Raw genomic sequence first — 115,343 nt, 5'->3', positions numbered from 1 at the left:
ATCACTAGAGCAAATGCAAAATATGACAAAAGCGATGGAGTCATTACTAGCCTCTCAACAGCAAACTCAGCTCATGAGCTACACAACATTCGTTGGTAAAGAAGTGAAGTGGCATGAAGTGACAGAAAAACTGGATGAAGCGGGTAAACCAATTGTAGCGGAAGGCCAAGGAGTCATCGAATCATTGAAGTTTGTGGAGGGTGATGTGGTATTCGTATTAGCTGATGGTAAGGAAATTAACCCTGGAAATATTTCAGCCATTTTAGGTGGTGCAGAAAGCAGTACAGGCGATGGTTCAACTATTGATAAAGAACCGCCATTAGTTCAAGCAAGTATGCTGATTGGGAAAACAGTAACTTATAAAGATGGTGAACAGGAAGTACAAGGGCGTATCGCTTCTGTTTCAAATAAAGACGGCGTTATCTATTATATACTTGATAACGGAAATAAGTTAACAGGCAAGGACTTTACTGTAGTTAGCGAATAAAGGCGGAGGATAAAGATGGACAAATTTGCAATTCATCGTGTGCCATTGCAGCCACTTATCCGTCAAACGCAACCGACACCTATAAAGTCTCAACATTCGTTTTTAACGCATTTACAAGAAGCGACGAAGCAGCAAGAGCTGAAAGTGAGTAAACATGCGAATGAACGTATAGTGGAGCGTAATATTACTATATCTGAGCAAGAATGGCAAATAGTCTCGGACAAGGTGTTTGAGGCACGCCAAAAGGGTGTTAATCAACCATTAGTCTTGATGGATCAAGCGGCTTTAATTGTCAGTGCAAAAAATGCGACTGTCATTACAGCAATGGACCGCACGGAAGCAAAACAACAACTGTTTACAAATATTGACGGCACGATTGTGCTATAAGGCTGGACCTTCTGAAGTAAGGAAGCCTATGTGTTGCTGAATGAAAGAAGCACACAATTCAAAATTGAAGGGAGAACGACAACTTATGTTACGTTCTATGTATTCAGGAATTTCAGGAATGAAAAACTTCCAAACGAAACTTGACGTTATCGGTAACAATATCGCAAACGTTAATACTCATGGCTTTAAAAAGGGGCGTGTAATTTTTAAAGACATTATGTCTCAAACTAGTGCAGGTGCCTCTTTACCAACGGCTACTCGAGGTGGTACGAATGCTATACAGGTAGGGTTGGGTTCAACGTTAGCTGCGATTGATACAGTGCATGGCAGTGGTTCTCGCCAAACGACGGATCGCCCACTTGACCTTGCGATACAAGGTGATGGCTTCTTCTTAGTTGCGGATGGAACAGCAGCGGATGATGATGGGATTATTCAGGAGACTGGTGAAGATGCATTTAGTAACATTTTGTACACACGTTCTGGTAATTTTTACATGGATAAGAATGGTTATATAGTTAACGCTGAAGGTAAGTACCTTGTTGGAGTAAGAGCAGATGAATATGCAGATGTTGCAGATGACGAGGGAATTACACTAGAAGAGAAACCAAATGTTGCAGGTGACGAGGGTGCTAATTTAATGGATGAAGATGGTGTATTAGCACCGGATGAAGGTGAGATAGGCACAATCCGTATTCCTACAACTGCTAAAGAGCTAAGTATAGGAGCAGATGGTACGATCTCGTATGTGGATTTGAATGGTGAATTAAAATTTGCGGGTCAAATAATCATGGCAAAATTCCCTAATGCTGGTGGTCTTCAAAAATCAGGTAGTAACTATTACCAAGTTACTGCGAACTCAGGTGCTCCTTATGCTCAAGTAGCAACAGTTGCTGGTATGGGAACAATCACACCAGGCGCTCTTGAAATGTCTAATGTTGACTTATCTGAAGAATTCACAGAAATGATCGTAGCTCAACGTGGTTTCCAATCAAATACACGTATCATTACAACATCAGATGAAATTCTACAAGAATTAGTAAACTTAAAACGATAATTTTTTTCTTGTAACATAGTACACCAAATTCAATAATATGAGGGAGGGTCGGGCCGGCTCTCAAGCATAGACCCGGCCCTATTTCAATGATTGAACTAACACGTTTAAATGGAAAAGCGTTCACCTTGAATGCTTTATACATAGAAACCGTCGAATCATTTCCAGATACAACTATTACGTTGACGACGGGCACGAAGGTCATTGTTTTACAGAGTGAGGATGAGGTGCGACAAAAGGTATCAGCCTTTTATAAAAATATACAAGTATTATCAAACCCGCATCTACGAGGTGAAGAAGATGAAGAATAATAAATTGTTAACGATTTTGCTTATTTTACTAGTGTTGATTACACTAGTAGGGGTAGTTCTTTTTGTATTATTTACACAGTTTAATAAGCCGGCAGCATCACTTGAACCATCTATTGAAGAAGTTGTTGTAACACTTGTAGATGTTCCGGAAATTATGACCAATCTTGCTGATAAACGAGTTGTGAAAATGAAGCTGAAAATCCAAACAACAAGTGAGGATGCTGCAGCGGAGTTAGTACAACGTGAGTTCCAAACGAATGACATCGTTATTGAAGAACTTTCAGAAATGACTCAAGAGGATTTAGAGGGCAAACAAGGAAAGCAAATGTTTAAAAAGACATTAAAAACAAAATTAAATGAATTGATGCAAGAAGGAGAAATTCAGGAAATCTATTTTACCTCCTTCGTTACTTCATAAAACAGAAACAGCTTGAAATGGAGGTGGGCAAATGGCAGGAGATGTGTTGTCCCAATCTGAGATAGATGCGCTTCTTTCCGCAATATCGACAGGAGAAATGTCAGCGGATGACATCAAAAAAGAAGATGAAGTACGCAAGGTGAAGGTGTATGACTTTAAACGAGCGCTTCGCTTCTCAAAAGATCAAATCCGAAGTTTGACCCGAATACACGAAAACTTTGCACGATTACTGACTACTTTCTTCTCAGCACAACTTAGAAGTTATGTGCAAATTACAGTAGCATCAGTAGACCAAATACCATTTGAAGAGTTTGTACGTTCGATACCGAATATGACACTCATCAATGTGTTTGAAGTACCGCCACTAGATGGTAATATTTTAATGGAAATAAACCCAAACATCGCGTACTCTATGCTAGACCGTTTAATGGGCGGTAGTGGGGCGAGTCATAGTAATGTCGATAACTTAACAGAAATCGAAACAAAAATTATGACAAATCTTTTTGAACGTTCATTCGATAATTTACGCGAGGCCTGGGAAAATATCGCTGAAATCGATCCGATTTTAGTTGAACTTGAGGTGAATCCTCAGTTCTTACAAATGATTTCTCCAAATGAAACAGTTGTCGTTATTTCATTAAATACGATTATTGGAGAGACAAGCGGTATGATTAATATTTGTATACCGCATGTTGTTTTGGAGCCAATTGTACCAAATCTATCAGTACGTTACTGGATGCAAACTAATACAAAAGAAATGTCTCCAGAACAAACTCAAATGCTTGAAAAACGAGTTAAACAAGCACAATTACCACTTTCCGTGGAACTTGGGATTACAGATATTACGATTGAAGATTTCCTCTTAATGCAAATTGGAGATGTCATTCAATTAGATCAAAAAATTGCAGATCCACTTATGTTAAGAGTAGGTACTTTACCGAAATTTACAGTACAGCCCGGAAAACAAGGTAAAAAATTAGCAATCCAGATTATCGACCCTTTGAAAGGAGGAGACGAAGATGAGTGATGAAATGCTCTCCCAAGAAGAAATTGAGGCTTTATTAAGGGGCGAGACGTTGGAAGATAAAAATGACACCAATGAAGCTTCTTCAAATGATGAAAATGATGATATAAGAGTTGAGGATTACCTTGATTCGTTCGCTCAAGATGCGTTAGGCGAGGTAGGAAATATCTCTTTTGGTAGCTCAGCTACGGCACTTTCTGCACTGTTAGGTCAGAAGGTAGATATTACAACACCTAGTATTTCCATGATTAACCGTAACAAATTAGAGGAGGAATTTCCTCACCCTTATGTAGCTGTACAAGTAGAATATACGATTGGTTTAACTGGTATGAACTTACTAGTTATTAAACAATCAGATGCTGCAATTATCGCAGATTTAATGTTAGGTGGAGATGGATTAAATCCAAAACCAGACCTAGGAGAAATTCAGTTAAGTGCTGTGCAAGAAGCAATGAATCAAATGATGGGTTCTGCTGCTACTTCAATGTCAACTGTATTTAATAAAAAAGTAGATATTTCTCCGCCATCTATTGATCTAATGAATATTTCTCAAAATGAAGGTCGAGATAATATTCCGGAAGATGATTTACTTGTAAAAGTATCTTTCCGCTTAAGAATTGGTAGTTTAATTGATTCTAATTTAATGCAATTATTACCGTTGAAGTTCAGTCAAAATATTGTAAAATCACTTTTAGGTGAAACGGAAGCTGTTGAAGAACCAGTAGCTGCTACTATGCAAGCTACACCGGTGGCGCCACCGCCACCAGTTGCTCAACCAGCAGCACCGGTACAACCAGCTTATCAGCAGCCAGCACCGCCAATACAACAACCGGTATATCAAGAACAGCAAACAATCCAGACATCTCAAAGAGCTGCACAACCTGTAAATGTTCAACAAGCACAATTTGCTAGCTTTGATACAAATGTTATTACGGATTCAGAAGCCAGAAATTTAAATATGCTACTTGATATTCCATTACAAGTTACTGTAGAGTTAGGACGTACGAAACGTTCTGTAAAAGAAATTTTAGACCTTTCAAGTGGGTCGATTATTGAATTAGATAAATTAGCAGGGGAACCTGTTGATATTTTAGTTAATAGTCGTTTAATTGCTAAGGGTGAAGTTGTTGTTATTGATGAAAACTTCGGTGTTCGAATTACAGATGTTTTAAGTCAAGCAGAACGTTTAAATAATTTAAGATAGTTTCAATTGGAGGAGTTAACCATGTCTAAAAGAATTTTGATTGTAGACGATGCAGCTTTTATGCGCATGATGATCAAGGATATTTTATCGAAGAATGGATTTGAAGTTGTAGGAGAGGCTGCTGATGGTGTACAAGCAGTTGAGAAATACAATGAATTAAAACCAGACTTAGTAACAATGGATATTACTATGCCTGAAATGGATGGTATCGCTGCATTAAAAGCAATTAAAGGCACTGATCCAAATGCTACTGTTATTATGTGTTCAGCAATGGGACAACAAGCTATGGTAATCGATGCAATACAAGCTGGTGCGAAAGATTTTATCGTTAAACCTTTCCAAGCAGACCGCGTAATTGAAGCGATTCAAAAAGCTCTAGGTTGATAGAATGCAAGTGTATAAATCATTTCAATTTGCGATGATTTTTGCATTTCTTGTAACATTTTTGTTTTTATACCCAATGCAGCCTTCTGTTTATGCGAACACTAATACGAATAGTATCGAGGATTGTTGGAAAAATCCAGAAGCTTGTAAGGATGACACAGAACCAGCTGCTGAGAAAGATCAAGTCGTATCAGCAGCTGGAGATGTGTCTGCTTGGGAGTACATAAAAATGATTTTGGCACTTATTTTTGTTGTGGCGTTATTTTATGCTCTGATGAAATTTTTAAATAAGAAAAATTTAAAATATCAGCATAATCAAATGGTACAAAATTTAGGTGGCATATCATTGGGGGCACAAAAATCAGTACAACTTCTGCAAGTAGGTAAATCGCTTTACTTAGTCGGTGTCGGTGAAGATGTACAGTTATTACGTGAAATCACTGACCCGCAAGAAGTCGAACAGCTATTAGCGCTTTACAATGAACGACAAGAATATGCAGCATCATCACCATATATTGCCGAATTACTATCCAAATTCAAAAAAAATCCTCAAAGCACTTCATCGAATGTCGAAGAAAATCAAACTACATTTGGCGAGTTATTCGAGAAAAAGATTTCAGAAATAAAACATGAGCGTAGTGAAGAAATAGAGAGATGGAAGAAAAAGGAGAATGATGATTAATGAATGATTTCCTCAACTCTTTTTCGGCTAGTGATCCGACCAATGTCTCTACTTCCGTTAAGCTCGTATTATTATTAACGGTTTTGTCTTTAGCTCCAAGTATATTAATTTTAATGACATCATTTGCGCGTATTGTCATTGTGTTGTCATTTGTGCGAACTGCACTTGCGACACAGCAAATGCCGCCTAACCAGGTTATTGTCGGACTTGCATTATTTTTAACATTTTTCATTATGGCGCCTACTTTCCAACAAGTGAATAAGGAAGCCTTGCAACCTTTATTTGCCGAGGAAATCGGTCTTGAGGAAGCATATGACCGTGCTAGTATGCCATTTAAAGAGTTTATGAGTAAGCACACACGGCAAAAAGATTTAGATTTATTTTTAAAGTATAACCAAGCAGAAAGACCTGCATCTGTGGAAGAAATTCCACTCACAATGCTCGTACCTGCGTTTGCGTTAAGTGAAATTAAAACAGCGTTCCAAATTGGTTTCATGATTTTCATTCCGTTTTTAGTAATCGATATGATTGTTGCAAGTACATTAATGTCGATGGGGATGATGATGTTACCACCTGTTATGATTTCATTGCCGTTTAAAATTTTATTATTTGTACTTGTAGATGGTTGGTATCTCGTGATGAAATCATTACTACAAAGTTTTTAGGGGATGAGTTAATATGACAGGTGAAATGGTTATTTCAATTGCAGAGCGTGCCATAATGATTATCCTTCTAACTAGCGGACCGCTATTATTAGTTGCTTTAATTTCAGGACTTGCGGTGAGTATTTTCCAAGCGACAACCTCAATCCAAGAGCAAACACTAGCGTTTGTACCAAAAATTGTAGCTGTTTTAGTAGCTATTGTATTCTTTGGACCTTGGATGCTATCACAAGTAACGAGCTATGCGAGAGATATTTTTGAGAATTTAACACGTTATATAGGGTGAGTAGATGAATGAATTAATCCCACAAATAACGGTTTTCTTATTAGTACTTGTGCGTGTAACAGCTTTTTTTGTCACTGTACCTTTCTTCTCGTACAGAACAATTCCACAGCAAGTACGAATAACTCTCGCATTCGTTTTAGCTTGGATGATGTACTACACGATTGATATTGAACCATTTATTTTTAATGGAGATTACATACTTTTAATAATAAAAGAAGCACTTATTGGGCTTTTACTAGGACTAATTGGTTATATTATTATGTCCGCTATACAAATCGCCGGAAGTTTTATCGATTTCCAAATGGGATTTGCGATTGCAAACATTATTGATCCTCAAACTGGGGCTCAAAGTCCATTAATTGGTCAGTTTTTTAACACATTGTCTCTATTATTTTTACTAGCAATAGATGGTCATCATATGATTTTAGATGGAATTTATTATAGTTATCAGTTTTTGCCGATGGATCAAGGGTTTCCTAATTTTGCGAATGATGATTATATTCAATTTGTTATTACCACATTCACAGCTGTCTTTGCCATTGCGTTCCAAATGGCTGCACCTGTAGTTGCCACTTTATTTTTAGTGGATTTAGCATTGGGAATTACAGCAAAAACGGTACCGCAATTAAATATTTTTGTTGTCGGCTTTCCAATTAAAATAGGTGTTAGTTTTCTAATATTGTTTACGATGATGGCTGTCATGATACAAGTAATACAAAAGCTTATTACCATTATGATTTATGCAATGCGTGATTTAATGGCGATTTTAGGTGGTGGATAAGATGTTACTACTACTAGATTTAGATTTGCAATTCTTTGCTGGTGAGAAAACTGAAAAAGCGACTCCGAAAAAACGTCAAGATGCGCGTAAAAAAGGACAAGTCATTAAGAGTCAGGACATTTCGAGTGCGATTGTCATGCTCATGGTTTTTATCTTTTTATTATTTTTCGCTAGCTCATTTGGCGACAATTTGTTGGATTTCTTTAAAGAAACATTTATTCATAATATGCATGTTGAAACCATCACGATAGATAGTGTGATGCAGTTATTCACTAAGATGCTTGTAGAGATGGCTTATATTATCGTACCGATAATGGCCATTGCTTTTGTTGGTGCACTATTCGCTAACTATTTGCAATTCGGTTTCCTTTTCACAATGGAACCAATGAAATTTGATTTAAAAAAAATGGATCCGATTAAAGGATTAAAAAAAATATTTTCAGTGAAAGCCATAGTGGAGCTTTTGAAATCCACGTTGAAAATCACCTTTATAGGTGGAGTTACGACCATCATTATATGGACAAACCTTCATGAAGTGTTAGCTCTATCATTTAAAAGTCCATGGGAGACACTGGTAACTGTAGGGAAATTGGTAGCTATTATGGGTATAGCTGCTTCGCTCGTATTGTTATGTGTGTCGTTATTAGACTGGATCTATCAAAAATATGATTATGAAAAAAATCTTAAAATGTCGAAACAAGACATTAAAGATGAATATAAAAATAGTGAAGGGGACCCGTTGATTAAATCCAAAATCAAACAGCGTCAGCGTGAAATGGCGATGCGCCGTATGATGTCGGAGATACCGAATGCGGATGTTGTCATTACGAACCCAACTCACTATGCGATTGCACTTAAATATGATGAAGACAGTATGGAAGCACCACGCATTATTGCAAAAGGTACAGATTTTGTCGCTCAGAAAATTAAGCTAATCGCAAAAGAGCATGATGTGATAATGGTTGAAAACAGACCGTTAGCGCGTGCGATGTATGACCAAGTGGAAATTGGTGATCAAGTACCAGATGAATTTTTCAAAGCAGTAGCCGAAATACTCGCTTATGTATATCGTATTAAGCGAAAAATTTAAAACCTTTAAGTAGGAGGGACATAAATGAAAGTTCGCGATATAGGGGTTTTAGGTGCGGTTATTTTAATCGTAGCGATGCTCATCATCCCTCTTCCTACGTGGATGTTAAGTTTCCTCATTGTTATCAATATTACATTAGCATTAATTGTACTGTTAACAGCAATGAGTATGAAGGAAGCATTAGATTTTTCTATTTTCCCATCAGTAATTTTACTGTTAACATTATTCCGACTCGGACTGAGTGTTTCAACAACCCGTGCTATTTTAGCGAATGGTGATGCAGGTTCAGTTGTAGAAACCTTTGGCGATTTCGTAGTAGGAGGGAACATTCTCGTTGGTCTCGTTGTATTCTTAATCCTTGTATTAATCCAGTTTATCGTTATTACAAAAGGTGCGGAACGTGTTGCTGAGGTAGCAGCGCGTTTTACACTCGATGCGATGCCAGGTAAACAAATGAGTATCGATGCAGATTTAAATGCAGGTGTAATATCAGAACGTGAGGCTCGTGAGCGTCGTGAAAAAGTGTCCGGGGAAGCGGACTTTTATGGTGCGATGGATGGTGCGACCAAGTTTGTAAAAGGGGACGCCATCGCCTCTATGGTCATGGTTATTATCAACTTATTATTTGGGATTATTATTGGAGTTGTGCAAATGGGGTTACCGTTTGGAGAAGCAGCGACACATTTCTCAAAGTTAACTGTTGGAGACGGAATTGTATCACAAATTCCAGCACTTTTAATTTCAACGGCGACAGGGATTGTTGTTACACGTGCATCTTCTAAAGGTAGTCTTGGCGAAGATATTGTGGGGCAACTTTTTGCACAAGCAAAGTTACTCTATGTTGCAGGTGGTACAATTATTTTACTAGGTTTATTTACACCAATTCCAAATTGGATTACGCTACCGATTGGTTTAACTTTAATCGCAGGTGCGTATAAAATGGAACGTAAGAAGCCGGAAGATGAAGAAGAATTACTTGAAATTGAGGAAGAAGTGGCAACAGACGGTATGAAGAGCCCTGAAAATGTTGTGAATTTATTAAATGTTGACCCGATTGAATTTGAATTTGGTTATGGTTTAATTCCTTTAGTAGATGCTGCACAAGGTGGGGATTTACTTGACCGTGTTGTTATGATTCGTCGACAGTTAGCGCTAGAGTTAGGAATCGTTATCCCTGTAGTGAGAATTCGTGATAATATTCAGCTTCAACCAAATGAATATCGTATTAAAATTAAAGGGAATGAATTAGCAAGAGGTGAACTTTTACTGGACCACTATTTAGCAATGAGTCCTGGGGACGATGATTCAATAGATGGTATCGATACAGTTGAACCGTCATTTGGCTTGCCGGCAAAATGGATAACAGAGCAAGTAAAAGAAGACGCTGAAATGCTTGGTTATACTGTAGTAGATCCACCAAGTGTTGTTTCGACACACTTAACCGAAATGATTCGCGCAAATTCATACGAATTATTAGGTCGTCAAGAAACAAAACAATTAATCGATCATTTACGAGAATCACATCCGATTTTAGTCGAAGAGTTGACACCAGCTCCGTTATCAACAGGTGAAATTCAAAAAGTATTGGCAAAATTATTACGTGAAAGTGTGTCAGTACGTAATTTACCAATTATTTTTGAAACATTAGCCGACTATGCAAAACTAACGAGTGATACCGATATATTAACTGAGTATGTACGTCAAGCGTTAGCTCGTCAAATTACAGCGCAGTATAATGGAGACGGCTCGTCGTTAAAAGTAATTACTGTTTCGGGTAAAGTTGAGAAAACAATTGCTGATAGTATTCAACAAACAGATCATGGTAATTATTTAGCGATGGATCCTCAAGATTCACAAATGATATTAGAGTCGATTGCTGCTGAAGTGGAACGAGTGTCATTCATGGAACAGTCCGCTATCGTACTATGTTCACCAGCTGTGCGTATGTATTTACGTCAGTTGATAGAACGTTATTTCCCTCAAATACCAGTGTTATCTTATAATGAATTGGATGCTGCAATTGAAATTCAAAGTGTTGGAGTGGTGAACGTAGATTGAAAACAAAAAAATATAACGCATCTTCCATACCTGAAGCAATGAAGCTTGTACGTGCAGAGTTAGGCGAGGACGCAGTCATTTTAAATTCAAAAGTAGTTGTAACAAAGAAATTTTTCGGACTCATTAAAAAGAAAAGTTTTGAAGTTATAGCGGGTATTGATCGCATGGAGCCGAGCTATTCGGCTCCAGTGACAGCCCCACCTTCATTTAAGATGAGGGAGAGTACTCAGTTACAAGAAATCACCAATGCAATGCAAGCACAAATTCAGCAAAACCATGTAGAGCATGAGAAAGTAACTCTAGATGATACAGGGATTCCTAAAGAACTGAAAAAAGAAATTGCAGATTTAAAATCTTTAATGCAATCAATGCATAAAAAGACTACCCAAGCTCAATATCCAGATGAACTCTTACCCTTCATTGAATACTTGAGGAAACAAGAGCTAAGTGAGGAGCTCATCACAACGATTGGTGATGAGCTTTTTGCGCATTTTAAAGAAGCATCTGAGATAAATTTCTCGCAATGTAAGCTCATTTCGAAAAATATTTTGCGCAAAGAACTTGAAATGTTACCAATTAATGGGTTATCTTATGAGCGTAAATATATTAATGTTTTAGGTCCTACTGGAGTCGGAAAAACGACAACAATTGCTAAAATGGCTGCGAGAGCTGTACTAGAAAAAAAGAAAAAAATAGGCTTTATTACGACAGATACTTATCGTATTGCCGCTATTGAACAATTAAAAACATATGCGGGATTACTACAAGCACCTGTTGAAATAGTTTATAACGCAACAGACTATGAACATGCCATTCAAAAACTCTCTCACCTTGACTTAGTATTTATAGATACTGCGGGTCGAAATTACAAAGAAGTGAAATATGTCGATGATTTGCAGCGTCTCATTAAGTTTAATGAGGATGCAGAATCCTTTTTAGTACTTTCCATGACTGCTAAAGAGAAAGATATGTCTACAATTATCGATCAATTTGAGCAATTACCAATTGAAAAATTCATTTTCACTAAAATAGATGAAACAAATTCTATTGGCGCAATGATTAATTTAATGATTAAATATAATAAAGGACTTGCTTACTATACGAATGGTCAAGAAGTACCAGAAGATATTGAAGAAGCTGACTTAGAAGCAGTACTTAATTTGTTTTTCCAAGGTGAAGAAAAATGAGAGACCAAGCAGAATCATTGCGCTTGAAAATGTTGAAAAATCAAGGCGATTTAGGAAGATCAATTGCAGTCGTAAGTGGTAAAGGTGGTGTCGGGAAAAGTAATTTTTCTACTAATTTTGCAACGACGTTAGCAAGAAAAGGAAAGAAGGTTGTCCTTGTTGATATGGATATTGGTATGGGCAATATTCATATTTTAATTGGAAAAAGTGTTTCTTATAGTTTAAGAGATTACTTACAAGGTAATAAAGCACTAGATGAAGTACTGTTCGAAGGGCCTTCAGGTATACAGTACATTTCTGGAGGGTCAGGTATGTCGAGCTTATTGGAATGGTCAGAGGAAATGTTTGAACGCCTCATCCACGCTTTTGAAGAGCTCCAAAAAAACTTCGACTATATTTTATTTGACATGGGAGCTGGAATCACAAATTGGTCGTTGGATTTACTAATATCGGTAGATGAAATTGTTGTCATTTCGACTGCCGAGCCGACGTCCATTACGGATGCCTATTCGATGATGAAGTATATTCATCTAAAGGACCCAGACAAACAATTTTATATTCTATGTAATCGTACTTTTTCAAAAGAAGAAGGACTTGAAACACTTAATCGTTTGAAGCTAACTATGAAAAGTTTCCTAGGTAAAGATGTCATTATATTAGGTTCTTTACCAGAGGACCCTGTTGTTCGAAAAGCTGTTCGTGAACAAGTACCATTTTCAATAGCTTATCCAGATGCATTAATAACGAAGACGCTTCAATTAATTGTAGCTCGTTTTATTGATCAGCGTGTAGAAGAAATTCATGCACATGAGCAAGCATCCAATAAGTTCTTATCTAAACTTAAAAGTATTTTTTCGAAAGGACGTGATTAATTGGACTTCTCAGATAAAAGCAAGCTTTTAGTTGTAGATGATTCTGCTTTTATGAGAAAGCTAATTAGTGACTTTTTTGTTGGAAACTCGAAGGTTGAAGTAGTTGGTACCGCACGAAATGGTAAAGATGCTTTGATGAAAATTCAAAAACTACAGCCAAATGTTGTGACAATGGATATTGAAATGCCAGAATTGAACGGGCTGGATGCATTAAATGAAATTATGTCAATTTGTCCAGTGCCGGTAGTAATGCTTTCAAGTACAACGCAGAGCGGGACTGAAGATGCATTAACAGCAATTGAATATGGAGCAGTTGATTTTGTCACAAAACCTAGCGGAACGATATCTCTCGATTTGCATAAAATCCAAGATGAACTTGTTCGTAAAGTTGAGCAGGCAGCATTAGTACCTATCTCTAAATTAAAAAAACCTTCTGGAAAAAAGCAACAAGAACTGACACTAATTAATAGTAATAGAAGAAAAGAATCTATCAACGAAACTAGAGGTACTTCTACAATTATTCCGACTGTTGAAGTCAAGAGGCAAAGAGTTGATTGGAGCCGAACAAGTAAAAAGGTTGTACTTATTGGTACTTCAACTGGAGGGCCTCGAGCCTTACAAACAGTAATTACGAAAATTCCTAAAAATATTCAGGCACCTATATTAATTGTTCAACATATGCCAGCTGGTTTTACAAAGTCATTAGCCATTCGATTAGATCAATTGAGTGAAATTGATGTGAAAGAAGCTGAGCAAGGCGATATTTTACAAAATGGTGTTGCTTATATAGCACCAGGAGGTTACCATTTGAAATTTAAAAAACTAGGTACCTCTTATGGGATTGTTCTTGATAATAAAGAGTCACCAAGGTCAGGACATCGCCCATCTGTTGATGTAATGTTCGAAGACGTAAGTCAATTTCAAGATCTTGATAAAATAGCTGTCATTATGACTGGAATGGGCAATGATGGTTCAAAAGGGTTAAAAGTTTTAAAAAGTACCGGAAATGTAATGGCTATTGCAGAGTCAGCTGAAACTTGCATAGTGTATGGTATGCCGAAAGCTGCGGTGGAAACGCAACTTGTCGATGAAGTAGCTGATATAGATGATATTGCACAAACTATAATGAAATATTTGCCTTAAAAGGGGTGTCCTCTTATGGAAGTCAATCAATATTTAGAGATGTTTATCGAAGAGAGTAAAGAGCATTTGCAAGCTTGTAGCGAACATTTATTAGAATTAGAAAAAAATCCTGATGATTTAACAATTGTCGGAGAAATTTTCCGCTCAGCGCATACATTGAAAGGCATGTCAGCGACAATGGGCTTTGAAGATTTAGCAGATTTAACACATAAAATGGAGAATGTGTTAGATGCGATTCGCAATGAAAAAATTCATGTTACACCAGAAATTCTAGATGTTGTATTTGAATCTGTTGATCATTTAGAAGAAATGGTAATGGATATTGCAAATGGTGGTGACGGGAAACGCGATGTTTCTTCTACTGTTGCAAAACTGAAACTTATTGAGTCTGGAGAGTCAGTAGTTGCGGAAGTAGCTGCCACTGTTGTCTCTGAAGCACCTGTGGCGAGTGCACTTGAATACGATAGCTTTGAACAAACTGTTATTACACAATCCTTTGAACAAGATTTCAATGCGCTTGAAATCACTGTGCGTTTACGCGAAGATTGTTTATTGAAAGCCGCGCGTGTGTTCATGGTCTTTGAAATTTTAGAGAAGGACGGAGATGTCATTAAATCATCCCCATCCGTTGAAAAATTAGAGGATGAACAATTCGATCAACAGTTTCATGTTGCGTATTTAACGAAAGAATCTCCAGAAGATATGCAGAAAAAACTGCTGAAAGTATCGGAAGTCGAAGAAGTAACAGTAGTATCGTTGACGATCGAACAATTTAAATATTCAGAGCGTGCAGAAGCCGAAGCAGAAGTAGAGGTAGTTGATGTGAAAGCAGAAAATACTGTAGCTCCATCTGCACCTACGCCTGCTAAAGCACCTGAGAAAGCTACGACTGTTAAAACCGCAGCTGTTGGGAATAAAACAATTCGTGTAAATATTGAACGTCTTGATATTTTAATGAACTTATTTGAAGAACTTGTAATTGATCGTGGGCGTTTACAGTCGATCGCTACAGAGGTTAATCACAATGAACTCAATGAAACAGTTGAACGAATGAGCCGTGTAATGGGTGATTTACAAACAATTATTTTAACGATGCGCATGGTACCGGTAGAAACGGTATTCAACCGCTTCCCGAAAATGATTCGCCAACTATCTCGAGACTTAAATAAAAAAATCAATCTAGAAATTATTGGGGCCGAAACAGAGCTTGATCGTACTGTAATCGATGAGATTGGTGATCCACTTGTTCACTTAATTCGTAATTCTGTAGACCATGGTATTGAAAATCCAGCAGCGCGTTTAGCGAAAGGTAAGCCAGAAGAAGGGACAGTTGTTCTTCGTGCTTACCATAGTGGTAACTATGTCTTTATTGAAATTGAAGATGATGGTGCAGGGATTAATCGTGATAAAGTACTGTCAAAAGCAATTTCTAAGGGGATTGTGACACAAGAACAATCGCTAGCCATGTCAGATAAACAAATCAACGAGCTAATTTTAGCTTCTGGCTTCTCGACAGCCGATGTTATTTCGGATGTATCAGGCCGTGGTGTTGGTCTAGATGTTGTGAAAACAACGATTGAATCGTTAGGTGGTAATATCTCAATCGAATCTACACAAGATGCAGGTTCTATTTTCTCTATTCAATTACCATTAACATTATCGATTATTTCTGTCATGTTAGTAGAAATCGAAAAAGAGATTTATGCAATTCCATTATCATCAATTATTGAAACATCAATTATTCGTTCTTCAGACATTATGAATGCACATAACCAAAAGGTAATTGACTTCCGAGGTAAAGTTGTACCACTTGTATTTTTAGAGGAAATCTTTGAGGTACCAAGTAAAGAGGTACAGGACGATGAATTCCGCTCGGTAGTTATCGTTCGTAAAGGCGAGAAGCTTGCTGGTTTAGTTGTTGATTCATTCATTGGCCAACAAGAAATTGTACTGAAATCATTAGGTAACTATTTAACAAATATCTTTGCAATTTCAGGTGCGACAATTTTAGGTAATGGGAAAGTGGCATTAATCGTAGATTGCAATGCACTGATTAAATAAGGCGGATGAATAAGAGAGGTGTTAACCATGACAAACGCAATTGAACAAGAAAGTATTAAAGTGATTGTTTTCCAATTAGCAGATAAAGAATATGCGATTCCTGTGTCACATGTACAAGGAATTGAAAAGTTAATGCATATTACACGTGTACCGAAAACTGAGAAATATGTAAAAGGTGTTATTAACTTACGTGGTGTTGTTACACCAATTGTCGATTTACGTGAACGTTTTGAATTGCCAATTTCAGAAAATGAAGAAACAACACGTATCATTATTATTTCTTTAGAGGATATGGAAGTCGGCTTTGTTGTAGATTCAGCGAATGATGTGTTAGACATTGCAGCGAATTCAATTGAACCACAACCAGAAGTAGTCGGCTCATTAGGAGAAGAGTTTATTTCTGGTGTAGCAAAATTAGATAAACGTTTATTGATTTTATTGCATTTAGAGAAAGTATTAAATCCACTAAAGTAGGGATGACAAATGGCATATAATCAGAAGATTACATCACTACATTTAGACGTATTAAAAGAAATCGGAAATATTGGTGCTGCGCATGCTGCAACAGCACTTTCTGATTTGCTCGGTAAGAAAATTGATATGCGTGTACCTAAGGTGGAAATGGTGTCATTTAATGACATGATGGAACTTGCAGGGGGATCTGAAAACGTAGTTGTCGGTATTTTCTTACGTATCGAGGGTGATGCGGAAGGTAGTATGTTCTTTATTTTACCAATTGAACAAGCTAATCGTTTTATTCGACGTCTAATTCAGGATGAATCATTCGATTTTAAAAATCCACCAGTTTCAGAATTAGGTTTATCGGCGATGCAAGAAATGGGTAATATTTTATCAGGTTCATATTTATCAGCTTTGTCAGATTTTACGAATTTAAAAATTTACCCGACAGTGCCTGGCTTAAGTGTAGATATGTTTGGTGCAATCATTAGTATTGGCTTAATCGAATTATCACATGTAGGTGATAATGTCATCGTAATTAACACATCCATTTTTGAAGACGGAGTTGAGGATCACGAGACGGTAAGGGGACATTTCTTCTTATTACCAGATCCAGATTCATTTGAAGCTATTTTTAAAGCATTAGGAGTTTCATAGTGCTATGTTAAATAGCGGACAAGTTATAAAGGTCGGAATTGCACAAATGGATGTAGCAAAGCTGCCAAACACTATCAGGACTTCTGGTCTTGGATCTTGTGTAGGCGTTATTTTATACGATGAGTCAAAAAAAATTGCAGGCTTAATACATGTCATGCTACCGGATTCTAATTTAGGAAGAGCAGAGTCAATTAATGTTGCGAAATTTGCCGATACAGGTATTTCCGCAATGATCGATTTATTGAAACTTGAAGGTGTTCAAAAATTTAAACTGAAGGCAAAGATTGCTGGAGGTGCACAAATGTTTCAATTTACGTCAGATAAGAATTCAATGCGTATCGGTCCACGGAATGTAGAGGCAGTAAAACAAGAATTGAAGAAAAACGCCATTCCTTTAATTGCTGAAGATACAGGTGGCAGCAGCGGTAGAACAATTGAATTTGATCCTATGACATCGAAATTACATATTCGAACTGTCAACCAAGGAGTGAGTGAAATATAATGTTTGGTTCAATTTTTTACAACTTATGGGCGGCACTTATGGCATTTTCAGTTTATTTTTTTATGACTTTTCAAAGTTCCTATTCGCCGGTTCGAATTTTAATAGGCTCGTTTGTATCGGCTATTCTAGTGTTTTTAGCTATGTTTCTCGTACGTTATCTTGTGTCGTACATCCTGTATACACCTGAAAGCGAAGAGAATCTAACTGAAAAAGAACTAGATGAAGAAGTACGAGATGAGGATAGTCTTGAAAATAATCAAGAAAAGCAAACTGTGAATTCAACTGTAGAATTCCAAGATGAAAACACAGAAGAGATAGCACAAGTTGTTCGTACAATGATGCATCGAGATGAAGAACAAGTAAATACTTGATAAATATGGGTTGTCTCAATTCTATTTTGAGACAACCTATTTTTATATGGACAAATTTGATGGAGTTTTAGTAAATATTATGCTTGGTAAGTTATGAAATTATCATCGAATTTTGGTACAATATAGGGAAGCATAGCATCGGTTTTAAGAGAGGTGGATTTCATGACACAATTAATTCTAAACGATGAACAAAAACTCTGGAGTAAATGGACTAACGACCGCGATCCAGATGCAGGTGACTTACTCATAAAAAAGTATACTTCTCTTGTGTCTTATCACGTGCAAAGAATTGGTGCTGGTTTACCGAAGAACGTTTCGAGAGATGATTTAATGAGCTTAGGCATGCTAGGTCTATTTGATGCGCTCAATAAATTTGATATTAATCGTGATTTGAAATTTGATACGTACGCATCTTTTCGAGTAAGAGGCGCAATTATTGATGGTTTACGTAAAGAGGATTGGCTCCCAAGGTCTGCACGGGAGAAAGCGAAAAAATTAGATGCCCAAATTGAACATTTGGAACAGAAATATATGCGCCATGTGACACCTGAAGAACTTGCTGAACATATGGAATTGCCGGTTGATGAAGTTTATCAAACGGTACAAGAACATTTTTTTTCGAATGTACTCTCCATCAATGAGCAACAGGATCAGGAAGAAGCAGAAGGAAAAGCATTTGTTATTCGAGATGATACTACAAAGACACCCGAACATGTTGTCGTGAAGTCTGAGCTGCTCGGTGATTTAGCAGCCAATATTCAAAAACTAAATGAAAAAGAGCAACTCGTATTAAGCTTATTTTACACCGAAGAAATGACATTAACTGAAATAGGGGAACTGTTAGAACTGTCAACTTCTCGTATCTCTCAAATTCACTCAAAAGCTTTATTAAAGTTACGTAAGCTATTAGCCACTGAAATGATTAATAGTTAAGTATTGAATGAGTCAGTGCACTAGGGGGAGGGATTTTCGTGAGTTTAAAGGGTGTAGAGTTACAAATTGCAATACCGAAAACGTTTGAAGCAGGTAAAATGGCTGATCAGGCACAGCAACAAGCTTTAGCTCAACAAGCAAATGCAAATGAGGCATTGAAAAAGGAAATAGAGCGCAAGCAGAAAATCGTGAATACCTCAGAAGGTATGGATGAAATTAGTGAAGAAGAAGAAGCCGGTGCTGAGTACATACATGGTACTCGGAAAAAGAAGAAAAATAGTGACGAAAAACCAGAGAAGCAAGCTCAGCATCCGTTTAAAGGAAATTTCGTGGACTTTAGTGGATAGGAGTATAACATGACAACCATATTAATCGCAGTGCTGTTTGTATTACAACTTTTGTCGTTTTATGCCATTATCATTTTGAATACAAAGCTTGCAAAATTCAAAGATTTAGAGAAAAAGCAAGAGCGTTTAATGCGTGAGATGGATGATACAATCAGTGTGTATTTAGCGGAAATGAAGGATGAAAACAATCGTCTGATTAGCGAACTGCAAATGGTACCAAAACAACAGGCAGTTGTAGCATCACGTCCAAAAGAACAAGATGAACAGCATAGAGAACTAGAAACACAACAACCAACAGCTGAGATATCCTCTAAAGAAGTAAATAGAACTGATATTGAGGTTGAGCCACGTGTTTTTGTTCCGAAAAATATCGCGGTAAACGCCTATAGCCGCCAACAACATGCAACCAATAATACAGCAAAACAGGGTTCTTCTGTAGCGACACTAGATGCACTAATCGAAGAAGAACAATTAGAGCCTACCTTTGAAGAACAAGTCATACTGTTGTCGAAACAAGGGAAAACTGTCGAGGGAATTGCCAAGCAACTTCAAAAAGGAAAAACAGAAATCGAGCTTTTATTGAAATTTCATAGCTAAAATAGTTGCGGATGTGCATGTCCTATGTTATATTAGCAAATGGTGTTATCACTACACACGCATTTTGATGTAGTAAGTGGTGCTCTGATAATCAGGGTAGCTTGTTGCAGACGATAAATGCGGAGGAAAAAAACCAAACATTCTAGGAGGAAATTCACATGTCAGTAATTTCTATGAAACAATTACTTGAAGCTGGTGTACATTTCGGTCACCAAACTCGTCGTTGGAACCCAAAAATGAAGAAATTTATCTTCGTTGAGCGTAACGGGATCTACATCATCGACTTACAAAAAACTGTTAAAAAATTAGAGGAAGCTTACGACTTCATGCGTCAAGTTGGTCAAGACGGTGGTAAAGTTCTTTTCGTTGGTACGAAAAAACAAGCACAAGAAGCGATCAAAGACGAAGCTGAACGTTCTGGCAACTACTACATCAACCAACGTTGGTTAGGTGGTACTCTTACTAACTTCGGTACTATTCAAAAACGTGTTGCACGTATGAAAGCTATCGAAAAAATGGAAGAAGAAGGAACTTTCGAAGTTCTTCCTAAAAAAGAAGTAATCCAACTTAAAAAAGAACACGAACGTCTAGTTAAATTCTTAGGCGGTATCCGTGATATGCACAATCTTCCAGACGTTATGTTCGTGGTTGACCCACGTAAAGAACGTATCGCTGTTGCTGAAGCTCGCAAATTAAACATCCCTCTAGTAGGAATTGTTGATACAAACTGTGATCCAGATGAAATCGACTACGTAATCCCTGCAAATGACGATGCTATCCGCGCTGTTAAACTTTTAACTGCTAAAATGGCTGACGCATTAATCGAGTCAAAACAAGGTGAAGAAGAAGCTCCTGCAACTGAAGCAGCTGCTGAGTAATTCACGTTAACAAAAAGGTGATAAGTGGATCAAACCCCTTATCACCTTTTTTAGAACTTATATCTAATATTTCAATTTATTTTCAACCAACTAAGGAGGAAACACTAAATGGCAAACATTACTGCACAATTAGTAAAAGAATTACGCGAAAAAACTGGCGCTGGTATGATGGATTGTAAAAAAGCGTTAGTACAAACTGAAGGCGACATTGAAGCTGCAATCGACTTCTTACGTGAAAAAGGTCTTTCATCAGCTGCAAAGAAATCTGATCGTATCGCTGCTGAAGGTACAACTTTCATTTTAACTCAAGGTAACGAAGCTATTTTACTTGAAGTAAATGCTGAAACTGACTTTGTAGCTAAAAACGAAAAATTCGTAGTATTAGTTGAAGAACTTGCTGCACAATTACTAGCTGCTAAACCAGCAACTGTTGAAGCGGCTCTTGAGCTTGCAAATGCTGAAGGCGTAAAAATTGTTGACCAAATCTCAACTGCTGTTGCGACAATCGGTGAAAAAATTAGCCTACGTCGTTTTGAAATTAAAACAAAAACTGATGCAGACGCATTCGGTTCTTACCTACACATGGGTGGACGTATTGGTGTATTAGTAGTTCTTGAAGGTTCTACTGATGAAGCTGCTGCAAAAGACGTAGCAATGCACATCGCTGCTATTAACCCAACTTACGTTTCTCGTGACGAAGTTTCTGCTGATGAAGTTGAAAAAGAGCGTAAAGTGTTAACAGAACAAGCTCTTAACGAAGGTAAACCAGAAAACATCGTAGCGAAAATGGTAGAAGGTCGTCTTGGTAAATACTTCGAAGACGTTTGCTTACTTGACCAAACTTTCGTTAAAAACCCAGATCAAAAAGTACGTACTTTCGTAGAAGCAACAGGCGGTAAAGTAACTGGATTCGTACGTTACGCTGTTGGTGAAGGTATCGAAAAACGTGAAGATAACTTCGCTGAAGAAGTTATGAACCAAGTTAAAGGTAACTAATTAGCCTAATAAAATAATTTCTAGATAAAAAATGGGGAACACAACATAGCGTGTTCCCTATTTTTCAGGAAAATAATAGAATATCATTCTGGGCATGTCATAATCTAGACGTAAATACGCCGAGGTAAATTAGATTATTCGATTTTTCTACAACTAGCAATTGTTGTTATATACTATAATGAATAAAGAATAGTAATGCTTTTAAATAAATGTCTGACGGAGGTTTACATGGGTATGCCACAATATAAACGAGTAGTCATAAAACTAAGTGGTGAAGCGTTGGCTGGTGAAGCTGGCTTTGGTTTATCACCAAAAATTATCAAGTCTGTTGCAGAAGAAGTAAAGGAAGTAGTAGATCTTGATGTAGAAGTTGCTGTTGTTGTTGGTGGCGGTAACATTTGGCGCGGAAAAATCGGTAGTGAAATGGGTATGGACCGTGCGGCAGCAGACTATATGGGCATGCTTGCAACAGTTATGAACTCACTAGCATTACAAGATGCTCTTGAAAAATTAGGTATTGAAACAAGAGTTCAATCTTCTATCGTAATGACGCAAGTAGCGGAACCATATATTCGCCGTAAAGCAGTTCGTCATTTAGAGAAAAAACGCGTAGTGATTTTCGCGGCAGGTACTGGTAACCCATTCTTCTCTACAGATACAACTGCGGCATTACGTGCAGCTGAAATCGATGCAGACGCTATTTTAATGGCAAAAAATAATGTGGACGGTGTCTATTCTGCAGATCCACGAGTAGATGCAACTGCTGTGAAATATGATACACTCACATACTTAGATGTTATTCAACAAGGTTTGCAAGTAATGGATTCCACGGCTTCAACTTTATGTATGGATAACGATATTCCGTTAATTGTCTTCTCGATTACGGAAGAAGGTAATATTAAACGTGCCGTGCAAGGCGAAAAAATTGGAACAGTTGTTAGGAGGAACTTATAATGGCTAAACAAGTAATTGAACAAGCTAAAGATAAAATGAACAAATCGATTGCTGCTTTTTCTCGTGAATTAGCATCAATCCGTGCAGGTCGTGCGAATGCATCTCTATTAGATCGCATCACTGTAGATTATTATGGTGCCCCAACACCAATTAACCAACTTGCGGGGGTTGCTGTACCAGAAGCGCGCCTTCTTGTTGTTACACCATATGACAAAACGGTTTTAGGCGAAATCGAAAAAGCAATTATGAAATCGGATATTGGCATTACACCAACAAATGATGGTACTGTAATCCGTTTAATGATTCCTGCTTTAACAGAAGAACGTCGTAAAGACCTTGTTAAACAAGTGAAAAAAGAAGCTGAAGATGCAAAAATCGCTGTGCGTAATGTACGCCGTGATGCAAATGACGATCTGAAAAAACTTGAAAAAGCTGGCGAAATCACAGAAGATGATTTACGTGGTTTTGGTGAAGATATTCAAAAGTTAACAGATGAGTTCATCGTGAAAGTAGATCAAGTAACGAAAGAGAAAGAAAAAGAAATTTTAGACGTGTAAGCTGACGCTCTACAATTCTATGATGGAACTTTTTGATGAGATGAAGGCGTCCTATATATTACAGGACGTCTTTTCTTTTTTTATCTTCAATCAACAAAAGGTGTCGTGTACCGAAAGCACAGCGACAGGTACAGAAAAAGCCTGCTGATTGAAGATAAAGCCTCCGGCGGATGTCACAGATTTTGAAAGGAGTTAATTGTGCAAGCACAATTCAAAATCTGGACGCAATTACGCTGAGGCGTAATTGATACTATTCGTTTGTTCTAATCGAGAGGATAAGCGCATAGTCAATTTAAAGGGAAAAAAAAGACAAAGAGGCATTATGTTTGTTATTATAAATAAGTATACGTCCGATTAGTTGTAGTGGGGGAGTTAGTATGTTTAAAAAGCTATTAGGAAAACAAATAAATATAGATACACTATCATTGGAGGAACGTGTTGCTCTTTCTAAAAGCGAGCCAATTCCTGCCCATGTAGCGATTATAATGGACGGAAACGGACGTTGGGCAAAAAAACGTGCGATGCCACGTGTTGCTGGGCATCATGAAGGTATGAAGACAGTACGCAAGGTGACAAGATTTGCATCTGACCTAGGCATTAAAGTGCTAACGGTTTATGCGTTCTCGACAGAAAATTGGAAACGACCAAAAGCAGAAATCGATTTTTTAATGCGCCTGCCGGTTGAGTTTTTAGGCTCTTTCTTACCTGAAATGATGGAACGCAATGTACGAGTAGAAATGATTGGTGATCCATCGCTGCTTCCGAAGCATACACAAACTGCATTATTCGAGGCAATGGAAGAAACAAAACATAATACGGGTCTCATATTAAATTTCGCTTTAAATTACGGTAGTCGTTCCGAAATGGTGAGTGCTATGAAAAACATTATGCAAAAAGTACAAGATGGACAGTTACTAATTGATGAAATTGATGAAGAGTGTATGACATCACATTTAATGACTGCTCATTTACCAGAACCAGACTTGTTAATTCGTACAAGCGGTGAAGTAAGACTGAGTAACTTTATGTTATGGCAACTTGCCTATACTGAATTTTGGTTCACAGATACATTGTGGCCCGATTTTAGTGAGAAGACCTTATTGGAAGCGGTTGAGAACTATCAAAAACGTAATCGTCGTTACGGTGGGTTGAAGGGAGAAGAAACAACTTGAAACAACGAATCATTACAGCAATTATTGCAGCGGCACTTTTTATCCCGTTTGTGATTTATGGGAAGGTGCCATTTACATTACTTGTATTAGCAATGGCTGTAGTTGGCTTTTATGAAATATTGAAAATGAAAGGTATTTCTATTTTTTCTATACCTGGTGTGATTGGGTTACTTACATTAGTATTGCTTGTAATCCCGAGAGATTGGGCAGGTGAAGTAGTACAAATTATTGGTTATTCTTCGATCTTAATGGTCGTATATGGCTTGATGATGTTATTACTGATTTATGTCGTACTCGTAAAGAATAAAATTACGTTTGATGAAGTAGGCTTTATATTATTAGGTGCTTTTTATGTTGGTATGGGTTTCCATTACTTAATCGAAACACGTAACAATGGTTTAGAGTTTGTTGTATATTGCTTATTAGTCGTATGGACAACGGATTCTGGTGCCTATTTTGTTGGTCGTAAATTTGGGAAGAACAAGTTATGGCCAGAAATTTCACCAAAGAAAACGGTGGAAGGTTTTGTCGGCGGTATTGTAATTGCAGTGATTTTCGCTATCGGTATGCAAATAATTTATCCATTTATGAACGGTTATGTTTCGCTAATTCTCATTACGATAGTTGCTTCTATCATTGGGCAGATGGGCGATTTAGTGGAATCAGCGATTAAACGTCATTATGGCGTAAAAGATTCAGGAACTATTTTACCAGGTCATGGTGGGATTTTAGATCGCTTTGATAGTTTATTATTCGTGGTACCATTATTACACTTTTTATACCTTTTCGGTAACTAAGAAAAGTGCTATAGCGCTTCCATAACCTGTATGCTCATTAAATGTATTCATGCGAGGATAGCGCTTTAGTCTAGACATAAGAGGGGACAATTTGTTGTGAAAAAAATTAGTTTATTAGGAGCAACAGGCTCTATTGGGTGGCAGACTTTCGATATTTTAAAAGAGCAGTCAGAAGAGTTTCAATTAGTTGCCTTTTCTTCTGGTAGAAATATTGAAAAAACACGTGAGATAATTAATGTGCTGAAGCCGGAGCTTGTATCTGTGCAGTTTGAGGAAGATGCACATGCCCTGCAAAAGGATTATCCGAACATTCACTTCACTTTTGGTGCAAAAGGGCTTATAGAAGTCGCTACGCATCCAGATTCAACGGTGCTTGTAAATGCTGTACTTGGCAGTGTTGGTTTAGAATCGACACTTGCTGCGATTCGTATGGGCAAAACAATTGCTATTGCAAATAAAGAGACACTTGTCACAGCTGGACATTTAGTCATGGCGGAGGCAAAAAAATATAATGCACCAATTTTGCCGGTAGATAGTGAGCATTCAGCAATATTCCAATCGATGAATGGTGAGAATCCAAAAAATATTGAGCGGTTGATTATTACAGCTTCAGGTGGTAGCTTTCGTGATAGAACACGTGATGAACTAAAAGCTGTAACTGTGGCAGATGCACTTAATCATCCAAACTGGTCGATGGGTGCGAAAATCACAATTGATTCGGCAACAATGATGAATAAAGGGTTAGAAGTCATTGAAGCGCATGTATTATTTGATATGCCTTACGATAAAATTGATGTACTTTTGCATAGAGAAAGTATTATTCACTCACTAGTTGAGTATCATGATACTAGTGTCATTGCTCAGCTTGGTACACCGGACATGCGTGTGCCGATTCAATATGCACTTAGTTATCCAGATCGTATCCCACTACATAACGGTCAGCGACTTAATTTAGCACAAATTGGTCAGCTCCATTTTAAAGAGATGGACTTTGAACGTTATCCGGCATTACGTTTAGCTTACGAGGCTGGACGTATGGGTGGTACCATTCTAACAGCGATGAATGCAGCAAATGAAGCGGCAGTTGCGGCATTTTTACAAGGGAAAATTACTTTCCTTGAAATTGATGAAACAATTGAGCGTGTGATGCAGGCACATAACAATATTTTAGTGCCAGATTTGCAGGAGATTTTACATGTAGATAGTGAGACAAGGAAAACAGTGTTGGGCATGGTAAAATAACGTAAGAAACGCGTCATCAACTATTCGCTATTGAAGGTGGGGTATTATGCAAACAGCTATTGCATTTATTTTAATATTTGGCTTGCTCGTCTTCATCCATGAGCTTGGCCACTTCCTGTTCGCTAAACGTGCAGGGATTATGGTAAGAGAATTTGCTATTGGTATGGGACCAAAAATTTTCGCCATGACAAAAGGTGAAACACTCTATACATTACGTTTACTACCGATTGGTGGGTATGTAAGTATGGCTGGACAAGATATAGATAGCACGGAATTACAACCAGGCTATCGTGTCGGGCTTATTATTAATGAGGATAATCTGGTTAAAAAAATTATTTTTAACCAAAATAATAGACAATTACCAGATCTACTTTTTTTAGAAGTGGAACGTGCTGATTTAGAGCGTGATTTGTTTATTGAAGGTTATGATGAAGAAGAGCAACTAGTACGCTATAATGTGTCGAGAGATTGCGTGCTTGTAGAAAATGGTAGAGAAACGATTATTGCGCCGTATGATCGTCAATTCAATGGGAAATCAGTTGGTCAACGTTCGATGACGATTTTTGCAGGTCCCTTGTTTAACTTTATACTAGCGTTTTTCATTTATTTGCTAATAGGGTTATTAAATGGTGTTCCTACGTACGAACCAATCATTACGGAAGTCGTTAAAAATGACCCAGCAGCACAAGCAGGTATGGTTGCAGGTGATAAGGTGACAGCGATAGATGGACAAGTGGTTGAAAAGTGGCAGGATTTAGCTGGAATTGTGCAAGAAAGCGCTGGCGAAACGATTAATGTAACTGTTGAACGAAATGGACAAACAGAAAATTTAACGATGCTGGTGAAAGAGGTCACATTAGAAGGCGAGGAATATGGCCAAATTGGTGTTTTATATGAAAGTCCACGTGAATTTAATCCGTTAAAAGCTATTGTCTACAGTGGACAGAATGTTTACGATATGACGATTCGTATATTTGAATTACTAGGTCAGTTAGTTACAGGTCAATTAACAATTGACGCGCTATCAGGACCGGTAGGTATTTACAAAACGACTGAGGAAGTAGCGCAACACGGTATTTTCGTTCTAATGAACTTTGCTGCAATGCTAAGCATTAACCTTGGAATTATGAACTTATTGCCACTACCAGCACTTGATGGTGGGCGATTATTATTCTTTGGTTATGAAGCAGTAAGAGGCAGACCGATTGATCGACAAAAAGAGGGCATGATTCATTTTGTTGGGATTGTGCTACTCATGATCTTAATGGTAGTTGTCACATGGAACGATATTCAACGATTTTTCTTCTAGTGTAAAAATAGCTTTGGGCGTGTATGATTCCAATCATTGCGTTCAAAGCTAAATTTGATTATGCTAGAGTATGAACTTAATTTAACTTCCTTCAGCAGAAGTCTCTCACTTTTATAAATGAAATGAGTGCTAAGCGCATTTATCATTTAGTAGAGATACGAACATATGCAGAAGGAAGTTAAGCCCCCGGCGGATGTCATGGATTTTGAAAGGATTTGAAGGGTGTTAGCCTAAGTACGTCGCATCCTTGCGACAACGGCTAACTGACCTGCGTCACGCAGGCCTAAGCACAATTCAAAATCCAGACGCATTGTTTATCTGCGCGAAAGCGAAGTGTAACGAAGCGTCAGCGGCAATTACGCCGAGGCGAAATTGATAAAAAGGTGGAACACTTAATGAAGCAAAGTAAAACTTTAATCCCAACGCTACGTGAAGTACCTGCAGATGCTGATGTAAAATCACACAAGCAATTACTACGTGCAGGGTTTATCCGTCAAAATGCAAGCGGAATTTATTCATATTTACCACTCGCTAAACGTGTATTAACAAAAATCGAAAATATTATTCGTGAAGAGATGGAAGCTGTTAATTCCATTGAATTATTAATGCCTGCTTTACAATCGGCAGAGCTATGGCAGGAATCTGGTCGTTGGGAAAAATACGGTCATGAACTTATGCGTTTAAAAGACCGTAATAACCGTGACTTCGCATTAGGTCCAACACATGAAGAAGTAATTACAACATTAGTACGTGATGAAATTAAATCTTACAAAAAATTACCTTTAACACTGTATCAAATCCAAACAAAATTCCGTGATGAAAAACGTCCACGTTTTGGCTTATTACGTGGCCGTGAATTCATTATGAAAGATGCTTATTCATTCCACGCTACTCGTGAAAGCTTAGACGAAACATATGATGATATGTACCGAGCGTATTCAAATATCTTCTCTCGTCTTGGGTTAAACTATCGTGCAGTAATTGCTGACGCGGGTTCAATTGGTGGTAAAGGTACACATGAATTCATGGTGCTTTCTGAAATTGGTGAAGATACGATTGCTTACTCAGACACATCTGACTATGCTGCAAATATTGAAATGGCGGAAGTAATCACTGAATACAAAACACCTGATGCTCCATTAAAAGAGCTTGAAAAAGTATCGACGCCAGACCAAAAGACAATCGAAGAAGTATCTGCTTTCTTAAATGTAGATGCGGCGAATGTTATTAAATCATTAGTGTTTGATGTAGATGGCGAATTAGTCGTTGTACTTGCTCGTGGTGATCACGAAATCAATGATATTAAATTGAAAAATGCACTAGAAGCTGATTCAGTTGAGCTTGCAAGCGAAGCAGCAATTCGCGACTTACTAGGTTGTGGTGTAGGCTCAATTGGACCTGTGAAATTACCAGTAGACGTTAAAGTTATAGCAGATAAAGCGATTAAATCTATTAGTAACGGTGTTGCTGGTGCAAACGAAGACGGCTATCACTTCGTGAACGTTAATCCAGAACGTGACTTTGCTGTGAATGATTACTTGGATATTCGTTTTATTCAAGAGGGTGATCCTTCTCCAGATGGACAAGGCATCGTCAAATTTGCAGAAGGAATTGAGGTTGGACACATTTTCAAATTAGGCACAACTTACTCTGCAAAAATGAATGGTACGTTTTTAGATGAGCAAGGAAAAGCGCAACCATTCATTATGGGTTGCTATGGTATTGGGGTGTCTCGTATTTTAGCAGCGGTTGCTGAACATTTCCAAGACGATAATGGCTTCACTTGGCCAACACAATTAGCACCGTACGATATTCATGTTGTACCTGTTAATACGAAGGACGAAGCACAAGTAGGCTTAGCTGAAGAGTTATATGGCTTACTAAAATCTTATCGCTATGATGTACTATTGGATGACCGAGTTGAGCGTGCGGGGGTTAAGTTTGCGGATGCAGATTTAATCGGCTTACCAGTCCGTGTAACAGTTGGTAAAAAGGCATCTGAAGGCATTGTAGAAGTGAAAATTCGTCAAACTGGCGAAACATTTGAATGGAAAAAAGAAGAGATCATTGATCACTTGAACGAATTTTTCCGTAAAAACTAATACTTCATGGAAGGAAGGTACACATAGAGGTACTTTCCTTTCTTTTTCGATACTTGATCTGAATTATATAGAAAGTAGGTGTCACCCAGTTGGAACAGCAACAAGAAGCAAGGCTTAGATTTCAAATGCTCTTGCAGCAGCTAGAGTTAACAGATGATGTCTATATGTCCTTTTTCGAAGGGGGAGAATTATCACGTTTAACAGTCCATAAAAAAAATAGACTGTGGAATTTTACCATCACACTTCGTGATATATTACCCTTCCCTCTTTATCAGTTATTTCGCACGCATTTAGCTGAAAAATTTGCAGCTATTGCACAAATTAATATTACGTTTGAAACGATTGAAAAAACAGTAACAGAAGAGCTTATTCAAGCGTACTGGTTAACCGTTGTTGAGCAGATTGACGATATGGCACCGACTTTGAAAAGTGGTCTTATATCGCAAACTCCAGGCTGGAATGGGCAGAAAATAACACTTTCTTGTATGCAAGAGATGGAGTTAATGATGCTCAAAACGAAGTATGCGGAAAAGCTTTCGGCAAGTTACGGGCAATTTGGTTTCCCTCCCATTGCGATGGATTTTATCCTACAAGAAGAAACGGATGAAATGCGTGCGGCACAAGAAGCCTTTGTAGAGCAAAAACGCTTAGAGGAAATTGCACTTGCACAGCAAGCGATGGCGGATTTCCAAAAACGCGAGCAAGAGAAGAAAGAAAATCCTGCAATTGCATCTCTTGGCGACCGCCCACTTCAGCTTGGTATGCACATTAAAGACGATGAAATCATGGAAATTAAGCGTATTGTAGAAGAAGAGCGTCGTGTTATTATCGAGGGCTTTGTATTCGATGCGGAAATTAAAGAGCTGAAAAGTGGTCGTTCTTTATTACAAATAAAGATTACCGATTATACAGATTCTATCGTCGTGAAAATGTTCTCACGTGATAATGATGATGCTACACTCATGCAACATTTGAAAAAAGGCATGTGGGTGAAAGTACGAGGCTCTGTCCAAACTGATACGTTTATCCGCGATTTAATCGTAATGGCGAATGACATCAACGAAATTAGAAAAGAAACTCGCCAAGATTTAGCACCTAAAGGCGAAAAGCGTGTAGAACTGCATTTGCATACACCGATGAGTCAAATGGATGCTGTTACACCAGTAGACCGACTAGTAGCTCAAGCGGCGAAGTGGGGGCATCCGGCTGTCGCTATTACTGATCATGCGGTCGTGCAATCTTTCCCTGACGCGTATGCAGCCGGAAAAAAACATGGCATTAAGGTCATTTACGGTTTAGAGGCGTATTTAGTGAATGATGGCGTTCCAATAGCTTATGCCCCGCAGCACCGCTCCTTAGAAGATACGACATATGTAGTCTTTGACGTGGAAACGACAGGACTTTCTACAGCATACGATACGATTATTGAGCTTGCTGCTGTCAAAATTCAAGGTGGGCATGTCATCGATAAATACGAAAGTTTTGCAAACCCACATCATGCCCTTTCAGCAACAACAATTGAATTGACAGGAATCACAGATGATATGGTGCGTAACGCGCCGGAAGTCGAGCAAGTGATTAAGGAATTCCATGCATTTATAGGTGATGCGATTGTAGTGGCACATAATGCATCGTTTGATATGGGCTTCTTGTATACCGGCTATAGAAAATTTGGCTTAGAAGGTGTCGTTCATCCAGTTATTGATACATTAGAGCTTGCACGATTACTACACCCAACGATGAAAAATCACCGTTTAAATACGCTTTGTAAAAAATTCGGTATCGAATTAACGCAACATCACCGAGCTATTTATGATACAGAGGCGACGGGGTATCTATTACAGCACTTATTAAAAGAAGCGGATGAAATGGGCATCAAGTATCACGATGACTTTAATAAGCATATTGGCGGTGGCGATGCTTATAAAAAGGCTCGACCAATGCACTGTACAATTTTAGCAGTTAATAATGATGGCCTGAAAAACTTATTTAAAATAGTAACCCATGCGCACACAAAGTCATTTTACCGTGTGCCTCGTGTCACGCGTTCTACGTTAGAAATGTACCGTGAAGGGCTAATTATTGGATCTGGCTGTGATAAAGGTGAAGTATTTGAAACGATGATGCAAAAATCACCTGAAGAAGCTGAAAAGGTAGCGGAGTTTTATGATTATATTGAAGTTCATCCAAAACCAGTCTACGCACATTTAATCGAGCGTAATATCGTGCGAGATGAATGGACGATTGAAGATATTATTCGTAAACTTGTGAAACTTGGGAAGAAACTAGATAAACCTGTTGTCGCAACGGGGAATGTTCATTATTTAGATCCGAATGATGGCATGTTTAGACAAATTCTAATTGGTTCACAAGGTGGCGCAAATATTTTAAATAAATCAAAGTTGCCAGAGGTGCATTTTAGAACGACGGATGAAATGCTTGCGGAGTTCGACTTTTTAGGGCCAGATATTGCAAAGGAAATCGTTGTCACGAATACGCAAAAGGTCGCAGAGATGATTGGTGATGTGAAGCCGATTAAAGACGATTTATATACACCAAAAATCGAAGGCTCTGATGATGAAGTTACGAATTTAACTTATGAAATGGCGCGCGATATTTACGGTGATGAATTGCCGGAAATCGTTAAAGCACGTATTGAAAAAGAGCTAAAGTCGATTTTAGGGCATGGATTCGGGGTAATTTATTTAATTTCTGCCAAGCTGGTGAAAAAATCATTAGCAGACGGCTATTTGGTAGGTTCACGTGGCTCGGTTGGATCATCACTTGTAGCAACCTTTATGGAGATTACGGAAGTAAATCCATTGCCACCACATTATATCTGCCCGAATTGTAAACACTCGGAGTTCTTCGATGATGGTTCGGTAAGTTCAGGCTATGACTTGCCAAATAAGGACTGTACAGAGTGTGGCACACCGTACAAAAAAGATGGACAAGATATTCCGTTCGAAACATTCTTAGGCTTTAAAGGGGATAAAGTTCCCGATATCGATTTAAACTTCTCCGGTGAATATCAACCGCAGGCACATAACTATACAAAGGTGTTGTTCGGGGAAGATTACGTATTCCGTGCAGGAACAATAGGTACGGTTGCAGAGAAAACAGCTTATGGTTATGTAAAAGGTTATGCAAATGATCATAATTTACATTTCCGAGGTGCTGAGGTAGACCGACTAGTACAGGGTTGTACTGGCGTTAAACGTACGTCAGGGCAGCATCCAGGTGGGATTATCGTAGTGCCAGATTATATGGATATTTTTGATTTCTCACCTGTACAATTCCCGGCGGATGCACAGGATTCGGAGTGGCGTACAACACATTTTGATTTCCACTCTATTCACGATAATATTTTAAAACTCGATATTCTTGGGCACGATGATCCGACCGTGATTCGTATGCTTCAGGATTTATCCGGTATTGATCCGAAAACGATACCGACAGATGATCCGTTCGTGATGAAAATCTTCAGTTCACCTGAATCACTTGGCGTGACTGAAAAGCAAATTGGCTGTAAAACAGGAACACTTGGTATCCCTGAGTTTGGGACACGTTTTGTGCGCCAAATGTTAGAGGATACGAAGCCATCGACTTTCTCAGAGCTTGTGCAAATTTCTGGACTATCGCATGGAACCGATGTTTGGCTAGGTAATGCACAAGAGCTAATTCATAATGGTACATGTGTATTAAAAGAAGTAATTGGCTGTCGTGATGATATTATGGTGTATTTAATATATCAAGGGCTTGAACCATCACTGGCTTTCAAAATTATGGAGTCAGTACGTAAAGGGAAAGGCTTATCAGACGAGTTTGAAGCAGAAATGCTGGCAAATAAAGTTCCTGGTTGGTATATCGATTCATGTAAAAAGATAAAATACATGTTCCCGAAAGCCCATGCCGCTGCATACGTGTTAATGGCCGTACGTATTGCATGGTTTAAGGTACACTTCCCAATTTTATATTACGCAGCATATTTCACAGTTCGTGCGGACGATTTTGATTTAATCGCGATGACACAAGGCTCACAGATGATTCGTTCTAAAATTGACGAAATCAATATAAAAGGCTTGGAGGCATCGACGAAAGAGAAAAACTTGCTGACTGTGTTGGAATTAGCGCTTGAAATGTGTGAGCGTGGCATGAGCTTCCAAAAAGTTGATTTGTATCGTTCACAGGCAAGTGAGTTTATTATTGATGGAAACACTTTAATACCACCGTTTGATGCGATTCCTGGTCTTGGTACCAACGTTGCCAAAACGATTGTAGCTGCGCGTGAAGATGGAGAGTTTTTATCGAAAGAAGACTTACAGCAACGTGGCCGTGTTTCTAAAACTTTAATTGAGTATATGGATCAGCTGGGTTGCTTAGAGGGAATGCCAGATGCTAATCAGTTATCTCTGTTTTAAGCATGATTTTTCTTTGTTTTAAAAGTTGATGAACTTCATAAATTAGGAAGTTTGCAAATTTACGTAATCTGTGCTATTCTTATGGTAATAATTTGTTGATAGTTTTCCAGCAAAAGAGTGGGGCATTCCCGCTCTTTTCTGTTGTTATAACGTACAAAAACAAATTTTTTGAGACTAACAGCTGGTAAGACCGTCAAATTTCACCAAAATTATTGGTGAAATTTGTGTTTTATTATGCCAGAAATTGAAGAATGTCAGGAGGATACTATGAGCAAAGTACCATCTGTAATTGAAGAACTTGTTACACCAATCGTTGAAGAATTAAACCTCGAATTAGTGAATGTCGAGTTTGTTAAAGAGGGACGTGACTGGTTTTTACGTGTTTATGTGGATACACCTGAGGGTGGAATTGACATTAGCCAATGCGCTCAAGTGAGTGAACGATTAAGTTTACTATTGGATGAAAAAGATCCAATTACACAAAACTATTATTTAGAAGTATCGTCACCTGGGGCAGAACGCCCATTAAAAAAAGATACAGACTTTGAAAAAGCAATTGGGAAGTTTATTTATGTGAAAACATATGAGCCCATTAAGGACATGAAAGAATTCCTAGGCTACTTAACTTCGTATGATGAACATACATTAGTGATGGATGTGCGTATTAAAACGCGCAAAATTACTGTGACAATTGAACAAAAGGAAATCGCATTGGCTCGACTTGCCATTGATTTTTCAGCATAATGCATATTTAGGAGTGAAAATAAAATGAGTAGTGATTTGTTAGATGCGCTAACTGCGCTAGAAGAACAAAAGGGAATTTCAAGAGATGTGTTAATCGAAGCAATTGAAGCTGCTTTAGTAACAGCTTATAAGCGTAACTTTAACCAAGCTCAAAATGTTCGTGTAGACTTAAACTTAGACAAAGGCTCAATGCGTGTGTTCTCACGTAAAGATGTTGTTGAAGAAGTAGAAGACGATCGCTTACAAATCTCTCTTGAAGATGCTAAGGCAATCAATCCGGCATACGAACTTGAAGACATTGTGGAGCAAGAAGTAACACCTCGTAACTTCGGGCGTATCGCTGCACAAACTGCTAAACAAGTTGTAACACAACGCGTACGTGAAGCTGAACGTGGTATAATTTATGAGCAGTATGTAGACCGTGAAGACGATATCGTAACAGGTGTTGTAGAACGTCTAGATGCACGTAACATTTACGTTGGACTTGGGAAAGTGGAAGCAGCATTACCACAAAATGAACAAATTCAAGGTGAAACATATAACCCACACGATCGTATTAAAGTATATATTACTAAAGTAGAGCGTACGACACGTGGTCCACAAGTGATCGTGTCTCGTACACACCCTGGTTTACTTCGTCGTCTATTTGAAATGGAAGTACCTGAAATTTACGAAGGCATCGTAGAGATTAAATCGATTGCTCGTGAGGCAGGAGATCGTTCTAAAATCTCTGTATTCGCACATAACGAGGAAGTTGATCCAGTGGGTTCATGTGTAGGTGCAAAAGGTGCGCGTGTGCAAACAATCGTCAACGAATTAAATGGCGAAAAAATCGACATTGTTGAGTGGTCAGAAGATCCAGTTGTGTTTGTAGCGAATGCACTTAGCCCTTCTAAGGTATTAGATGTGCAAGTAAATGAAGAAGAAAAATCAACAACTGTTGTCGTACCAGACTATCAATTATCATTAGCAATTGGTAAACGCGGTCAAAATGCTCGCTTAGCTGCCAAACTTACTGGCTGGAAAATTGATATTAAAAGCGAAACAGATGCACGTGAGTTAGGTATTTACCCATCTGCTACAAGTACATTCGTATTAGCTGAAGATGAAGAAAGCGACTACGAAGATGTAGCAGTCGACTTATATCAAGACGACGAAGAATAAGAAAGAAAACCAATGCTAGTAGGCGAAAAAAGTAAATATTCTTTTGAATTGGATTTTCGTCTAGCTTCAAGCGCTACACCCTCGAGGTCGCTTCACCTCTTCGGTCGGAGAAAAAATGTCTCCCTAGTAAGAGGCTCTAGCGTTTGTCAGGTGCGAACTGGCGCTTTCAGCATTTGTTTTTCATAAGGGAAGGTGATTCTTATGTCGATTAACAGAAAAGTGCCTCTTCGAAAATGTGTAGCAACTGGAGACATGCTACCGAAAAAAGAAATGATTCGTGTTGTTCGTTCGAAAGAGGGCGAAGTAAGCGTCGATGTTACAGGGAAAAAGCCTGGGCGTGGCGCGTATGTTTCAAAGTCAGAACAAGCGGTTGACATCGCACGTAAGAAAAATGTTTTAGGGTATCAACTTGATGTGAAAATTCCTGATGAAATTTATGAAGAACTATTGACATTAATCCGTAGGGAGTCAATTTTATGACGAATCAAGCAGTTTTTAATTTGCTTGGCATTGCGGCGAGAGCACGCAAAGTCACTTCAGGAGAAGAGTTAGTAGTTAGAGAAGTCAGGAACGGTAATGCTAAAATAGTACTGCTTGCAAATGATGCTTCTAAAAACTCTAGCAAAAAAATTCAAGATAAATGCACGTATTACAACGTTGAGTATCATGTGATTGGCGATCGTTATGATTTAGGACATGCTACAGGTAAAGAGGCCCGCGTGGCTTTAGCTATTACCGACCAAGGTTTTGCAAGCAAATTGTCTAGTCTACTCAACGAAAAATAATCGGGGGTGAGCAGATGACCAAAATTAGAGTTCATGAATATGCGAAACAAGTGAATAAATCGAGTAAAGAGGTTATTGAAGCGCTAAGTAAAATAAATGTGAGTGTAACGAATCATATGTCTACACTAGAAAACGACACTGTGACGAAGTTAAACCAAACATTTAAGAGACCTGCAGAAAAACAAGAAGCTAAACAATCTACTCAAAGAGTTTCACAGCAAGCTACTAAAGGGCAACAAAAAACACAGCAGCCGGTGAAAAAACAAGAAGGTACGAAGCAACAACCTAATTCGTTTAAGCCGCGAGCTAACAACCAGCAACAATCGCAACAAACCCAAAATTCGTCTAACGAAAAATCTAAGAATGCAAAAGGTAATCAAAATAGAAATATGACACAAAATAATAATAATAACAATAATAATAACCGTAGAGGCGGCGGTTTCAATCAACGTCCAAAACCAGGAATTCACGGCGGTAAACGTCGTCATCCTAAAACACACCAACCTACATTACCAGTGAAACAAAAAGAATTACCAGAAAAAATTACTTTTGTTGAATCACTGTCTGTAGCAGAATTAGCGAAGAAATTATACCGTGAGCCATCTGAAATCATCAAAAAGTTATTCATGTTAGGTGTAATGGCAACAATTAACCAAGAGCTAGATAAGGATGCAATTGAGTTAATTTGTGCAGAATACGGTGTAGAAGTAGAAGAAGAAATCCGTGTAGATATTACGGATTTAGAAACGCACTTCGATCAAGATGAAGAAGTAAACGAAGCAGAATTATCAGAGCGTCCACCTGTAGTGACAATCATGGGTCACGTTGACCATGGTAAAACAACTTTACTTGACTCTATTCGTCATACAAAAGTTACTGCTGGCGAAGCAGGCGGTATCACACAACATATCGGTGCTTACCAAGTAACAGATGGTGACAAAAAAATTACGTTCCTAGATACACCTGGACACGCAGCATTCACAACAATGCGTGCACGTGGTGCAAAAGTAACGGACTTAACAATTTTAGTTGTAGCTGCTGATGATGGTGTTATGCCTCAAACAGTTGAAGCTATTAACCATGCTAAAGCAGCAGAAGTACCAATTATCGTAGCGGTAAATAAAATGGATAAACCTTCAGCAAACCCTGACCGCGTTATGCAAGAGTTAACAGAACATGGTTTAGTACCTGAAGCTTGGGGTGGCGAAACAATTTTCGTGCCAATCTCAGCATTAAAAGGCGAAGGTATCGATACATTATTAGAAATGGTATTACTTGTAGCAGAGGTTGGAGAGCTAAAAGCAAATCCAAACCGTTTAGCACTTGGTACAGTAATCGAAGCACAACTTGATAAAGGTCGTGGTTCAGTAGCGACACTTTTAGTACAAGATGGTACTTTAAAAGTTGGAGATCCTATCGTAGTCGGACATGCATTTGGTCGTGTACGTGCCCTAGTTAATGACAAAGGCCGTCGTGTGAAAGAAGCGGGTCCATCGACACCAGTTGAAATTACAGGTTTAAATGAAGTGCCACAAGCTGGTGACCGCTTCGTAGTATTCGAAGATGAGAAAACAGCTCGTCAAGTTGGTGAATCACGTGCGATGACAGCAATTCAAGCACAACGTTCTGAAAAACAACGTGTAACGCTTGATAACTTATTCGAACAAATGAGCCAAGGCGAAATGAAAGAATTAAACTTAATTGTCAAAGCTGACGTACAAGGTACGGTTGAAGCGATGGCTGCTTCACTAATGAAAATCGACGTAGAGGGCGTAAACGTGAAGATTATTCATACAGGTGCTGGTGCAATTACAGAATCTGATATCTCACTTGCAGCTGCTTCTAATGCAATCGTTATCGGCTTTAACGTACGCCCAGATACAAATGCGAAGCGTGCAGCAGAACAAGAAGGCGTAGACATCCGTTTACACCGCGTCATTTATAAAGTAATCGAAGAAATCGAATTTGCGATGAAAGGGATGCTTGATCCAGAATTTGCAGAAAAAATTATTGGTCAAGCTGAAGTTCGTCAAACAATTAAAGTATCAAAAGTTGGTACAATTGCAGGTTCTTATGTAACAGAAGGTAAAGTAACACGCGATTCTGGCGTACGTGTCATCCGTGACAATGTCGTTATTTTCGAAGGTGAACTTGATACATTAAAACGCTTCAAAGATGAAGTAAAAGAAGTTGCAAGAGGATACGAGTGTGGTATTACAATTACGAACTTTAATGACGTTAAAGAGGGCGACATCATTGAAGCCTACATTATGGAAGAGATTAAACGTTCTTAATGATTGTATACGCAGAAGTTGAATTCATTATTCAAACTGCCCATTCGTTAAAGGAAAAACGCGCTGTACTTCAGCGTATGATTACCCGCACAAAGCAGAAATTTAATGTTTCTATTGCCGAGGTTGACCATCAAAATGTTTGGCAACGTACGAAATTAGCGCTGGTTGCTGTTTCTTCTTCGAAAGAAGCAGCAGAGCGTGAAATCAATCATGCACTTCATTTTTTACAGTCGAATCCGGCATGGGAACAGCTTGATGTGTGGCGAGACTATTTATAGGTATGAAAAGATATTTGCGCTCGTCTACACGCGACAAGTGCTTGCTGCATCCTGACAAGTGTGTCAGACACGCATCGGAAGGATTCTCAAGATACCTCGAGCGTGTAGCGCAAATTATCTGGACAACGAAATTGAGGTGACTAACTATGTCTCTACGCTCAAACCGTGTTGCTGAGCAGATGAAAAAAGAGCTTGGCGAGATTATTGGCCGTAAAATTAAAGATCCGCGTGTTGGTTTTGTAACTGTTACTGGTGTTGATGTAACAGGCGATTTACAACAAGCGACTATTTATATTACGTCTTTAGGTAATGAACGTGAACGTGAGGAAACATTGAAAGCTTTAGTAAAGGCTTCAGGCTTCATCCGTTCAGAAATTGGTTCACGTATCCGTTTACGTCGTACACCAGAGTTAATCTTTGAATTTGATTCATCGATTGAATATGGGAACCGAATTGATTCATTATTACGCGATTTACACAAAGAATAAGAAAAGTGCTAAAGCGTCCGTCTATCCCCGTGTCGGCAAAAACGCCGCTTCCGTGCGGCATTGCCGACATGACTCACATCGTGTGAGCCTCTAGCGTTGGCCGCAAAAAACACCACATCCTGTGGTATTTGTGCCACTAACACATCCATGTGCGTCGGAGAGCCCGAAGTGAAAGTGCGCACTTACACTTTCACCCGAGGGATCGAAACGACCTCGAGGGGATGGCGCTTTAGCCTAGACAAGAATAAGAAAAATGAAAAGTCTGCCCTATGCATGTTCATGCAGGCAGACTTTTTTGTTATTAATGAGGAGGAATGACATGAACGGTATTTTACCACTTTGGAAAGAACGTGGCATGACGAGTCATGATTGCGTTTTTAAATTACGAAAAATTTTGCGCACGAAAAAGGTCGGGCATACAGGAACGCTTGATCCTGGTGTGGAAGGCGTATTACCGATATGTATTGGACAGGCGACACGCATCGCTGAATACTTAACAGATACAGGGAAAACGTATGAGGCGGTTATTTCAATTGGCCGTACAACGACGACAGAAGATGCAGAAGGGGAAACAGTCGAAGAAAACACTGCACATAAATCCTTCACACGAGCACAGCTGCTCGAAGCATTAGCATCGTTAACAGGTGTGATTACTCAAACGCCACCTATGTTTTCAGCAGTAAAAGTGAATGGTAAACGCTTGTATGAATATGCACGAAAAGGTGAAACGGTGGAACGACCGACACGTCAAATAACGATACATTCACTTGAATTATTAGATGAAGTTGATGTATATGAAGGGCAAGAGATTACATTTCCTGTGCGCATCGCATGTAGCAAAGGCACGTATATACGCACGTTAGCCGTTCAAATTGGGGAAGCCCTTGGTTATCCTGCTCATATGGCAGAGCTTGTTCGTACGGCGTCAGGTACATTTACAAAAGAAAACTGCTACACACTATCACAAGTGGCAGAACTTATGGAAGCCGATAACGTCGATGCATGCATTTTACCGGTCGAACACGCCCTATCAGATTATCCATATATCGAGATTGATAATTCGAATGAAAAAGAAATTTTAAATGGACAAGTGCTTCCTATGGATGCATTATTAAAGGTACATGATAAAATTGTATTTGGGATACAAGGGAAAGCATTTGCGGTTTATCAGGCTCATCCTACGAAGGAAGGGTTTATGAAGCCACATAAAATGTTCCCAACGATAGAGTAGGAGGAATTTTTGGTATGGAGGTCATTCATTTAAAATACCCACATCAATTACATCAACGAGAAAGTATGCAGCCATACTCACTTGCACTCGGCTTCTTTGATGGTGTGCATCTAGGACATCAGGCCGTAATTGCAACAGCGAAGGCAGAAGGGGACAAGCGAGAAATTCCAACGGCAGTCATGACGTTTGATCCGCACCCTTCATTAGTGCTAGGTGGACGTAATGAAAAAGTATTTTACATTACGTTATTACAACAAAAGTTGCAACTATTTGAGGAGCTAGGCGTTGATACGGTATTTGTTGTACATTTCACATCCGATTTTGCCAAGCTATCACCAAATGACTTTGTAGATACTTTTATTCGCGGGTTAAATATTCAACATGTGACGGCGGGCTTTGACTTTTCATTTGGTGCGTTTGGTAAAGGGACAATGGAGGATATGCGTACATTAAGTAATGGTGATTATGGTGTTACTGTGGTCGAAAAAAGAGCAGATGATGTGGAAAAAATAAGCTCAACACGTATTCGCAAACTCCTAAAAGAAGGCGATATGGAAGCTGCACGTATACTGCTTGGCAGACCTTTCGAAATATCCGGGATTGTTGTACACGGTGATAAACGTGGTCGTACAATCGGTTTTCCAACAGCCAATGTCCAGGCGTTAGAAGGGTTGTTTATTCCTGCAAGTGGTGTATATGCGGTACGTTTAAACGTACAAAATAATTGGTATGATGGTGTTTGTAATGTTGGATATAAACCGACATTTAAAGACCCAAATAACAAACAGTTATCCATCGAAGTACATATATTAGACTTCGAGAAAAATATATATGGCGAAGAAGTAAAAGTTAGATGGTATCAACGAATTCGCAGCGAGCGTAAATTTGATGGCATCGAAGCTTTGAAGACGCAAATTGAACAAGATAAAACACAAGCAATTCAATATTTCAAGAACTTGAGTTAATTTTAACATGATGTAGCGAAGGTTTTATGTTGAGGTAAATTAGATTGCTTGCTTGGCAATTCTTTTTATGGTAACATTCATAAGTGCATAAAGTGCTTAACCTTAGCTCGGTATATCGATGACTCCAACGTTTACTGTGCTAATGGGGATAAACAATTATTTAGGAGGTCAATAAAATGGCTATTACAAAACAACGTAAAAACGAATTAATCGCTGAGTTCCGTACTCACGAAAGTGACACTGGTTCTCCAGAAGTACAAGTGGCAGTTTTAACAGCTGAAATCAATGCTTTAAACGCTCACTTACGTACACATAAAAAAGATTTCCACTCTGAGCGTGGTCTTTTAAAAATGGTAGGTCGTCGTCGTCACTTACTTAAATATCTACGTGAAACAGACGTACAACGTTACCGTGAATTAATCACTCGTTTAGGCTTACGTCGCTAATTGACAAACAAAAAGCGGGATTATTCCCGCTTTTTCTTTATGCAAAAAAATGATTCCTAAATAAATTGGCAAGTATGTAAATCCAATGTATCATTAAAATAATGAAATATTTCGCATAGAACAAGCATTTTTGGTACACTTACTATTAATACATACAGATGAGTAAGTGTTTTTTATAATAGAGAGGGGTTCATTGAATGAACGAAAAGAAAGTCTATTCATACGAATGGGCTGGCCGTCCACTAGTTATTGAAGTAGGACAGTTAGCAAAACAAGCAAACGGTGCAGCATTAGTACGTTATGGTGATACTTCAGTATTAGCAACAGCGACAATGTCAAAATCACCAAAACCATTAGATTTCTTCCCATTAACAGTAAACTACGAAGAACGTTTATATGCGGCGGGGAAAATTCCTGGTGGCTTTATCAAACGTGAAGGCCGTCCTTCTGAGAATGCGATTTTAACGAGCCGTTTAATCGACCGTCCAATTCGTCCAATGTTCCCAGATGGTTTCCGTAATGAAGTACAAGTTATCTCTATGGTTATGTCAAATGATTCAGATTGTACGGCTGAAATGGCTGCAATGATCGGTTCATCTTTAGCATTAGCTATTTCAGATATTCCATTCGGCGGACCAATCGCTGGTGTTCAAGTTGGTTATATCGACGGAGAATTCGTTGTAAACCCAACTGTTGAACAGACTAAATATTCGACTATACACTTAACAGTGGCAGGGAACAAAGATGCAATCAACATGGTTGAAGCAGGTGCTTTAGAAGTACCTGAAGAAATTATGCTTGAAGCAATTATGTTTGGTCACGAAGAAATTAAAAAAATGATCGCTTTCCAAGAGCAAATCGTAGCAGAAGTTGGTAAAGCGAAAAAAGAAATTACTTTATTCGAAATCGATGAAGCGATTCAAGCTGATATTAAAGCTGCATGTGAAACAGAAATGCATGATGCTATTCAAACAGTTGAAAAGCATGCACGTGAAGAAGCGATTCAAGCTGTAAAAGAACGCATTGTTGCTTCTTATGAAGAACAAGAAGCTGATGATGTGACGATGAAACAAGTACACACTATTTTAGATAAAATGGTGAAAGACGAAGTACGTCGTCAAATTACAGAAGATAAAATTCGTCCAGATGGTCGTAAATTAGACGAAATTCGCGCACTTTCTTCTGAAACTGGTTTACTACAACGTACACACGGTTCTGCACTATTCACACGTGGACAAACACAAGCCCTTTCAATTTGTACACTAGGCGCACTTGGCGACGTACAAATTATTGACGGTTTAGGTATTGAAGAATCTAAACGCTTCATGCACCATTACAACTTCCCTCAATTCTCAGTAGGGGAAACTGGCCCAATTCGTGGACCAGGTCGTCGTGAAATTGGTCACGGTGCTTTAGGCGAACGTGCTTTATTAGCAGTTTTACCAGATGAAAATGCATTCCCTTACACAATCCGTTGTGTATCCGAAGTACTTGAGTCAAATGGTTCTACATCTCAAGCGTCAATCTGTGCTTCTACTTTAGCAATGATGGATGCAGGTGTACCTTTAAAAGCACCAGTTGCAGGTATCGCAATGGGTCTTATTAAAAAAGGCGAACATTACTCAATCTTAACAGATATCCAAGGTATGGAAGATCACCTTGGTGATATGGACTTTAAAGTGGCAGGTACAGCTAAAGGTGTAACAGCACTTCAAATGGACATTAAGATTGATGGATTATCACGTAACATTTTAGAAGAAGCATTAACACAAGCGAAAATTGGTCGTATGCACATTCTAGAATCAATGCTTGCAACACTTGCAGAGCCACGTGAGAAATTATCTACGTACGCACCAAAAATCGTTATCGTGAAAATTAATCCTGATAAAATCCGTGACGTAATCGGACCAGGTGGTAAACAAATTAACAAAATCATCGAAGAAACTGGCGTGAAAATTGATACTGAACAAGACGGTACAATTTACATCTCTTCTGCAAATGAAGAAATGAACGCTCGTGCTAAACAAATCATCGAAGACATCGTACGTGAAGCGAAAGTGGGCGAGTACTACTTATCAACTGTTAAACGTATCGAGAAGTTCGGTGCATTCTGTGAAATCTTCCCTGGTAAAGATGGTTTATTACACATCTCAGAAATCCAAGAAGAGCGCACAAAACAAGTTGAAGACGTCCTAAAACTTGGCGATCAATTGTTAGTGAAAGTCATTGAAATCGACAAGCAAGGCCGTGTCAATATTTCTCGTAAAGTAGTCGTGAAAGAAGAAAAAGAACGCGCTGAGCAAGGTAAATAATTAGTATAAACAAAAGGCTGCGTATAAAGCGCAGCCTTTTTTAATGGAAAGAGGGAGTTATTTGGTACAAGTACACACATGTCAAAATGGTGTGCGTATTGTGTCCGAACAAATTGACCATGTGCGCTCAGTTACACTTGGGATTTTTGTGGATGCAGGCTCACGCTACGAATTGCCAGAAGAAAACGGCATTACACATTTCATCGAGCATATGCTTTTTAAAGGGACAGCAACGCGCTCAGCCCGCCAAATTGCGGAAGCATTTGACCGTATAGGTGGAGAGCTAAATGCCTTTACATCAAAGGAAAACACATGCTATTACGCAAAAGTATTAGACCATCATGCTGAACTGGCAGTTACGATTTTAGCAGATATGTTCTTTCACTCTACATTTGCAAAAGAAGAATTAGAGAAAGAACGCCAAGTCGTGTTAGAAGAAATTTTAATGTCCGAGGATGCGCCAGACGACGATGTCCACGAAAAGCTATGGGAAGTAATGTATCCAAACCATGCGCTTGGGCGCCCGATTCTAGGAACAGCAGAAACGTTAAAAACATTTACAGCCGAGACAATTCGTACATATATGGCGAAACATTATGGACCGAAATCGGTAGTTATCTCAGTAGCGGGTAATATTTCAGCAGAATTACTAGCAACAATTGAGGATCTATTTGGGCAGTATGAGGGGTCACCTTTAGCAGTAGAGCCTGTATTAGCGAAACCAGCATTCAATCCAGGTGAAATAGTGAAATTACGTGATACAGAGCAAGCACACCTAGCGATATCTTATCCAGCAATCGGTGTGAAGGATCCAGATATGTATAGCTTTATTGCACTGAATAATATTATTGGTGGCAATATGAGCTCTCGTCTATTCCAAGAAGTGCGAGAGGAGCGTGGCTTAGCTTATTCCATTTTCTCTTATCAATCTTGCTATGCAGACGTTGGTGCGTTTACGATATATGGTAGCACTAGTCGTGAGCAATTGCCGCAGTTACAACATACGATTGATGCAACATTGCTAGATATTGTGGCTGGTGGTGTGACCGAAGAAGAACTAGATAATGCCAAGGAGCAACTAAAAGGTAGCTTTGTACTTGGGTTAGAAGGAACGGGCTCCCGCATGAACCGAAACGGTACTAACGAACTTGTACACCGCAAACATCGTTCAGTGGATGAAATTTTAGATGCGATTGATGCTATTTCGATGGAATCTATAGACCGTCTCATTGCGAAAATTTTAAAAGCAGAACCAGCGATTTCGATTATTGGACCAAAACTATAATTTTTAAAGGATTATTCACAGATTTTCATGTGAGTAATCCTTTTTTAGTTTTTAAATGAAAAAATTTCTCAATTAGCTATTGTCTTTCTCAATAAACTTTGATAGTATAAGTGATATTGAAAATCATTATCATTTAATCGGGGGTTACTATTGATGAAGAAGTTTGCGGGTGTAGGTCTCCTAGCGTTATCATTAGCGCTGTTTGGCTGTACAGAACAAGAAGATAAGAGTGAGGGTTCAGTTGAAGTTAAACCACAGGAACAAGCAGCAGAGAAGCCTGTCGCAGAAGCAAATACTTTTGAAGATGGTGTGAATGAAGAAAAATTCCAAGAAGCATTAGCAGCGTTCCCAGAAACGGTACCAGATAAAATTGTTACAACTTCGGTTCCTTTAACAGAGATGCTTCACTTACTCGACATTGTACCTGTAGGCGTACCTACATCTACAAATCCGATTCCAACTGACTTTGATGCGATTACGCGTATTGGTTCACCAATGGCACCAGATTTAGAAGTAATCTCAAGCTTACAAACAGAGTTAATTGTTGGCTCAGCGGCTTTACAAGATACACTTGATAAAGCATTAGTAGGAATGAATTTACAAACAGCATACTTACCAACAGATTCTTATGAAGATTTAAAACTAAGCTTTAAAGTCCTAGGTACATATTTTGGAAAAGAAGAAAAAACAAATGAAGTATTGCAAAAAATAGTAGCGAAAGAACAAGAATTAGAAGCCCTAGCACAAGGAAAAGAACTGCCATCCGTTATGTTGGTAATGGGTACATCTGATTCGTTTATGGTCATGAACGATAAATCATATTTAGGTAGTTTAGTAGAAAGACTTGGTGCAGATAACATTGCAACGTCCGTATTAAAAACGGAATCAACATATTCAGCGATTAACTTGGAAGAAATTGTTGTCGCTGATCCAGATATGATTTTTGTCTTAGCATCAGGGGATCACGGAGCAAATGAAGATAAATTTAAAGAAGAAATCGCAAAAAATAGTGCTTGGACACAATTATCGGCGTACAAAAACGATAAAATTTATATACTAGATTACAGTGTTTTTGGCGTAACATCTATTGCGAATGTCGATACAGCATTAACAACAATTTCAGATTACTTTTTTAAATAGAATGAGGAACTTCACATGATAAGTACAACAAGAAGTCGCACAATTGTCATCATAACGTTTGTACTAGCGATTATTGCAGCGATTGTTGCGATGGGGCTAGGCAGTGTGCACATAACAGTACCAGATATTTTAAAGACAATTTTTAATGGACGTGAGGAAGGCGTCTATACAACGATTATATGGGATATTCGACTTCCACGCGTTCTACTAGCGCTCATTATCGGCGCTAACATAGCTATTTCTGGTGCGCTTTTACAGGCTGTAATGGGCAATCCACTTGCAGATCCAGGGTTAACGGGTGTTACAAGTGGCGCAGCTGCATGTGTATTACTTATTATGCTAGCAAATCCTGAATATACACATTTAATTCCATTAGCTGCATTTGTCGGTGGGTTAATAGCAGCGGGCATTGTTTATGCCCTTGCTTGGCGCCGTACAGGCATTTCGCCAATTACGATTATTTTATCTGGGGTTGCGGTTAATGCCTTATGTGGCGGCATTATTGGTTTTCTATCGATCTTATACAGTGATCGTTTGCCATCTGCAGTGCAGTGGCTGAATGGTAGTTTAGCTGCAAAGGGGCATGCTTCCTTACAAATGATTTATGTGTATGCCATCATCGGTTGGATATTATCAATATTTGCGATTCGCAAAGCAAACATCATTCGTTTAGGTGATCAAGTCGCAACGAACTTAGGTGAAAATGTGACACGCATCCGCATCATGCTGTCAATTCTAGCTGTATTTTTAGCAGCCATTTCAGTAGCTGCTATCGGTATGATAGGTTTTGTTGGCTTAATTGTTCCGCACATGGCGCGTTTACTAGTCGGCTCGGATTATAAATATATGCTACCGATGAGTATGGCAATGGGAGCGATTATCTTATTGATTGCCGACACAGGTGGACGTACATTGTTTGCACCACTTGATATTCCAGCCGGGATTTTAATGGCGGTAATTGGTGGTCCGTACTTTTTATACTTAATGAGAAAGAAGGCGTTTTAATGTTAAAAATTGAACAGCTATCCGTTCGTTATGAGCAAAAAGAAGTTGTCCATGATTTTTCATTTGATGTCAAAAAAGGTGAGGTACTATCGATTATCGGACCAAATGGCTCGGGAAAGTCGACAATTTTAAAAGCGGTTGCACGCATGTTGCCATACAGCGCAGGTACTGTTACATTTGACGGAGAAAATATGCGGAAATTATCGTCAAAGGAGATTGCCAAGAAAATGTGTGTTTTAAGCCAGCGCAATCAAGCACCTTCAGATATTACAGTACGTAATTTAGTATCATATGGTCGTTACCCACATAAAAAGTGGTTTGAGCGGTTAGATGATGAGGATTATGCGATTGTCGATTGGGCCCTTGAAAAAACACAACTGACTAAGTATAAAGATCAATCCATTGCTGCGTTATCAGGTGGGGAATCACAGCGTGCTTGGATTGCGATGGCATTAGCCCAAAAACCACAAATATTACTATTAGATGAACCGACAACATATTTAGATATTGCGCATCAACATGAGGTGTTAGAGTTAGTTCGCGAACTCAACCGTGATACTGGTATGACCGTTGTGATGGTGCTCCATGATCTAAATCAAGCTTCTAGTTATAGTGACCGAATTGTTGTTGTCAAGGATGGGCATCGTGCGCAAATTGGTACGCCTGATGATGTCATGACAGAGCAAATGATTCAGTCTATTTATAAAATGGAAGCAGAAATTCAGCACGTCACGTGGGATACAGCCCCGCGAATTCAATTAAAAAATACAGTGAAATGTTAGGAGATTCAACTATGCAAAAAATAATTGATATTGAACAAATTAGAAAAGATTATGAGGCATTTATTCAAGGAAGAAAGAGCTTTATGCTTAGCTTTGTAGATAAAGAAGGAAAGCCATTTAGTAGTTCGGCAGCTTTCGTACAAGTAAATGGTAAGTTTTATGTTTATGTTAGTCGCATTGCTGAACATCATCAGTTGCTTGATGATGCACAAGTTGTGGATGTATTATGTGTAGCAGATCAAGCCGTGACACAAAATCATTTTGCGACAGAGCGCGCACGTTGGCAATGTATGCCTAAAAATTTAGGCAATGAAGGGCATGAGGAGGTATTTGCAGCATTTGATGAGGTACATACTGCAAATATGATGAAGCTATTACGTACACTTGATTTTTCATTATTTGAGCTAACACCATTAAAAGGTCGCTATGTAGTCGGATTTGGTAAAGCATTCGACATTGACTTTGAAGAAGATACGTTAACGCATGTGGTCATTGATAAAAAATAGAGCCCACAATTAACTTTAGCCTTTTTTAGCACATTTAAATTTTTCGCCACGAATCCCTATATGTATGGATTCGTGGCGTGTTTTATTTTTAGTAAATATCATGTTTATTATAGTGAGCAACACATTTTTGGAAGCTTAAAATAACTGGTATTATGCTAAAGAATGTCGGTATAAGAATGATGAAAGCTGAGGGGGACACTAAAGATAAGTAATAATGAATAGGAAAGTTAATGACGAGAATGATAAAAATAACACCCGATATAGCATAAATTTTAGAATTGCTGTTTTTAGGACAATAATGTACATAAAATTGCAGACTCAACAGCCAAATCATACTACTAAAAAATGCGGCAAATATAGCAAAATGTTCGATGGTGTTATTAGTAGCGTTTTGATGTGAAAAATAACTAGGACTGATTGCACTAAAAGCAAGTAAACATATGCCATAGCAAAATAAAAAGTCAACGAATAGTTGTGTTTTTTTCGATACAGGTAATGCATTCACAAATACTGCCCACTTACTTTGTTTGTCCTGCTCGTACATACTCGTTATGAGTAGTAAAAGGAGGGTAGTAGGAACGAATAATAACGAAAAACTGCTGAGAAAACGCACTCCAAATAGTGTGGTGAATATACAGAGGAGGAGGAGGAGCAATATGAAGGGTTTTTGTGCTGTCATTCGTTGCCAAAGTAATGCTTTCATCCTAAATCCCCCCTTAAAATTCTTTTCGCTTATAAATAATGACCGCTACTACATAAGAAAATGCTAAAAGGATGAGCCCGATAATAGGTGCGACATAGCTGAAATTCTTCATCTCAATGAGTTGAAGTAGAAGCCCTCCGATATGACCCTCAAAAAAATTAACCAACAACATCGCTAAAAAGGAAAAAGTAAGCATAATAATACGTCCGAAAAATGAGCCGAATTGTATGTAAATAGGTAGCATTATTGCTAGGAAACAAAAACCAATCGTAACAACTATACGTAGTGTTAAATATACATCGGTTATAATGACAAAATCAGAAAAATGTGTAATGAAAAATGCTAAGGGCATTGTAATGATTAAACCACCAAGCATGAGCGTAATGCCTAGTAAATATTTACTGCACACAATAGAACTTTTTGTAAGTGGTAGCGTATTTGCAAATTGGCCCCAATTGCACTGCTCGTCATAGGCGAGTGTGGCGATGACATGTATAATTGCCATCAATGCTATAAAAGGGAGGAGTAATGCCCCCTGGTGTATAAACGCCACTATAAATACAATGAATAAAAATAAGATAATTTGTTGTTTTAGTTTGTGCTGGGCGATCAATAAATCCTTTATAAATAAGGCAGTCACGATGAAATCCCACCTTTCACATAATAGAGCATAATCTCTTCAATGGAAGGCTTACTTAACATAAACGCATTATTCACTTCATTCTTTTTCACGAGCAGTTCAACGCCAAAAGTAGATTCTCGCCATCCAATTATGGCGTGTTCTGGTAATGCTTCTGCCGACTCCCTTGAACCTTTAAAAATGCCGTATTCATACAATAATACATCCTTACTTTCACTAAATAAAATTTCGCCATCATGGATAAACGTAATATAATCTGCAATCTTCTCTAAATCACTCGTAATATGTGAAGAGAATAAAATACTGTGTGATTCATCTTGCATAAACTCTAAAAATAGGTCGAGAATTTCATCACGAATAATGGGATCTAGCCCGCTTGTTGGTTCATCTAAAATAAGTAGCTTCGGATGATGGGCAAGTGCCAGTGCAATAGAAAGCTTCATTTTCATACCGCGAGATAGTTCTTTTACTTTTTTCTTTGTAGGCACTTTGAATTGCGTAAGACGTTCAAAATAGTATGCTGAATCCCAATTCTTAAAAACCTTGGCCATAAACTTGTCGAGCTGTGTGGCATTTAATACTTCAGGTACATGCAAATCATCGAAGACGACACCAATTTCACTTTTTACCTCAAGCTCATGTTTGATGTGGTCTTTGCCGAATAGTAAAATTTCTCCGTGTTTCTTCTTTAGTAAATTGAGCACACATTTTAGGGTCGTTGATTTGCCTGCACCGTTTTCCCCGACAAAACCCATTACAGTTCCTTGTGGTAAAGAAAAGCTAACATCTTTGAGTGAAAAACCGTCGAAAGTTTTATGTAGATCGTGAATTTCAATGGCGTTCATTTAGTGTTCCTCCTCTAACATCAATGATATTAATTCCTGCAATTCTTCTTTTGCGATACCCGCTGTTTTTGCTGTTTTTACAGCTTTTTGTAAATGTTCCTCTACTTGTCGCAGTAATTCCTCTCGTAAAAAATCCTGATTACGCTCTGTTACGAAGCTGCCTTTTCCTGCGACGGTTTCTATAAAGCCATCACGTTCTAAATCGGCATAGGCTCGTTTGGTAGTCATGACGCTAATTTTCAACTCTTTTGCAAGCGAACGAATAGAAGGGAGTGCATCACCAGGAAGCAATTTATTCGCTAAAATTGCTTCTTTTATTTGTGTGGTTATTTGCTCATAGATTGGTTTGTCGCTCGCGTTGCTTAAATGGATATGCATTATAATGTATTCACCTCACAAATAATAACTGTATATACACACTATATACGGATTGCGAGAATATTACAAGCAATATGTCATCCTAAAGTTGGGCACGAATTGCAAAAGGGTGGCATATATTGGGGTAATGGCACAAGGAGGGAGATGAGGCATGTTACTATCAGAAATGGTGGATAAAGAATTAATTCAAGTAGAAGGTGGCGTACACTTTGGCATACTGGCTCATACAGAATGTCTATTAGATGTACAAACAGGAAAAATTCATGGTTTTGAAATTTTGAAAGAAAAAGGCCCATTCCAAAAAAAGAAAGTGAAAGTTAGTGAAATGATTCCATGGCAAGAAATTATTTTAATCGGTGAGGATCGAATACTGTTTAATAAGACAACTACGGTTCAGTCAGAATTTTTAGATTGAGGTGAGCGTTTGGAAAACGAGAAATGGCTTGTCATCGGAGAAGACTCCAGGCTGAAGGAATTAGCGACAATGCTGCGAAGCCCTTCACGTACTGTGTTCTATAAAAGAACCACTGTATGGAATGAAGAATTAAATAAACTGGTGCTGGAATTCCAGCCGAATAAAATAATTTTACCGATACTTCCGTTAAAAATAGAAGTCGAACAGTTATACGGGATATCAAGAGTAAAGTTCTATACAGGAAGACTTACAATGCATTGGAAGCAACTGTTAGAAAAGAATCAAACGACTAATTATTTACAACAAGAATCGTTTATTTGGCAAAATGCGCGATTGACTGCAGAGGGATTTATCGCCACGTTTTACGGGCTCGAGCAGAAGTGTATTTACGGACAAAACTTTACAATCGCAGGCTTCGGCCGTATCGCCAAAATGCTCGCCTCTTTACTCGTAAAGATGGGTGCTAATGTTCATATTGTCGCGCGTTCTGTTGTCCAAGTGAGCGAGGCAAAAGCATATGGCTATAAAGCGACAAATTTAGATGATCGCAAATGGTCCATTCATGACAGCATCTTTATTAATACGATTCCAGCAAAGTGGGTAACAGAATCGTTTGAAGATGATGTACCCGCTGTTATGTATGACCTAGCATCAGAACCTGGCTGTTTAGATATTGACTCTGAACAGTTGCAGACGTATGTACTATTGCCGTCATTACCTGGGAAATACTTTGCGCATGATGCAGCTGAGATTTTGTGCAAGGCAATAGAGGAGGAAGAAAATTGCTAACGGGGAAACGGATTGGTTTAGGCATAACAGCTTCACACTGTACGTATGAAGATGTCGTGCCTAAAATTCAAAATTTTATCGATGCGGGTGCTTCGGTTATACCGATTATTACGCACTCGGTGTTACATGCAGCAACACGTTTTGGGACAGGTGAAGAATGGATTGCAAAAATAGAAGAATTGACGGGTGAGAAGGTCGTATCTTCTATTAAAGAAGCGGAGCCGTTTGGACCATCAAATCCACTAGATGCAATGGTCATTGCACCGATGACAGGTAATAGCATTAGTAAATTTGCCAATGCGGCAACGGATAGCCCAGTATTAATGGCAGCGAAAGCAACGTTACGTAATGGTTCACCGGTTGTGTTAGGCATTTCAACAAATGATGCACTTGGTTTAAATGGTCAAAATATTATGAAGCTTATTAATGCAAAAAACATTTATTTTATCCCGTTTGGGCAAGATTCTCCTGAAGGTAAGCCGAATTCATTAATTTCTGATTTCAATCAAATGGTAGAGACTGTTCATGCAGCAATTGCGCATAAAAAGCAATTACAGCCAATGTTGATACAATATTTCAAATAATTCCTCTATTACACACAATTTTCAGTATTTTTGTGATACAATAGCACACATTATAGAACTTGTATTCAAGGAGAGATGGCAGATGACAAAGCAGTTAACAGTTGCGGTTGTAGGTGCAACAGGTGCAGTAGGTTCAAAAATGATGGAGCAGTTAATAAAGCGTAAGTTCCCTATTGGAAATATTAAGTTTTTAGCTTCTGCACGTTCAGCAGGTAAACCAATCGAATTTAATGGTCAGATATATATAATAGAAGAAGCAACACCAGAAGCTTTTGAAGGTGTAAATGTTGCATTATTCTCTGCAGGTGGTTCAGTATCAGCAGTACTTGCACCGGAAGCGGCAAAACGTGGGGCTGTTGTTATTGATAATACGAGCCATTTCCGCATGGATCCGGAAGTGCCGCTTGTAGTACCAGAAGTAAACCGTGGAGATCTTGCAAAACATAAAGGGATTATTGCAAATCCAAACTGTTCAACAATCCAAATGGTTGCTGCACTTGAGCCAATTCGTGCAGCATTTGGATTAACTAAAGTATTGGTATCCACATATCAAGCTGTTTCAGGTGCAGGTATTTCTGCGATTGAGGAATTAAAGGCACAAAGCGGACACTGGGATGCAGGTAAAAACGTAGAAGCGAATATTTTACCTTCTGGTAGCGACAAACGTCACTATCCAATCGCTCGTAATGTTATTCCACAAATCGATAAATTCACAGATAACGGATTTACATACGAAGAAATGAAAATGATCAACGAAACGAAAAAAATTATGCATGCACCTGAACTTTCAGTAGCAGCTACATGTGTACGTGTGCCGGTCGTTTCAGGACACTCTGAATCTGTTTATATTGAACTAGAGAAAGAAACTTCAGTACAAGAAATCTTTGATGTATTACGCAATGCACCTGGTATTGTATTAGAAGATGATATCGCAACACAAACATACCCTATGCCAATTTACGCTGAAGGGGAAGATGCAACATTTGTAGGGCGTATTCGACAAGATTTAGACAATAAAAAAGGCTTCCATCTATGGATTGTATCTGACAATCTATTAAAAGGCGCCGCACTAAATTCTATTCAAATTGCAGAAGCAATGCTTGAGGATAACTTACTATAAGAGGGGTGTAAGGATGAATATAGGTAGAATTGGAACGGCAATGATTACGCCGTTCAACGAAGATGGTACGATAAATTATCCAGAACTTGAACGTATTATTAATCATTTAATTAATAACGGTACTGATTGTATCGTTGCTTGTGGTACAACATCTGAAAACCCAACAATGACAACAGAAGAGAAAATCGAGGTTGTTCGTTTCACAGTTGAAAAAGCAGCAGGTCGTGTACCTGTAATCGCTGGAACAGGTGATAATGAAACAGCTTATTCGATTGCTATGACACATAAAGCAGAAGAAAACGGTGCTGATGGCATTATGCTTGTAGCTCCGTATTATAATAAACCAAATCAACGTGGGATTTATGCTCACTTTGAAACGATTGCGAAAGAAACGAAACTTCCAGTAATGCTGTACAATGTTCCTGGACGTACGGGCATTAACGTGGCGTTTGAAACATCTGTTGCGTTAAGTAAAATTCCGAATATCGCATGGATTAAAGAAGCAAGTGGTAATCTAGATCAAATGGGCGATATTATTGAGAATGTTGACGCTGCAGATGATTTCTTAGTGTATAGCGGTGATGATGGTTTAACATTACCATTACTTGCTATTGGTGGTGCTGGTATCATTTCAGTAGCTTCCCATGTTGTCGGTAATGATATGCAGTTAATGATTAAAGCATTTAATGAAGGCAATCATGAGCTAGCTGCAAAGATCCACCGTTCATTACTACCACTTGTACGTGCATTATTTGCACAGCCGAACCCATCGCCAATTAAATATGCGATGACAAAGCTAGGCTTTGATACATTAAATGTACGCTTACCAATGGTGGAAATGACAGACGAAGAAAAAGCTAACTTTGACCAAGTTTGGGATACGTACCAAGAAAAAGCAAAGAATTATAGGTAAAGTAGAGGCGGAGTTGATATAAATCAACTCCGTTTTGTTATTCGTAAGGAATTAATAGATATTGTTGTTCGTGATCCAAAGTGAGAAGAAATGCTCCGTAAGTGAGGAAATTGGTCCTCCCACCAAGATCTCATCAACGTATTGAGAGATATTTCTATATAGAAACTACAACAAAATAGCAGTGGATGAAATAAAATACATGTTTCCAACGCGAAACATGTATATTTAATTTGTGCAAAAGCCTTGCAAACCGTATAATGAAAAATAAGTGGTTGCTGTTCGGGATATCTTTTAGGAGGAAATAAATTGACAAAAAAGAAAAATGAATCGATTCGTATCATTCCACTTGGTGGAGTGGGCGAAATCGGAAAAGCAATGTACGTAGTGGAAATCGATGAGGAGCTATTTGTCGTTGATAGCGGATTAATGTTCCCAGAAGACGAAATGCTTGGTATAGATATCGTGATTCCTGATATTACGTACTTAGAAGAAAATAAAGAGCGTGTGAAAGGTATTTTCTTAACACACGGACATGAAGATGCAATTGGTTCAATTGCGTATGTTTTACAAAAAATCAAGGCGCCAGTGTATGGTTCGAAGTTGACAATTGCGCTTGCAAAAGAACATTTAAAAGAATTACCTGCACCACATCAGGTGAAATTCTTTGAAGTAACAAATCGAAGCCGTATGAATTTCAACTCGACGTATGTGACATTCTTCCATACAACACATAGTATTCCCGATGCATTAGGGGTAGTGTTCCATACTTCAGAGGGTGCGATTGTGCATACCGGTGAATTCAAGTTTGACCAATCAGCTACTGGTAAATTCAAACCGGATTTAGCGAAAATGGCGCAATTGGGTGAAGATGGCGTGTTTATTTTGCTTTCTGAGTCATGTGAAGCAGAACGCCCAGGCCATACAACGTCTGAAACTGTTATTGAAGAACAATTATCAAAAACATTTCATTCTGCACCAGGGCGCATTTTAGTCGCGGTTTATGCATCGAACTTTATTCGTATTCAGCAAGTGTTTACACAAGCTCAAAAATCTTTCCGTAAAGTGGCGATTGTAGGGAAACCTTTAGAAAAAGCGGTAGATTTAGGTGTGCAACTAGGCTACTTAACAGTAGACGAAGATACGATTATCTCAATTGCTGATATGAATAAATATCAGGAAGATGAAATTATTATTATCGCAACAGGTAACAAAGGCGAACCACTTGATGCTTTGGAAAAAATCGTACGTAAACATCACCGTGATATTAAAGTGAAAAAAGACGATACTGTGCTTGTTACGTTTACGCCCTCGCCAAATATGGAAGTTCAAATGGCGAATACAATGAACCAACTTGCAAAAGCAGGGGCTGAAATTTTAACTTCAAGCAAAAATGTCCATGTCTCAGGGCATGGTAGTCAAGAAGATTTAAAGTTAATGTTGAATTTAATGCAGCCAAAATACTTTATTCCTGTACAAGGTGAATACCGTATGCTGATTGCACATTCTAAGCTTGCTCAGCAACTAGGTATGCAAAAATCTCAAATCTTTATCGCTGATAAAGGAGATATCGTCGAATATAAAAACGGCAAAATGCGTATGAGTGGCCGTGTTCAAGCTGGTAACATTTTAATCGATGGTATTGGTGTTGGCGATGTTGGAAATATCGTGTTACGTGACCGTAAACTACTATCTCAAGATGGTATTTTCATTGTCGTTGTAACATTAAATCGCGCACAAAAGAAAATTGCCTCAGGTCCTGAAATTTTATCTCGTGGCTTTGTGTATGTACGTGAATCAGAAGCGTTAATGACTGAAGCATCTGAAATTGCAAAAACTGTTATTGAAAAATACGTGGGTAAAGACACGTTTGAGTGGACAAACATTAAACAAGAAATTCGTGATACATTAAACACGTATTTATTCCAAAAAACAAAGCGCCGCCCAATGATTATCCCAATCATTATGGAATATTAAAAGAAAAGCTCCAAACGCCCGTTTTCACCCGCGTCGGCAAAAACGCCACATCCATGTGGCATTGCCGACATGACTCACATCGTGTGAGCCTCAAGCTATTTTTGAGCCCGAAGTGAAAGTGCGTTTTTACACTTTCACCCGAGGGATCTAGGCAACCTAAGTACGCCGCATCCATGCAGCAATGGTTGCATGACCAACATCGTGTTGGCCTCGACCTCGAGGGTGTGGCGTTTGGAGCTAGACAAGAAAAGCTCCAAACGCCCGTAGCGGTGAAGCATTGCATTAAAAAGGATTTTCTAACCGATTGTAACGGTAGAAGGTCCTTTTTTTTGAAAGGAAACGGTTCTACATGTTATTATTCGCTACATATATAGAATGGATTGCAAAGAAGGTGAAGAGATGGCTGTTAGCAAAAGGAAAAGTGCAAATAAAGGGAAACCAACAAGCGATAAGAAAGAAATGCACCCACTTATGTACGAAATTTTAGGGGTAGTCTTTATTGCCGCTGCAATTATTATGATTTTTGAATATGGCATGATCGGGCGCATTTTGCAAACGATGGCGATGTTCCTTTTGGGGAATTTACATTTTGCTGTTTCGTTTATGTTAATTTTTATTGCTGTTTTATTGATGATAGGACGTAAAAAAGTGTCGTTAAAAGATCGGCTTATAGTCGGGATGGTACTGATTGTTGCAAGTTTAACGATTTTTAGCCATAGCATACTTTTTGAACAACTATCAAAATCAAGTGGGCTGTTATCTGATTCGGTGCTAAGAGAATCTTGGCGAATTTTAATCGAAACAGAAGGTGTAGTCCAGCGTAGCAACGCACTTGGTGGAGGTATGGTAGGAGCACTTCTTTTTAGTGGGCTTCATGTGTTATTTGAAGCTACTGGTGCAAAGGTTGTCGCATGGGTGATTTTATTCATCGGGTTAATCTTAGTAACTGGAAAAGCGCTTGTACCGTTCCTAGCTGAAAAAACACCTACTTTATTTGGAAAGTGGCAAAAAAAACGACAAGAAAAGAAAAAGAATAATCCAAAGAAACCAAAAAGTAGTCGCCGTTCAAGAGTAGATAGTACTGATGAAGTTGCAGCAGATAGTAATACTATACCCACCCAACAGGAAGAAGAGTCGCGTGAGCCGATAATATCTGCTTTTACACAAAATGTTACAAATCAGTATGAGGAGACGTTTACTAATTCATCAAGCGGGGAAATGGAAGAAGTAGAGTTAACGGATGATGTACACATTGAGAGCACCACAACGGTCGAAAATGCTGATTACCAACTTCCTTCATTTAATCTTCTACAATTACCACCACAGCACGATCAAAGTGGTGAGTATTCGGTTATTCAAGCAAATGCTAAAAAGCTTGAGCAAACACTGCAAAGCTTTGGTGTAAAAGCAAAGGTTACACAAGTGCACTTAGGGCCGGCTGTTACGAAATATGAAATACTTCCGGATATTGGTGTGAAAGTAAGTAAGATTGTGAACTTGCAAGATGATTTAGCACTCGCATTAGCCGCAAAAGATATTCGGATGGAGGCGCCCATTCCAGGGAAATCTGCGATCGGTATTGAAGTGCCAAACAGTGAAGTAGCTATTGTAACACTGAGAGAGGTATTGGAATCAAAAGAAGGCGGAAAGCCGGATGCATTGTTGCAAGTAGCATTTGGCCGTGATATTACGGGACAAGCTGTACTTGCTGAGCTCAATAAAATGCCGCATTTACTTGTGGCAGGTTCTACAGGTAGCGGAAAAAGCGTATGTATAAACGGAATTGTTGTATCGATCTTAATGCGTACGAAGCCACATGAAGTAAAACTCATGATGATTGACCCGAAAATGGTCGAGCTAAATGTTTACAATGGTATTCCACATTTACTTGCACCTGTTGTGACTGATGCTAGAAAAGCTTCACAGGCACTCAAAAAAGTCGTGTCTGAAATGGAACGACGCTATGATTTGTTTTCACATACGGGCACACGTAATATTGAAGGTTATAATGCCCATGTGAGAAAGGTCAATGAGGAAACTGCAGAGAAACATCCAAAACTACCATATATAGTAGTTATTGTTGATGAATTAGCAGATTTGATGATGGTAGCGTCAAATGATGTAGAAGACTCCATTACACGCTTAGCACAAATGGCTCGTGCTGCAGGCATTCACTTAATTATTGCGACACAGCGACCAAGTGTGGATGTCATAACTGGTGTCATAAAGGCAAATATTCCTTCTCGTATTGCTTTTGCGGTTTCATCTTCTATCGACTCTAGAACGATTTTAGATATGGGTGGGGCAGAGCGATTACTCGGCCGTGGAGACATGTTATTTTTACCAGCAGGTGCTTCGAAACCAACACGTGTGCAAGGCGCATTTTTATCGGATGGTGAAGTTGAAGCTGTTGTTGATTTTGTTATAGAACAGCAGAAGGTTCAGTATCAAGAAGAGATGATTCCGACAGAGGAAGCAGAAATTTTAGAGGAAACTGATGAATTATTTGATGATGCAGTGCAATTAGTTATCAGTATGCAGACAGCATCTGTTTCGATGCTTCAGAGACGTTTCCGTATCGGATACTCACGTGCTGCTCGCATTGTCGATCAAATGGAACAGCGAGGAATTGTAGGCCCGCCAGAAGGTAGTAAGCCTCGACAAGTATTAGTGCACGAGTATGACCATTAAAAAAGTGATTTATTAAAAAAAATAACACTTTTTTGACGTAATGTTCGATTTTTACTAAAAAAAAGGCTATTATACAACAGTTTTCTGCAAAACTATTTATTTAACTATTTAAAAATGGTATATTAATGAACGATTAGTAGGAATGTTGTACATCAGATGTCTGATCTCTTATTTTGGTGGTGATTGTAAGTGACTATTAAAGCTGATCATCGTCATCTCTATCTTCAAGTAATCGATCGTTTGAAATCTGACATTGAAATGGGTGTTTTCAAAGAAAATGAAAAGTTACCTTCAGAATTTGAATTATCAAAATCACTTGGGGTCAGTCGTGCGACGCTAAGAGAAGCGCTCCGACTGTTGGAAGAGGAAAATGTTATTGTGCGTCGACATGGAGTTGGGACTTTTGTTAATCCTAAACCACTGTTTACATCCGGCATAGAACATTTATCAAGCATTTCTTCTATGATTGAAACAGCAGGTATGGAACCAGGTTCACGCTTTTTAAAAGCAACTGAGTCCGTACCTTCTGAAGAAGATTTAAAACGCTTCCAATGCGATGAAGAAGATAAAATACTCACGATTGAACGTGTCAGAACAGCGGACGGTGAACCAGTAGTTTATTGTATCGATAAGCTGCCAGCGAGCTCCCTGCCTACTGACTTTGTAAACAATAAAGAAGTTTCACTTTTTTCTGCACTTGAACAATCGGGCAAAATTCACGTTGCATATGCTGTGACCTATATAGATCCGGTAGGGTTTCATGAACAAGCATCACCGATTTTAAATTGTGGTCGTGAGACGGCACTTTTAGTATTAAAGCAACTGCATTACGATGATCACGATCAAGTAGTGCTCTATTCAAAAAATTATTTCCGAGCTGATAAATTCAGCTTCCATGTAGTACGAAAAAGGGTGTAGAGCATTTCTCGAAATTTTCCTGCTAATTACAATATCTTTTGGGGGGTACCAAAAATGAAAAAACGTAAATTTGGTTTAGTATTATCGTCAGTATTAGCTGCAGGTGCGATTTTAGGTGCATGTGGTGCAAAAGATGAAGAACCTGAAAAAGAGAACGACAAACCGTCAACAGGTGAAACAACTAAAGAAGAATCATTCTCTATTGCAATGGTAACAGACGTTGGTGGCGTGGATGACAAATCATTCAACCAGTCGGCATGGGAAGGTGTTCAAGCTTATGGTAAAGAACACGGTCTATCAAAAGGTGATGGAGGTTTTGACTACTTACAATCATCAGACCACTCTGATTATGATCCAAACTTAAACGCATTATTACGTCGTGACTTTAACCTTATTTATGGTGTCGGCTTTATGATGGCTGATGCTATCGAAGCTATAGCTTTAGATAACCCAGATGCTCAATTTGCATTAATTGATGCTGAAGCAAAAGTAGATAACGTTGTTTCTATACTGTTTAAAGAGCAAGAGGGTGCTTTCTTAGCAGGTGTTGCTGCTGCGAAAATGTCTCAATCAGGTAAAATTGGTTTTGTTGGTGGCGTTGATATTCCAGTTATTAACCGTTTCCATGCTGGTTTCGTTGCGGGTGCTAAAGCTGTAAATCCAGATATCGAAATCCAAGAAAAATACACAGGCTTTTTTGATAAAGCAGATATTGGGAAAATTACAGCAAACAGCATGTACTCTTCAGGCGTAGATGTAATCTTCCACGCTGCTGGTGCGACTGGTAATGGTGTATTCTCTGAAGCAAAAGAACGTAAGAAAAAAGATCCGAATGCAAACGTATGGGTAATTGGCGTTGACGCTGACCAATATGAAGAAGGAAAAGTAAATGATACTACAAATGTTACTTTAACGTCAATGTTAAAAGGTGTTAATACTGCGGTAGTAGATATTTCAAATAAAGCTAAAAACGGTGAGTTCCCTGGTGGAGAAACACTAACTTATGGTTTAGCTGAAGATGGTGTAAAACTGGCTGATTCTCGTGGTGCGATCCCAGAAGATGTTCAAGCAGTAATTGATGAATATAAAGAAAAAATTGTTAGTGGTGAAATCGTAGTTCCAGAAAAAGTGGAAAAATAATTCATCTCTTTATCATCATAAGGGCCTTTTTGAAGACCCTTATGATGATTTTTCTAATCTATCGTTATTTTTAGACAATTTGTAATTATCTGATTATATTTAATGTAGTTGTGTTTAACTCATCAAATACATATAGAAGCAGTTTTATATGAATATATCGTAAGTCTAGGATAAAGAAAGAGTAAGTTAGTAGATGAAAGGTTTCTAACGATGACTTTTCATGTATTAATTTTTATTACAAATAGTGCCTAAGGGAGTGAATATATTGGAATATGTGATTGAGATGCTTGGAATCCGTAAAGAATTCGGTAGTTTCGTAGCTAATAATAACATCACCCTCCAACTAAAAAAAGGCGAAATCCATGCGCTGTTAGGTGAAAATGGCGCCGGGAAATCGACTTTGATGAACGTTCTTTTTGGTTTATATCAACCAGAAGGCGGAGAAATACGCGTTCGTGGGAAGGCTGTGAAGATCGCTGACCCAAATGTTGCCAATGATTTAGGGATTGGGATGGTGCACCAGCACTTTATGCTTGTGGAAAACTTCACAGTTACTGAAAACATCATTTTAGGATCAGAGCCAACAAAAATGGGTGTCGTCAATATTAAAGATGCAGCGAATAAAGTAGCGGAGCTTTCAGAGAAGTACGGGCTTGATGTAGATCCGTATGCAAAAATAGAAGACATTACGGTGGGGATGCAGCAGCGGGTAGAGATTTTGAAAACGCTTTATCGTGGTGCAGAGATTTTAATCTTTGACGAGCCGACTGCCTCATTAACACCACAGGAGATTTCGGAGCTAATCCAAATCATGAAGCGTCTGATTGCTGAAGGTAAGTCAATTGTTCTAATTACGCATAAATTAAAAGAAATCATGGAAGTATCGGACCGTGTGACAATCATTCGTAAAGGGGAAGGCGTTGGAACAGTCGTGACGGCTGAAACAAATCCTGACCAATTAGCAGAATTAATGGTTGGACGTCAAGTGGAATTCAAAACTGTTAAAACGGAAGCAAATCCTACAGAAGAAGTACTTTCAGTCGAAAATTTAGTTGTCACGGATTACCGTAACATTGATAAAGTGAAAGGTTTGAACTTAAACGTTCGCAGAGGCGAAATCGTTGGGATTGCTGGTATCGATGGAAATGGTCAAACAGAATTAATCGAGGCAATTACAGGTCTTAGAAAAGTAAAAAGTGGTACTGTGAAGTTGAATGGTAAAAATGTTACGAACATGAAGCCACGAAAAATTACAGAAGAAGGCGTTGGGCATATCCCACAAGACCGTCATAAGCATGGTTTAGTACTTGATTTCCCAATTGGTCACAATATTGTACTTCAAACGTATTACCAATCACCAATAGCAAAAGGCATGGTAATGGATTACAAAAAAGTATCTGAAAAGGCGCGTCAAATCATTGAAGAGTATGATGTGCGTACAGGGAATGGTGAAATGACACCAGCTCGTGCCCTTTCAGGTGGTAACCAACAAAAGGCTATTATTGGCCGTGAAATTGACCGTAACCCAGATTTATTGATTGCAGCATTACCTACACGTGGACTTGATGTAGGAGCGATTGAATTCATTCACTCAAGATTAATCGAACAACGAGATAATGGTAAAGCGGTCCTATTGATTTCATTTGAATTAGATGAGGTTATGAACGTCTCTGACCGTATTGCAGTTATTTATGACGGTCAGATCGTTGACGAGTTAAATCCAAAAGAAACAACAGAGCAAGAGCTTGGTTTACTAATGGCTGGGCAAAGTAAAAATGGAAGCACGAAATTAGCGAAGGAGGGGAACGACTAATGTCGAATCGTGTCATTAATATACTCGTTCCTATCGTCTCAATTATTATCGGTCTTATTGTAGGGGCTATCGTTATGCTAGTTAGTGGTTATGACCCTGTGGAGGGGTATCTAGCATTATGGACAGGTATTTTTGGAGATTCATATTCAATCGGGAACACAATCCGCCAGATTACACCATATATCTTGGCTGGACTAGCAGTAGCATTTGCTTTCAGAACAGGATTATTCAACATCGGGGTTGAAGGTCAGCTAATTATGGGTTGGCTAGCAGCTGCATGGGTAGGGTATGCGTTTGAACTACCTAAAATTATTCACTTACCTTTAGCTTTACTTGCAGCGGCGGTAGCAGGTGCATTCTGGGCCTTTATTGCAGGTTTCTTAAAAGCGAAATTTAATGTGCATGAAGTAATTGCGACCATTATGTTAAACTATACAGCGCTTTACATTACAAACGCTGTGATTAAAGAATTGTCAGGCGGCAGCTTTAAAACAGAACGTGTTCAAGAAACGGCTACTTTACGTTCTCCATTTTTAAGAGAGCTTACAGACAATTCAAGTCTGCATTACGGAATCATTGTTGCGCTTATAATGGTAGCAGTCATGTGGTTCATTTTAGAGAAAACAACACGTGGTTATGAATTAAAAGCGGTTGGCTTTAACCAACATGCTGCTGAATATTCAGGTATGAGCGTCAAAAAAAATATTATTTTAGCCATGACAATTTCAGGTATGTTCGCTGGACTTGGTGGTGCAATGGAAGCACTTGGAACATTCCAAAATGCACCGATACAATCAGGCTTTACTGGTATAGGTTTTGATGGGATTGCTGTTGCCCTACTTGGTGCGAATACACCACTAGGGGTCGTTTTTGGGGCTTCACTATTCGGTTCCCTTAAATACGGTGCATTAAACATGCCAAATGCCGCTGGTATTCCAGAGGAGATTGTGTCGATTATTATCGCCTTAATTATCTTCTTCGTAGCGTCAGGCTATATTATTCGCGTAGCTTTACAAAAGTTACGTAAGAAAAAGGAGGGGCAATAACATGAGCTTTTTAGAAATGTTATATTTCATTATCCCTTCTGCAATTCTTTATGCAACACCTTTAATTTTCACAGCAATCGGAGGTGTATTCTCTGAGCGTTCGGGTGTTGTAAACATCGGACTAGAAGGTTTAATGATTTTCGGTGCTTTCGTCGGTATTTATGTCAACTTAGAGTATGCGGCTACATTTGGTGCTGCGACAGTTTGGGTAGCCATGCTAGCAGCAGTAATAATGGGTGGGGTTTTCTCCCTTTTACATGCTGTAGCATCGATTTCATTCCGTGCCGATCAAACGGTATCAGGGGTAGCCATTAACTTATTAGGGTTAGCTTTATCTGTCTTTTTAGTAAAACTGATTTATGATAAAGGTCAAACAGATATGATTACCGAACCGATTGAGCGTTTCGCTGTTCCTTATTTAGAGGATATTCCATTTTTAGGTCCGTTATTATTCAAAGATGTTTATAGTGCATCAATTTTGGCATTTGCTGTAGCAATCGGTGCATGGTTTATTATATATAAAACACCATTTGGATTACGTCTTCGTGCAGTTGGGGAACACCCTATGGCAGCTGATACCATGGGAATAAATGTCAATAAAATGCGCTATATCGCGGTTGTTATTTCTGGGGCACTTGGTGGCCTTGGAGGTGCGGTTTATGCACAAATAATTACGCGTGACTTCTCACATGCTACAATTGCTGGCCAAGGTTTCATGGCTCTTGCAGCAATGATTTTCGGGAAATGGCATCCTATTGGCGCACTTGGTGCAGCGTTATTTTTCGGTTTAGCACAAACGTTAAGTATTACTGGAGATCGAATTCCATATGTGCAGGATGTCCCAGCTGTATTCCTACAAATCCTTCCTTACGTCTTAACGATTTTTGCATTAGCAGGATTTATAGGGAAAGCAAATGCACCAAAAGCAAGTGGGCAACCATATATTAAAGGAAAGCGATAATTACACTAACTTTTGATGTGTGGAGAGAAAAAATAAATGGCCGGGCCGTGTGCTCGGCTTTTTTGGTACATATATGTAATTCTTTTTTGCAATTGAGGACAATAGACATGTATAGTATTTGTAGAACATTGTTATATTAAGAAAGATAGGAGGGTTCCATATGTTTAAAACAATACCTTTTGCAAAAGGTGTCAACCTGCATATACGACAAACAACCCAATTTAAAACCGTTAATTTTTCAATTAAATGGAGAAGCCCATTAACATCCGAGAGCGCATCAGAGCGTACGGTGTTAACGAATGTATTACAGCATAGCAATGCAAAATATACGACAACAGCTGCCTTTCGTAGTTTTTTAGATGATTTATTTGGTACAGTTCTATATTTTGATACATCAAAGCGTGGCAATGAACATACAGTGCTCATGAACGTGGAAACAGTGAATGATCAATATTTAGCGAATGGTAATGTGTTAAGTGAAGTATTGGAATTATTACACACTGCTATTTTTGAGCCGAATTTAGAAAATGGTGTGTTCAAAGAATCGATTGTGTCACGTGAAAAGCAAATGGTCATTCAACGTATCGAATCTATTTTTGACGATAAGTCACGTTTTGCACAACAACGAATTCAACAAATATTACGTCCAAATGAGCCTGCTTCTATTTCGGCAAATGGCACGGTAGAGGATATTGGAAAAATCACATCTTCATCACTATTTGCAGCTTACGAATCGATGCTGGCAAACGATAAAATCGATATTTATGTAGCTGGTGACATCAATGAGGATGAAATAGTAGCAAAATTAAAACAAGTATTACCATTCAAAGATCGTACACCTGAAGAAATACCAGCTGTTTTACCGCAGCAACATCCAAAAGATGACTATGTCCGAGAGCAACAGGACATGAAGCAAGGGAAACTACACATTGGCTTTAGTACACCAGTACGTTTTGGTGATGCTGATTTTGCAAAAATGCAAATTTTTAACGGTGTATTTGGTGGTTATCCGCATGCAAAATTATTTATGAATGTTCGTGAAAAGGAAAGTTTAGCTTATTATGCGTCAAGTTCATACGCATCACATTACGGCTTAATATTCGTCGTATCAGGGATTGAAGCGAAAAATGAAGAAAAAGCGCTATCACTTATTAAAGAACAGTTAGCTGTCATGCAAGCAGGCGACATTTCAGATTTAGAATTAGAACAAACGAAAGCGATGCTCACAAATCAATTAAAAGAGGCGCTGGATTCTGCACGCGGACAAATTGAAATTTATGACCAATATAAAGATTTACCCGAGAAATTTTCTGTTGAAGCTTGGGCAAGTAAATGGAAAGCTGTAACGAAGGAAGATGTCGTTGAAATGGCGAAACAAGTTCAGCTAGAAGCGGTCTATTTCTTATGTGGGAAGGAGCAAGCCGCACAATGAAAACAATTGAATTTAAGCAATTAGATGAAACACTATACTATGAAAAATTAGAAAATGGTTTAGATGTCTATATATTACCCAAAAAAGGGTTTTCAAAAACGTTTGTGACGTTTACGACGAAGTATGGATCTATTGACCGTAATTTTGTGCCTATAGGTGAAACAGAAGCAATCACTGTACCAGATGGTATTGCTCACTTTTTAGAGCATAAAATGTTTGAAAAAGAAGACGGCGATGTATTCCAAAAGTTTAGTGAGTACGGTGCATCAGCAAACGCATTCACTTCATTTACACGTACAGCGTATTTATTTTCTGCAACAGATCATATTTATAAAAGTACTGAAACATTATTGAACTTTGTGCAAGAGCCATATTTTACTGAGGCAACGGTCAATAAGGAAAAAGGTATTATCGGTCAAGAAATAACAATGTATGATGATCAGCCAGATTGGCGTTTATATTTTGGAACGATCGCTAATATGTATCACAATCATCCAGTGAAGATTGATATTGCTGGTACAATTGAATCCATAGACGGTATTACAGCAGACCATTTGTACACTTGCTATAACACGTTCTACCATCCATCGAACATGCTTCTTTTTGCAATTGGAGCAGTAGATCCGGAAGAAATGATGACGTATATTCGTGAAAATCAAGCGAAGAAACAATTCGAAGCACCAACACCACTACAACGTTTTTTTGACGAGGAACCGACGGAAGTCGCTGTTAAAGAAGATACGTTGCATATGGATGTTCAAAAGCCAAAGATGTATGTAGGCCTAAAAGCGAAGGAAACGAATCTCTCAGGCAGTGCAATGCTAAAACATGAGCTGGCCGTACAAATTGGGTTAGAGCTTATTTTTGGGCGTACATCTGAGTTCTATACGCATGTGTATGATGAGGGCTTAATCGATGAAACATATGCCTTTGATTTTACGCTTGAAAAAGGCTTCGGCTTTGCCATGATCGGTTCAGATACGACGGAACCTGATGCCCTGGAAAAGGCGATTAAAGCAGAACTTGCAAAATATGAAAGTAAATCGGCGTTTGTAACTACTGATTTAGAACGCATCAAGCGTAAAAAAATTGGTTTCTTCTTACGTGCATTAAACTCAATTGAATTTATTGCGAACCAGTTTACACGTTATTCATTTAACGACATGAATTTATTTGATGTTGTACCAGAATTAGAATCATTAACAGTTGAAGATATAACTGAAGCTTTCAAAACAATTCAAGGTGAATCTCAGCAAACTGTTTTTAAAATTTTGCCAACTGAGAAGAATGCATAATGAAAAAGTTTGCACTTGTACTTGGAGCTTCAGGGGAGATTGGTCGTAGTATTTGCCATAGCTTAGCAGATGATGGTTGGTCTCTTTATTTACACTATACGCATAACGAGGAAGCGATGAATGCTTTATATCATTCGCTTTCTTCTGATTTTCCTACACAGGAATTTATGATCGTACAGGCTGATTTTACAGATAACATGGCCGCAGAAAAACTTGCCTCGCAAATTTTTAGTTTGCAGGCGCTTGTTTTTGCGAGTGGACAAGCACATTATGCGTTACTCGAAGATACCTCTGTGACAGATATGGAAGCATTATGGCGCGTGCATGTGCAAAATCCAATGCGACTCACAGCTTTACTATCTGCGAAGTTACGTATACATAAAGCGAGCTACGTGCTCTTCATTGGTTCCATTTGGGGAGAAACTGGTTCTGCTGGTGAATCTCTTTATGCAACAGTAAAAGGAGCTCAACACGCATTCGTAAAGTCTTATGCCAAAGAGGCTGCATTATCAGGGATTCGTGTAAATGCTATTGCACCAGGCTTTATAAATACGTCGATGAATGGTCATTTAAGCGATGAGGAACTAGGTTATATTTTAGATGAGATTCCACTTGGAACAGTTGGACAAACGACGGATGTAGCAGAAATGGTTCGCTTTTATTTGTCTGGTCATGCGGATTATGTAACTGGACAAATTATTAGATTAAACGGTGGTTGGTACATATAATTTCTCTTTTGACACATACTAGGTGTGAAAAGGAGGAGAAGTTATGAGCATTTTAGACAACTGGCAAAAATGGACTTCTTTTTTAGGGCAAAATGTAATGCAGGCAGAATCAAGTGGGATGCCAAAAAAAATGATTCAGGAGGCTGCTGTTCAAATTGGTGAATATTTGGCAACAAATGTCGACCCAAAAAATGAACAAGAGCGAGTTCTGTCTGATTTATGGGCTGTTGCATCCGATGATGAGAAGCATGCACTTGCAAATTGTGTTGTGAAGCTTGTTCAAAATAAGCATGTGCAATAAGTTCGGAGCGGCTGTTCGATAAGTCAAGGTGACTTGTTGAACGGCTGCTTTTTTTATAAAAGGTATAAATATCCTTTACTAGGATAATAAGGTGTTGTGTGTAATTTTATATTTGGCTCTTTTTAAAAAAATTTAAGTATTTTATAAATAACCCTAGAAATCGTTGTATTCTAACTTTCCATTACATAAAAAATCCGCTATGATGGAACTTATAAAGGTTTTTTTACGTTATCTAATATGAAGGGGACGATTACATTTGAGCGATTGGTACTTTGAATATGAAATTCAGGTGAATCGTCCAGGATTATTGGGGGATATTGCTTCACTTTTAGGGATGCTTCGTGTCAATATTATTTCAATCAATGGTGTCGATGAAGAACGTCGTGGAATGTTAGTGCATACAGACAATGATGAAGCAATTGAGCGTTTTCGTACGATTGTTTCAACAATGGAACATATCCATGTTACGAAATTTCGACAGCCTAAATTACGTGACCGTTTAGCAATTAGACATGGTCATTATATTCCTCGAGATGCAGATGAAAAAAATACGTTTCGTTTTGTACGAGATGAGCTAGGTATATTAGTTGACTTTATGGCTGAATTATTCAAAAAGGATGGTCATAAGTTAATTGGAATACGTGGGATGCCTCGTGTCGGTAAAACCGAGTCGATTGTAGCTGCAAGTGTATGTGCCAATAAAAAATGGATTTTTTTATCATCTACAATGATTAAGCAAACAGTAAGAAATAAACTTGCTGGAGATGAGTTCAGTGACAATAATATTTTTATATTAGACGGGATCGTTACTCGTCGCTCGACAGATGAGCGTCATTTGCAACTTGTTCGTGAGATGATGCGAATGTCTTCAATTAAGGTAGTAGAGCACCCAGACATGTTTGTACAGCATTCAGAGTATAAGATTGAGGATTTTGATTACATTATTGAATTGCGTCATGACCCGGATGAAGAAATTACTTATGAAATAATGGAAAAAAATCAAATGATGTCCGAATCCAATGAGTTTGGTGGATTTAATTTTTAATTTTATTCAGTGGAGTCTCCCCATATATTGGATAGAGGATAAATGCAATTGTTGTAAAGTTTCAGTGGCATTCATAAATGCCGACTGAATAAAATGAAAGCCTTCGCAGACGGCATAAATTTTGATAGGAGATAATCGTGCCAGCACGATTCAAAATTTGGGCTTCAAATTAGCCAAGGTGAATTTGATATTAAAGTAGGTGTTAAGTGTGACTGAATTAGGTACTCGACTGAAAGAGGCGAGACTGTCCAAAGGCTACAGTTTAGATGATTTACAAGAAATAACGAAAATTCAAAAACGTTATTTAATGGGCATTGAAGAAGGCAACTATTCAATGATGCCAGGCTCATTTTATGTTCGAGCATTTATAAAGCAATACGCAGAAGCTGTTGGTTTAAATGCTGAAGAGTTATTAGAAACATATAAAAATGATGTGCCGGGAGCTCAAAATGGGCAGGTGTCACAAGCAATGTCACAGAGTCCAAGTAGAAGAAAAATTACGAAGGGTCCTTCTAATAAAATGTTAGAATCGATGCCTAAAATAATTGTCGGTTTATTTATTATTGTTATTATTGTAGCGATTTGGATATTATGGCAATCAAAAAGCAATGCCGGTACACCGATTATAGAAGAAAAACCACCAGAGGTGGTATATGATAAAAACCCTAAACCAATTGATAGCGACAAAGAAAAACTAGAAAAACAAGAAAAAGAAAATGCAATTAATGATACTAATGATGATAAACCTGAAGACGATATAGAAGAAGATGTAGAAGAAAGTAAACAAGCTATTTCTCCTGGTACAATTGAAGCAGACGGTGATACAACATCATATACATTAACAGGTACTGATGTATTCAATATCAAAGTTGAGATTTCAGGTCCTACTTTTGTTGGGGTTCGCGATCAAAATCAAAATGAGTTGCTAACAGATACACGCGTGTATAACGCAGGAGAAGTTGTAACGCTAGATGCAACAGCTCAAAATTATGTACGTATTCGTCTAGGGAATTCAACACAAGCAAAAGTTTATATTAATGACGAGCTTTTACCATATGCGCAACAAATAGTAACGCAAAACATCGTCATCAATTTCAATAAAGAACAGTAGTCATCTAAGGGTGACTACTTTCTTTCATCATGAAAGGTGTTAGAAAAATGAATATTCCAAATAAAATTACCATTTCTCGTATTTTACTCATTCCGTTCTTTGTCATTGTTATGATGTTTGACTTTGGCTGGGGTACAATGACGTTATTTGGTGCAGAAATGCCTGTCCATCATTTTATTGGTGCTCTTATTTTTATTATTGCTTCTACAACAGACTGGGTAGATGGCTATTATGCAAGAAAATATAACCTTGTCACAACGTTTGGAAAGTTTTTAGATCCACTTGCAGATAAATTACTTGTATCCGCGGCCTTTATTTTAATGGTTGAGCTTGGTATGGCTCCAGCTTGGGTGATTATTATCATTATTAGCAGAGAGTTTGCTGTAACTGGATTACGTTTAATTTTAGCTGGTGGTGGCGAAGTCGTAGCGGCGAACCAACTTGGGAAGATTAAAACTTGGGCACAAATTGTTGCCATTGCAGCTGCAATTTTACACAATACAATTTTTACATTAATAGGTATCCCGTTTGATACAATTATGTTATATATTGCACTGTTCTTTACACTTTGGTCTGGATGGGATTATTTCTATTTAAATCGTCGTGTGTTACTTGAGTCTAAATAAGAGGGGTCTTGTGGATCATGAATGCTGAAATCATTGCGGTTGGTTCAGAGTTACTTTTGGGTCAAATTACGAATACCAATGCAAAATTTATTTCTAGTCAACTGTCGGAGCTTGGGATTAACGTATTTTATCATACTGTGGTCGGAGATAATTCAAACCGCTTAGTAGAAGCGATTAAAGTAGCAGAATCGCGAGCGGATTGTATTATTTTCTCTGGTGGGCTTGGGCCAACGAAAGATGATTTAACGAAGGAGGCCATTGCACGTCATTTAGGTGTCGATTTGGTATTTGATGAAGTTGCTCTAACTTCGATAGAACATTTTTTTGCAAAACGTGGTCGGGCAATGACAGATAACAATCGGAAGCAGGCACTTGTGTTAGCGAGTAGTGATGTACTAGCAAACCATCATGGAATGGCTCCTGGGATGATTCTCACAAAGGATGGGCGTACATATATTTTGCTGCCAGGTCCTCCGAAAGAGTTGGAGCCAATGTTCCAATTTGAAGCAAAACCAAAGCTTGTATCTTTGTTAAATGCTGGTGGGGTTATCTCATCTCATGTAATGCGCTTTTATGGCATTGGTGAGGCAGAGTTAGAAGATCGCGTCCAAGATATTTTAGATGCGCAAACTAATCCAACAGTTGCACCCCTTGCATCTGACGGTGAAGTGACATTACGTGTGACAGCAAAGGCAGAAACAGAAGGTGAAGCACAGCAGCTCATTGCGGAGAAAGTGGCTGAAATCCAAGCAATTGTTGGCGATTACCAATATGGTACTGACGATGATTCTCTAGCATCTAAAACAGTGGAAATGCTGTTAGATAATGAGCTCACGATTTCTGCAGCGGAAAGCTTAACAGCAGGTTTATTTCAATCAGAGCTTGCTGAAATTCCCGGTGTAGGAGGAACGCTCATTGGCGGGGTTGTCACGTATACAGAAGATACAAAGGTGAAGCAACTTGGTATCTCCAAGGAATTATTAGATACACATGGCATTGTCAGTAGTGAATGTGCATCTGCAATGGCTAGTGCAGTTCGCGCCAAATTCAACACGAATATTGGTATCGGGCTTACTGGTGCAGCTGGTCCAACAGCACATGATCATCAGCCAGTAGGAACTGTATGGATTGGTATCGCTATTGATGATGAAGAACCAATTACGTACTTACTGCATTTATCGGGCATGCGTAATACAAATCGTTTGCGAGCGGTGAAGTTTACCTGTCATTACTTAATGCAATTGCTTGTGGAACGAGGCTTTTCAAAACGATAACGAAATATTTGAAAATGAGAATTTGGATAGGGAAAACTTATCCAAATTTTTATTTTGAAGAAAAATCGAATAAACGTTCGCTTTTTTCTTGCGTGTTTTCTCAAAAACAAGTATAGTAGAGATAGACAAAAACAGTGAACGTTTTCAAAGGAGGAAATACATTGAGTGATCGTAAAGCAGCCTTAGAACAGGCTTTAAAACAAATTGAAAAGAATTTCGGTAAAGGGTCAATTATGAAACTTGGCGAAAGAACAGATTTAGAAATCGCAACGTCTTCAAGTGGTTCATTAGCACTTGACGCAGCTTTAGGTGTTGGTGGTTATCCTCGTGGACGTATTATCGAAGTTTACGGTCCAGAATCTTCTGGTAAGACAACAGTAGCACTTCATGCGATTGCGGAAGTACAAGCAAATGGTGGTCAGGCAGCATTTATCGATGCTGAGCACGCGTTAGATCCAATTTATGCACAAAAATTAGGTGTTAACATTGACGAATTACTACTGTCTCAGCCAGATACTGGTGAACAAGCGCTTGAAATTGCTGAAGCATTAGTACGTAGTGGTGCCATTGATATTATCGTTATCGACTCTGTAGCAGCACTTGTACCAAAGGCTGAAATCGAGGGCGATATGGGTGACTCTCACGTTGGTTTACAAGCACGTTTAATGTCACAAGCATTACGTAAGCTATCAGGTGCTATTAATAAATCTAAAACAATTGCTATTTTCATTAACCAAATCCGTGAAAAAATTGGTGTGATGTTCGGGAATCCAGAAACAACTCCTGGTGGTCGTGCCCTTAAATTCTATAGTTCAGTACGATTAGAAGTTCGTCGTGCAGAAGCGATTAAACAAGGTAATGACATCATGGGTAACCGTACAAAAATTAAAATCGTGAAAAACAAGGTAGCACCGCCATTTAGAACTGCTGAAGTTGATATTATGTATGGTGAAGGTATTTCTAAAGAAGGCGAAACTGTAGATTTAGGTGTTGAATTAGACATCGTACAAAAAAGTGGTTCTTGGTACGCTTATGGTGACGAACGCCTAGGACAAGGACGCGAAAATGCCAAACAATATTTAAAAGAGAACACTGCTGTATTGGAGGAAATCGCCAATAAAATCCGTGCTTCTTATGGTATTGCCGCTGCATCCTACACAATTGCAGCACATGATGAAGAAGACGAGGACGAAGAATTACGACTTCTTTTAGAGGAAGATAAATAAGATTTTTGAAAACACCCATCACATTGATGGGTGTTTTTGTGTCTAAAAAAAGAATTTTTTTAAAAATTTATACATATTCTTTTGTGAAAAACATATATGTAATTAATGGTTTTGTGTTTGATATTTTTTGATTTTTTTGTTTTTGCTGATAAAACCCAAAAAGAAGGTGATGCAAATCATGTTAAAGCATATCCCAAAGTCGCTTTCACCAGAGTTATTAAAAGTACTAATGGAAATGGGACATGGTGATGAAATTGTGCTAGCTGATGGAAATTTTCCAACATACTCACACACAAACAAAGCAATTCCGTTATCTGGCGTGTCAATTCCTACTGTGCTAGAGGATGTATTAACACTCCTCCCTTTAGATTCCTATGCTGATTTTGCTGTTGTGTATATGATGCATGGTCCAGAAACAGAAACACCAGAAATTTGGTCAACCTACGCAGAAATACTAGGGAAGACAGATAATAGTCAATTTGCACCATACAAATTAGGACGCTTTGCATTTTATGAAAGAGCTAAAAAAGCCTATGCCATAGTAGCAACGAGTGAAACAGCAATTTATGCGAATGTTATCTTAAAAAAAGGCATCATTGAAAAGGAACATAAGTGCGTTCACAGAAATGAGGAGGATATATGTTAGCAATTGAAAGACAAAAGCAAATTATATATAAGGTGAACAAACATCAAAATGTCAAAGTATCTGTGTTAAGTAAGCTTTTTCAAGTCACAGAGGAAACGATTCGTAGGGATTTAGAAAAGCTAGAAGCAGAGGGGAAGCTAACAAGAACACATGGAGGGGCAGTTTCCATGGAAGCTGATGATATCGAACTGCCTTTTATACAACGAGAAATACTGTTTCAGCAAGAGAAAGATGCAATTGCTACAGCAGCTGTTCAGTTAATCCAAGAGAATGACATATTATTTTTAGATGCTAGTTCAACAGCATTATATATGGCAAAGAAATTACCTAACATCTCGTTAATCGTATTAACGAATGCGCTATCGATTGCTATAGAGCTAGGGAAGCATTCAAATATTCAAGTTACAGTACTTGGAGGAACCTTGTCAAAAACATCACCGGCATTATTTGGTCCTCAAACAATTGAAGCAATTGATAAGTACCACGTGGATAAAATGTTCTTTTCGTGTGAGGGGTTAGATGAAAAGTGGGGGATAAGTGATTCCAATGAACAGCAAGCAATGATTAAACGAAGAATGGCCTTAAATGCAAATGAAAAAATATTATTAATGGATCACAGTAAGTTAAATAAAAGAGCATTTTCTTGTATTGGCAGCCATCAACTCATTACAAAAGTTGTTGTTGATGAAGCAGTTAATAAGCACGTACTAGAAACCCTGTTACAAGGGAGAGAAGTTATATATGCAAAGATACAGTAATAGATGTTTTGGGTAGATGAATATTAAAGAAATTCAAATTTCTATACAGAGAAACCAACATGCATACAAAGTGAGGTGGCCAAGTGAAGCCAATACTGAAAATTGAAAACGTTTCCAAGTCGTTTCCAGGCGTCAAGGCGTTGTCAAATGTACAATTAACGCTTCATGCAGGAGAAGTATTAGCGTTGGTTGGTGAGAATGGCGCAGGAAAATCCACATTAATGAAGATTTTATCAGGCATCTATAAAAAAGATGAAGGTAGTATTCAATATTTAGGGAAAGAAATTGAGGTGCTTTCTCCTAAGCATGCACAAGAATTGGGGATATCAATTATTCATCAAGAATTGAATTTAATGAAAGATTTAACGGTAGCTCAAAATATTTTTATCGGACGAGAACCGAAGAGTGCCAATTTATTTGTGAGAGACAAAAAACTGAACCAAGATACGAAAGAGTTATTTGAAAGATTGGGGATTCAATTAGATCCAAAAATGAAGGTACAACATTTATCCGTGGCAAAGCAGCAAATGGTGGAAATTGCGAAAGCGCTATCATTGGATGCGAAAATTATTGTTATGGATGAACCGACAACAGCATTAACGGATGCGGAAATTGATGCCCTATTCAATATAATCGAAGATTTAAGAGTGAAGGGCGTCGGCATTATTTATATTTCTCATCGGATGGATGAACTAAAAAGAATCTCAGACCGTGTCATGATTATGCGGGATGGTTGTTATATCGATACGCTAGAAATGAAAGATATTGATATGAATCATGTTATTAAACTGATGGTAGGGCGGGAAGTATATATCGAATCCAAGCCTCAAACAGATAGCAATACGGAAGAAAAGATTTTAGAGGTGCGCAATGTCTCGACAAAATCTCATTTAAAAAATGTTTCCTTTGATCTACATAAGGGCGAGATTTTGGGCTTTTCAGGATTGATGGGGGCAGGGCGAACTGAAATAGCGCGTGTTATTTTTGGTGCAGATAAATGTACAACTGGAGAAATTTTTTTACATGGCAAGCAAGTGAAAATTAAAACGCCTGCGGATGCAGTAAAATTGGGGATTGGCTATTTATCGGAAGATCGTAAACAATACGGACTACTCGTGAATATGGACGTAAAATCCAATATGGTTTTACCAACCATTAGAAACTTTCAATCGAAACTTGGGTTTATTAACAATCATAAAATAAAATCCATTTCGAAGGATTTTGTAAAACGACTCAATATCAAAACACCATCTATTGATCAGGAAATACGGCTGTTATCAGGGGGGAATCAGCAAAAGGTTGTAATTGCGAAATGGCTTTACCGCAATTGTGACGTACTTATTTTCGATGAACCGACTAGAGGTATTGATGTTGGAGCAAAAGGTGAAATTTATAAACTATTAGATGAACTAGCTTCAGAGGGAAAAGCCATTATTATGATTTCTTCGGAACTACCCGAAATTCTGCGGATGAGTCATCGCATTATGGTGATGGCAGAGGGAGAAATTCAAGCAGTATTAAATGCAGAAGATGCAACGCAAGAATTAATCATGCGCTATGCAACCAACTTAAAAGAGGCGTAAGGAGGAGTGAGTATGACCAATCCAATAGCGGTAACTACAAATGCAGAAAAGAAAAAAATAATCCCTGTTGGTGCACTTCAGCAAACATTAGCATTTGCTAGTTTAATAGCATTAATACTATTTTTCTCGATTGCTTCGAGTAACTTCCTGCAGTGGAGTAATATCATCGGTATTTTACTATCGACCGCTGTAATAGGGATTCTCGCATTAGGTGCAACGTTTGTCATTATTACAGGTGGTATTGATTTATCTGTGGGTACAGTGATGACGTTATCTTCTGTCATGACAGGTGTGCTTGTTGTTAACAGTGGTTTGCCGATGATTATCGGTGTTATGGGGGGAATCGCCACAGGTGCATTTTGTGGATTGCTGTGCGGTGTGATGATTACCAAGTTGAAAATACCACCGTTTATTTCTACTTTAGCCATGATGATGGTTGCCAAAGGGTTAGCATTGGTAATTTCAAATGCAGCGCCTATCTATTTTTTAGAGCATCCATTGTTTACAAAAATCGCATTAGGCTCGATTATACCAGGTGTCAATATTCCAAATGCAGTCCTTATATTTTTCGTAATGGCTATAATTGGCGGCATTATTTTATCGAAAACAATATTAGGACGATACAACTTTGCAATCGGAAGTAATGAGGAAGCAACTCGACTTTCTGGTGTAAACGTGAACTTTTGGAAGATTTCTATTTATACATTAGCGGGTGCATTTACGGGAATTGCAGGGGTGTTAATGGCTTCACGATTAAATTCAGCACAGCCTGCACTCGGGCAAGGTTATGAGTTAGAAGCAATTGCGGCAGTTGTTATTGGCGGTACGTCTTTAAGTGGTGGTAAGGGTTCAATTGTGGGAACAGTCATCGGAGCACTTATTATGAGTGTGCTAACGAATGGTTTACGTATTTTATCGATCCCACAAGAATGGCAAACAGTTGTAGTCGGACTAGTAATTATTTTGGCAGTATTTATCGATGTTGTGCGACGAAGAAACGAATAAACAACGGGTATTAGGTCAATTTGACATTAATATAAAAAAGTTAAAGGGGTAGATTGAATGAAGAAAAAACTTTGGTTGTTTAGTTTACTGTTAGTCATGATTTTAGCATTGGTAGCGTGCAATACTCCTGCTGAAGATACAACAGACAAAGGGGAGGAAGGTACAGATACAAAAGACGAGGCGATCGTTGAAACAAACAGTGAAAAGCCGTATGTTGCCATCGTCTCGAAAGGTTTCCAGCATCAATTTTGGCAAGCGGTAAAGCAAGGGGCTGAACAGGCTGCAGAAGAATTTGATGTAACGATTACTTTTGAAGGGCCTGAAACAGAGTCTCAAGTAGATAAGCAAATTGAAATGCTACAGGCAGTACTTGATAAAAAACCAGCAGCATTAGGTTTTGCGGCATTAGATTCGAAAGCGGCAATTCCGTTATTAACTGAGGCCGACGCGAAGGACATTCCTATTATTGCATTCGATTCTGGGGTAGATAGTGATTTACCGTTAGCGACAGCTTCTACCGATAATACAGCTGCGTCTGCATTAGCAGCAGATAAAATGGCTGAAGCAATTGGGAATAAAGGGAAAATCGCGTTAATCGTTCATGACCAAGTATCTGTTACGGGTACAGGACGTCGTGATGGCTTTAAAAATCAAATTGAATCAAAATATCCAGATATTGAAATCGTGGATATCCAATATGGTGGTGGAGATCACTTAAAATCAACTGACTTAGCGAAAGCTATTATGCAAGCACATCCAGACTTAAAAGGTATTTTCGGATCAAATGAAGGTTCAGCGATTGGTGTTGTAAATGCTGTGCAAGAATTAAATAAAACGGGTGAAATTGTGGTTGTCGGATTTGACTCAGGTAAACAACAAATTGATGCGATTAAGAGTGGCTTAATGGTTGGGGCTGTGACGCAAAATCCAGTAGGTATTGGCTATGAAACGGTAAAAGCAGCAGTTGCAGCGATGAAAGGTGAATCCGTAGAAAAAGTCATTGATACTGGTTTCTACTGGTACGACAAAGATAATATCGATTCCGCAGAAATTAAAGCTGCTATTTATGAATAAATAAGAGAATTGGAGGCGGGGTTATGAGCCTCCTTTTTTTACAAATGGAGGGTTCATCACCAAAAGTCGGGGATGACATTTGATGAAAGTGCATATTGATTTTAAAATGCCAGTTGATTGTAGTGGAGGCTGGGCGACTCCTGGGGGATTAGCGTCACAGATGAGACCCTAGAGCGAGCGTAGCGAGTGAAGCGGCTCATCGGACGCCCCCCCGGAAAGCGCCCAGTCGGAACGGAAATCAACCCCAAGTTATGGTGATGAGCCAAATGGAGTGTGATGATAGGATGCAAATTATTGAAGAGCTGAAAAAATATGCTCATAAATTAGTAGTGGGCGGATTAGTAGTAGGTGCAGGTGGAAATTTGAGTTTGCGTGATGGTGACTATATGTATATTTCACCTAGTGGCTATGATTTACAAGAAATCGATGATCATCAATGGGTGAAGGTGCATATTGAATCAGGCAAAGTAGAAGGGGATCTTCGTCCATCTTCAGAAGTACTTATGCATTTAGCATGCTTTCGGGAAAATCCACATATAAACGCTGTATTACATGCACACCCAACATATTCAGTAGCCATTTCATCAGCCGGTAAAGAGATTCCACCGATGTTTCCAGACTTTCCGGCGATGGTTAACAGTGTTGGTTATTTGGACTACATTATTCCGACAACAGAATTATTAGCAGATGCAGTAGGTGAAATTATTACTGAACATGAGGTTATTGTGATGCGTAATCACGGGGTATTAACAGTAGGTAAAACGCTGAAAGAGGCGTACTTTTATATGCAGTTAACGGAAGAGTCTGCAAAGGTTTTAGCGATCAGTACATTATTTGGCGGGCCTCGTATATTAACAAAGGAAGAATGTAAGGAATTACGAAATCTTTCTGCTGAACGTTATCGCTCGAGATTGTTGCAGGAATAGGAGGGAGAAACGTGAGGACTATTTTAGCTTTTGACCTAGGTGCTTCAAGCGGTCGCTTAGTTGCAAATCATTTTAATGGTCAAACCATCACTAGTGAGGAAATCCATCGTTTCTCCAATAAACCTGTTCAAGTTGGCACTCATTATTATTGGGACGACCGATATATCATTGGCCAATTAAAGCATGGGCTTGAGAAGGCGCATCCGAATGCATGTACAGTCGGTATTGATACGTGGGGCGTAGATTTTGGACTATTAGGAAAGCACAATCAGCTTTTAGCGCGGCCATTTTCTTATAGAGACCCACATACAGAAGAGATGGTGAAGAAACTGCAACAAAAATTGACGCCATTTGCCTTGTTTCAACGAACAGGCAATGAAGTTGCTTCAATCAATACATTATTTCAACTAATGGCTATTCAAGAAAATAATCCGCAGTTATTGCAGGAAGTAACAGATATTTTATTATTACCTAACTTATTTTCGTATCAATTAACAGGCATCAAAAGCAATGAATTTACTATTGCCTCAACTACGCAATTGATGAATCCGGCTATGAAAGCTTGGGATCGTGCACTTATACAAGATGTTTTTGGGCGAGATTTGCCGCTATGTGATATTGTGCAACCTCATCAAATAATAGGACCGCTACTTCAGTTTCCTTCGATACAAATGGTGGCTGTTCCTGGACACGACACAGCCTGTGCATTATCTGCGTTGCCAATCGAGGAAGATGAGGCACTATTTATGAGCCTCGGTACTTGGGGGTTAGTCGGCCAAGAAGTGCAGGATCCAATCATTAGCATCGAGGCATATAACCAAGGCTTTACAAACGAGGGAACGAGTGAAGGCACATATCGTTTTCAAAAAAATGCGATGGGCTTTTGGCTATTCCATCGTTTACGCGAAGAATGGCAGCAGCAACAGATTTCACTTAGCTATGAGGATGAAAAACAGCTATTTCATGAAAATGAAAATTTTACGACGTTAATTGATCCAAATGATGAAAGTTTTTTTAATCCATTGAATATGCAACAGGCTATTCAACGCTATTGTAGGATGACAAATCAGCAATCACCAGAGACAGTTGGACAGTATATTCGTTGTATTACGGCGAGTCTGGCATTGAGCTATGCCACTATTGCTGAACAAATTGAGCAAATGACGGCAAATGAGAAAGATACGATTTATATAGGTGGCGGCGGTGCAGAGAATGAGCAACTATGCCAGATGCTTGCCAATATAAGCGGAAAACAAATTAGTGCAGGACCAACTGAAGCGAGTTCATTAGGCAATGGATTGTCGCAGCTAAGGGCTGTGGGGGAAATTTATTCATTAAAGGAAGGAAGACAAGTAATTAAAGCTTCCTATCCTGTGAAACGTTATGAGCCACAAATTTTTGTGCAACGAGAATTATTAATGGAGAAGTTTAGACATTTATTGTGTTCAAACAAGTATTCATGAAGACAAAGGGGATATGCATATGCAACAACAACGATTTATCGGTAATTTACCAAAAATAGGCATTCGACCAACGATTGATGGCAGAAGAAATGGTGTTCGAGAATCGCTAGAAGACACGACGATGAGTTTAGCACAAAATGTCGCACAGTTTTTATCAGAAAACCTTCGATATTTCACAGGCGAGCAAGTAGAGTGTGTCATTGCAGATACGTGTATTGGTGGAGTAGCAGAAGCTGCGCGCGCTGCGGAAAAATTTAAGCGTGAAGGCGTAGGGGTTTCTATTACAGTAACGCCATGCTGGTGTTATGGAAGTGAAACGATGGATATGGATCCTCATATACCGAAGGCTGTTTGGGGATTTAATGGCACAGAAAGACCGGGTGCAGTGTATTTAGCAGCTGTACTTGCTGGATATGCACAAAAGGGCTTACCGGCTTTCGGCATTTATGGCCGTGATGTGCAAGATCTAACAGACAGCTCGATTCCAGAAGATGTACAAGAGAAATTATTGAAGTTTACAAAAGCGGCATTAGCGGTAGCGACATTGAAGGACAAATCGTATTTATCGATGGGTTCCGTATCAATGGGCATTGCTGGCAGTATTGTGAAGGATGATTTTTTCCAGGAATACTTAGGGATGCGTAATGAATATATCGATTTAAGTGAGTTTATTCGCCGAATGGATTTGAAAATTTTCGATGAAGAAGAATTTGCAAAGGCACTTGAATGGGCAAATGAAAAACTAATCCGTGGTGAGGATAATAATAAAGAAGCGTTTAAGCGAACGGATGAAGAGAAGGAAAGTGACTGGCAGCGTTCCATTCAAATGACTTTGATTGCACGGGATTTAATGGTCGGGAATGAAAAGCTTGCCGAGAAGGGCTATGGGGAAGAAGCGGTTGGACGTAATGCATTGATTGCAGGTTTTCAAGGGCAGCGTCAATGGACGGACCACTTCCCAAATGGTGATTTTTTAGAGGCGATTTTAAATTCATCATTTGATTGGAATGGCAAGCGAGCACCTTATATTGTTGCGACGGAAAATGATTATTTAAATGGTGTATCCATGGCCTTTGGGCATTTATTGACGAATACAGCGCAAATATTTGCAGATGTACGCACGTATTGGAGTCCGGAAGCAGTAGAACGGGTGACAGGAAAAGCACCAGAAGGCAGAGCCGCGAATGGTTTTATTCATCTCATTAACTCAGGACCAGCAGCACTAGATGGCACAGGACAACAGTCAATTGATGGGAAACCTGCGATGAAGCCATTTTGGGCTATTACAGATGAAGAAGTGGAAGCATGTTTGCAGCATACAAAATGGCGACCAGCTTCGACAGAGTATTTCCGTGGTGGTGGCTATTCTACTGATTTTACAACTAAAGGTGAAATGCCTGTGACGATTACACGGTTAAATTATGTAAAAGGCATAGGGCCAGTTTTGCAAATTGCAGAGGGCCATACAGTGGAGCTAGCCGAGCATATGCACGATACGCTTGATCAACGAACAGATCCAACATGGCCAACTACTTGGTTTGTACCGAATGTAACAGGAAGTGGCGCGTTTACGGATGTCTATTCGGTGATGAATAATTGGGGGGCAAATCACTGTGTTCTAAGCTATGGTCATATTGGTGATGAATTTATTACGCTGGCAGCGATGCTTCGTATTCCAGTTAATATGCATAATGTCGAAGAGGAACGCATTTTTAGACCAAAAGCATGGAGTTCGTTTGGCACAGCAGATAGCGAGGGCGCGGATTATCGAGCATGCCAAAACTTCGGACCTATTTATAAATAGCGGGAGTGAGTGCGATGAAATATGTCATCGGTGTGGATTTTGGTTCTGAATCGGCTAGGGCAATATTGATGAATACTGAAACAGGTATTTGTCACAAGTCTGTGTCTCAGACCTACGAGCACGGTATTATCACTGGAAAGTTATTTGGGAAGCCTTTAAAGCATGATACAGTGCTACAGCATCCAAATGATTATCTATCTGTTTTAACGACCCTTGTCCATCAGTTACTGGAGGAGCCGGGGGTATCGGCTCAGCAAATTATCGGAATAGGTATAGATTTTACGAGTTGTACAGTTGTCCCAGTAGATGAGGAGTTTACGCCACTCCTCCATCAACAACGATTTTGGGAAAATCCACATGCCTATGTAAAGCTATGGAAACATCATGCCGCCGAGGAAGAAGCCAAGAAATTAAACGAGCAGTGTCGCCAGGATAAGTGGATAGAACGATACGGTCATATCGTATCTTCAGAATGGCTACTGCCTAAAATAATGGAAATTGCCAATGATGATCCACATTTTTTTAATGAAGTTGCATATTTCATGGAAGCTGGAGATTGGCTTGTTTCGACACTAACTGGAACTTTGTCGCGCAGTAGTTGTTTTGCAGGCTATAAAGGTATGTGGTCAAAGCAAGATGGCTTCATATCAAATGAACAGCTACGTAAGATTCATCATGCGCTACCAATGATTTATGACACGAAGTTACGGGGGACTGTGCAATCAATTGGTCAAAGAGCCGGCTATCTAACAGAAGAAATTGCTTCACGACTTCGATTAACAACGAAAACAGCGGTGGGTGTAGCAATTATAGATGCGCATGCTGCTTTACTTGGTGCAGGGGTGAGTCAACCAAATGAGCTCGTTATGGTGATGGGCACGTCAACTTGTCATTTAATGGTGCATGATAAGGAAATTTTTGTCCCTGGAATAAGTGGAGTTGTTGAGGACGGGATTTTACCTGGTGCATTTGCTTATGAGAGTGGGCAAGTAGCGGTCGGTGATCTATTCGCCTATTTTATGAAAAATCATGTGCCAAGTAATGTAGTTGAAGAAAGTGAGGAGCGAGACATTTCTATTTTTCAATTACTAGAAGAACAGGCTACAGCATTACAACCAGGCGAAAATCAGCTAATTGTACTTGATTATCATAATGGCAATCGGACACCTTATGTAAATGGTCAATTAAGTGGTGTTGTTGTCGGTGAAACATTAACGACAACTACTGCCATGCTCTATCGTGGCTATTTAGAGTCTTTCGTTAATGCAACAAGAGTCATTATCGAGTTATATGAAGCACACGGACTCCCAGTGCAAAGACTTATTGCAACAGGCGGAATACCACAGAAAAATAAACTACTGATGCAACTATATGCTGATATTTTACAAAAGGAAATTGAGGTATGTGTTGAACAACAGGTGCCAGCTGTTGGTGCGGCTATTTTAGGTGCAATGGCCGCAACACCTGAAGATGGTGGATTTACGCATATCGAAGATGCGATAGAGAAACTTTGCCAAAAAGAAGTACTAATCTATCAACCTAACGTAGCAACGAAAAAAATCTATGATGAGTTGTTTTCTTGTTATAAGGAACTAAGTGAATACTTTGCGGAAAAGTCAGCGATGATGGGGAAACTTAAGCAGTTAAAATATACCGAAGAGAAAATGGGGAATGTAAAATGATTGAGAATCTTTGGCCTCAAACGATTGAACCTGTAGAGACAGATACAGTAACTGGTTTAGCACTTCGTTCGAATTTAATAGGTGCTGACCGACGTGTTTGTAATTATGCTGGTGGAAACACGTCCTTCAAAACAACTGCTATTGATTTTCAAGGCAACGAAGTCGATGTGATGTGGGTTAAGGGAAGCGGGTCAGATTTAGCGAGCATGACCGAAGAAAACTTTACTGCTATACAATTAGAACCAGTCAAGAAGTTACTAGCACGTGAAAATATGACTGATGAAGAAATGGTTCAGTATTTAGAGCATTGTATGTTGGATAAATCACATCCCCGTGCGTCGATAGAAACATTGCTACATGCCTTTTTACCAAATAAACATGTCGATCATACACATCCAGATGCAATTATTAGTATTTGTTGTGCACCAAATGGGCAGGACATCGCTAAAGAAATATATGGCGACCGATTTGTGTGGGTACCGTATATTCGCCCAGGTTTCTTATTGTCTAAAATGATTGCAAAAAAAGTGAAAGAAAATCCACACGCTGAGCTTGTACTAATGGAAAAGCATGGGTTGGTTGTCTGGGGTGAAACTGCAAAAGAAAGCTATGATAAAACAATTGACGTTATTAATGAAGCCCAAGCATATATTGACGCAGCATTTGCTACTGTACCAGCCTTTGGAGGTCAGTGTTTTACAGCGCTAACGCCAGTAGAAAGGGCAGAAACATTAGCAAATTTACTCCCAATTATTCGCGGAGCTGTTTCTAAAACACAATCACTTATCGTCACATATGATGATGGCAATGCAGTATTAGAGTTTGTGAATAGTCAACACGCTTTAACATTAAGTAATGTAGGTGCTGCATGCCCAGACCATCTTGTGCATACAAAGCGTGTACCATTATTTATTGACTGGGACGGGCAGACACGGTCGTTACACAATATGGTGACCGAGGGGTTAGAAAAATACCGAATAGCCTACGAGGAGTATTTTAAGGAGAATGCAGCAGTTACAGACATTATGTTTAATCCTTATCCACGGGTTATTTTAATTCGAGGCTTAGGGATGATTAATACGGGCAAGGATTATCAGCACGCGAAAATTAGTGAGGCGCTATATCATAGAGCGATTGCTGTCATGAAAGGCGCAGATGCGATTGGTGGATTCTCATCATTATCAGCAGAAGAATCCTTTCAAATCGAGTATTGGCCACTAGAGTTGTATAAATTATCGTTAGCACCAAAAGCGGCAGAGTTTTCAGGGAAGGTTGCATTTGTTACCGGCGGTGCAGGGGGGATTGGTAGTGAAACATGCCGATTGTTGGCAAGTCAAGGTGCACATGTCGTCCTTGCTGATTTGAATGAAGAAGGTGCACAAAAAATAGCTACTGATATTACTGAGCAATTTGGAGTGGGCAGAGCACTAGCTGTTTCGATTGATGTTACAAAAGAAGATCAAATCCTTCATGCATTTAAACAGACGGCGCTTCAATATGGAGGCATTGATATATTGGTAAATAATGCGGGGTTAGCAACATCAAGTTCTTTTGAAGAAACAACATTAGATGAATGGAACTTAAATATGAATGTACTAGGCACAGGCTATTTTTTGGTGGCAAGAGAAGCATTTAAATTGATGAAGCAGCAACGAATTGGCGGTAGCATTATTTTTATCGGTTCGAAAAACTCTATATATGCAGGCAAAAATGTTACGGCATATAGTGCTGTGAAGGCACTCGAAACGCATTTAGCACGCTGTATCGCAGTAGAAGGTGGCGATTTTGGTATCCGTGTAAATTCCATATTACCAGATGCTGTGTTGCAGGGTTCGGCCATTTGGGGCTCTAAATGGCGAGAGGAACGTGCACAAGCGTATGGTATTCAACCTGATGATTTAGAGGAACATTATCGTAAACGCACAATTTTACAAGAAAATATTTACCCTAGGGATATTGCTGAGGGGATTGCATTTTTTGCATCTTCCAAAGCGAAAAAGACGACAGGCTGTATGTTGACGGTAGATGGTGGGGTTGCAAGTGCTTTTTTGCGATAAAGAAAATGATTAAAAGATGCATTGCTTTCACAAATTGTGAAGGTAATGCATTTTTAATTACTAATGAATCAGTTTTCGATAGAATGCAACTATTTACGTAAGTAGATAAATAGAACAAAAGTATGAAATGTATATTATGGTATTGGATATTATTAACTTTATTTTGTAATGGAGGCGAACATGTGCCCGTCAATCCTTGACAGAGTTTATAGGTAGATATACAATTAAATATGTATAATTTCTGAATTATGACTTTTAAAATAGGCAGTACATTTATGATGTATGCGCCGACTGAAAACTTATTACCCAAATAGCAATAGGAGGTGTTCATATGGACGGAATTACTATCATCTCCGCTTTGCTTGGACTCATCGTTGGTGCCGTTGTTAGCTATATCTACATGAAAAAAGTGAATGACTCCAAAATCACTGGTGCTAAACATGTTGCCGAAACAATCGTTGAAGACGGAAAACGAGAAGCGGAAGCATTAAAGAAAGAAGCACTACTTGAAGCCAAAGATGAAACTCACAAATTTCGAACTGAAGCCGAAAATGACATTCGTGATCGTCGTTTAGAACTTCAAAAACAAGAGAACCGTTTATTGCAAAGAGAAGAAAATCTTGATCGCAAGGATGATGCTCTGAATAAGAGAGAAGCAGGTTTAGAGCGTAAGGAAGAAGCTCTTGCCGAGAGACAACAGCATATTGAACAGATGGAGAGCAAAGTGGACGAGCTTGTTGCAGCACAAAAATCCGAGCTAGAACGAATTTCTGCGTTAACAAGAGATCAGGCGAAGGCCGTTATCTTAGGAGAAGTAGAAAAAGAGCTAGCAACAGATATTGCTGTTATGACGAAGGAATCTGAAACACGTGCAAAAGAGGAATCTGATAAAAAGGCACGTGAAATTTTATCACTGGCACTACAACGTTTTGCAGCTGACCACGTGGCAGAAACAACAGTCTCTGTCGTTACCTTACCAAATGACGAGATGAAAGGTCGTATTATCGGTCGTGAAGGTCGAAATATCCGTACCTTAGAGACACTAACAGGTATTGATTTAATCATTGACGATACTCCGGAAGCAGTTATTTTATCTGGCTTCGATCCAATTCGTCGTGAAACTGCTCGACTTGCACTTGAAAAACTTGTACAAGATGGGCGTATTCACCCTGCACGTATCGAAGAAATGGTTGAAAAATCTCGCCGTGAAGTGGATGAGCAAATCCGCGAAACAGGAGAACAAACAACATTTGAAATGGGTATTCATAATCTACATCCAGATTTAATGAAAATTTTAGGCCGTATGAAGTATCGTACAAGCTATGGTCAAAACGTATTAAAACATTCAGTAGAAGTAGCTCATTTAGCAGGTTTACTTGCAGCTGAATTGGGTGAGGATGTAGCATTAGCACGTCGCGCAGGTTTATTACATGATATCGGGAAAGCTATCGATCATGAAGTAGAAGGTAGTCACGTAGAAATCGGTGTAGAACTTGCATCCAAATATAAAGAACATCCGGTAGTCATTAACAGTATTGCTTCTCACCATGGTGATACAGAAGCAACGTCTGTTATTGCGGTATTAGTTGCTGCAGCTGATGCTTTATCAGCAGCGCGCCCAGGTGCTCGTAGTGAGACACTTGAAAACTATATCCGTCGACTTGAAAAGCTAGAAGAGATTTCAGAAAGCTATGATGGCGTAGAGAAATCATTTGCCATCCAAGCAGGTCGTGAGATTCGTATTATCGTACAACCAGAAAAAATTGACGATTTAGCTTCACACCGCTTAGCTCGTGATATTCGTAAGCGTATTGAGGATGAACTCGACTATCCAGGTCATATTAAAGTAACGGTTATTCGTGAAACACGTGCCGTTGAATATGCGAAATAAAAAGTAATAATTGAGGTTCTGTGAGACTTAGGTCTTGCAGAGCTTTTTTTTTGTAAATAAATTTATTAAAGAAATTAATGTAAATTTGAATGATCGTATCATTTTCGGAATTATCATATCATAAGAATATATATGGGACAGTTCTGTTTAGAATTAGTCTTATAATCATTGCGATTCACATAGACATTAATGAGTATTTGAATAAAAAAATAGAAAGCTGTGATCCGTTTGATAGATATACACACGCATATTTTATTCGATGTAGATGATGGTCCAAGAACAGAAGAAGAATCATTACAGATGTTGAAGCAAGCGGTAAAGGAGGGAATAACAGAAATTATTTCAACTTCTCACGCCCTCAAACCTCATTATGATGTTTCTTATTCGACTGTAGAAAGGCAATTGGAACATTTAAGTAAATTAATTGAGCAAAATGATATACCGCTTACGTTACATAGCGGACATGAGATTCGATTAAATGATAAATTGGATAATTTATTAAATCATAAACAGATACATGTCTTAGCAAATTCTAATTATGTGCTTATTGAGTTACCTTCAAATATGGTTCCAGCTTACACAAAAGATATGATTATCGCACTTAAATCTTCAGGCTATACACCAATCATTGCGCATCCTGAACGGAATAGAGCAATTGCTGAACAACCTAGGAAATTGGAGCAACTAATACGAGAAGGCGCTTTGGCTCAAATTACTGCGGGAAGTCTTACGGGGCATTTTGGTAAGGCTGTGCAAAAATTATCATTAGACCTTGTAAGAGCAAATTATATCCATACGTATGGTTCAGATGTTCATAATTTAACTACAAGGCCATTTTTATTTTTTAAAGGACTTTATTATTTGGAAAAGAACAAGGAATTAGATGCAGTTGACATCTTACTGAAAAATAATGAAAGGATAATAAAAAATGAACAAATGATAATGTTAGAACCATACGAGATTACAAGGAGAAAATGGTGGTCAATATTTTGAAAAAGGGTATACGCTAACGGAAAAGTGGCTTGGCTCGTTATATTGGGTTTGGCTTTGCCTTGCCTTACTTTTATGTGTGCTTTATGTGATTTCTGATGAAGTGTATTAGTATTTTATAGAGGGTAGGGTGTCTGCAGTTGAAGGGGGTGCTAATTGATAGTGACGGTGCATTTGTCTGCATCAGTTTGTTTTACGTTACAAATAAATGGATGCTAAGTCGTCGACGGAGTGTTTCCGACAGTGAGCTATACGAAACCTGAGGTAGTAGCAGCATTTGAACTAGCGATGGTGATAGGGAGAGAAGGATGCTGAAATACTAATAGCGACAGATCCAGATCGACTGGTGTGGCTGGCCGAGATGGGGCTGACTTTAAATTGTCAACAGGAACCAGCTATGGTGAAAACGATTGTTACATTAAAGTTAGGCACGGCTGTGGCGAAGTCATTTGGTGGAGCAACGGTAAATACATTAACGTGCTTTAAATTTATTGCTGAGAAAATTGAGCAGTTTGAACAAACCGGTGAGCATTCATTCGTTTTTGGATATGAAGAGAGCTACGGTTACTTAATCCAACAATTTGTATGTGATAAGGGTGCGGTGCGAGTAGCACTTGTCACAGCAGAAATGGCTGGTTATTATGCCTAGCGAGGTAAGACTTTGTTGGATGTGTTGGATAATTTATATGAGCAGTTTGGTTATCACAAGGAAGCACTTGTGTCACAGGTGTTTGAGGGGCAAGCTGGGCAGAAGCAGATGGAAGGGATTTTAGAGAACTTCCGAGCAGATGTTCCAAGCACGCTTGCTGGTGTTGAGGTTATACGTGTGGAAGGTTATTTAGGTAGTGAAGCAAGACTCGTAGACGGCTCCATAAAAGTTATAAAATTACCAAAAGAAAATGTGTTGAAGTTTGTGCTTGCGGATGGATCCTGAACTGCTTCAACAGGCAATTAATAATTAATTATAAGTTTTTTCTTAGACGTAGGTTCTTCTGTAAAAAGTAGAAGAACCTTTTTGGTATATAAATGTATATTAATCCCTCGATTAGAACATGATACTAAATAAGTGTCGGATTACTTTTACTATAAGTAGGTTGGTGTAAATCTACTAACAGAAAAATAATAGACTCAAAAAATGCAGTAAAGTCTTTTTGTAATAATTCCAGTTATGAATAAATGGAGGGAATTATTAATATAATCAAAAGTAAAGAGAAGGAAAAAAACCTCCGAAGACGAGCCTATAAAATATAACGAAATGTTAATTTGTGTAAAAAGAAGGCGCTATAGCAAAATATTTATTTCGAAATAAATTAGTGGATGTGTAGAAAAGGGGTGCGGTCATTGGAGACATCAATCAATTTACAAGACTTATTGACAATAATTCGAAAACGATGGGGCCTTGTTCTTAGTATTACAGTGATCGTAAGTGTAACAACGGCAATCATAAGTTATTACGTTTTAACACCAATCTATCAAGCAGAAACGCAAATATTAGTAAATCAAAAAAGTACTAATATCGAACAATATCAATGGGTACAAAATAACGAAGCGGATTTACGATTAATAAATACCTATAATGTCATCATTACAAGTCCAATTATATTATCAAAAGTAATAGAAAAACTTGAGCTAGATCAGACGCCAGAAAGCTTAGCGGAACAAATAACAGTAACGAGTGCAAATAACTCACAAGTTGTTAATCTTGTAGTTATGGACAAACAGGCATCTAAGGCTGTAGAAATTTCGAATACGTTGGCTGAAGTATTTAAAAAGGAAATCCCGGTTTTAATGAATGTTGATAATATAAAAATTTTATCAGTAGCTAAACTAGGGGAGAATCCTATACCAGTAAAACCTAATAAGCTAATGAATATTACTAGTGCAACTGTTATTGGTTTAATGTTAGGAACTATTTTAGCATTTTTACTAGAGTTCTTGGATAAAAGGTTTAAATCAGAGCAAGAAATAGAAGAAATTTTAGGCTTACCAATTATGGGGTTGGTTGGTTCGATCGCTTTAGAAAAAAAAACGAAAAAATCTCCGAAATCACATAAAGAGGGGAGGGTCTAATTATTTTAGGTATGAAAAAAAAGAAAAAACTAAGAAATGGATTAATGGCACGTAAATTGGTGACCGTAACAGATACAAAGTCATTAATATCTGAGCAATTCCGAACGATCCGTACAAATATTCGGTTTTCCTTGCCTAATCAAGAAATAAAATCAATACTCATCACTTCATCTATACCAGGAGAAGGTAAATCTACAAACGCTGCAAATCTCGGTGTTGTTTTTGCGCAAGAAGGTAAAAGGGTCATTATCATAGACGCTGATATGCGTAAACCAACCTTGCACCATACGTTTAGTACTTTAAATATTTGTGGCTTATCAGATGTATTATCAAAGCAAGAGGAATACTTTAATGCTATTCAAAAAACAACAGTAGAAGGGTTAAGCGTTATTCCAAGCGGACCTCTTCCGCCAAATCCGGTTGAATTACTCTCATCGAAGACAATGGATATACTGATGGAAGATTTAAAGAAGGATTATGACATCATTATTTTTGATGCACCTCCATTATTATCAGTATCGGATGCACAAATTTTGTCTAATAAATGTGATGGTACTTTATTGATTGTGAGTATGGATAAAGTGCAAAGAGTAGAAGTATTAAAAGCAAAAGCAACACTTGCTTCTTCAAACGCAAAAATTTTGGGCGTTGTACTAAATAATATTAAAATACCAAAGAAACATTATTATCAAGCTTATGGTTCATAGAAAGAAGCAAATGCTACTGAAGTAGAGGACTTTATGTATCAATAAATTAATTGATCATACGAAATGAGGTCATACGTTGAGTAAGCAACTTTTGCATACGAACATTCTAAATTATGATTTAACTACTATTGATTGGTCAGCTTATACAAAAAATGTAGAAAAAATCCATCAATATTTAGAAGTGGTAGAGAATGTTCCGACTGGTTGGCTGCATGCACCCCTTGAAGCTTATGATGCATTATTTTTTCATATTGAAAAGACAGCACATGAAATTCGTAGTTTTGCGGATGTCCTTATTGTTATTGGTGTGGGTGGGTCTTTTCTAGGTGCACGTGCTGTGCAAGATGCATTGACACCTTATTTTGGTGCACATCATGATGGCATTGAAGTAATATACGTGGGACAAAATATGAGTGGCGCTTATATAAAACAATTACTCGATAATATTGAGGATAAGAGTGTATACGTGAATGTGGTGTCAAAGTCCGGCGGAACGATGGAACCAGCACTGGCTTTTCGAGTTCTACGTCAGTATATGGAATTACATTATGGGGAAAAAGCAGCTGAACGCATTATCGTCACGACAGACGCCAAAGATGGACTTTTAAAGAAAATTGCAGATGATTCGGGTTATCGACAATTTGTTATTCCTTCAAACATAGGTGGCCGTTATTCGGTCTTAACTGCTGCAGGTCTTTTACCCATGGCGGTGGCTGGAGTGGATATATTCAACTTAATGCTAGGGGCGAAAGTAGCAGCATTAGAGTTGAAAGAGTCACGGCTTGAGCATAATGAGGCGTACCGGTATGCGGTGATACGACATGCATTATTTGAACAAGGATACAAAATTGAATTACTCGCTTCATTTGAGCCTGCTTTAAATAAGTTTCACGAATGGTGGAAGCAGTTGTTTGGTGAAAGTGAAGGCAAGGAAAGAAAAGGGCTATATCCCTCTACCGTTAATTATTCGACAGATTTGCATGCGATTGGTCAATTTATTCAAGATGGGAGCCCAATTTTATTTGAAACATTACTCCACTTTCATGAAATAGGTGACGATTTGGCAGTTCCCTATGACGTACGCAATGAGGATGGACTAAACTATTTATCGAATCGAACATTTAATGAAATTAATGCTATTTCTAAGGAAGGTACTGCGCTAGCTCATTCAGAGGGCAATGTACCGGTTATACAGCTTGAACTACCAAAGCTCGATGCGTATCATATGGGCTTTTTAATTTATTTTTTTATGAAGGCATGTGCTATGAGTGCTTATTTACTAGGAGTCAATCCCTTTGATCAGCCAGGAGTAGAAACATATAAGCTTAAAGTGATGGAACTGTTACAAGCTGCTAAACCATCCAAATAAAGTGGTTGTACGCTTTTGGTGGGAAAGCTTTGTTCTGCGACGAAAGCGGAGTGTGAGGGTTAACCTAAATTGTATTAAATTAACATATTTATATAATAAATAGTAAAGAATGTATCAAATACATGTAACTGATCTTTACAAAAACTAATCAATTTACTCAGACACTTTGACAAGTAAACATTCGCACTAAAATTAGGGGGGAGAGTATGTTGAAAAGCGAGAAAGATATATTGTTTTTGTGCCAGTATTTTTATCCAGAATATATTTCATCTGCTACTCTCCCATTTGACACGGCAGTGGCTCTTAGTAAGGCAGGTTTTACTGTTAGCGCATTGACTGGTTATCCGAAAGAGTACAGTTTAACAAATAATGTTCCTCTTAAAGAAACTCATAAGAATATCGAGATTAGAAGGTTAAAATATATCCAACTTAAACGTAGTCATTTCATCGGGCGATTAATTAATTATTTTTCTTTTACATTTTCTGTAGCCTTACGTTTTAGACAATTGAGACAGTATGGGGCAATCATTGTTTACTCGAATCCACCCATATTACCGTTAATTGCAGCTTTGGCAAATAAGTTTTTTAATACAAAAGTAGTTTTTGTAAGCTATGATGTTTACCCAGAAATCGCATATTTTACAAACGCTATTTCCGAAGATAGCGTAATAAGCAAAGTGATGAAGAGAGTTAATAAAAGTATCTTTAAACATGTAAATACAGTAGTTACTTTATCAAATGAGATGAAAAACTATCTACTAAAACATAGAGCAGCATTATCAAAACAGCAAATTGAAGTAATCCCTAATTGGTATGAGGATCTAGCCTTCTCTCATGCGACTAATGTATCTGAAAATAAATTATTAGCATCTATAAAAAATGATGGAAATCTTATTGTATCTTATTTTGGAAACATGGGCGTATGCCAAGATTTAGATCCGATAATAGAGGCGATTCGCCAATTAAAAGATGATCGCGAAGTCCAATTTCTTTTTGCAGGACATGGAATTAAAATGGATCAATTAAAGAAAATCGTAGAAACAGAGAATCTGAGTAACGTACATGTTTTTGATTTTTTACACGGACAAGATTTTCAAGACGCACTTAGTATCAGTGATTGCTTCATTGTAAGTTTAGCAGATGGATTAACGGGCCTAGCTGTACCAAGTAAAACCTACAGTTACATGATGGCTAGTAAACCGGTAATTGCTATTATAGGGGCGGATTCTGATATTGCTAGGGATTTAATGGATTATAATGCGGGGTATGCCATACAAGCAAAAGATAGTTCTAAATTAGTAAATATTATTACAGAACTCCTTAGTGATAGAGTGAAGCGTGAACATATGGGAAAGAACTGTAGGAAGCTATTTCTTGAAAAGTACACTACTGAAAAATGTACAAAACAATATGTGAATCTTATGCAGAAATTACTGGGGGAACAATAATATGTTTAGAGACAAGATCTTATTAATTACGGGTGGTACGGGTTCATTTGGAAATGCAGTGATGAAGAGATTTTTAAATACAGATATTAAAGAAATCCGCATTTTTTCTAGAGATGAGAAAAAACAAGACGATATGCGGAAAATTTATAAAAATGACAAACTGAAATTTTATATAGGCGATGTTAGGGATTTAGCAAGTTTGAAAAATGCTATGCACAATGTAGATTATATCTTTCATGCTGCTGCACTAAAGCAAGTTCCATCTTGTGAGTTTTTTCCGTTAGAAGCTGTGAAGACAAATGTGCTCGGAACAGATAATGTTCTGACTGGGGCGATTGAAAGTGGTGTCAAAAAGGTAATTTGTTTGTCTACGGATAAGGCAGCCTATCCGATTAATGCAATGGGCATCTCAAAAGCAATGATGGAAAAGGTAATTGTTGCAAAAGCTAAAACAGTTGATCCGGAGAGAACATTAATATGTGGTACTCGCTACGGAAATGTGATGGCTTCACGTGGTTCTGTTATCCCATTATTTATTGACCAAATAAAAAAAGGTCAATCACTAACAATCACTGATCCTCAAATGACTAGATTTTTAATGAGCCTCGAAGAAGCAGTAGAATTAGTCTTATTTGCATTTGAACATGCGGAGGCTGGAGATATTATGGTACAAAAATCGCCGGCATCAACGATTTTGGATTTAGCGCAAGCCATCAAGGAGCTATTCAATGTGGATAATAACATTGACATTATAGGGACTCGTCATGGTGAAAAACTATATGAAACTTTACTTACTAGGGAGGAACATGTGGTTGCACAAGATTTGGGAGGATTTTACCGAGTGCCTGCTGATAAAAGGGATCTAAATTACGATAAATACTTCCTAGATGGTGATCAAAAACTATCCATACAAGAGGAGTACAACTCTCACAACACAGAAATGCTAAATGTTCAGCAAATAAAAGAAAAATTATTAGGGCTTGATTTTATCCAAGAAGAGTTGAAAGGTTGGGTCTATGATGAAAATATTAGTGACCGGTTCAAAGGGGTTTATTGGTAAGAATCTCATAGCAAAGCTTAAAGACCGAAATTATACGGATATTTTCGAATTTAGTAGAGAATCAAACAAAGCTTTATTAGATGAATATTGTAAAGAAGCAGATTTTGTTTTCCATCTTGCTGGCGTAAATCGGCCAAAGGATCAGTCTGAATTCATGGATGTGAACTATGGTTTTACATCTATTCTTCTTGATACATTGAAGAAATACCAAAATACTTGTCCAGTTATGATAGCATCCTCTACTCAAGCAGCACAAAATAACCTTTATGGGATCAGTAAAAAAGCTGGAGAGGATTTACTTTTCGAATACAGTAAGAAAACAGGTGCGAAAGTATTAGTCTATCGATTGCCAAATGTATTTGGGAAATGGAGTAGACCAAATTATAACAGCGCTGTAGCAACATTTTGTCATAATATCGCAAATGATTTACCTATAAACGTAAATGATCCTAGTCTTGAAATGAAACTTGTATATATTGATGATGTTGTGGAAGAGTTACTTCAAGCTTTGAAGGGCAATGAGAACTTCATTCAGGGCTATTGCGAAGTACCGATAGTACACACGACCACACTAGCGGAGATTGTTGATTTGATTTATTCCTTCAAAAAAAGTAGGGAAGAACGTTCCATTCCTAATATGTCCCATGCGTTTACCAAAAAATTATATAGTACATTTTTAAGTTTTTTACGAGAACATCAATTTAGCTATGATCTGAAGATGAATGTAGACCAAAGAGGATCATTTACAGAGTTTATTAAGACACCGGATAGAGGGCAAGTATCTGTAAATATTTCAAAACCAGGTGTCACAAAAGGTAACCATTGGCACCATACAAAAAACGAAAAATTTTTAGTGGTAAGTGGTCATGGCGTAATTCGATTCAGAAATATTGATACGAATGAAGTCGTTGAGTATTTTGTCGGCGGAGATAAATTGAAAGTGGTAGATATTCCAGTGGGATACACACATAATATTGAAAATTTAGGTGATACAGATATGGTAACAATCATGTGGGTGAATGAAATATTTGATCCGGAGAAACCAGATACAATCTTTTTGGAGGTATAAGGTGAAAAAGCTAAAAGTGATGACGGTTGTAGGTACGCGTCCAGAAATTATCAGGCTCTCTGCTGTTATAAATAAATTAGAAAAATCAAATGCCATAGAACATGTATTAGTCCATACGGGTCAAAATTACGATTATGAGTTAAATGAAGTGTTTTTTAAAGAGTTCAATTTAAAGAAGCCAGATTACTATTTAAATGCAGCAAGTGGATCAGCTATTGAAACGATTGGACATATTCTTATTAAGATTGATCCGATATTAGAGGAAACTCAACCAGATGCATTTTTAGTATTAGGTGATACGAATAGCTGTTTATGTGCAATTGCTGCCAAGAGAAGACAAATTCCTATATTTCATATGGAAGCGGGAAATAGATGCTTTGACCAAAGAGTACCGGAAGAAAGCAATAGAAAGATTGTCGATCATACAGCGGATATAAACTTAACTTATAGCGATATCGCAAGGGATTATCTGCTAAGGGAAGGACTTCCAGCAGATCGAATTATCAAAACGGGAAGTCCTATGTTTGAAGTTTTGCAATCAAAAAAATTGGACATTGAAAAATCGGATGTGTTAGAGAAGTTGGATCTTGAAGAAAAGCAATATTTTGTAGTATCTGCCCATAGAGAAGAAAATATCAATTCAGAAAACAATTTTTTAGACTTAATGGATAGCTTAAATACGATTGCAGAAAAATATAATCTGCCAGTCATTGTGAGTACACATCCTAGAACGCAAAAGATGATCAATGCAAAGGAGATAGCATTTCATCCATTGGTAAAAATGATGAAACCTTTGGGGTTTATTGATTATGTAAAGCTTCAAGTGAAAGCCAAAGTTGTTTTAAGTGATAGTGGAACGATAAGTGAAGAATCTTCAATACTTGGATTTAGAGCACTTAACATTAGGCAAGCCCATGAGAGACCTGAAGCAATGGAAGAGGCTTCGGTCATGATGGTAGGGCTTAAGAAAGATAGAATATTACAAGGGCTAGAGATTTTGAAGACACAGGAGAATTACGATTTAAGAAGAGTTGCGGATTACAGTATGCCTAATGTGTCAGATAAAGTGCTAAGAATTATTTTGTCTTATACGGATTATGTGAATCGGGTTGTTTGGAATAACAAGTTATGAAGGTGTTACAGATAAACTCGGTTTGTGGAGTAGGGAGTACTGGTAGAATCGCAACAGACATCCATCATATTTTGATTGATCAAGGACATGATAGTTACATTGCGTATGGTAGAGGATATCCAATGAATTGTAATTCGGCCATTAGAATTGGTTCTAATTATGACAATTATGCACATGTTGCCTTAACACGGATATATGATAAACATGGATTTGGATCAAGGAAAGCTACGAAAGAATTTATAAAAAAAGTAGAAGTGCTTAATCCAGATGTAATTCATTTACATAACATTCATGGATATTATATCAATATTGAAATGTTATTTAATTATCTAAAAAAATCTAATAAGCCTGTTATTTGGACACTTCATGATTGCTGGCCGTTTACTGGCCATTGCTCTCATTTTGATTTTATCCATTGCGAAAAGTGGAAAATAGGATGTAATCAATGTCCTCAAAAAAACACTTATCCATCCAGTTGGATTTTTGATAAATCTAAAGATAATTATGTAATGAAAAAAGAGCTATTCTCAGGAATGAAAAATATGACAATTATAACTCCTTCAAAGTGGCTCGCGAATCTAGTCAAAGATTCTTTTTTAAGTGAATACCCCCTTAAAGTTATAAATAACGGAATAGATTTAGAAGTCTTCAGACCAACAAAAAGTGACTTCAGAGAAAAATTCGCTTTAGAAAATAAATTTATTATATTAGGTGTTGCTAATGTTTGGAGTGAAAGGAAGGGGTTAGAATATTTCGCCGAACTTTCAAATCAGATTAATGACGATGAAGTAATAGTAATGGTAGGATTGACACAAAAACAATTAGAAAATTTACCAAAAAAAATTATTGGGCTTAATAAGACGAATAACATAAATGAACTAGCTGAAATCTACTCCACAGCAGATGTTTTTATAAACCCTACATTAGAAGAAGTAATGGGGTTAACAAACATAGAAGCATTAGCTTGTGGTACCCCTGTAATTACATTTGATACAGGGGGAAGTCCAGAAAATATTAATGATAAATGTGGGATTGTAGTCGAGAAGAAAGGTATTAATGCTTTAAAAAGGGCCATTGAAACAGTTTATGAGAAAAGAAAATCATCCTACATTGATTTTTGTATACAAAGGTCGAATCAATTATATAGTAAAATAGATCGCTTCAATGATTATGTAGATATTTACAAAAGCATAGTGTAATTTTTGTTATCTTTTTTCATGAATTGTAGGTGAACCTAGATGTACTATGGAGTCTATTTATTAGGTATTACTCTATCTCTAATAAACGGTAAGAGCAAAATTTTTTTTATGATCTTTGCAACTGTTTTAGCAGGTTTAGCCTTTTATAGATATGGTGTCGGTCCGGATTATTTTGCATATGAATATTTATATAATAGATTGAATGAATCACCTGTAAAAGAATTTTTATATGGCGTTGATAATCAAGAAATTTTATTTAGATTTTTTGGATCAGTATTAAAGAGTCTTGGCATTTCATATCAACAATATTTATCTGTAATTGCTATTATTAATTTATATTATATAGGGAAAATATGCACAAAATATAGTGGTAATCCAACTCTTTCCCTTCTAATATATTTTTGTTTTTATTATTTTGTTTGGACGTTTAGTGGATTAAGACAGGGACTTACACTGGCAATAGGAATATATTATTTACTCGAATGCTTAGATAATAATAAGACTGTCAAATTGTTTATAGTTACCATTTTATTATCTTTTATTCATACATCAGCAATTGTATTAGTACCGTTATATTTTATTTCCAGAGTTAATTTTGCAAAAAGAACGCTAATTTATTTAGTACTAGCAAGTATTTTGATTTCAATTTTACCGATGGGTCAATTAATTAACCATCTAAATTGGATACCTTTTATCGACAGAATCATTCCGTATTCGACATTCACTAACAGTATTAATAATATACTTGATTTTCAAAGTATAATTAGAATCATTTTTTTAGTAATTGCTTTTTTTTATTATGATGCATATTCACAAAAAAGTGAATTCTCCAAAAGGGTTATTAATATTTATATCATTAGTTATTGTTTATATTTTTTTCTTAAATTTTCGGAACTTACAGCAGCCAGAGTAGCTCTTTACGGGGGCATTTTAAATATCATATTATTAGTCAATTTTTATTATTTATATAAAGATAAGATCAATAAATTAATCTATATCGGATGTTTAGTATCCTTGAGTGTGATTTATTTAAATAAGGAGTTAAAGACTTTAGAAGAACGAACAGGATTAGATCATGCTGATTCTTTCCTAATACCATACACGAATATATTTCATAAAAATGAGTATAACTTTAATAATAGATATAAAACTTATTTAGAGTGAAAATTTAATAGATATACGACTAAGAGTCTCAATGGTTTTGGAAGGCAAAAAAGGAGTACCTCCCTCAACATGAAGAATTAAGTGAATTACCACACAAACTTTGAGGCTTGAGGAAGCTTGCCTAAGCCTATTGTACTGCAATGAAGTCTGTTTATGGTTTGCAAGAATTGTATGACCTAGAACCTACCAACACTTTGAAGCTATTTTATCTCCTTTTGATATTCAACCTAACTTAGCTATGATAAGGAAGAAAATTTTTTAGGTAGACCAATTGAACTCAATTATGCAGCGATGATTTATTATTTAGTTGCCCGTATTACAGAACAAATTACTTTCATTAATGACCTAGTCAAGAGATTAAATTAAAATATATTTTTCGTCTTGATTGCGTACTTAGTATTTTATGGGATTAATACAGCAGCTCTTATTCCCGAATGATTAGGATGTTTAGTGAATAGAATGTGATGGAAAAGGTCCAATAAACCATTTTTCTTCTAGCGGTCTCAATGTTGGGCAGGCTGAGATTCCTAAAAAAGGTGTATCGAGAACATAGGAAACTAATCAACATATGGTTTTGTCATCATTACCTTAGTTTCTAATGCCCCAAAACTAACTATTGATTATATCAAGCAGCATAACTTGAAAAAGTTGAAGATTTAATAATTTAGTTTCTCTGTAGCTTTTTGAAAATGTGAATTACAAAATTGAGTCAATCAAATGGGGGATTTTAATGGCCGATGATATTATGGTTACTATAAGTTGCACAACATATAATCATGAAGCTTATATTGCAGATGCAATCGAAAGTTTTTTAATGCAAAAGATTAATTTTAAATACGAAATTTTGATTCATGATGATGCTTCAACTGATAGAACGCCAGAGATTATTAGAGAATATGAAATGAAATTCCCAGATATTATCAAACCAATATATCAAATTGAAAATCAACATTCTAAAGGAGTAAGTGTAAGTGGTTTAGTAAGGAAAAAAGCAAAAGGCAAATATATAGCATTATGTGAAGGCGATGATTATTGGATAGATGAATATAAGCTACAAAAGCAAGTGAACTACATGGAGGAAAATCCAGAATGTACTTTTTGTTTTAGTAACGCTCATGTTGAGGATCAAAAAAATAAAAGAAGAAATCGCTTAGTAATCCCCTGGTTACCAGAAAATAAGAATTACTTCAATAATGTAAGTAGGAAATACTCGGCTGGAGAATTACAATTACTAGGGTTCATTCCAACAATGTCCTTTCTCTATCGAAAAAAAGTTTTTAATAATCCGCCAGATTGGTACTATAAAGCTCCAGTAGGGGATAACGCATTGAAGTTAATAGCAACTAGTTATGGATACGCATACTACATGAATGAGCCTATGTGCACTTATAGGTTTAATGTACCTGAATCTGCAACGACAAAATGGAGAACGGAAAGTAAAGAACAAACAGTGCAACGATGTAATAAATTCATTACAATGTTAAATGATTTTAATGATTTCACAAATAATAAATATGAAAATGAAATTGAACTTTCAAAATTAACTTGGGAAGCGCAGCGGCTACGTTTAATTGGGGATTATAAAGGACTAAAAGATAAGCAATTTAATAGGTATCTTAATCTTCTGAATGGTCCTGATAAAATTAAAGGTTACATTTTAATTAATTTCCCTTCATCTTTTGATTACGGAAAAAAAATCAAATCTATCTTTCGATAATTAGTTTTTAAAATGTAATATTACATTAAAAGTACTCTGTTGGCCATTGTACAAAAGGAGATGGTTTAAGTGGGCAATGAAATAACCAAATCTAAAATTATCTCATCTTTTTTGTGGAAATTCATGGAGCGTACAGGGTCGCAAAGTATTCAATTCATTGTAATGATTATACTGGCACGAATACTTCTACCAGAAGAATTTGGGTTAATTGTTTTAGTAACAATCTTTATAACAATTGCAGGAGTAATAGCTCAAAATGGATTTAATACAGCACTTATTCAAAAGAAAAAAGTTGATGAAGTAGATTTTTCGTCGGTCTTTTATTTAAACTTATTCGTTACAACAATACTATATGTCATACTTTTTATCGCAGCACCTTATATAGCCTCATTTTTTGAACAACCTCAACTCACACTAGTTTTAAGGATCCTCTCTTTAACATTATTTTTAAACTCTTTTAGCTCAATTCAAAATGCAATTATTGCACGAAATATGCAATTTAAAAAACTCTTTATTAGTAGCTTTGGAGGAGTTGTAATATCGGGTATTGTCGGAATAACAATGGCATACGCCAATTTTGGAATTTGGTCTTTAGTAGTACAGCAATTAACGAATCAGATAATTATTACAGCCACTTTATGGTATACAGTAAAATGGAAACCTCAATTATTCTTTTCTATAGAAAGACTGGTTAGTTTATTTTCGTTCGGCTGGAAGATACTAGCGTCTGCATTGCTTGATTCTGTTTATTCAAACATGAAAAGTCTGATTATTGGTAAAATGTTTAGTCCTGCAATTTTAGGCTTTTACAATAGAGGCGAGCAGTTTCCAAGTGTCATTATAGGAAACATCAACGGCTCCATACAATCTGTTATTTTTCCAGCGTTATCTTCTCAACAAGATAACACACAAAGAATAAAAGAAATGGTTCGAAGGTCAATTGTAACAAGTTCATTTATTATCTTTCCAATGATGATTGGTTTAGCTGTTATTGCAGAGCCTTTAGTTAAGATATTGTTAACAGAAAAATGGCTCCCAGCGGTTCCATTTCTACAAATTTTTTGTGCTGTTTATGCATTATTTCCTATCCATACAGCTAATTTACAGGCAATTAATGCTTTGGGTCGTAGTGATATTTTTTTAAAACTAGAAATAATTAAAAAAATTATCGGTATAACTATTTTAATAATCAGTATTCCTTTTGGTGTTCATGCAATAGCTATAGGTTCATTTGTAGGTGGCGTTTTAGCTGGCTTTATTAATGCTTATCCTAATTTAACATTACTCAATTATAGTGTGAAGGAGCAGTGGAACGATATTCTGCCTTCTTTATTAATAGCGTCAATAATGGGGGCTATTGTATTTAGCATTCAATGGCTGGGACTATCAGATGGGGTAACAATCTGTATACAAATTTTGACGGGCATAGCGATATATATTGGGCTAGCTAAAGTATTTAGATTAGAATGTTTTATTTATTTAGTTATGACGATAAAAGAAATTTTTAATAGAAAAAAGAAAGTTCCAACTACAGAGATTTATTAATAGAATTATGTAAGTAAGTGCTAAATGTAACATATCTTCTTCTGTGTGGACATCACAGTAGATTTTTTCGTTAGGAGGTTCTTGATGACTATACCTGCGCGATAAGCAATGAGGTATGAACGTATTGCTGCATTCAAAGCGAGTGGCATATAAAAGGCACAGTCTGGACAGGCAACACAATGTCCGTAAAAAAGTATGTATCAGTGGTAAAAAAAAGGAGTGCATCAACAGGTTGTCGTATTCCAAAAAACATTAGACCGAGCACATACAAACGTTCACCTGAATAATGGTGAGCGCAATTTATTCATTACATACAAGGTATATGTATATAAATACTTATCTTGTAAAAAAATTATATTAGATTGGGAACTATGATTTATGTTCAAAAACTTCTATGTAGTCATAAGTGTGAAAATTTGTGAATACTGTAGATAGTATATTTATAGTAACTCCAAAGGAGGTTTTAAGAGTGGAGATTTTTGAATCCTACGAATCTATAGTGCGTTCCTATTGCAGACAATATACGGATGTTTTCTATAAAGCGAAAAATGAATTTATTTATTCTGAAGAGGGTAAAGAATATATAGATTTTTTAGCTGGAGCGGGTGCATTAAATTACGGACATAATAATGAATATATCAAAAAATATTTATTGGATTATATTGAAAAAGATGGTATTACGCATGGGTTAGATATGTATACAAATGCAAAGCGAAATTTTATTAATGAATTTGTTGAAAATATTCTAAAACCTAAAAACTTAGATTATAAAATTCAATTTTGTGGTCCTACAGGAACTAATGCGGTAGAAGCAGCATTAAAATTAGCAAGAAAGGTCAAAAAAAGAAGTAATATATTTGCCTTTATGGGTGGATTCCATGGTATGTCATTAGGAAGTTTAGCTACAACAAGTAATCTTTCTTCTAGAGAAGGTGCTGGGATGTCGCTTTCTAATGTAACTTTTATGCCTTTTCCAAATGGTTCTTTAAACATAGATACGCTAGATTATATTGAAAAAATTTTGGAAGATGATCACTCCGGAATTGAAAAACCTGCAGCTATTATTCTTGAAACGATACAAGCAGAAGGTGGTATTAATGTTGCTTCAAATGATTGGTTACAGGGACTAGCAAGTATATGTAAAAAACACGATATTTTATTAATATGTGATGATATACAAGTTGGGTGTGGAAGAACAGGAGATTTCTTTTCATTTGAAAGGGCTAATATTGTACCTGATATTGTTATATTGTCTAAATCTATAAGTGGTTATGGCTTACCAATGTCATTATTACTTATGAATCCGAAACTTGATATTTGGAAGCCAGGTGAACATAATGGTACTTTTAGAGGCAATCAACTAGCATTTGTCGCTTCAGTAGCATCATTAAGATTGCGTGAAAATTTAGATTTAGATAATAGTGTACGTAGTAAAGCGAGTTATATTAAAGATTTTTTAGAGACACAAATTTGTACAATAGATTCAAGGATTGAAATAAGAGGAATGGGAATGATTTGGGGTATTGATTTGAATAAGTTAGAAGATTCGAGCATCTATACTAAGATTATAAAGGAATGTTTTAATAGGGGATTAATAATTGAAAAGGCAGGAAGGAATAGTTCAGTTATAAAGCTCTTACCCCCTCTAACAATTACAGAAGAAAACCTTCGAGCTGGCTTAGGAATTTTAGAGGAAGTATTACTGGAAATATTACCTTATAAGCCTTTATTACAAGAAAATTCATTCGTTTAATTAATCTAAATGGTCTTTCAAAAAGTCAAAATGTGATATGAACTGACCTAGCGTTATGAGGCACTGAAACATGCTTTGAAGGGGATAAAATGCTTATGTAAATACGAACTGAAATCTATCTATGAGGTATAAAATGATGAAAAGACTATTAATGCTGGGTGGTTCACCCTCTCAAGTTGTCGCAATAAAGAAAGCGAAAGAGCTGGGAAATTACGTTATAACTTCGGATTATTTAGAGAATAATCCTGGACATCAATTTTCCGACGAGTACCATAATGTTAGTACTACGGACAAGGAAGGTATTTTTAACTTAGCAAAGTCATTACACATAGATGGTGTTGTTTGTTATATCTCAGATTCTGGAATCCCAACGACTGCCTATGTTGCTGAAAAGTTAGAGTTACCTTCTTTTCCATATAAATCAGTGGAAATATTATCAAATAAAGATATGTTTAGATCCTATTTGAAGGAAAAAAATTTTAACGTACCACAAGCAAAAGGATACGCAACTCTAGAAGAAGCTAAAGTAGACTTTCATACTTTTACAATGCCAGTAATGATAAAGCCAATTGATTCATCAGGCAGCAGGGGTGTATCAAAAATTGACTCAATAGAACTCTTGCCGGAAAAAGTGGAGGATGCTTTATCTTTTTCAAAAGCAAAACGTTTTATCATCGAGGAGTATGTTGAGAGACAAGGATATCAAATTGGTGGGGAATGTTTTTTTGTAGATGGGAAGCTTGCATTTTCTAGACTAGTTAACAACCATTTTGAAACAAAATCTTTTAATCCATTTCTTCCAACCGGTGAAAGCTGGCCGTGCAGTATGCCTATGCATATACAAAATAAAATCTATGATGAAATTCAAACGTTAATGAATTTATTAAATATGAAAACGGGTCCATTAATTTTTGAAGTTCAAGTTGATCATAAAGAAAATGTATATATTTTAGATATTGGTGTCCGAAATAGTGGTGACTTAACTCAAATTATAGAAGATATAGAGGGTATTGACTTGATTGAATATACAATTAAGGCTGCACTAGGTGAAGATTGTAGTGATTTAGCGATGGTTGAACCAAGTGGGTACTGGGCTAGTTACACAATAATTAGTGAGAAAGCTGGTTTACTTAAAGGAGTAGAAATAGAGAAGGTTTTCAAAAAAAATCATCTAGTTAAATATAGTAATCCTGTTAACCCTTCTGGCTATACAATAAAAGTGAATGAAAATCTAGGGACGATTTTGCTGAATTTTTCATCAATGGCTGAAATGCTAGAAAAGATGGATAATATGACGAATTGGGTAAAAATAAATGTTGTTGAAGAAAGTATCAATTAGTTAATTGTCCTAATCACTCAAAATAATAAATGAGGTGTAGAGATGAAAAAATTATTAATGCTTGGTGGCTCTCAAACTCAAATTCCAGCAATTAAAGCAGCAAAAGAAATGGGCCTTTATGTAATAATTACCGACTATTTAGAAGATAACCCTGGTCAAAAATTCGCTCATGAATCTCACAATGTCAGTACTACTGATAAAGAAGGGGTATTAGCTCTAGCTAAATCATTAGAAATAAACGCTATTGTTTGTTATGAGTCTGAGGCCGCAGCACCAACAGCTGCTTATGTTGCTGAAAAATTAGGTCTTCCGTCAAACCCCTTTAAATCAGTGGAGATTTTAACCAGGAAGGATCTGTTTAAAACGTTTTTAAAAGAGAATAATTTTAATGTACCTAGAGCCAAAGGATTTAACTCTCTTGAAGAAGCTAAACTGGACTTTAATAACTTTAAAATGCCAGTGATGATCAAACCTGTTGATTCTTCTGGTAGTAGAGGAGTCTCGAAAATTGAATCAATCGAGCTACTACATGAAAAAGTTGAGGAAGCATTACGTTTCTCAAGAAATAAACGTTTTATTATTGAAGAATATATTGAAAAATGTGGCTATCAAGTTGGAGGAGATGGCTTTTCTGTAAACGGTGAACTTGTTTTTCGATGCTTCTCGAATGAACACTTCTCACCTGCATCTATTAATCCATTTGTGCCAGTAGGATCCAGTTTCCCAAGCAATCTGCCTGAGCATATACAGGAAAAAATTCATAATGAAATTCAAAGAGTGTTAAATTTGTTAAATATGCAAACAGGTGCATATAATTTCGATATTTTAGTTGATAGTGAAGAAAATGTATATCTATTAGAAATAGCCGCACGAAATGGTGGGGACTGGATTCCTCAAGTAACAAAATATGCGACGGGTATTGATATGGTTGCATATACGATCAAAGGAGCGCTTGGTGAAGACTGTAGTGATTTAATATTTATTAAGCCGAGAGGATTTTGGTCGAGCTACTTTATAAATAGTCTGAATAGCGGGACATTTAGGGGGGTAGAAATCCATAAAGATTTAAAAGAGCATTATTTGGTTGAGCATGAAATAACAGCGAAAGATGGTGATGACGTTTTCGCTTTTACTGGGTCCGATATGAAGGTAGGAACGTTATTGCTTAAGTTTTCTTCAATGGAAGAAATGTTAGAGAAGATGGATAACATGACCAACTGGCTCCAAGTAATTGTTGAAGATTCTCTAGTGAAAAAATAATTGAGATTTGAAATTTGGAGACTATTGAGCCATTCAATAAACTCTACAATTTCAATTGAAATATAGGATTTGGATTGAAATAAAAGGAAAGCAAATGAGGTACGATAAAATGAATAAATTCATACAAGTGACACGCTCCTCAATGCCTAAATATGATGAATATATAGATGAAATTAAAGACCTTTGGGAAAGTCAATGGCTAACAAATATGGGCGATAAACATATACGATTAGAGTCAGAGTTAAAACAGTATTTAAATACCCCAAACGTTACGCTATTCTCAAATGGTCATCTCGCACTTGAGTCTATAATAGCAGTCCTCAATCTTACTGGAGAAGTTATTACGACGCCCTTTACATTTGCATCCACAACACATGCAATTGTAAGAAATGGGTTGACGCCAATTTTCTGTGATATTAACCCCAATGATTACACGATAAAAGTGGACATGCTAGAGAGTTTGATAACTGATAAAACATCGGCTATAATGCCGGTTCATGTTTACGGGAATGTTTGTAATGTACATGAAATTGATAGAATAGCCAAAAAATATAATCTTAAAGTAATCTATGATGCCGCTCATGCTTTCGGGGTTACTGTCGATGGTGAAGGAGTAGCTAACTTTGGTGATGCTTCTATGTTCAGTTTCCATGCTACAAAAGTCTTCAATACAATAGAAGGTGGAGCGTTAACTTTTAAGGATCCAAGTTTGAAAAATGTGTTAAATGCTTATAAAAACTTCGGTATTACTGGGTATGAAAGTGTTGAGTATGTTGGTGGAAATGCTAAAATGAATGAATTTCAGGCAGCTATGGGCCTATGCAACCTCCGAAATGTAGATCAGGAGATTGCTAAGAGGAAGGTAGCATTTGAGCGATACATGGAAAACCTTAGTGAAATGAAAGGGATTAAACTATCCCAGGCTCAGAATGGTGTGAAAAGTAATTACGCATACTTTCCTGTGGTATTTGATGGGTTTCAATTTTCTAGAGATGAAGTTCATGCTGCATTAAAGGATGAAAATATTTTCGCTCGAAAGTATTTTTACCCTTTAACAAATAGTTTGGAGTGCTATCAAGGAAGGTTTACTTCTGAGGAAACACCTATTGCCAAACATATAGCAGAAAGAGTGTTAACACTTCCACTTTACGCAGATTTAAAGCTAGAAGAAATTGATAGAATCTGTGGAATTATAAAAGCAAAAGTTACTAGTTTTCATTAAATTCTTGGAAGGAATGTTAAGAATGAGAGTAGCGCTAATGCAACCTTATTTTTTTCCGTATCTAGGTTATTACCAACTGATTAATTCGGTAGATGAATTTGTTATTTTTGATAATGCTCAATTTGTTAGAAGAAGTTGGATGAATAGAAATAGAATTTTAAATGAACATAAAGAAAGATCTTTTATAACTGTCCCTGTATGTAAAGCCCCTAGAGAAACAAAAATTAAAGATATCATCATCGATAATCATACTAATTGGCAAGACAAAATTTTTAACCAATTATTATATTATAAAAACGCTCCGTATTATAATAACGTTTTAGATTTCTTAAATGAATGTTTTACAAATCGTAACAGTAATTTAAGTGAATTTAATACATTACTGCTAAGAAAAACATGTGCATTATTGGGTATAGACACAAATATAACGATTTTATCACAAAGATTCTCCGATATTGACAGTGCCAATGCAGCAGATGAGTGGGGGATTGAGGTAAGTAAAGCATTGAATGCTACTGTATATATAAATGCCATTGGTGGTAAAGAATTTTATAATCAACAAAAATATCAAGATAATGGCTTGAGCATAAAATTTATTAACCCAATATTAACACCTTATGAACAATTAAAAAATAATTTCATACCTGGTCTTTCAATTATTGATGTAATGATGTTTAACGATAAAAATAACATTAAAAATATGCTGGAAATTCAAGAATTGATCGGATAAATAAAGAATTGAAAAAGAGTCTTAGCTACCCAAACTATGTCAGACGAATTCGTGGGATTATCTAAGCCCTAGATGAAGAGGTGAATATCGGATGAAAGGAATTATTTTAGCTGGGGGTTCAGGTACTCGACTTTATCCTCTGACGAAATCTATTTCTAAACAAATGTTACCCATTTACGATAAACCGATGATTTATTATCCGCTATCTGTATTGATGCTAGCGGGCATAAAAGAAATTCTGATCATTTCTACGTCTCGAGATATTGAAGGTTTTAAAGAGCTATTAGGAGATGGCAGTAAGTTAGGGATGAACTTTGAATATGCTGTGCAGGAAAATCCTAATGGCCTTGCAGAAGCTTTTATTATTGGAGAGGAGTTTATCGGCAACTCACCAGTTGCATTGGTTTTAGGCGATAATATTTTCTATGGTTCTAATTTAAGCGATCGTTTAAAAGAAGCTACTACTTTAACTACTGGGGGCATTATATTTGGCTGTTATGTAAATGATCCAAGGGCCTATGGTGTCGTAGAGGTAGATGAGCAGATGAATGCTATTTCAATAGAAGAAAAGCCTGAATTCCCCAAATCCTCATACGCAGTACCAGGTTTGTATTTTTTTGATAATAAAGTAGTAGATATCGCAAAAAACGTAAAGCCTTCAGCACGAGGCGAAGTGGAGATTACTTCTATTTTAGATGTCTATCTACAAAGAGGTGAGTTAATAGTTGAGCTGACAGGTCGAGGCTTGGCGTGGTTAGATACAGGCACGCATGAATCATTACTAGAGGCTTCTAACTTTGTAGAGGCTATACAAAAAAGGCAGGGGCTATATATTGCGTGCATTGAAGAAATAGCATTCAGAAGAGGCTATATAACAAAGAAACAGTTATTAGATCTTGCTAAACCTCTTATGAAGACAGAATACGGTAAATATTTGGTGGAAGTTTCGAAAGCATTACACAACTCTCATGTAACAATGTAGAGTTTTTTTATTGCAGTCGAACAAGTTCAAAAGAGGTGAGATAGATGACAAAGAAAAAAATTCTAGTTACGGGTGGAGCTGGGTTTATTGGTGGAAACTTTGTTCAATATATGGTTGGAAAGTACCCAGGATATGATGTTTATAATTTAGATGTATTAACGTATGCTGGTGATTTAACAAAACACGGGGATATCGAAAAAAACGAGAATTATTATTTTGTTAAAGCGGATATTATAGACTATGATGTGATACTTGCTCTTTTTGAGAAAGAAAAGTTTGATTATGTTGTTCATTTTGCTGCTGAAAGTCATGTGGATCGATCTATCACAGATCCAGCGGTTTTTGTTTCTACGAATGTACTGGGAACACAGGTGTTATTGGATGCTGCAAGGCAAGTAGGAATTACAAAATTTGTGCATATCTCTACGGATGAAGTATATGGTGAATTGGATTTTGATCCAACAACTTTTTTTACAGAAGAAACACCCTTACAACCACATAGTCCATATAGTGCAAGTAAAGCATCATCTGATTTTTTAGTGCAGGCATATCACCATACTTATGGTATGCCTATTAATATTACACGGTGCTCTAACAATTATGGTCCTTATCACTTCCCGGAAAAGTTAATTCCTTTAACGATCTCGCGTGCAGTAAATGAAGAAAAGGTTCCTATTTATGGCGATGGACGTAACATTCGTGATTGGTTACACGTTTTTGATCATTGCGTTGCTATTGATTTAGTATTGCATGAAGGTGTAAATGGAGAAGTATACAATGTTGGTGGGCATAATGAACAGACTAATTTAGAAGTAGTCAAAACAATAATTAATACATTAGGGAAATCAGAAGAATTGATAGAGTTTGTAGCAGACCGATTAGGACATGATAAGCGATATGCAATCGATGCAACAAAATTAGAACAATTAGGTTGGCAACCGATGTATAATTTTGAAACAGGGATTGCACAAACGATTCAATGGTACTTGGAAAACAAGGAATGGTGGGGGCAAATTATTAGTGGAGAATACCAAAAGTATTTAGAAATCAATTCAAGCTATTCATCTGAAGTAATATCAAAATAGTATATGAAAAGATGGTATCAGAAATTTGAATTGAAAGTAATCTTGTTATCTATTCGATACAGCTACAATTGAAAAAAATTCAGCCTAAATAAAACGCAAACTCAATGAGGTTTGCGTTATTATTTTGCGATTCGTTATGCAAAAATGGTAAACTAAAGAATGTTATTTATAGAAAGTGTGGTCTTGTAAAATGAAAGTATTATTTATTGGAGATATCGTCGGTTCAATTGGCCGCGATGCAGTGGAAAAATATTTACCACGTTTAAAGAAAAAATTTAGCCCGGATGTTGTCATTGCGAACGGTGAGAATGCAGCAGCAGGTCGTGGTATTACACGTAATATTTACAATGATTTATTGCAAATGGGTGTGGACGTTATTACAATGGGTAACCACACATGGGATAATAAAGACATTTTTGATTTTATTGATGATGCGGATTATTTAATTCGCCCTGCAAATTTTTCAAGTGAAGCACCTGGTAAAGGTATGGTGCAAATTTCGAAAAACGGAGTTACACTATCAGTGATTAACTTACATGGTCGTGTGTTTTTACCGCCACATGAAGATCCTTTTGCAATGGCAGAGGAATTGATTGAAGAAGCGCGTAAAACGTCACCTTTAGTGTTTGTGGATTTCCACGCGGAAGCAACAAGTGAAAAAATTGCACTTGGTTGGCATTTAGATGGGAAGGCTTCAGCGGTTGTTGGAACACATACACATGTGCAAACAGCTGATGCACGTATTTACCCGAAAGGTACAGCGTATATTACAGACGTCGGTATGACGGGCCCATATGATGAAATTTTAGGCATGACGAAGGAAAGCGTACTTTACAGA

109 protein-coding genes (2 of these 109 cut by a window edge) are annotated in these 115,343 nt (G+C 37.7%); 105 read left to right on the top strand and 4 right to left on the bottom strand.

Annotated features, from left to right (window positions below; translation table 11 throughout):
- The 51 genes from flgD to ACIQ2D_RS02450 all read left to right on the top strand — a co-directional run.
- Positions 1 to 487, top strand: partial view of a flagellar hook assembly protein FlgD gene (flgD, locus tag ACIQ2D_RS02700; protein WP_402858972.1) — the 3' portion only. 200 nt of this gene lie to the left of the window's left edge; only the last 487 of its 687 coding nucleotides appear in the window; the start codon falls outside the window, past its left edge; the stop codon is at positions 485 to 487.
- A gap of 15 nt (positions 488 to 502) precedes the next feature.
- Entirely contained in the window at positions 503 to 874 is a 372-nt protein-coding gene (locus ACIQ2D_RS02695) for a TIGR02530 family flagellar biosynthesis protein (RefSeq protein WP_402858969.1), read from the top strand.
- 85 nt (positions 875 to 959) lie between these two features.
- The gene (locus ACIQ2D_RS02690) at positions 960 to 1,928 is read left to right on the top strand and encodes a flagellar hook-basal body complex protein (protein WP_402858966.1); all 969 of its coding nucleotides are present in this window, start codon (positions 960 to 962) and stop codon (positions 1,926 to 1,928) included.
- Positions 1,929 to 2,014: 86 nt separating this feature from the next.
- The gene (locus ACIQ2D_RS02685; RefSeq protein ID WP_402858963.1) at positions 2,015 to 2,236 is read left to right on the top strand and encodes a flagellar FlbD family protein; all 222 of its coding nucleotides are present in this window, start codon (positions 2,015 to 2,017) and stop codon (positions 2,234 to 2,236) included.
- Complete coding sequence (fliL, locus tag ACIQ2D_RS02680; protein WP_402858960.1) at positions 2,226 to 2,654, top strand: flagellar basal body-associated protein FliL; 429 nt, start codon at positions 2,226 to 2,228, stop codon at positions 2,652 to 2,654. Before ACIQ2D_RS02685 ends, fliL begins: the two co-directional genes overlap by 11 nt.
- Positions 2,655 to 2,685: 31 nt before the next feature.
- Positions 2,686 to 3,681 (top strand): flagellar motor switch protein FliM, encoded by a 996-nt coding sequence (gene fliM / locus ACIQ2D_RS02675; RefSeq protein ID WP_402858957.1) that lies wholly within the window; start codon positions 2,686 to 2,688, stop codon positions 3,679 to 3,681.
- Complete coding sequence (gene fliY, locus ACIQ2D_RS02670; RefSeq protein ID WP_402858954.1) at positions 3,674 to 4,882, top strand: flagellar motor switch phosphatase FliY; 1,209 nt, start codon at positions 3,674 to 3,676, stop codon at positions 4,880 to 4,882. The genes fliM and fliY overlap by 8 nt, the downstream gene beginning before the upstream one ends.
- Before the next feature lie 21 nt (positions 4,883 to 4,903).
- Entirely contained in the window at positions 4,904 to 5,266 is a 363-nt protein-coding gene (locus ACIQ2D_RS02665; RefSeq protein ID WP_402753740.1) for a response regulator, read from the top strand.
- 4 nt (positions 5,267 to 5,270) lie between these two features.
- Positions 5,271 to 5,948 (top strand): flagellar biosynthetic protein FliO, encoded by a 678-nt coding sequence (locus ACIQ2D_RS02660; RefSeq protein ID WP_402858951.1) that lies wholly within the window; start codon positions 5,271 to 5,273, stop codon positions 5,946 to 5,948.
- Positions 5,948 to 6,613, top strand: coding sequence for a flagellar type III secretion system pore protein FliP (gene fliP / locus ACIQ2D_RS02655; RefSeq protein ID WP_402753742.1), 666 nt, complete (start codon positions 5,948 to 5,950; stop codon positions 6,611 to 6,613). Before ACIQ2D_RS02660 ends, fliP begins: the two co-directional genes overlap by 1 nt.
- 13 nt (positions 6,614 to 6,626) lie before the next feature.
- Positions 6,627 to 6,896: a flagellar biosynthesis protein FliQ gene (gene fliQ, locus ACIQ2D_RS02650; protein WP_024362021.1), complete on the top strand. Its 270-nt coding sequence runs from the start codon at positions 6,627 to 6,629 to the stop codon at positions 6,894 to 6,896.
- Positions 6,897 to 6,900: 4 nt separating this feature from the next.
- Positions 6,901 to 7,677, top strand: a complete 777-nt coding sequence (fliR, locus tag ACIQ2D_RS02645; RefSeq protein ID WP_402858948.1) for a flagellar biosynthetic protein FliR — start codon at positions 6,901 to 6,903, stop codon at positions 7,675 to 7,677.
- A gap of 1 nt (position 7,678) precedes the next feature.
- Positions 7,679 to 8,767 carry a flagellar biosynthesis protein FlhB gene (gene flhB, locus ACIQ2D_RS02640; RefSeq protein WP_402858945.1) on the top strand — a complete coding sequence of 363 codons (1,089 nt, stop codon included), beginning with the start codon at positions 7,679 to 7,681 and terminating at the stop codon, positions 8,765 to 8,767.
- Positions 8,768 to 8,791: 24 nt separating this feature from the next.
- Positions 8,792 to 10,825: a flagellar biosynthesis protein FlhA gene (gene flhA / locus ACIQ2D_RS02635; protein ID WP_402858942.1), complete on the top strand. Its 2,034-nt coding sequence runs from the start codon at positions 8,792 to 8,794 to the stop codon at positions 10,823 to 10,825.
- On the top strand, positions 10,822 to 12,012 hold the full coding sequence (flhF, locus tag ACIQ2D_RS02630) for a flagellar biosynthesis GTPase FlhF (protein WP_402858939.1): 1,191 nt from the start codon (positions 10,822 to 10,824) through the stop codon (positions 12,010 to 12,012). The genes flhA and flhF overlap by 4 nt, the downstream gene beginning before the upstream one ends.
- Positions 12,009 to 12,884, top strand: a complete 876-nt coding sequence (locus ACIQ2D_RS02625) for a MinD/ParA family protein (RefSeq protein ID WP_402858937.1) — start codon at positions 12,009 to 12,011, stop codon at positions 12,882 to 12,884. Before flhF ends, ACIQ2D_RS02625 begins: the two co-directional genes overlap by 4 nt.
- Positions 12,885 to 14,027, top strand: coding sequence for a protein-glutamate methylesterase/protein-glutamine glutaminase (locus tag ACIQ2D_RS02620; protein WP_402858934.1), 1,143 nt, complete (start codon positions 12,885 to 12,887; stop codon positions 14,025 to 14,027).
- Between the two features lie 15 nt (positions 14,028 to 14,042).
- On the top strand, positions 14,043 to 16,088 hold the full coding sequence (locus tag ACIQ2D_RS02615) for a chemotaxis protein CheW (protein ID WP_402858931.1): 2,046 nt from the start codon (positions 14,043 to 14,045) through the stop codon (positions 16,086 to 16,088).
- A gap of 27 nt (positions 16,089 to 16,115) precedes the next feature.
- Positions 16,116 to 16,562 (top strand): chemotaxis protein CheW, encoded by a 447-nt coding sequence (locus ACIQ2D_RS02610; RefSeq protein WP_402858928.1) that lies wholly within the window; start codon positions 16,116 to 16,118, stop codon positions 16,560 to 16,562.
- Between the two features lie 9 nt (positions 16,563 to 16,571).
- Complete coding sequence (locus tag ACIQ2D_RS02605) at positions 16,572 to 17,204, top strand: chemotaxis protein CheC (RefSeq protein ID WP_402858925.1); 633 nt, start codon at positions 16,572 to 16,574, stop codon at positions 17,202 to 17,204.
- Between the two features lie 4 nt (positions 17,205 to 17,208).
- Positions 17,209 to 17,706 carry a chemotaxis protein CheD gene (locus ACIQ2D_RS02600; RefSeq protein WP_402858923.1) on the top strand — a complete coding sequence of 166 codons (498 nt, stop codon included), beginning with the start codon at positions 17,209 to 17,211 and terminating at the stop codon, positions 17,704 to 17,706.
- Positions 17,706 to 18,077: a hypothetical protein gene (locus tag ACIQ2D_RS02595; RefSeq protein ID WP_402858920.1), complete on the top strand. Its 372-nt coding sequence runs from the start codon at positions 17,706 to 17,708 to the stop codon at positions 18,075 to 18,077. Before ACIQ2D_RS02600 ends, ACIQ2D_RS02595 begins: the two co-directional genes overlap by 1 nt.
- 162 nt (positions 18,078 to 18,239) lie before the next feature.
- Entirely contained in the window at positions 18,240 to 19,010 is a 771-nt protein-coding gene (locus ACIQ2D_RS02590) for a FliA/WhiG family RNA polymerase sigma factor (protein WP_402858915.1), read from the top strand.
- A gap of 38 nt (positions 19,011 to 19,048) precedes the next feature.
- Positions 19,049 to 19,357: an RNA polymerase subunit sigma gene (locus ACIQ2D_RS02585; protein WP_402858912.1), complete on the top strand. Its 309-nt coding sequence runs from the start codon at positions 19,049 to 19,051 to the stop codon at positions 19,355 to 19,357.
- A gap of 9 nt (positions 19,358 to 19,366) precedes the next feature.
- A complete protein-coding gene (locus tag ACIQ2D_RS02580; RefSeq protein ID WP_402858909.1) occupies positions 19,367 to 19,954 on the top strand; it encodes a hypothetical protein in 588 nt (195 codons plus the stop codon).
- Positions 19,955 to 20,112: 158 nt separating this feature from the next.
- Positions 20,113 to 20,832, top strand: a complete 720-nt coding sequence (gene rpsB / locus ACIQ2D_RS02575; protein WP_053584313.1) for a 30S ribosomal protein S2 — start codon at positions 20,113 to 20,115, stop codon at positions 20,830 to 20,832.
- A 108-nt stretch (positions 20,833 to 20,940) separates the two neighbouring features.
- Positions 20,941 to 21,828: a translation elongation factor Ts gene (tsf, locus tag ACIQ2D_RS02570; RefSeq protein ID WP_402858906.1), complete on the top strand. Its 888-nt coding sequence runs from the start codon at positions 20,941 to 20,943 to the stop codon at positions 21,826 to 21,828.
- A 228-nt stretch (positions 21,829 to 22,056) separates the two neighbouring features.
- Entirely contained in the window at positions 22,057 to 22,782 is a 726-nt protein-coding gene (gene pyrH, locus ACIQ2D_RS02565; RefSeq protein WP_402858903.1) for a UMP kinase, read from the top strand.
- A complete protein-coding gene (gene frr, locus ACIQ2D_RS02560; RefSeq protein ID WP_402858900.1) occupies positions 22,782 to 23,339 on the top strand; it encodes a ribosome recycling factor in 558 nt (185 codons plus the stop codon). The genes pyrH and frr overlap by 1 nt, the downstream gene beginning before the upstream one ends.
- Before the next feature lie 377 nt (positions 23,340 to 23,716).
- Entirely contained in the window at positions 23,717 to 24,511 is a 795-nt protein-coding gene (locus ACIQ2D_RS02555) for an undecaprenyl pyrophosphate synthase (protein WP_402858897.1), read from the top strand.
- Positions 24,508 to 25,308, top strand: coding sequence for a phosphatidate cytidylyltransferase (locus ACIQ2D_RS02550; protein WP_402858894.1), 801 nt, complete (start codon positions 24,508 to 24,510; stop codon positions 25,306 to 25,308). Before ACIQ2D_RS02555 ends, ACIQ2D_RS02550 begins: the two co-directional genes overlap by 4 nt.
- Positions 25,309 to 25,404: 96 nt before the next feature.
- Positions 25,405 to 26,550, top strand: coding sequence for a 1-deoxy-D-xylulose-5-phosphate reductoisomerase (gene dxr, locus ACIQ2D_RS02545; protein WP_402858891.1), 1,146 nt, complete (start codon positions 25,405 to 25,407; stop codon positions 26,548 to 26,550).
- A 46-nt stretch (positions 26,551 to 26,596) separates the two neighbouring features.
- Positions 26,597 to 27,859, top strand: coding sequence for an RIP metalloprotease RseP (gene rseP, locus ACIQ2D_RS02540; RefSeq protein ID WP_402858889.1), 1,263 nt, complete (start codon positions 26,597 to 26,599; stop codon positions 27,857 to 27,859).
- A gap of 395 nt (positions 27,860 to 28,254) precedes the next feature.
- On the top strand, positions 28,255 to 29,961 hold the full coding sequence (locus tag ACIQ2D_RS02535) for a proline--tRNA ligase (RefSeq protein WP_402858886.1): 1,707 nt from the start codon (positions 28,255 to 28,257) through the stop codon (positions 29,959 to 29,961).
- 89 nt (positions 29,962 to 30,050) lie between these two features.
- Positions 30,051 to 34,382, top strand: coding sequence for a PolC-type DNA polymerase III (locus ACIQ2D_RS02530; protein ID WP_402858883.1), 4,332 nt, complete (start codon positions 30,051 to 30,053; stop codon positions 34,380 to 34,382).
- 267 nt (positions 34,383 to 34,649) lie between these two features.
- Positions 34,650 to 35,126, top strand: coding sequence for a ribosome maturation factor RimP (gene rimP / locus ACIQ2D_RS02525; protein WP_053584304.1), 477 nt, complete (start codon positions 34,650 to 34,652; stop codon positions 35,124 to 35,126).
- 24 nt (positions 35,127 to 35,150) lie between these two features.
- Positions 35,151 to 36,290, top strand: a complete 1,140-nt coding sequence (gene nusA, locus ACIQ2D_RS02520; protein ID WP_402858880.1) for a transcription termination factor NusA — start codon at positions 35,151 to 35,153, stop codon at positions 36,288 to 36,290.
- A 201-nt stretch (positions 36,291 to 36,491) separates the two neighbouring features.
- A complete protein-coding gene (gene rnpM, locus ACIQ2D_RS02515; RefSeq protein ID WP_053584302.1) occupies positions 36,492 to 36,770 on the top strand; it encodes an RNase P modulator RnpM in 279 nt (92 codons plus the stop codon).
- Entirely contained in the window at positions 36,767 to 37,075 is a 309-nt protein-coding gene (locus ACIQ2D_RS02510; RefSeq protein WP_402858877.1) for a YlxQ family RNA-binding protein, read from the top strand. Before rnpM ends, ACIQ2D_RS02510 begins: the two co-directional genes overlap by 4 nt.
- 14 nt (positions 37,076 to 37,089) lie before the next feature.
- Positions 37,090 to 39,369: a translation initiation factor IF-2 gene (gene infB, locus ACIQ2D_RS02505; protein ID WP_402858874.1), complete on the top strand. Its 2,280-nt coding sequence runs from the start codon at positions 37,090 to 37,092 to the stop codon at positions 39,367 to 39,369.
- Positions 39,369 to 39,647, top strand: a complete 279-nt coding sequence (locus ACIQ2D_RS02500) for a DUF503 domain-containing protein (protein ID WP_402858871.1) — start codon at positions 39,369 to 39,371, stop codon at positions 39,645 to 39,647. Before infB ends, ACIQ2D_RS02500 begins: the two co-directional genes overlap by 1 nt.
- A gap of 146 nt (positions 39,648 to 39,793) precedes the next feature.
- Positions 39,794 to 40,135, top strand: a complete 342-nt coding sequence (gene rbfA, locus ACIQ2D_RS02495; RefSeq protein ID WP_402858868.1) for a 30S ribosome-binding factor RbfA — start codon at positions 39,794 to 39,796, stop codon at positions 40,133 to 40,135.
- A 319-nt stretch (positions 40,136 to 40,454) separates the two neighbouring features.
- Positions 40,455 to 41,366, top strand: a complete 912-nt coding sequence (gene truB, locus ACIQ2D_RS02490) for a tRNA pseudouridine(55) synthase TruB (RefSeq protein WP_402858865.1) — start codon at positions 40,455 to 40,457, stop codon at positions 41,364 to 41,366.
- A gap of 14 nt (positions 41,367 to 41,380) precedes the next feature.
- Positions 41,381 to 42,331 carry a riboflavin biosynthesis protein RibF gene (gene ribF / locus ACIQ2D_RS02485; RefSeq protein WP_402858862.1) on the top strand — a complete coding sequence of 317 codons (951 nt, stop codon included), beginning with the start codon at positions 41,381 to 41,383 and terminating at the stop codon, positions 42,329 to 42,331.
- Positions 42,332 to 42,507: 176 nt separating this feature from the next.
- On the top strand, positions 42,508 to 42,777 hold the full coding sequence (rpsO, locus tag ACIQ2D_RS02480) for a 30S ribosomal protein S15 (protein ID WP_402858859.1): 270 nt from the start codon (positions 42,508 to 42,510) through the stop codon (positions 42,775 to 42,777).
- Between the two features lie 197 nt (positions 42,778 to 42,974).
- Entirely contained in the window at positions 42,975 to 45,089 is a 2,115-nt protein-coding gene (pnp, locus tag ACIQ2D_RS02475) for a polyribonucleotide nucleotidyltransferase (protein ID WP_402858856.1), read from the top strand.
- 61 nt (positions 45,090 to 45,150) lie between these two features.
- On the top strand, positions 45,151 to 46,374 hold the full coding sequence (locus tag ACIQ2D_RS02470) for a M16 family metallopeptidase (RefSeq protein WP_402858853.1): 1,224 nt from the start codon (positions 45,151 to 45,153) through the stop codon (positions 46,372 to 46,374).
- A 153-nt stretch (positions 46,375 to 46,527) separates the two neighbouring features.
- Entirely contained in the window at positions 46,528 to 47,514 is a 987-nt protein-coding gene (locus ACIQ2D_RS02465) for an ABC transporter substrate-binding protein (RefSeq protein ID WP_402858850.1), read from the top strand.
- A 15-nt stretch (positions 47,515 to 47,529) separates the two neighbouring features.
- Positions 47,530 to 48,519, top strand: a complete 990-nt coding sequence (locus ACIQ2D_RS02460) for a FecCD family ABC transporter permease (protein ID WP_402858847.1) — start codon at positions 47,530 to 47,532, stop codon at positions 48,517 to 48,519.
- Positions 48,519 to 49,301: an ABC transporter ATP-binding protein gene (locus ACIQ2D_RS02455; RefSeq protein WP_402858844.1), complete on the top strand. Its 783-nt coding sequence runs from the start codon at positions 48,519 to 48,521 to the stop codon at positions 49,299 to 49,301. The genes ACIQ2D_RS02460 and ACIQ2D_RS02455 overlap by 1 nt, the downstream gene beginning before the upstream one ends.
- 11 nt (positions 49,302 to 49,312) lie before the next feature.
- Positions 49,313 to 49,807: a pyridoxamine 5'-phosphate oxidase family protein gene (locus ACIQ2D_RS02450; protein ID WP_402858841.1), complete on the top strand. Its 495-nt coding sequence runs from the start codon at positions 49,313 to 49,315 to the stop codon at positions 49,805 to 49,807.
- Positions 49,808 to 49,895: 88 nt separating this feature from the next.
- On the opposite strand, the gene ACIQ2D_RS02445 is transcribed toward ACIQ2D_RS02450, so the two are convergent.
- From ACIQ2D_RS02445 to ACIQ2D_RS02430, 4 genes are read right to left on the bottom strand one after another with little or no spacing between them, the layout of a single operon-like run.
- Positions 49,896 to 50,510, bottom strand: a complete 615-nt coding sequence (locus ACIQ2D_RS02445; protein WP_402858838.1) for an ABC-2 transporter permease — start codon at positions 50,508 to 50,510, stop codon at positions 49,896 to 49,898.
- Between the two features lie 13 nt (positions 50,511 to 50,523).
- Positions 50,524 to 51,150, bottom strand: a complete 627-nt coding sequence (locus ACIQ2D_RS02440; protein WP_402858835.1) for an ABC-2 transporter permease — start codon at positions 51,148 to 51,150, stop codon at positions 50,524 to 50,526.
- On the bottom strand, positions 51,147 to 51,995 hold the full coding sequence (locus ACIQ2D_RS02435) for an ABC transporter ATP-binding protein (protein ID WP_402858832.1): 849 nt from the start codon (positions 51,993 to 51,995) through the stop codon (positions 51,147 to 51,149). The genes ACIQ2D_RS02440 and ACIQ2D_RS02435 overlap by 4 nt, the downstream gene beginning before the upstream one ends.
- The gene (locus ACIQ2D_RS02430) at positions 51,996 to 52,373 is read right to left on the bottom strand and encodes a GntR family transcriptional regulator (RefSeq protein ID WP_402858829.1); all 378 of its coding nucleotides are present in this window, start codon (positions 52,371 to 52,373) and stop codon (positions 51,996 to 51,998) included.
- A 151-nt stretch (positions 52,374 to 52,524) separates the two neighbouring features.
- Between ACIQ2D_RS02430 and ACIQ2D_RS02425 the strand changes: the two genes are divergently transcribed.
- From ACIQ2D_RS02425 to ACIQ2D_RS02160, 54 genes are all read left to right on the top strand, one after another.
- A complete protein-coding gene (locus tag ACIQ2D_RS02425; RefSeq protein WP_402858826.1) occupies positions 52,525 to 52,788 on the top strand; it encodes a YlmC/YmxH family sporulation protein in 264 nt (87 codons plus the stop codon).
- Positions 52,789 to 52,797: 9 nt separating this feature from the next.
- The gene (locus ACIQ2D_RS02420) at positions 52,798 to 53,577 is read left to right on the top strand and encodes an NAD(P)-dependent oxidoreductase (protein WP_402858823.1); all 780 of its coding nucleotides are present in this window, start codon (positions 52,798 to 52,800) and stop codon (positions 53,575 to 53,577) included.
- Positions 53,571 to 54,161, top strand: a complete 591-nt coding sequence (locus ACIQ2D_RS02415) for a dipicolinate synthase subunit B (protein WP_402858820.1) — start codon at positions 53,571 to 53,573, stop codon at positions 54,159 to 54,161. The genes ACIQ2D_RS02420 and ACIQ2D_RS02415 overlap by 7 nt, the downstream gene beginning before the upstream one ends.
- Positions 54,162 to 54,243: 82 nt before the next feature.
- Positions 54,244 to 55,281, top strand: a complete 1,038-nt coding sequence (locus ACIQ2D_RS02410) for an aspartate-semialdehyde dehydrogenase (protein ID WP_402858817.1) — start codon at positions 54,244 to 54,246, stop codon at positions 55,279 to 55,281.
- A 13-nt stretch (positions 55,282 to 55,294) separates the two neighbouring features.
- Positions 55,295 to 56,194 carry a 4-hydroxy-tetrahydrodipicolinate synthase gene (gene dapA, locus ACIQ2D_RS02405; RefSeq protein ID WP_402858814.1) on the top strand — a complete coding sequence of 300 codons (900 nt, stop codon included), beginning with the start codon at positions 55,295 to 55,297 and terminating at the stop codon, positions 56,192 to 56,194.
- A 306-nt stretch (positions 56,195 to 56,500) separates the two neighbouring features.
- The gene (locus ACIQ2D_RS02400; RefSeq protein ID WP_402858811.1) at positions 56,501 to 58,168 is read left to right on the top strand and encodes a ribonuclease J; all 1,668 of its coding nucleotides are present in this window, start codon (positions 56,501 to 56,503) and stop codon (positions 58,166 to 58,168) included.
- Between the two features lie 399 nt (positions 58,169 to 58,567).
- Positions 58,568 to 60,859 carry an FtsK/SpoIIIE family DNA translocase gene (locus ACIQ2D_RS02395; RefSeq protein WP_402858808.1) on the top strand — a complete coding sequence of 764 codons (2,292 nt, stop codon included), beginning with the start codon at positions 58,568 to 58,570 and terminating at the stop codon, positions 60,857 to 60,859.
- 189 nt (positions 60,860 to 61,048) lie between these two features.
- Positions 61,049 to 61,777, top strand: a complete 729-nt coding sequence (locus ACIQ2D_RS02390; protein WP_402858805.1) for a GntR family transcriptional regulator — start codon at positions 61,049 to 61,051, stop codon at positions 61,775 to 61,777.
- A gap of 54 nt (positions 61,778 to 61,831) precedes the next feature.
- On the top strand, positions 61,832 to 62,917 hold the full coding sequence (locus tag ACIQ2D_RS02385; protein ID WP_402858802.1) for a BMP family lipoprotein: 1,086 nt from the start codon (positions 61,832 to 61,834) through the stop codon (positions 62,915 to 62,917).
- Between the two features lie 265 nt (positions 62,918 to 63,182).
- Complete coding sequence (locus ACIQ2D_RS02380) at positions 63,183 to 64,730, top strand: ABC transporter ATP-binding protein (protein ID WP_402858799.1); 1,548 nt, start codon at positions 63,183 to 63,185, stop codon at positions 64,728 to 64,730.
- Positions 64,730 to 65,776, top strand: a complete 1,047-nt coding sequence (locus ACIQ2D_RS02375) for an ABC transporter permease (RefSeq protein ID WP_402858796.1) — start codon at positions 64,730 to 64,732, stop codon at positions 65,774 to 65,776. Before ACIQ2D_RS02380 ends, ACIQ2D_RS02375 begins: the two co-directional genes overlap by 1 nt.
- Position 65,777: 1 nt before the next feature.
- Positions 65,778 to 66,737 carry an ABC transporter permease gene (locus tag ACIQ2D_RS02370; protein ID WP_402858794.1) on the top strand — a complete coding sequence of 320 codons (960 nt, stop codon included), beginning with the start codon at positions 65,778 to 65,780 and terminating at the stop codon, positions 66,735 to 66,737.
- A gap of 160 nt (positions 66,738 to 66,897) precedes the next feature.
- Positions 66,898 to 68,169, top strand: a complete 1,272-nt coding sequence (yfmF, locus tag ACIQ2D_RS02365) for an EF-P 5-aminopentanol modification-associated protein YfmF (RefSeq protein WP_402858791.1) — start codon at positions 66,898 to 66,900, stop codon at positions 68,167 to 68,169.
- A complete protein-coding gene (yfmH, locus tag ACIQ2D_RS02360; RefSeq protein WP_402858788.1) occupies positions 68,166 to 69,464 on the top strand; it encodes an EF-P 5-aminopentanol modification-associated protein YfmH in 1,299 nt (432 codons plus the stop codon). The genes yfmF and yfmH overlap by 4 nt, the downstream gene beginning before the upstream one ends.
- Positions 69,464 to 70,192: an elongation factor P 5-aminopentanone reductase gene (ymfI, locus tag ACIQ2D_RS02355; RefSeq protein WP_402858785.1), complete on the top strand. Its 729-nt coding sequence runs from the start codon at positions 69,464 to 69,466 to the stop codon at positions 70,190 to 70,192. The genes yfmH and ymfI overlap by 1 nt, the downstream gene beginning before the upstream one ends.
- Before the next feature lie 43 nt (positions 70,193 to 70,235).
- The gene (locus ACIQ2D_RS02350; protein ID WP_402858783.1) at positions 70,236 to 70,493 is read left to right on the top strand and encodes a DUF3243 domain-containing protein; all 258 of its coding nucleotides are present in this window, start codon (positions 70,236 to 70,238) and stop codon (positions 70,491 to 70,493) included.
- Positions 70,494 to 70,749: 256 nt separating this feature from the next.
- A complete protein-coding gene (locus ACIQ2D_RS02345; protein ID WP_402858781.1) occupies positions 70,750 to 71,538 on the top strand; it encodes a DUF3388 domain-containing protein in 789 nt (262 codons plus the stop codon).
- 199 nt (positions 71,539 to 71,737) lie between these two features.
- Positions 71,738 to 72,649: a helix-turn-helix domain-containing protein gene (locus tag ACIQ2D_RS02340; RefSeq protein WP_402858779.1), complete on the top strand. Its 912-nt coding sequence runs from the start codon at positions 71,738 to 71,740 to the stop codon at positions 72,647 to 72,649.
- Between the two features lie 47 nt (positions 72,650 to 72,696).
- Entirely contained in the window at positions 72,697 to 73,275 is a 579-nt protein-coding gene (pgsA, locus tag ACIQ2D_RS02335; RefSeq protein ID WP_402858777.1) for a CDP-diacylglycerol--glycerol-3-phosphate 3-phosphatidyltransferase, read from the top strand.
- Between the two features lie 17 nt (positions 73,276 to 73,292).
- Positions 73,293 to 74,549 (top strand): competence/damage-inducible protein A, encoded by a 1,257-nt coding sequence (locus ACIQ2D_RS02330; RefSeq protein ID WP_402858774.1) that lies wholly within the window; start codon positions 73,293 to 73,295, stop codon positions 74,547 to 74,549.
- A 161-nt stretch (positions 74,550 to 74,710) separates the two neighbouring features.
- Positions 74,711 to 75,775, top strand: coding sequence for a recombinase RecA (recA, locus tag ACIQ2D_RS02325; RefSeq protein WP_402858771.1), 1,065 nt, complete (start codon positions 74,711 to 74,713; stop codon positions 75,773 to 75,775).
- 178 nt (positions 75,776 to 75,953) lie between these two features.
- Complete coding sequence (locus ACIQ2D_RS02320) at positions 75,954 to 76,421, top strand: RbsD/FucU family protein (protein WP_402858768.1); 468 nt, start codon at positions 75,954 to 75,956, stop codon at positions 76,419 to 76,421.
- Complete coding sequence (locus tag ACIQ2D_RS02315) at positions 76,415 to 77,179, top strand: DeoR/GlpR family DNA-binding transcription regulator (protein ID WP_402858765.1); 765 nt, start codon at positions 76,415 to 76,417, stop codon at positions 77,177 to 77,179. The genes ACIQ2D_RS02320 and ACIQ2D_RS02315 overlap by 7 nt, the downstream gene beginning before the upstream one ends.
- 83 nt (positions 77,180 to 77,262) lie before the next feature.
- Positions 77,263 to 78,762 (top strand): sugar ABC transporter ATP-binding protein, encoded by a 1,500-nt coding sequence (locus tag ACIQ2D_RS02310; protein ID WP_402858762.1) that lies wholly within the window; start codon positions 77,263 to 77,265, stop codon positions 78,760 to 78,762.
- 12 nt (positions 78,763 to 78,774) lie between these two features.
- Complete coding sequence (locus ACIQ2D_RS02305) at positions 78,775 to 79,767, top strand: ABC transporter permease (protein WP_402858759.1); 993 nt, start codon at positions 78,775 to 78,777, stop codon at positions 79,765 to 79,767.
- A gap of 57 nt (positions 79,768 to 79,824) precedes the next feature.
- The gene (locus ACIQ2D_RS02300; protein WP_402858756.1) at positions 79,825 to 80,841 is read left to right on the top strand and encodes an ABC transporter substrate-binding protein; all 1,017 of its coding nucleotides are present in this window, start codon (positions 79,825 to 79,827) and stop codon (positions 80,839 to 80,841) included.
- A 284-nt stretch (positions 80,842 to 81,125) separates the two neighbouring features.
- Positions 81,126 to 81,767, top strand: coding sequence for a class II aldolase/adducin family protein (locus ACIQ2D_RS02295; protein WP_402858753.1), 642 nt, complete (start codon positions 81,126 to 81,128; stop codon positions 81,765 to 81,767).
- Positions 81,768 to 81,778: 11 nt separating this feature from the next.
- The gene (locus ACIQ2D_RS02290) at positions 81,779 to 83,230 is read left to right on the top strand and encodes a rhamnulokinase (RefSeq protein WP_402858750.1); all 1,452 of its coding nucleotides are present in this window, start codon (positions 81,779 to 81,781) and stop codon (positions 83,228 to 83,230) included.
- A gap of 19 nt (positions 83,231 to 83,249) precedes the next feature.
- The gene (locus ACIQ2D_RS02285; protein WP_402858747.1) at positions 83,250 to 85,034 is read left to right on the top strand and encodes an L-fucose isomerase; all 1,785 of its coding nucleotides are present in this window, start codon (positions 83,250 to 83,252) and stop codon (positions 85,032 to 85,034) included.
- A 14-nt stretch (positions 85,035 to 85,048) separates the two neighbouring features.
- Positions 85,049 to 86,716, top strand: a complete 1,668-nt coding sequence (locus ACIQ2D_RS02280; protein WP_402858744.1) for a ribulokinase — start codon at positions 85,049 to 85,051, stop codon at positions 86,714 to 86,716.
- Positions 86,713 to 88,773, top strand: coding sequence for a bifunctional aldolase/short-chain dehydrogenase (locus ACIQ2D_RS02275; protein ID WP_402858741.1), 2,061 nt, complete (start codon positions 86,713 to 86,715; stop codon positions 88,771 to 88,773). The genes ACIQ2D_RS02280 and ACIQ2D_RS02275 overlap by 4 nt, the downstream gene beginning before the upstream one ends.
- Positions 88,774 to 89,104: 331 nt before the next feature.
- A complete protein-coding gene (gene rny, locus ACIQ2D_RS02270; protein ID WP_402858738.1) occupies positions 89,105 to 90,664 on the top strand; it encodes a ribonuclease Y in 1,560 nt (519 codons plus the stop codon).
- A gap of 219 nt (positions 90,665 to 90,883) precedes the next feature.
- Complete coding sequence (locus tag ACIQ2D_RS02265; RefSeq protein WP_402858735.1) at positions 90,884 to 91,657, top strand: tyrosine-protein phosphatase; 774 nt, start codon at positions 90,884 to 90,886, stop codon at positions 91,655 to 91,657.
- A 343-nt stretch (positions 91,658 to 92,000) separates the two neighbouring features.
- Positions 92,001 to 92,303 (top strand): hypothetical protein, encoded by a 303-nt coding sequence (locus ACIQ2D_RS02260; protein ID WP_402858732.1) that lies wholly within the window; start codon positions 92,001 to 92,003, stop codon positions 92,301 to 92,303.
- 12 nt (positions 92,304 to 92,315) lie between these two features.
- A complete protein-coding gene (locus ACIQ2D_RS02255; protein WP_402858729.1) occupies positions 92,316 to 92,588 on the top strand; it encodes a hypothetical protein in 273 nt (90 codons plus the stop codon).
- 407 nt (positions 92,589 to 92,995) lie between these two features.
- Complete coding sequence (locus tag ACIQ2D_RS02250; protein ID WP_402858726.1) at positions 92,996 to 93,724, top strand: YveK family protein; 729 nt, start codon at positions 92,996 to 92,998, stop codon at positions 93,722 to 93,724.
- Positions 93,725 to 93,735: 11 nt separating this feature from the next.
- The gene (locus ACIQ2D_RS02245) at positions 93,736 to 94,431 is read left to right on the top strand and encodes a CpsD/CapB family tyrosine-protein kinase (protein ID WP_402858723.1); all 696 of its coding nucleotides are present in this window, start codon (positions 93,736 to 93,738) and stop codon (positions 94,429 to 94,431) included.
- A gap of 76 nt (positions 94,432 to 94,507) precedes the next feature.
- The gene (locus tag ACIQ2D_RS02240) at positions 94,508 to 95,800 is read left to right on the top strand and encodes a glucose-6-phosphate isomerase (RefSeq protein WP_402858720.1); all 1,293 of its coding nucleotides are present in this window, start codon (positions 94,508 to 94,510) and stop codon (positions 95,798 to 95,800) included.
- Between the two features lie 206 nt (positions 95,801 to 96,006).
- Positions 96,007 to 97,248, top strand: coding sequence for a glycosyltransferase family 4 protein (locus ACIQ2D_RS02235; RefSeq protein ID WP_402858717.1), 1,242 nt, complete (start codon positions 96,007 to 96,009; stop codon positions 97,246 to 97,248).
- A 1-nt stretch (position 97,249) separates the two neighbouring features.
- Positions 97,250 to 98,308 (top strand): polysaccharide biosynthesis protein, encoded by a 1,059-nt coding sequence (locus ACIQ2D_RS02230; RefSeq protein WP_402858714.1) that lies wholly within the window; start codon positions 97,250 to 97,252, stop codon positions 98,306 to 98,308.
- On the top strand, positions 98,268 to 99,377 hold the full coding sequence (locus ACIQ2D_RS02225) for a capsular polysaccharide biosynthesis protein CapF (RefSeq protein ID WP_402859207.1): 1,110 nt from the start codon (positions 98,268 to 98,270) through the stop codon (positions 99,375 to 99,377). Before ACIQ2D_RS02230 ends, ACIQ2D_RS02225 begins: the two co-directional genes overlap by 41 nt.
- 1 nt (position 99,378) lies before the next feature.
- Entirely contained in the window at positions 99,379 to 100,509 is a 1,131-nt protein-coding gene (wecB, locus tag ACIQ2D_RS02220) for a non-hydrolyzing UDP-N-acetylglucosamine 2-epimerase (protein WP_402858711.1), read from the top strand.
- Entirely contained in the window at positions 100,506 to 101,708 is a 1,203-nt protein-coding gene (locus ACIQ2D_RS02215) for a glycosyltransferase (RefSeq protein ID WP_402858708.1), read from the top strand. Before wecB ends, ACIQ2D_RS02215 begins: the two co-directional genes overlap by 4 nt.
- A gap of 39 nt (positions 101,709 to 101,747) precedes the next feature.
- Positions 101,748 to 102,872 carry an EpsG family protein gene (locus ACIQ2D_RS02210; RefSeq protein WP_402858706.1) on the top strand — a complete coding sequence of 375 codons (1,125 nt, stop codon included), beginning with the start codon at positions 101,748 to 101,750 and terminating at the stop codon, positions 102,870 to 102,872.
- Positions 102,873 to 103,602: 730 nt separating this feature from the next.
- A complete protein-coding gene (locus tag ACIQ2D_RS02205) occupies positions 103,603 to 104,589 on the top strand; it encodes a glycosyltransferase (protein WP_402858703.1) in 987 nt (328 codons plus the stop codon).
- 69 nt (positions 104,590 to 104,658) lie between these two features.
- The gene (locus ACIQ2D_RS02200; protein ID WP_402858700.1) at positions 104,659 to 106,134 is read left to right on the top strand and encodes a lipopolysaccharide biosynthesis protein; all 1,476 of its coding nucleotides are present in this window, start codon (positions 104,659 to 104,661) and stop codon (positions 106,132 to 106,134) included.
- A 469-nt stretch (positions 106,135 to 106,603) separates the two neighbouring features.
- Complete coding sequence (gene ectB / locus ACIQ2D_RS02195; RefSeq protein WP_402858697.1) at positions 106,604 to 107,887, top strand: diaminobutyrate--2-oxoglutarate transaminase; 1,284 nt, start codon at positions 106,604 to 106,606, stop codon at positions 107,885 to 107,887.
- 133 nt (positions 107,888 to 108,020) lie between these two features.
- Positions 108,021 to 109,226, top strand: coding sequence for an ATP-grasp domain-containing protein (locus ACIQ2D_RS02190; RefSeq protein WP_402858694.1), 1,206 nt, complete (start codon positions 108,021 to 108,023; stop codon positions 109,224 to 109,226).
- A gap of 42 nt (positions 109,227 to 109,268) precedes the next feature.
- The gene (locus tag ACIQ2D_RS02185; RefSeq protein WP_402858691.1) at positions 109,269 to 110,486 is read left to right on the top strand and encodes an ATP-grasp domain-containing protein; all 1,218 of its coding nucleotides are present in this window, start codon (positions 109,269 to 109,271) and stop codon (positions 110,484 to 110,486) included.
- A 109-nt stretch (positions 110,487 to 110,595) separates the two neighbouring features.
- Positions 110,596 to 111,708 (top strand): DegT/DnrJ/EryC1/StrS family aminotransferase, encoded by a 1,113-nt coding sequence (locus ACIQ2D_RS02180; protein WP_402858688.1) that lies wholly within the window; start codon positions 110,596 to 110,598, stop codon positions 111,706 to 111,708.
- 22 nt (positions 111,709 to 111,730) lie between these two features.
- A complete protein-coding gene (locus ACIQ2D_RS02175; RefSeq protein ID WP_402858685.1) occupies positions 111,731 to 112,438 on the top strand; it encodes a WbqC family protein in 708 nt (235 codons plus the stop codon).
- A 91-nt stretch (positions 112,439 to 112,529) separates the two neighbouring features.
- On the top strand, positions 112,530 to 113,420 hold the full coding sequence (rfbA, locus tag ACIQ2D_RS02170; RefSeq protein ID WP_402858682.1) for a glucose-1-phosphate thymidylyltransferase RfbA: 891 nt from the start codon (positions 112,530 to 112,532) through the stop codon (positions 113,418 to 113,420).
- Positions 113,421 to 113,464: 44 nt separating this feature from the next.
- Positions 113,465 to 114,505 (top strand): dTDP-glucose 4,6-dehydratase, encoded by a 1,041-nt coding sequence (gene rfbB, locus ACIQ2D_RS02165; protein WP_402858679.1) that lies wholly within the window; start codon positions 113,465 to 113,467, stop codon positions 114,503 to 114,505.
- A 190-nt stretch (positions 114,506 to 114,695) separates the two neighbouring features.
- Positions 114,696 to 115,343, top strand: the 5' portion of a protein-coding gene (locus ACIQ2D_RS02160; protein ID WP_402858676.1) for a TIGR00282 family metallophosphoesterase. 150 nt of this gene lie beyond the right edge of the window; the window shows 648 of its 798 coding nt (coding positions 1-648); the start codon lies at positions 114,696 to 114,698; its stop codon lies beyond the right edge, outside the window.

Origin of the sequence: Lysinibacillus sp. NPDC097287, from assembly GCF_044761695.1 — a bacterium.
Taxonomy (GTDB): Bacteria; Bacillota; Bacilli; order Bacillales_A; family Planococcaceae; genus Lysinibacillus.
This window is presented reverse-complemented; position numbering and strand designations above follow the sequence as displayed.

Bases quoted from the DNA above. Each gene is read 5' to 3' on its own strand.
- ACIQ2D_RS02410 (WP_402858817.1), top strand. From the start codon at position 54,244: ATGACAAAGCAGTTAACAGTTGCGGTTGTAGGTGCAACAGGTGCAGTA.
- ribF (WP_402858862.1), top strand. From the start codon at position 41,381: ATGGAGGTCATTCATTTAAAATACCCACATCAATTACATCAACGAGAA.
- ACIQ2D_RS02625 (WP_402858937.1), top strand. From the start codon at position 12,009: ATGAGAGACCAAGCAGAATCATTGCGCTTGAAAATGTTGAAAAATCAA.
- ACIQ2D_RS02230 (WP_402858714.1), top strand. From the start codon at position 97,250: ATGTTTAGAGACAAGATCTTATTAATTACGGGTGGTACGGGTTCATTT.
- rnpM (WP_053584302.1), top strand. From the start codon at position 36,492: ATGTCGATTAACAGAAAAGTGCCTCTTCGAAAATGTGTAGCAACTGGA.
- ACIQ2D_RS02305 (WP_402858759.1), top strand. From the start codon at position 78,775: ATGACCAATCCAATAGCGGTAACTACAAATGCAGAAAAGAAAAAAATA.
- ACIQ2D_RS02210 (WP_402858706.1), top strand. From the start codon at position 101,748: ATGTACTATGGAGTCTATTTATTAGGTATTACTCTATCTCTAATAAAC.
- ACIQ2D_RS02190 (WP_402858694.1), top strand. From the start codon at position 108,021: ATGATGAAAAGACTATTAATGCTGGGTGGTTCACCCTCTCAAGTTGTC.
- fliQ (WP_024362021.1), top strand. From the start codon at position 6,627: ATGACAGGTGAAATGGTTATTTCAATTGCAGAGCGTGCCATAATGATT.
- ACIQ2D_RS02460 (WP_402858847.1), top strand. From the start codon at position 47,530: ATGATAAGTACAACAAGAAGTCGCACAATTGTCATCATAACGTTTGTA.
- yfmH (WP_402858788.1), top strand. From the start codon at position 68,166: ATGAAAACAATTGAATTTAAGCAATTAGATGAAACACTATACTATGAA.
- ACIQ2D_RS02235 (WP_402858717.1), top strand. From the start codon at position 96,007: ATGTTGAAAAGCGAGAAAGATATATTGTTTTTGTGCCAGTATTTTTAT.
- ACIQ2D_RS02315 (WP_402858765.1), top strand. From the start codon at position 76,415: ATGTTAGCAATTGAAAGACAAAAGCAAATTATATATAAGGTGAACAAA.
- ACIQ2D_RS02215 (WP_402858708.1), top strand. From the start codon at position 100,506: ATGAAGGTGTTACAGATAAACTCGGTTTGTGGAGTAGGGAGTACTGGT.
- ACIQ2D_RS02685 (WP_402858963.1), top strand. From the start codon at position 2,015: ATGATTGAACTAACACGTTTAAATGGAAAAGCGTTCACCTTGAATGCT.
- ymfI (WP_402858785.1), top strand. From the start codon at position 69,464: ATGAAAAAGTTTGCACTTGTACTTGGAGCTTCAGGGGAGATTGGTCGT.
- ACIQ2D_RS02330 (WP_402858774.1), top strand. From the start codon at position 73,293: ATGAATGCTGAAATCATTGCGGTTGGTTCAGAGTTACTTTTGGGTCAA.
- yfmF (WP_402858791.1), top strand. From the start codon at position 66,898: ATGTTTAAAACAATACCTTTTGCAAAAGGTGTCAACCTGCATATACGA.
- ACIQ2D_RS02580 (WP_402858909.1), top strand. From the start codon at position 19,367: ATGACAACCATATTAATCGCAGTGCTGTTTGTATTACAACTTTTGTCG.
- ACIQ2D_RS02320 (WP_402858768.1), top strand. From the start codon at position 75,954: ATGTTAAAGCATATCCCAAAGTCGCTTTCACCAGAGTTATTAAAAGTA.
- rpsO (WP_402858859.1), top strand. From the start codon at position 42,508: ATGGCTATTACAAAACAACGTAAAAACGAATTAATCGCTGAGTTCCGT.
- pnp (WP_402858856.1), top strand. From the start codon at position 42,975: ATGAACGAAAAGAAAGTCTATTCATACGAATGGGCTGGCCGTCCACTA.
- ACIQ2D_RS02600 (WP_402858923.1), top strand. From the start codon at position 17,209: ATGTTAAATAGCGGACAAGTTATAAAGGTCGGAATTGCACAAATGGAT.
- flhB (WP_402858945.1), top strand. From the start codon at position 7,679: ATGTTACTACTACTAGATTTAGATTTGCAATTCTTTGCTGGTGAGAAA.
- ACIQ2D_RS02295 (WP_402858753.1), top strand. From the start codon at position 81,126: ATGCAAATTATTGAAGAGCTGAAAAAATATGCTCATAAATTAGTAGTG.
- frr (WP_402858900.1), top strand. From the start codon at position 22,782: ATGGCTAAACAAGTAATTGAACAAGCTAAAGATAAAATGAACAAATCG.
- truB (WP_402858865.1), top strand. From the start codon at position 40,455: ATGAACGGTATTTTACCACTTTGGAAAGAACGTGGCATGACGAGTCAT.
- ACIQ2D_RS02615 (WP_402858931.1), top strand. From the start codon at position 14,043: ATGGAAGTCAATCAATATTTAGAGATGTTTATCGAAGAGAGTAAAGAG.
- ACIQ2D_RS02185 (WP_402858691.1), top strand. From the start codon at position 109,269: ATGAAAAAATTATTAATGCTTGGTGGCTCTCAAACTCAAATTCCAGCA.
- rfbA (WP_402858682.1), top strand. From the start codon at position 112,530: ATGAAAGGAATTATTTTAGCTGGGGGTTCAGGTACTCGACTTTATCCT.
- ACIQ2D_RS02595 (WP_402858920.1), top strand. From the start codon at position 17,706: ATGTTTGGTTCAATTTTTTACAACTTATGGGCGGCACTTATGGCATTT.
- ACIQ2D_RS02445 (WP_402858838.1), bottom strand. From the start codon at position 50,510: ATGAAAGCATTACTTTGGCAACGAATGACAGCACAAAAACCCTTCATA.
- ACIQ2D_RS02375 (WP_402858796.1), top strand. From the start codon at position 64,730: ATGTCGAATCGTGTCATTAATATACTCGTTCCTATCGTCTCAATTATT.
- ACIQ2D_RS02590 (WP_402858915.1), top strand. From the start codon at position 18,240: ATGACACAATTAATTCTAAACGATGAACAAAAACTCTGGAGTAAATGG.
- ACIQ2D_RS02350 (WP_402858783.1), top strand. From the start codon at position 70,236: ATGAGCATTTTAGACAACTGGCAAAAATGGACTTCTTTTTTAGGGCAA.
- rpsB (WP_053584313.1), top strand. From the start codon at position 20,113: ATGTCAGTAATTTCTATGAAACAATTACTTGAAGCTGGTGTACATTTC.
- rbfA (WP_402858868.1), top strand. From the start codon at position 39,794: ATGTCTCTACGCTCAAACCGTGTTGCTGAGCAGATGAAAAAAGAGCTT.
- ACIQ2D_RS02555 (WP_402858897.1), top strand. From the start codon at position 23,717: ATGTTTAAAAAGCTATTAGGAAAACAAATAAATATAGATACACTATCA.
- tsf (WP_402858906.1), top strand. From the start codon at position 20,941: ATGGCAAACATTACTGCACAATTAGTAAAAGAATTACGCGAAAAAACT.
- ACIQ2D_RS02175 (WP_402858685.1), top strand. From the start codon at position 111,731: ATGAGAGTAGCGCTAATGCAACCTTATTTTTTTCCGTATCTAGGTTAT.
- fliM (WP_402858957.1), top strand. From the start codon at position 2,686: ATGGCAGGAGATGTGTTGTCCCAATCTGAGATAGATGCGCTTCTTTCC.
- fliP (WP_402753742.1), top strand. From the start codon at position 5,948: ATGAATGATTTCCTCAACTCTTTTTCGGCTAGTGATCCGACCAATGTC.
- ACIQ2D_RS02395 (WP_402858808.1), top strand. From the start codon at position 58,568: ATGGCTGTTAGCAAAAGGAAAAGTGCAAATAAAGGGAAACCAACAAGC.
- rseP (WP_402858889.1), top strand. From the start codon at position 26,597: ATGCAAACAGCTATTGCATTTATTTTAATATTTGGCTTGCTCGTCTTC.
- nusA (WP_402858880.1), top strand. From the start codon at position 35,151: ATGAGTAGTGATTTGTTAGATGCGCTAACTGCGCTAGAAGAACAAAAG.
- ACIQ2D_RS02285 (WP_402858747.1), top strand. From the start codon at position 83,250: ATGCAACAACAACGATTTATCGGTAATTTACCAAAAATAGGCATTCGA.
- fliR (WP_402858948.1), top strand. From the start codon at position 6,901: ATGAATGAATTAATCCCACAAATAACGGTTTTCTTATTAGTACTTGTG.
- ACIQ2D_RS02205 (WP_402858703.1), top strand. From the start codon at position 103,603: ATGGCCGATGATATTATGGTTACTATAAGTTGCACAACATATAATCAT.
- ACIQ2D_RS02535 (WP_402858886.1), top strand. From the start codon at position 28,255: ATGAAGCAAAGTAAAACTTTAATCCCAACGCTACGTGAAGTACCTGCA.
- ACIQ2D_RS02430 (WP_402858829.1), bottom strand. From the start codon at position 52,373: ATGCATATCCATTTAAGCAACGCGAGCGACAAACCAATCTATGAGCAA.
- ACIQ2D_RS02280 (WP_402858744.1), top strand. From the start codon at position 85,049: ATGAAATATGTCATCGGTGTGGATTTTGGTTCTGAATCGGCTAGGGCA.
- fliL (WP_402858960.1), top strand. From the start codon at position 2,226: ATGAAGAATAATAAATTGTTAACGATTTTGCTTATTTTACTAGTGTTG.
- ACIQ2D_RS02510 (WP_402858877.1), top strand. From the start codon at position 36,767: ATGACGAATCAAGCAGTTTTTAATTTGCTTGGCATTGCGGCGAGAGCA.
- ACIQ2D_RS02385 (WP_402858802.1), top strand. From the start codon at position 61,832: ATGAAAAAACGTAAATTTGGTTTAGTATTATCGTCAGTATTAGCTGCA.
- ACIQ2D_RS02465 (WP_402858850.1), top strand. From the start codon at position 46,528: ATGAAGAAGTTTGCGGGTGTAGGTCTCCTAGCGTTATCATTAGCGCTG.
- ACIQ2D_RS02180 (WP_402858688.1), top strand. From the start codon at position 110,596: ATGAATAAATTCATACAAGTGACACGCTCCTCAATGCCTAAATATGAT.
- rfbB (WP_402858679.1), top strand. From the start codon at position 113,465: ATGACAAAGAAAAAAATTCTAGTTACGGGTGGAGCTGGGTTTATTGGT.
- ACIQ2D_RS02605 (WP_402858925.1), top strand. From the start codon at position 16,572: ATGGCATATAATCAGAAGATTACATCACTACATTTAGACGTATTAAAA.
- ACIQ2D_RS02455 (WP_402858844.1), top strand. From the start codon at position 48,519: ATGTTAAAAATTGAACAGCTATCCGTTCGTTATGAGCAAAAAGAAGTT.
- ACIQ2D_RS02245 (WP_402858723.1), top strand. From the start codon at position 93,736: ATGAAAAAAAAGAAAAAACTAAGAAATGGATTAATGGCACGTAAATTG.
- fliY (WP_402858954.1), top strand. From the start codon at position 3,674: ATGAGTGATGAAATGCTCTCCCAAGAAGAAATTGAGGCTTTATTAAGG.
- flhA (WP_402858942.1), top strand. From the start codon at position 8,792: ATGAAAGTTCGCGATATAGGGGTTTTAGGTGCGGTTATTTTAATCGTA.
- ACIQ2D_RS02425 (WP_402858826.1), top strand. From the start codon at position 52,525: ATGTTACTATCAGAAATGGTGGATAAAGAATTAATTCAAGTAGAAGGT.
- ACIQ2D_RS02695 (WP_402858969.1), top strand. From the start codon at position 503: ATGGACAAATTTGCAATTCATCGTGTGCCATTGCAGCCACTTATCCGT.
- pgsA (WP_402858777.1), top strand. From the start codon at position 72,697: ATGAATATTCCAAATAAAATTACCATTTCTCGTATTTTACTCATTCCG.
- ACIQ2D_RS02500 (WP_402858871.1), top strand. From the start codon at position 39,369: ATGATTGTATACGCAGAAGTTGAATTCATTATTCAAACTGCCCATTCG.
- infB (WP_402858874.1), top strand. From the start codon at position 37,090: ATGACCAAAATTAGAGTTCATGAATATGCGAAACAAGTGAATAAATCG.
- rny (WP_402858738.1), top strand. From the start codon at position 89,105: ATGGACGGAATTACTATCATCTCCGCTTTGCTTGGACTCATCGTTGGT.
- ACIQ2D_RS02435 (WP_402858832.1), bottom strand. From the start codon at position 51,995: ATGAACGCCATTGAAATTCACGATCTACATAAAACTTTCGACGGTTTT.
- ACIQ2D_RS02225 (WP_402859207.1), top strand. From the start codon at position 98,268: ATGAAAATATTAGTGACCGGTTCAAAGGGGTTTATTGGTAAGAATCTC.
- pyrH (WP_402858903.1), top strand. From the start codon at position 22,057: ATGGGTATGCCACAATATAAACGAGTAGTCATAAAACTAAGTGGTGAA.
- ACIQ2D_RS02660 (WP_402858951.1), top strand. From the start codon at position 5,271: ATGCAAGTGTATAAATCATTTCAATTTGCGATGATTTTTGCATTTCTT.
- ACIQ2D_RS02610 (WP_402858928.1), top strand. From the start codon at position 16,116: ATGACAAACGCAATTGAACAAGAAAGTATTAAAGTGATTGTTTTCCAA.
- ACIQ2D_RS02370 (WP_402858794.1), top strand. From the start codon at position 65,778: ATGAGCTTTTTAGAAATGTTATATTTCATTATCCCTTCTGCAATTCTT.
- dapA (WP_402858814.1), top strand. From the start codon at position 55,295: ATGAATATAGGTAGAATTGGAACGGCAATGATTACGCCGTTCAACGAA.
- ACIQ2D_RS02450 (WP_402858841.1), top strand. From the start codon at position 49,313: ATGCAAAAAATAATTGATATTGAACAAATTAGAAAAGATTATGAGGCA.
- rimP (WP_053584304.1), top strand. From the start codon at position 34,650: ATGAGCAAAGTACCATCTGTAATTGAAGAACTTGTTACACCAATCGTT.
- ACIQ2D_RS02665 (WP_402753740.1), top strand. From the start codon at position 4,904: ATGTCTAAAAGAATTTTGATTGTAGACGATGCAGCTTTTATGCGCATG.
- ACIQ2D_RS02275 (WP_402858741.1), top strand. From the start codon at position 86,713: ATGATTGAGAATCTTTGGCCTCAAACGATTGAACCTGTAGAGACAGAT.
- ACIQ2D_RS02300 (WP_402858756.1), top strand. From the start codon at position 79,825: ATGAAGAAAAAACTTTGGTTGTTTAGTTTACTGTTAGTCATGATTTTA.
- ACIQ2D_RS02690 (WP_402858966.1), top strand. From the start codon at position 960: ATGTTACGTTCTATGTATTCAGGAATTTCAGGAATGAAAAACTTCCAA.